Source organism: Nocardiopsis codii (assembly GCF_036327455.1).
In the GTDB taxonomy this organism is placed as follows: domain Bacteria; phylum Actinomycetota; class Actinomycetes; order Streptosporangiales; family Streptosporangiaceae; genus Nocardiopsis; species Nocardiopsis codii.
Genome location: NZ_JAUZMY010000025.1, coordinates 1 through 110,091, shown reverse-complemented (window position 1 = coordinate 110,091; position 110,091 = coordinate 1). Strand labels below are relative to the sequence as shown.

General features: G+C 74.0%; 91 protein-coding genes and 1 pseudogene. 41 read left to right on the top strand and 51 right to left on the bottom strand.

The genetic code is table 11. The features are described from left to right. Window positions 1–964, top strand: a 964-nt coding sequence (locus Q8791_RS22905) for a tyrosine-type recombinase/integrase (RefSeq protein WP_330093836.1), incomplete at its 5' end; no start/stop codon positions are given. A 351-nt stretch (window positions 965–1,315) separates the two neighbouring features. On the opposite strand, the gene Q8791_RS22900 is transcribed toward Q8791_RS22905, so the two are convergent. Next, window positions 1,316–1,858 carry an NUDIX domain-containing protein gene (locus Q8791_RS22900; RefSeq protein WP_330093835.1) on the bottom strand — a complete coding sequence of 181 codons (543 nt, stop codon included), beginning with the start codon at window positions 1,856–1,858 and terminating at the stop codon, window positions 1,316–1,318. A 65-nt stretch (window positions 1,859–1,923) separates the two neighbouring features. Continuing rightward, entirely contained in the window at window positions 1,924–2,208 is a 285-nt protein-coding gene (locus tag Q8791_RS22895) for a 4a-hydroxytetrahydrobiopterin dehydratase (RefSeq protein WP_330093834.1), read from the bottom strand. Window positions 2,209–2,719: 511 nt separating this feature from the next. Between Q8791_RS22895 and Q8791_RS22890 the strand changes: the two genes are divergently transcribed. The 5 genes from Q8791_RS22890 (at window position 2,720) to Q8791_RS22870 (ending at window position 7,466) form a co-directional block, all read left to right on the top strand. Next, complete coding sequence (locus Q8791_RS22890; RefSeq protein ID WP_330093833.1) at window positions 2,720–5,092, top strand: sensor histidine kinase; 2,373 nt, start codon at window positions 2,720–2,722, stop codon at window positions 5,090–5,092. Further along, the gene (locus tag Q8791_RS22885; RefSeq protein ID WP_330093832.1) at window positions 5,092–5,556 is read left to right on the top strand and encodes a roadblock/LC7 domain-containing protein; all 465 of its coding nucleotides are present in this window, start codon (window positions 5,092–5,094) and stop codon (window positions 5,554–5,556) included. Before Q8791_RS22890 ends, Q8791_RS22885 begins: the two co-directional genes overlap by 1 nt. A 58-nt stretch (window positions 5,557–5,614) precedes the next feature. Continuing rightward, the gene (locus Q8791_RS22880; RefSeq protein ID WP_330093831.1) at window positions 5,615–5,992 is read left to right on the top strand and encodes a DUF742 domain-containing protein; all 378 of its coding nucleotides are present in this window, start codon (window positions 5,615–5,617) and stop codon (window positions 5,990–5,992) included. A gap of 45 nt (window positions 5,993–6,037) precedes the next feature. After that, on the top strand, window positions 6,038–6,622 hold the full coding sequence (locus Q8791_RS22875) for a GTP-binding protein (RefSeq protein ID WP_330093830.1): 585 nt from the start codon (window positions 6,038–6,040) through the stop codon (window positions 6,620–6,622). A 121-nt stretch (window positions 6,623–6,743) separates the two neighbouring features. Beyond that, a complete protein-coding gene (locus Q8791_RS22870; RefSeq protein WP_330093829.1) occupies window positions 6,744–7,466 on the top strand; it encodes a GNAT family N-acetyltransferase in 723 nt (240 codons plus the stop codon). An 18-nt stretch (window positions 7,467–7,484) separates the two neighbouring features. Here the strand turns inward: Q8791_RS22870 and Q8791_RS22865 are convergent, their stop codons facing one another. From Q8791_RS22865 to Q8791_RS22855, 3 genes are read right to left on the bottom strand one after another with little or no spacing between them, the layout of a single operon-like run. Then, entirely contained in the window at window positions 7,485–8,300 is an 816-nt protein-coding gene (locus tag Q8791_RS22865; RefSeq protein WP_330093828.1) for an ABC transporter ATP-binding protein, read from the bottom strand. A 19-nt stretch (window positions 8,301–8,319) separates the two neighbouring features. Continuing rightward, a complete protein-coding gene (locus Q8791_RS22860) occupies window positions 8,320–9,411 on the bottom strand; it encodes a FecCD family ABC transporter permease (protein ID WP_330093827.1) in 1,092 nt (363 codons plus the stop codon). After that, window positions 9,408–10,442: a FecCD family ABC transporter permease gene (locus Q8791_RS22855; protein ID WP_330093826.1), complete on the bottom strand. Its 1,035-nt coding sequence runs from the start codon at window positions 10,440–10,442 to the stop codon at window positions 9,408–9,410. Before Q8791_RS22855 ends, Q8791_RS22860 begins: the two co-directional genes overlap by 4 nt. A gap of 264 nt (window positions 10,443–10,706) precedes the next feature. Between Q8791_RS22855 and Q8791_RS22850 the strand changes: the two genes are divergently transcribed. Then, the gene (locus Q8791_RS22850) at window positions 10,707–11,591 is read left to right on the top strand and encodes an ABC transporter substrate-binding protein (protein WP_330093825.1); all 885 of its coding nucleotides are present in this window, start codon (window positions 10,707–10,709) and stop codon (window positions 11,589–11,591) included. Window positions 11,592–11,745: 154 nt separating this feature from the next. Here the strand turns inward: Q8791_RS22850 and Q8791_RS22845 are convergent, their stop codons facing one another. Continuing rightward, window positions 11,746–13,146 carry an amidase gene (locus tag Q8791_RS22845; RefSeq protein WP_330093840.1) on the bottom strand — a complete coding sequence of 467 codons (1,401 nt, stop codon included), beginning with the start codon at window positions 13,144–13,146 and terminating at the stop codon, window positions 11,746–11,748. A gap of 229 nt (window positions 13,147–13,375) precedes the next feature. On the opposite strand from Q8791_RS22845, the gene ku reads away from it, so the two are divergent. Beyond that, entirely contained in the window at window positions 13,376–14,326 is a 951-nt protein-coding gene (gene ku, locus Q8791_RS22840) for a non-homologous end joining protein Ku (protein ID WP_330093824.1), read from the top strand. Window position 14,327: 1 nt separating this feature from the next. Here ku and Q8791_RS22835 read toward each other — a convergent pair whose 3' ends face one another. The 5 genes and pseudogenes from Q8791_RS22835 to Q8791_RS31865 form a co-directional block, all read right to left on the bottom strand. After that, window positions 14,328–15,278, bottom strand: a complete 951-nt coding sequence (locus Q8791_RS22835) for an ATP-dependent DNA ligase (protein ID WP_330093823.1) — start codon at window positions 15,276–15,278, stop codon at window positions 14,328–14,330. Window positions 15,279–15,469: 191 nt separating this feature from the next. Further along, entirely contained in the window at window positions 15,470–16,237 is a 768-nt protein-coding gene (locus Q8791_RS22830; protein WP_330093822.1) for a sulfite exporter TauE/SafE family protein, read from the bottom strand. Window positions 16,238–16,452: 215 nt separating this feature from the next. Next, a complete protein-coding gene (locus Q8791_RS22825) occupies window positions 16,453–17,085 on the bottom strand; it encodes an alpha/beta hydrolase (protein ID WP_330093821.1) in 633 nt (210 codons plus the stop codon). Further along, window positions 17,082–18,032, bottom strand: coding sequence for a ring-cleaving dioxygenase (locus tag Q8791_RS22820; protein WP_330093820.1), 951 nt, complete (start codon window positions 18,030–18,032; stop codon window positions 17,082–17,084). The genes Q8791_RS22825 and Q8791_RS22820 overlap by 4 nt, the downstream gene beginning before the upstream one ends. 234 nt (window positions 18,033–18,266) lie before the next feature. Continuing rightward, window positions 18,267–19,543, bottom strand: a pseudogene (locus Q8791_RS31865) (MFS transporter). Window positions 19,544–19,720: 177 nt separating this feature from the next. Here Q8791_RS31865 and Q8791_RS22805 point away from each other — a divergent pair. The 3 genes from Q8791_RS22805 (at window position 19,721) to Q8791_RS22795 (ending at window position 23,453) form a co-directional block, all read left to right on the top strand. Then, window positions 19,721–20,605, top strand: a complete 885-nt coding sequence (locus tag Q8791_RS22805) for a LysR family transcriptional regulator (RefSeq protein WP_330093839.1) — start codon at window positions 19,721–19,723, stop codon at window positions 20,603–20,605. A 132-nt stretch (window positions 20,606–20,737) separates the two neighbouring features. After that, window positions 20,738–21,517: an SDR family oxidoreductase gene (locus tag Q8791_RS22800; RefSeq protein ID WP_330093817.1), complete on the top strand. Its 780-nt coding sequence runs from the start codon at window positions 20,738–20,740 to the stop codon at window positions 21,515–21,517. Window positions 21,518–21,680: 163 nt separating this feature from the next. Beyond that, complete coding sequence (locus Q8791_RS22795) at window positions 21,681–23,453, top strand: sensor histidine kinase (protein WP_330093816.1); 1,773 nt, start codon at window positions 21,681–21,683, stop codon at window positions 23,451–23,453. Between the two features lie 25 nt (window positions 23,454–23,478). Here Q8791_RS22795 and Q8791_RS22790 read toward each other — a convergent pair whose 3' ends face one another. Beyond that, window positions 23,479–24,132 (bottom strand): response regulator transcription factor, encoded by a 654-nt coding sequence (locus Q8791_RS22790; RefSeq protein WP_330093815.1) that lies wholly within the window; start codon window positions 24,130–24,132, stop codon window positions 23,479–23,481. Window positions 24,133–24,483: 351 nt separating this feature from the next. Between Q8791_RS22790 and Q8791_RS22785 the strand changes: the two genes are divergently transcribed. The 4 genes from Q8791_RS22785 to Q8791_RS22770 all read left to right on the top strand — a co-directional run bounded on the left by Q8791_RS22785 (window position 24,484) and on the right by Q8791_RS22770 (window position 30,126). Next, window positions 24,484–25,053: a pyridoxamine 5'-phosphate oxidase family protein gene (locus Q8791_RS22785; protein WP_330093814.1), complete on the top strand. Its 570-nt coding sequence runs from the start codon at window positions 24,484–24,486 to the stop codon at window positions 25,051–25,053. Window positions 25,054–25,388: 335 nt separating this feature from the next. After that, window positions 25,389–27,653 (top strand): DUF6351 family protein, encoded by a 2,265-nt coding sequence (locus Q8791_RS22780; protein ID WP_330093813.1) that lies wholly within the window; start codon window positions 25,389–25,391, stop codon window positions 27,651–27,653. A 149-nt stretch (window positions 27,654–27,802) separates the two neighbouring features. Then, window positions 27,803–28,939: an SPFH domain-containing protein gene (locus Q8791_RS22775; protein WP_330093812.1), complete on the top strand. Its 1,137-nt coding sequence runs from the start codon at window positions 27,803–27,805 to the stop codon at window positions 28,937–28,939. Between the two features lie 86 nt (window positions 28,940–29,025). After that, complete coding sequence (locus Q8791_RS22770) at window positions 29,026–30,126, top strand: hypothetical protein (protein WP_330093811.1); 1,101 nt, start codon at window positions 29,026–29,028, stop codon at window positions 30,124–30,126. Between the two features lie 78 nt (window positions 30,127–30,204). Here Q8791_RS22770 and Q8791_RS22765 read toward each other — a convergent pair whose 3' ends face one another. Continuing rightward, on the bottom strand, window positions 30,205–30,780 hold the full coding sequence (locus Q8791_RS22765) for an ArsR/SmtB family transcription factor (RefSeq protein WP_330093810.1): 576 nt from the start codon (window positions 30,778–30,780) through the stop codon (window positions 30,205–30,207). Window positions 30,781–30,854: 74 nt separating this feature from the next. Here Q8791_RS22765 and Q8791_RS22760 point away from each other — a divergent pair, with 74 nt between their 5' ends. Both Q8791_RS22760 and Q8791_RS22755 read left to right on the top strand, forming a co-directional pair. After that, window positions 30,855–32,156, top strand: coding sequence for an MFS transporter (locus Q8791_RS22760; RefSeq protein WP_330093809.1), 1,302 nt, complete (start codon window positions 30,855–30,857; stop codon window positions 32,154–32,156). Between the two features lie 84 nt (window positions 32,157–32,240). Next, window positions 32,241–33,038: a phosphotransferase enzyme family protein gene (locus Q8791_RS22755; protein WP_330093808.1), complete on the top strand. Its 798-nt coding sequence runs from the start codon at window positions 32,241–32,243 to the stop codon at window positions 33,036–33,038. A gap of 36 nt (window positions 33,039–33,074) precedes the next feature. Here the strand turns inward: Q8791_RS22755 and Q8791_RS22750 are convergent, their stop codons facing one another. After that, window positions 33,075–33,776: a class I SAM-dependent DNA methyltransferase gene (locus Q8791_RS22750; protein WP_330093807.1), complete on the bottom strand. Its 702-nt coding sequence runs from the start codon at window positions 33,774–33,776 to the stop codon at window positions 33,075–33,077. A 757-nt stretch (window positions 33,777–34,533) separates the two neighbouring features. Here Q8791_RS22750 and erm point away from each other — a divergent pair. Beyond that, window positions 34,534–35,334, top strand: coding sequence for an ErmE/ErmH/ErmO/ErmR family 23S rRNA (adenine(2058)-N(6))-methyltransferase (gene erm / locus Q8791_RS22745; protein WP_330093806.1), 801 nt, complete (start codon window positions 34,534–34,536; stop codon window positions 35,332–35,334). A 78-nt stretch (window positions 35,335–35,412) separates the two neighbouring features. On the opposite strand, the gene Q8791_RS22740 is transcribed toward erm, so the two are convergent. From Q8791_RS22740 to treY, 4 genes are all read right to left on the bottom strand, one after another. Beyond that, window positions 35,413–36,237, bottom strand: a complete 825-nt coding sequence (locus Q8791_RS22740; protein ID WP_330093805.1) for an alpha/beta fold hydrolase — start codon at window positions 36,235–36,237, stop codon at window positions 35,413–35,415. A 151-nt stretch (window positions 36,238–36,388) separates the two neighbouring features. Then, the gene (gene treZ / locus Q8791_RS22735; protein WP_330093804.1) at window positions 36,389–38,233 is read right to left on the bottom strand and encodes a malto-oligosyltrehalose trehalohydrolase; all 1,845 of its coding nucleotides are present in this window, start codon (window positions 38,231–38,233) and stop codon (window positions 36,389–36,391) included. A gap of 236 nt (window positions 38,234–38,469) precedes the next feature. Beyond that, window positions 38,470–39,357 carry a putative RNA methyltransferase gene (locus tag Q8791_RS22730; RefSeq protein ID WP_330093803.1) on the bottom strand — a complete coding sequence of 296 codons (888 nt, stop codon included), beginning with the start codon at window positions 39,355–39,357 and terminating at the stop codon, window positions 38,470–38,472. A gap of 78 nt (window positions 39,358–39,435) precedes the next feature. Further along, on the bottom strand, window positions 39,436–41,826 hold the full coding sequence (gene treY / locus Q8791_RS22725) for a malto-oligosyltrehalose synthase (protein ID WP_330093802.1): 2,391 nt from the start codon (window positions 41,824–41,826) through the stop codon (window positions 39,436–39,438). 214 nt (window positions 41,827–42,040) lie between these two features. Here treY and pstS point away from each other — a divergent pair, with 214 nt between their 5' ends. After that, the gene (gene pstS / locus Q8791_RS22720) at window positions 42,041–43,195 is read left to right on the top strand and encodes a phosphate ABC transporter substrate-binding protein PstS (protein ID WP_330093801.1); all 1,155 of its coding nucleotides are present in this window, start codon (window positions 42,041–42,043) and stop codon (window positions 43,193–43,195) included. A 251-nt stretch (window positions 43,196–43,446) separates the two neighbouring features. On the opposite strand, the gene Q8791_RS22715 is transcribed toward pstS, so the two are convergent. From Q8791_RS22715 to Q8791_RS22680, 8 genes are all read right to left on the bottom strand, one after another. Beyond that, on the bottom strand, window positions 43,447–45,096 hold the full coding sequence (locus tag Q8791_RS22715) for a glycosyltransferase (protein ID WP_330093800.1): 1,650 nt from the start codon (window positions 45,094–45,096) through the stop codon (window positions 43,447–43,449). Between the two features lie 233 nt (window positions 45,097–45,329). Then, entirely contained in the window at window positions 45,330–45,506 is a 177-nt protein-coding gene (locus tag Q8791_RS22710) for a hypothetical protein (RefSeq protein ID WP_330093799.1), read from the bottom strand. Further along, window positions 45,461–46,525 (bottom strand): C40 family peptidase, encoded by a 1,065-nt coding sequence (locus Q8791_RS22705; protein ID WP_330093798.1) that lies wholly within the window; start codon window positions 46,523–46,525, stop codon window positions 45,461–45,463. Before Q8791_RS22705 ends, Q8791_RS22710 begins: the two co-directional genes overlap by 46 nt. A gap of 477 nt (window positions 46,526–47,002) precedes the next feature. Further along, window positions 47,003–48,901, bottom strand: coding sequence for a S9 family peptidase (locus tag Q8791_RS22700; protein WP_330093797.1), 1,899 nt, complete (start codon window positions 48,899–48,901; stop codon window positions 47,003–47,005). Window positions 48,902–49,135: 234 nt separating this feature from the next. Then, window positions 49,136–50,002: an alpha/beta fold hydrolase gene (locus tag Q8791_RS22695; RefSeq protein WP_330093796.1), complete on the bottom strand. Its 867-nt coding sequence runs from the start codon at window positions 50,000–50,002 to the stop codon at window positions 49,136–49,138. 5 nt (window positions 50,003–50,007) lie between these two features. Further along, on the bottom strand, window positions 50,008–50,478 hold the full coding sequence (locus Q8791_RS22690; RefSeq protein WP_330093795.1) for a Clp protease N-terminal domain-containing protein: 471 nt from the start codon (window positions 50,476–50,478) through the stop codon (window positions 50,008–50,010). Window positions 50,479–50,487: 9 nt separating this feature from the next. After that, window positions 50,488–50,691 carry a hypothetical protein gene (locus Q8791_RS22685; protein WP_330093794.1) on the bottom strand — a complete coding sequence of 68 codons (204 nt, stop codon included), beginning with the start codon at window positions 50,689–50,691 and terminating at the stop codon, window positions 50,488–50,490. A gap of 211 nt (window positions 50,692–50,902) precedes the next feature. After that, a complete protein-coding gene (locus Q8791_RS22680) occupies window positions 50,903–51,337 on the bottom strand; it encodes an Rv3235 family protein (protein ID WP_330093793.1) in 435 nt (144 codons plus the stop codon). A 506-nt stretch (window positions 51,338–51,843) separates the two neighbouring features. Here Q8791_RS22680 and Q8791_RS22675 point away from each other — a divergent pair. The 7 genes from Q8791_RS22675 (at window position 51,844) to Q8791_RS22645 (ending at window position 60,557) form a co-directional block, all read left to right on the top strand. Further along, complete coding sequence (locus Q8791_RS22675) at window positions 51,844–52,668, top strand: glycerophosphodiester phosphodiesterase (RefSeq protein ID WP_330093792.1); 825 nt, start codon at window positions 51,844–51,846, stop codon at window positions 52,666–52,668. Between the two features lie 5 nt (window positions 52,669–52,673). After that, window positions 52,674–54,080, top strand: coding sequence for an MFS transporter (locus Q8791_RS22670; RefSeq protein WP_330093791.1), 1,407 nt, complete (start codon window positions 52,674–52,676; stop codon window positions 54,078–54,080). A 222-nt stretch (window positions 54,081–54,302) separates the two neighbouring features. Beyond that, window positions 54,303–54,812 (top strand): flavoprotein, encoded by a 510-nt coding sequence (locus Q8791_RS22665; protein WP_330093790.1) that lies wholly within the window; start codon window positions 54,303–54,305, stop codon window positions 54,810–54,812. A gap of 53 nt (window positions 54,813–54,865) precedes the next feature. Then, a complete protein-coding gene (locus Q8791_RS22660; protein ID WP_330093789.1) occupies window positions 54,866–55,039 on the top strand; it encodes a DUF397 domain-containing protein in 174 nt (57 codons plus the stop codon). Window positions 55,040–55,340: 301 nt separating this feature from the next. Then, on the top strand, window positions 55,341–58,328 hold the full coding sequence (locus Q8791_RS22655) for a DEAD/DEAH box helicase (protein ID WP_330093788.1): 2,988 nt from the start codon (window positions 55,341–55,343) through the stop codon (window positions 58,326–58,328). Next, on the top strand, window positions 58,325–59,104 hold the full coding sequence (locus Q8791_RS22650) for an SWIM zinc finger family protein (RefSeq protein WP_330093787.1): 780 nt from the start codon (window positions 58,325–58,327) through the stop codon (window positions 59,102–59,104). Before Q8791_RS22655 ends, Q8791_RS22650 begins: the two co-directional genes overlap by 4 nt. 613 nt (window positions 59,105–59,717) lie before the next feature. Continuing rightward, on the top strand, window positions 59,718–60,557 hold the full coding sequence (locus Q8791_RS22645) for an SAM-dependent methyltransferase (RefSeq protein ID WP_330093786.1): 840 nt from the start codon (window positions 59,718–59,720) through the stop codon (window positions 60,555–60,557). A 164-nt stretch (window positions 60,558–60,721) separates the two neighbouring features. Here the strand turns inward: Q8791_RS22645 and pcaDC are convergent, their stop codons facing one another. The 7 genes from pcaDC to Q8791_RS22610 all read right to left on the bottom strand — a co-directional run bounded on the left by pcaDC (window position 60,722) and on the right by Q8791_RS22610 (window position 67,763). Then, window positions 60,722–61,855 carry a bifunctional 3-oxoadipate enol-lactonase/4-carboxymuconolactone decarboxylase PcaDC gene (pcaDC, locus tag Q8791_RS22640; protein WP_330093785.1) on the bottom strand — a complete coding sequence of 378 codons (1,134 nt, stop codon included), beginning with the start codon at window positions 61,853–61,855 and terminating at the stop codon, window positions 60,722–60,724. Continuing rightward, window positions 61,845–63,398 carry a 3-carboxy-cis,cis-muconate cycloisomerase gene (gene pcaB / locus Q8791_RS22635; protein ID WP_330093784.1) on the bottom strand — a complete coding sequence of 518 codons (1,554 nt, stop codon included), beginning with the start codon at window positions 63,396–63,398 and terminating at the stop codon, window positions 61,845–61,847. Before pcaB ends, pcaDC begins: the two co-directional genes overlap by 11 nt. A 12-nt stretch (window positions 63,399–63,410) precedes the next feature. After that, complete coding sequence (pcaG, locus tag Q8791_RS22630; RefSeq protein ID WP_330093783.1) at window positions 63,411–63,974, bottom strand: protocatechuate 3,4-dioxygenase subunit alpha; 564 nt, start codon at window positions 63,972–63,974, stop codon at window positions 63,411–63,413. After that, the gene (gene pcaH, locus Q8791_RS22625) at window positions 63,971–64,735 is read right to left on the bottom strand and encodes a protocatechuate 3,4-dioxygenase subunit beta (protein ID WP_330093782.1); all 765 of its coding nucleotides are present in this window, start codon (window positions 64,733–64,735) and stop codon (window positions 63,971–63,973) included. Before pcaH ends, pcaG begins: the two co-directional genes overlap by 4 nt. Window positions 64,736–64,876: 141 nt before the next feature. Then, window positions 64,877–66,055 (bottom strand): thiolase family protein, encoded by a 1,179-nt coding sequence (locus Q8791_RS22620; RefSeq protein WP_330093781.1) that lies wholly within the window; start codon window positions 66,053–66,055, stop codon window positions 64,877–64,879. Between the two features lie 101 nt (window positions 66,056–66,156). After that, the gene (locus Q8791_RS22615; RefSeq protein ID WP_330093780.1) at window positions 66,157–66,912 is read right to left on the bottom strand and encodes a CoA-transferase subunit beta; all 756 of its coding nucleotides are present in this window, start codon (window positions 66,910–66,912) and stop codon (window positions 66,157–66,159) included. After that, window positions 66,909–67,763 (bottom strand): CoA transferase subunit A, encoded by an 855-nt coding sequence (locus Q8791_RS22610; protein WP_330093779.1) that lies wholly within the window; start codon window positions 67,761–67,763, stop codon window positions 66,909–66,911. The genes Q8791_RS22615 and Q8791_RS22610 overlap by 4 nt, the downstream gene beginning before the upstream one ends. 176 nt (window positions 67,764–67,939) lie before the next feature. Here Q8791_RS22610 and Q8791_RS22605 point away from each other — a divergent pair, with 176 nt between their 5' ends. After that, the gene (locus tag Q8791_RS22605; protein ID WP_330093778.1) at window positions 67,940–68,743 is read left to right on the top strand and encodes an IclR family transcriptional regulator; all 804 of its coding nucleotides are present in this window, start codon (window positions 67,940–67,942) and stop codon (window positions 68,741–68,743) included. Between the two features lie 117 nt (window positions 68,744–68,860). Here Q8791_RS22605 and Q8791_RS22600 read toward each other — a convergent pair whose 3' ends face one another. Further along, complete coding sequence (locus tag Q8791_RS22600) at window positions 68,861–69,397, bottom strand: CGNR zinc finger domain-containing protein (protein WP_330093777.1); 537 nt, start codon at window positions 69,395–69,397, stop codon at window positions 68,861–68,863. Between the two features lie 25 nt (window positions 69,398–69,422). Here Q8791_RS22600 and Q8791_RS22595 point away from each other — a divergent pair, with 25 nt between their 5' ends. Continuing rightward, complete coding sequence (locus Q8791_RS22595) at window positions 69,423–69,593, top strand: hypothetical protein (RefSeq protein ID WP_330093776.1); 171 nt, start codon at window positions 69,423–69,425, stop codon at window positions 69,591–69,593. A gap of 223 nt (window positions 69,594–69,816) precedes the next feature. On the opposite strand, the gene Q8791_RS22590 is transcribed toward Q8791_RS22595, so the two are convergent. The 4 genes from Q8791_RS22590 to Q8791_RS22575 all read right to left on the bottom strand — a co-directional run bounded on the left by Q8791_RS22590 (window position 69,817) and on the right by Q8791_RS22575 (window position 75,131). After that, window positions 69,817–71,490, bottom strand: a complete 1,674-nt coding sequence (locus Q8791_RS22590; RefSeq protein WP_330093775.1) for an ABC transporter ATP-binding protein — start codon at window positions 71,488–71,490, stop codon at window positions 69,817–69,819. After that, window positions 71,487–72,365 carry an ABC transporter permease gene (locus tag Q8791_RS22585; RefSeq protein WP_330093774.1) on the bottom strand — a complete coding sequence of 293 codons (879 nt, stop codon included), beginning with the start codon at window positions 72,363–72,365 and terminating at the stop codon, window positions 71,487–71,489. Before Q8791_RS22585 ends, Q8791_RS22590 begins: the two co-directional genes overlap by 4 nt. Before the next feature lie 76 nt (window positions 72,366–72,441). Then, the gene (locus Q8791_RS22580; RefSeq protein WP_330093773.1) at window positions 72,442–73,404 is read right to left on the bottom strand and encodes an ABC transporter permease; all 963 of its coding nucleotides are present in this window, start codon (window positions 73,402–73,404) and stop codon (window positions 72,442–72,444) included. After that, window positions 73,404–75,131, bottom strand: coding sequence for an ABC transporter substrate-binding protein (locus tag Q8791_RS22575; RefSeq protein ID WP_330093772.1), 1,728 nt, complete (start codon window positions 75,129–75,131; stop codon window positions 73,404–73,406). The genes Q8791_RS22580 and Q8791_RS22575 overlap by 1 nt, the downstream gene beginning before the upstream one ends. A gap of 465 nt (window positions 75,132–75,596) precedes the next feature. Here Q8791_RS22575 and Q8791_RS22570 point away from each other — a divergent pair, with 465 nt between their 5' ends. Further along, window positions 75,597–76,478 carry an aldo/keto reductase gene (locus Q8791_RS22570; RefSeq protein ID WP_330093771.1) on the top strand — a complete coding sequence of 294 codons (882 nt, stop codon included), beginning with the start codon at window positions 75,597–75,599 and terminating at the stop codon, window positions 76,476–76,478. A 156-nt stretch (window positions 76,479–76,634) separates the two neighbouring features. Here the strand turns inward: Q8791_RS22570 and Q8791_RS22565 are convergent, their stop codons facing one another. Beyond that, complete coding sequence (locus tag Q8791_RS22565; protein WP_330093770.1) at window positions 76,635–77,156, bottom strand: GNAT family N-acetyltransferase; 522 nt, start codon at window positions 77,154–77,156, stop codon at window positions 76,635–76,637. Window positions 77,157–77,384: 228 nt separating this feature from the next. Between Q8791_RS22565 and Q8791_RS22560 the strand changes: the two genes are divergently transcribed. Next, window positions 77,385–78,389, top strand: coding sequence for a glycoside hydrolase family 6 protein (locus Q8791_RS22560; RefSeq protein ID WP_330093769.1), 1,005 nt, complete (start codon window positions 77,385–77,387; stop codon window positions 78,387–78,389). Window positions 78,390–78,561: 172 nt separating this feature from the next. Continuing rightward, window positions 78,562–80,400, top strand: coding sequence for a glycoside hydrolase family 13 protein (locus tag Q8791_RS22555; RefSeq protein WP_330093768.1), 1,839 nt, complete (start codon window positions 78,562–78,564; stop codon window positions 80,398–80,400). Between the two features lie 154 nt (window positions 80,401–80,554). Here Q8791_RS22555 and Q8791_RS22550 read toward each other — a convergent pair whose 3' ends face one another. Next, the gene (locus Q8791_RS22550; protein ID WP_330093767.1) at window positions 80,555–81,313 is read right to left on the bottom strand and encodes a thioesterase II family protein; all 759 of its coding nucleotides are present in this window, start codon (window positions 81,311–81,313) and stop codon (window positions 80,555–80,557) included. A 277-nt stretch (window positions 81,314–81,590) separates the two neighbouring features. Here Q8791_RS22550 and Q8791_RS22545 point away from each other — a divergent pair, with 277 nt between their 5' ends. Both Q8791_RS22545 and Q8791_RS22540 read left to right on the top strand, forming a co-directional pair. Then, window positions 81,591–82,064, top strand: a complete 474-nt coding sequence (locus Q8791_RS22545; RefSeq protein ID WP_330093766.1) for a carboxymuconolactone decarboxylase family protein — start codon at window positions 81,591–81,593, stop codon at window positions 82,062–82,064. Window positions 82,065–82,409: 345 nt separating this feature from the next. Continuing rightward, a complete protein-coding gene (locus Q8791_RS22540; RefSeq protein WP_330093838.1) occupies window positions 82,410–84,005 on the top strand; it encodes a glycoside hydrolase family 10 protein in 1,596 nt (531 codons plus the stop codon). Window position 84,006: 1 nt separating this feature from the next. Here Q8791_RS22540 and gndA read toward each other — a convergent pair whose 3' ends face one another. Both gndA and Q8791_RS22530 read right to left on the bottom strand, forming a co-directional pair. Beyond that, window positions 84,007–85,452 (bottom strand): NADP-dependent phosphogluconate dehydrogenase, encoded by a 1,446-nt coding sequence (gene gndA / locus Q8791_RS22535; protein ID WP_330093765.1) that lies wholly within the window; start codon window positions 85,450–85,452, stop codon window positions 84,007–84,009. Between the two features lie 311 nt (window positions 85,453–85,763). Then, window positions 85,764–86,330: a hypothetical protein gene (locus tag Q8791_RS22530; protein WP_330093764.1), complete on the bottom strand. Its 567-nt coding sequence runs from the start codon at window positions 86,328–86,330 to the stop codon at window positions 85,764–85,766. 443 nt (window positions 86,331–86,773) lie between these two features. Here Q8791_RS22530 and Q8791_RS22525 point away from each other — a divergent pair, with 443 nt between their 5' ends. Beyond that, window positions 86,774–87,559 carry a 2-keto-4-pentenoate hydratase gene (locus Q8791_RS22525; protein WP_330093763.1) on the top strand — a complete coding sequence of 262 codons (786 nt, stop codon included), beginning with the start codon at window positions 86,774–86,776 and terminating at the stop codon, window positions 87,557–87,559. Between the two features lie 445 nt (window positions 87,560–88,004). Here the strand turns inward: Q8791_RS22525 and Q8791_RS22520 are convergent, their stop codons facing one another. Further along, a complete protein-coding gene (locus tag Q8791_RS22520) occupies window positions 88,005–89,102 on the bottom strand; it encodes a pectate lyase family protein (protein WP_330093762.1) in 1,098 nt (365 codons plus the stop codon). Between the two features lie 269 nt (window positions 89,103–89,371). Between Q8791_RS22520 and Q8791_RS22515 the strand changes: the two genes are divergently transcribed. Then, the gene (locus tag Q8791_RS22515; protein ID WP_330093761.1) at window positions 89,372–90,169 is read left to right on the top strand and encodes a siderophore-interacting protein; all 798 of its coding nucleotides are present in this window, start codon (window positions 89,372–89,374) and stop codon (window positions 90,167–90,169) included. Between the two features lie 406 nt (window positions 90,170–90,575). Here the strand turns inward: Q8791_RS22515 and Q8791_RS22510 are convergent, their stop codons facing one another. Together Q8791_RS22510 and Q8791_RS22505 are read right to left on the bottom strand one after the other, a co-directional pair. Then, window positions 90,576–92,411 (bottom strand): ABC transporter ATP-binding protein, encoded by a 1,836-nt coding sequence (locus tag Q8791_RS22510; protein WP_330093760.1) that lies wholly within the window; start codon window positions 92,409–92,411, stop codon window positions 90,576–90,578. After that, window positions 92,408–94,093, bottom strand: coding sequence for an ABC transporter ATP-binding protein (locus Q8791_RS22505; RefSeq protein WP_330093837.1), 1,686 nt, complete (start codon window positions 94,091–94,093; stop codon window positions 92,408–92,410). The genes Q8791_RS22510 and Q8791_RS22505 overlap by 4 nt, the downstream gene beginning before the upstream one ends. A gap of 416 nt (window positions 94,094–94,509) precedes the next feature. Between Q8791_RS22505 and Q8791_RS22500 the strand changes: the two genes are divergently transcribed. The 3 genes from Q8791_RS22500 to Q8791_RS22490 all read left to right on the top strand — a co-directional run bounded on the left by Q8791_RS22500 (window position 94,510) and on the right by Q8791_RS22490 (window position 97,671). Further along, window positions 94,510–95,280 carry a siderophore-interacting protein gene (locus Q8791_RS22500; RefSeq protein ID WP_330093759.1) on the top strand — a complete coding sequence of 257 codons (771 nt, stop codon included), beginning with the start codon at window positions 94,510–94,512 and terminating at the stop codon, window positions 95,278–95,280. A gap of 212 nt (window positions 95,281–95,492) precedes the next feature. Continuing rightward, window positions 95,493–96,500 carry an ABC transporter substrate-binding protein gene (locus Q8791_RS22495; RefSeq protein WP_330093758.1) on the top strand — a complete coding sequence of 336 codons (1,008 nt, stop codon included), beginning with the start codon at window positions 95,493–95,495 and terminating at the stop codon, window positions 96,498–96,500. Window positions 96,501–96,807: 307 nt separating this feature from the next. Beyond that, window positions 96,808–97,671 carry a glycoside hydrolase family 16 protein gene (locus Q8791_RS22490; protein ID WP_330093757.1) on the top strand — a complete coding sequence of 288 codons (864 nt, stop codon included), beginning with the start codon at window positions 96,808–96,810 and terminating at the stop codon, window positions 97,669–97,671. Between the two features lie 117 nt (window positions 97,672–97,788). Here the strand turns inward: Q8791_RS22490 and Q8791_RS22485 are convergent, their stop codons facing one another. Continuing rightward, a complete protein-coding gene (locus tag Q8791_RS22485; protein ID WP_330093756.1) occupies window positions 97,789–98,973 on the bottom strand; it encodes an alcohol dehydrogenase catalytic domain-containing protein in 1,185 nt (394 codons plus the stop codon). Between the two features lie 292 nt (window positions 98,974–99,265). Between Q8791_RS22485 and Q8791_RS22480 the strand changes: the two genes are divergently transcribed. Continuing rightward, window positions 99,266–100,966 (top strand): DUF885 domain-containing protein, encoded by a 1,701-nt coding sequence (locus Q8791_RS22480; RefSeq protein WP_330093755.1) that lies wholly within the window; start codon window positions 99,266–99,268, stop codon window positions 100,964–100,966. A gap of 61 nt (window positions 100,967–101,027) precedes the next feature. Here the strand turns inward: Q8791_RS22480 and Q8791_RS22475 are convergent, their stop codons facing one another. The 5 genes from Q8791_RS22475 to Q8791_RS22455 all read right to left on the bottom strand — a co-directional run bounded on the left by Q8791_RS22475 (window position 101,028) and on the right by Q8791_RS22455 (window position 107,983). Next, the gene (locus tag Q8791_RS22475; protein ID WP_330093754.1) at window positions 101,028–102,512 is read right to left on the bottom strand and encodes a serine hydrolase domain-containing protein; all 1,485 of its coding nucleotides are present in this window, start codon (window positions 102,510–102,512) and stop codon (window positions 101,028–101,030) included. Window positions 102,513–102,624: 112 nt separating this feature from the next. Then, entirely contained in the window at window positions 102,625–104,997 is a 2,373-nt protein-coding gene (locus Q8791_RS22470) for a serine/threonine-protein kinase (RefSeq protein ID WP_330093753.1), read from the bottom strand. Between the two features lie 201 nt (window positions 104,998–105,198). Further along, complete coding sequence (locus Q8791_RS22465) at window positions 105,199–105,858, bottom strand: response regulator transcription factor (protein ID WP_330093752.1); 660 nt, start codon at window positions 105,856–105,858, stop codon at window positions 105,199–105,201. Next, window positions 105,855–107,009, bottom strand: coding sequence for a sensor histidine kinase (locus Q8791_RS22460; protein WP_330093751.1), 1,155 nt, complete (start codon window positions 107,007–107,009; stop codon window positions 105,855–105,857). Before Q8791_RS22460 ends, Q8791_RS22465 begins: the two co-directional genes overlap by 4 nt. Before the next feature lie 323 nt (window positions 107,010–107,332). Further along, complete coding sequence (locus Q8791_RS22455) at window positions 107,333–107,983, bottom strand: CatB-related O-acetyltransferase (RefSeq protein WP_330093750.1); 651 nt, start codon at window positions 107,981–107,983, stop codon at window positions 107,333–107,335. A 440-nt stretch (window positions 107,984–108,423) separates the two neighbouring features. Between Q8791_RS22455 and Q8791_RS22450 the strand changes: the two genes are divergently transcribed. Together Q8791_RS22450 and bla are read left to right on the top strand one after the other, a co-directional pair. Next, entirely contained in the window at window positions 108,424–108,939 is a 516-nt protein-coding gene (locus Q8791_RS22450) for a DUF2255 family protein (protein WP_330093749.1), read from the top strand. A 246-nt stretch (window positions 108,940–109,185) separates the two neighbouring features. Next, window positions 109,186–110,091, top strand: a 906-nt coding sequence (bla, locus tag Q8791_RS22445) for a class A beta-lactamase (protein ID WP_330093748.1), incomplete at its 3' end; no start/stop codon positions are given.

The following is a 110,091-nucleotide window of genomic DNA, read 5'->3' as shown; positions in this document are numbered from 1 at the left end:
CCCCGACACCCAACTCACCCCCTCAGCCGCCGCCCGCGTCGCAGACGGCTGGACCACCTCCACCCGCACCGGCTACACCCGCGACTGGACCACCTTCACCACCTGGTGCACACACGCAGGCCGCACCCCCCTCCCCGCCACCGCCGAAACCCTCGCCTCCTACGTCGACCACCTCGCCACCACCGCCCTCGCCCCCGCCACCATCGACCGCGCCCTCGGCGCCATCGCCTCCCGCCACGCCGCCGACGGACACGCCGTCTCCACCAAAGCCGCCCGCATGGCACTGCGCTCCTACAACCGCCAATGGGCACGCCAAGGAGGACGACGACGCCAAGCCCCCGCACTCACCGTCCACGACCTCCGCCGCATGCTCGAAACCACCGACGACACCCTCGTCGGCCTCCGCGACCGAACCCTCCTCCTCCTCGGCTACGCCATGATGGCCCGCCGCTCCGAACTCGCCGCCCTCGACATCACCGACCTACGCCACGTACCCGACGGCCTCGAAGTCTTCGTCGCCACCTCCAAAACCGACAAAGACGCAGCAGGCGCCACCGTCGCCGTCCCCTACGGCACACTCCTCCTCACCTGCCCCGTCCGCACCACAACCGCCTACCTCCAAGCCCTCACCGACACCGGAATCACCCAAGGACCACTCCTGCGCTCAGTTGACAGACACGGCCGCCCCGCCGGCACCACCGACGCCGCCGGACGAGGCACCGGACGCATGTCCGGAGCCGGAATCAACCTCGTGGTCAAACGCCTCGCATTCAACGCCGACCTCCAGAACATCACCGCCCACTCCCTCCGAGCCGGCCCCGCCACCGCCGCCGCAGCCGCCGGCGCCCCCCGCGCCTGGATCGCCCGCCAAGGCCGCTGGTCCGAAAAATCCACCGCCGTCGACACCTACATCCGCCCCGCCGACGCCTGGCGCGACAACCCCATCCGCAAAGTCGGCCTCTGACCCCCACGACCCACAGGAGAGAACAAGGACTCCGGGAGGACCACCACAGGACCCGCCACCGCGACAGCGCCACACGGGCGCGTTCGACGCGCGGTGCATGAAGCCGAGGCAGACACACTCGGCGAGAGGCGACAGCACACGCCGGGCCCGCCGACGAAGAACCGGCCACCGTCCCGGACATCGCCCGCGCCCCCGCAGCGGATCCACAGGTGGCGTGTCGCCACAAGGCGGTTCACCGCGGAGCGGGCCCATCGGAGCACATGGGCGGCGAGCGCGCACCGTCAGGCGCTACAGGCGCCCTTCTTCAGCGCACACGCCACCCGCGCCACCACTGCTCACGGCACAGCGGGATCACACCCACACGTAGTCCTCGTCCGTCACCGCACCCCACCCGGCGTCCGCCACCACCGCACGAGGAGAGGACAACGCGGCCAACGCCGCACCCACCGGAGGGAAGAGCGGCAGCCCCGCAGCCGCACGGAAGTCCACCCACTCGACGACACCGACCTCGAAACCGCCGTCACGCTGCTCGTCGTACTCCTCCACCGCCAGCACGTCCCGTACCGCCGGACTCACATGCAACCGGTACACCAGGTGCAGCTTGCGCGGCGACGGGGTGGGACCGGGCCGCGTCACCCGCTGGTCCACCACCCACAACAGCTCCGGCGCACCGGCCTGCGCCGCGCCCAGGTCCAACTCCTCACCGAGCTCGCGCCACAGCGCGACCAACAGGTCCTCACCCGGTTCGACGTTCCCGCCAGGAGGCGTGTAGTGAACCGAACCGGGCCGGTCCCTGCGTATCAGAGCAACCTCGTCACCGCAGAACACCAGGGCGCCGACACGGATCTTGACACGGGAGAACGGCACGGGCGCCGAGTGGTCGGAAGACTCCATGCGGACCAGTATCGCCCCGCACCGGGACGCCGGACCGCCCGCCCCCCGGGGATCCCCGGGGTTCTTCAGGGGACGAGCTCGTCGATGCGGGCGGCCAGGGCCATGTCCTGCTCGGTGACGGCGCCCTCGGAGTGGGTGCTCAGGGTCAGGTGGAGTGTGTTGTAGCGGATGTCGATGTCGGGGTGGTGGTCGACCTGTTCCGCCGCCTGGGCGATCTCGTTGACCAGGGAGACGGCCGCCAGGAAGTCGGCCAGGCGCACGGTGCGGCGGATGGCGGGGACGGCGGGATCCAGCTCCCAGTCGGTCAGCCGGGTCAGGCCGTCCTGGATCTGGTTCTCGGTGAGATTCATGTGGGTCCTCTCCCCCGTGTGCCCGGCTTCTGCGGGCGGGTCTGTTGCAACCGGTAACGGTGTGACAGGAGTGGTCGGTTGCGGCCGCCCCGGTTCCGTGCCGGTCATGGTGCCAATACGTGAGTGGACGGTCGCGGCCCGTGGGTTCGGACGCGTTCGCAGGAGGCTACGTACCCGCCATGAGGGACGAAATCACGCATGGTTTCCTGCATCCACGTCCGTTTCTGGTATTCGGTGCGACGAAGTCGCTCCTTTGTTCTTTTTGTCTTTTTTGTCAGTATTTTTTGAGAGACGCGCCCGCCTTTACTATGTAGATTTTTTAGAACCGCCCGCGTTACCAAGCTGAGGCCCAGACCCTGACCTGCGGCAATCACCCCAACCCCGCCCCCATCAGCCGTTTCAGGCTTGCGCAATCCCCCTCGGAGCGGTTCACTCAGGGCAACCCCGGTCCTCCCCCACCTCGGCGGACGCTTCCCCAGCCTCGCCCGCCTCTCCCCCCGGAAGCGAGCCCATGCCCCACGAGAAGCGCCGATCGCTTCGCGCCCGCATGATCACGCTGGTCCTGATCCCCAGTACCGCGCTCCTGGTCCTGTGGTCGGCGTTCACCGCCGTCCTGGTCACCGACATCCGCGAACTGCGCACCACGGCGGCCCTCACCGAGCAGGTCGCCACGCCCGTCATCACGGTCATCGGCGGGCTCCAGCGCGAACGGCGCGCCACCATGGACTCCGCCAACGGGACCGAGCGCACCGCCAACCGCCTGGAGTTCACCCGCCAGGAGACCTCCAGGGCCGTGGAAACCCTCCACCAGCGCCTCCACGCCTTCGACGAGGACGACCTGCCCGAGCAGGCCATGGACTTCCAGCGCTCCCTCAACCGGCTCGAGGCCCACCGCCAGAAGGTGGACGGCCTCTCCCCCGCCGAACGCACGCTGGAGGAGGCCTCCACCGCCTACACCGAGATCATCGAGAGCGGACTGCGCGTCTGGGACGCCCAGGTCGAGCGCGCCGACTCCGCACAGGTCCCCGCCCTGCGCTCGCTGACCACACTGGTCCGCACCCGCGAACTCCTCAACCAGCAGGACGCCGTCCTCGCCCACGCCGTGGCCGTCAACGCCTTCCCTGCCGAGGCCCACTCCCAGTTCGCCGCGGCCGCCGGAGCCCAGCACTACACCTGGGGCCGCGTCGGCGCCGAACTCAGCGACGAGGACAGCCAGGACTACGTCCTCCTGGAGTCCTACTCCGCCCTGCAGAGCGTGTACCAGCTCCAGGAGAGCATCATCAGCATGCCCATCCGGGGCGAGAACACCGTCCCGGTCAACGCCACCGCCTGGCGGGGCGCCGCCGAGGCCGTGGACCTGCGCATGCGCGGGGTGGAGGAGACCCAGGCCGAGCAGGTCACCGCCTTCAGCCACACCCAGTCCGCCGAACTGCGCAACAGCGTCCTGCTCATGAGCGTGCCCGCCCTCGTGGCGGCCCTGGCCTCCTCGGCCGTGGCCGTGGGCGGCACCCAGCGCCTGGGGCGGCGGCTGCAGCACCTGCGCATCCTCACCCTGGAACACGCGCGCGTGCGGCTGCCCGAGGTGACCGCCCGGCTCCGCGCGGGCGGAAGCGTCGACGTGGACACCGAGGTGCCCGAACTGCGGGTACAGGTGCGCGACGAGATCGGCCAGATGGCCGAGGCGTTCAACGACGCCCAACGGGCCGCGGTCGCCGCCGCGGTGGAGGAGGCCCAGGTCCGCGCGGGGGTGCGGGCCATGTTCCGCAACATCGCGCGCCGCACGCAGTCGCTCGTGCACCGGCAGCTGGGGCTGCTGGACACCCTGGAGCGGGGCGAGACCGACCCCGCGGTGCTGGAGGCGCTGTTCCGCATCGACCACTTCAGCACCCAGCTGCGGCGCAACGCCGAGAACCTGATGCTGCTGAGCGGCGACGATCCGGTGCGGCGCGGCCTGGGTCCGGTACGCCTGCACGAGGCGGTGCGGGCTGCCGCCAGCGAGATCGAGGACTACGCCCGCGTGCGGATCCTGGGGATGCCCCCCGTCGCGCTGCGCGGCGACGTGGGGACCGACACCGTCCGCCTGCTCGCCGAGCTGCTGGAGAACGCGACCTCGTTCTCCGCGCCGGGCACGGAGGTGACGGTGCGGGGCAGGGAGGCCGAACACGGCGGCCACGTCCTGGAGGTGGAGGACCACGGGCTGGGCATGACCGACGCCCAGCTGAGCTCGGCCAACGTCCTCCTGGCCGAACCGCCCCGGTTCGACCTGGCGCGCATGCGCGAGGACTCGAACCTGGGCCTGTTCGTGGTCGCCACGATCGCGGCACGGCACGGCTTCGAGGTGACGCTCCGGGCCGCGCCCCACCGGGGGACGCTCGCGGTGGTGGCCATCCCCCGCGAGGCGGTGGCCGCCCCCGAGGAGGTCCCCTCGCCGTGGGAGGCGACCGGGCCGCACCGGCGCCTGGACGTCGGCGCCCCCGGACCGGCGGTCCCGGCGGCAGAACCCGCAGGGGTGCGGGCGGCGTCCGCGGGGTCGCTCACGGAGGTGGCGGACGGCCCCGCGCCGGCCGCGACGCGGGCCCCGGGCGCCGCGGTCCTGGCGGTGGCGCGGCCCGACGGCGACCCCGCGGACGGTGACGCCCTCCCCGCCGGAGCGGAGGAGGACACCTACATGGGCCTGCCCCGACGGCGACGCAAGCACGTGGCCGCCCCCGAGGAGGCGCCGGTCGTGACGGCGCAGGCCACGGGCGGGCAGCGCTCGCTGTCGGACATCCGGTCCATGATGAGTGCCTTCCAGTCCGGGACACTGCGCGGGCGCGCGGAGTCCGAGGAACTGGATGAGGGTGGCGCGCGCGGTGCGCGCCCGGGTGAGAGGTCGGAAGGGTGATGTCGATGTCGGCGGGCACTACGGCGGGAGACCGGGTCACCGGTGGCGACGAGGCGGGCGGGGAAACCCCGGCCAGAACCTTGGACTGGCTGCTGGGGGACCTGGTGGACAGAGTTGCGGGCGCACGGGACGCACTGCTGCTGTCGGCGGACGGGCTCCTGCTGTCCTCCTCCCCCGGCCTGGGCCGGGAGGAGGGTGAACGCCTCGCCGCGATCGCGTCGGGGTTCGCCAGCCTGGCGCGCGGGGCGCGTTCGCAACTGGGCGCCTCGGAGGTGCGCCAGACCGTGGTGGAGATGGACAACGTGTTCTTCTTCGTGCTGGCAGCGGGCCGGGGCGCCTCGTTGGCCGTGGTCGCCGAGTCCACCTGCGACATGGGCCAGGCGGCGTTCGAGGTGAACCGCCTGGTGCGCCAGGTGGGGCCGCACCTGTCGGCGCTGCCCAGGCGCGGGCACGGGAGGTCGTGAGGCAGGGGCCGCGGCGTCCGTCGGACGCGCGGCCCGCGGGCCATGAGCGGGTGAGGGAGTGAGCGCGGTGCCGCCTGGCGAAGAGACCCCGCAGGGGTGGTCGTTCGAGTCGAGTCTGATCAGGCCCTACTCGTTGACGGGCGGGCGCACACGGCCCTCACGCTCGGACTTCTCGATCACGTCGCAGGTGGTGACGGTTCCGTCGGCGGCTCCGGAGGTGGACCCCGAACTGGAGCTGATCCTGGCGCTGTGCGCGCGTCCGCTGTCGGTGGCGGAGGTCGCCTCGCGGACGGGTTTCCCGCTGGGCGTGACGAGGATCCTGCTGGCCGACCTGTTGGACCAGGGGTACGTGACAGTGCATACCTCGAACTGGGAGCGGAACCGGCCCGACGCGGCGACGCTGCGCACGGTGCTGGACCGCATCCGCGAGTTGTGAGGTGGAACGAATGGGCCCGAGAGGCCGGATGGGGTGGATGGGGCGTTGGTCGTAATCGAGGCCGAGGGGGCAGGTCCTGTTCCCGACACCCTGAAGATCGTGGTGGCCGGGGGATTCGGAGCGGGCAAGACCACCCTGGTGTCGGCGCTGAGCGAGGTCGAGGCTCTCCACACGGAGGAGGTCATGACCTCCGAGAGTGTGGGCGTGGACGACCTGGAGGGCGTGGAGGGCAAGTCCACGACGACGGTGGCGCTGGACTTCGGCCGCATCACGTTGGACGCGTCGACGGTGGTGTACCTGTTCGGGACCCCCGGACAGCGCCGGTTCTCGTTCATGTGGGAGGAGTTGACCGAAGGGGCTCTGGGAGCGGTGGTGGTGGCCGACACGCGCCGCCTGGCGGACTCCTTCGACGCGATCGACTTCTTCGAGTCGCGCGGGGTGCCGTTCGTGGTGGCGGTGAACTGCTTCGACGGGCAGCGCACGCACCGGGCCGACGACGTGCGGGTCGCGTTGGACCTGGAGGAGCGGGTGCCGCTGCTGCTGTGCGACGCGCGGGACCGGGAATCGGTCAAGGAGGTGTTGCTGGAGTTGGTGTCGCTGGTGTTGCGGCTGGAGCTCTCGGGCGCCTGAGGCGCCGCGCTCCCGACGTGTGCGGGGCGGTACAGGAGTCGCGGCGGGTCCGGGTGTGCGCCGGGCCCGCCGCGAGGCGGTGCAACCCGCCGATGTCGGTGCCCCGTGATGGGGTGGTGGGATGAGCGATGTCCTGTCCCCTCCCCCGCACCCCCTCCTGTACGACCTCCTGCGCCGCTGGCAGCGCGGCTGGGTCCTGGCGCGGGACCTGGGGGTCCCCGAGGAGGTCGGGGGCGCGCTGCGCGTTCCCGTGCACGGCCACGGGCGGCGCTGGGAGTTCCTCGTCGCCGACCCCGACGGGACCTCCGCCGCGGTGCGCCGCCTGGCCGGGGAGGTCTCCGCGGCGCCGCGACGCGACTGGCTGACGGTGGTGACCGGCGCCCCGGACACGGTGGCGCTGACGATGCACCGTGCCGGCCTGCGCCTGAGCGACGGGGAGGAGTTCCTCATGGCCTGCCGCCTGGACGGGCAGCCGGTCGTGCCGGCGGCGGCGCCCTACCGTGTGCGCACGCGCGTGGAGGGCGCTGTGGTGCGGGTCCGGGTGCTGGCCCCCGACGGTGGGGAGGCCGCGAGCGGTGCGATGGCGGTCGCGGGCGCCGACGCCGTCGCGGACCGGATCACGACCGCTCCCGCGCACCGGCGCCGGGGGCTGGGCCGCACGGTGATGGGCGCGCTGGCGGAGCGGGCCCGGGACCTGGGCGCCCGCGAGGGGCTGCTGGTCGCCTCCGAGCAGGGCCGCCACCTCTACGGGTCCCTGGGGTGGCGCGAGCACGCGCACGTGGTCATCGGCGCGACCCCGCACGGCATGGCCGCGGGGGAGGCCGACGGCTCCCCTGCGGCCTGACCCCGGCGGGAGACGTCCCTACCTGGCCGCGGCCCGACGGTCCACGGGCACGATCATCGGCGTGTGGGTCTCGGGGTCGGGGATGATCCGCACCGGCAGCCCGAACACCTCCTCCACGAGTTCGGCGGTGACCACCGTCGCCGGGTCCCCCTCCGCGACGATGGCGCCCTCCTTCATCACGATGAGGTGGCTGGCGTAGCGGCACGCGTGGTTGAGGTCGTGCAGGACCGCCACCAGCGTGTAACCGCGCTCGGCGTGCAGGTCGGCGCACAGGTCGAGCATGTCCATCTGGTGGGCGATGTCCAGGTAGGTGGTGGGCTCGTCCAACAGCAGCAACGGGGTCTGCTGGGCCAGGACCATGGCGAGCCACACGCGCTGGCGCTGGCCCCCGGACAGCTCGTCCACCGACCGGTCGGCCAGGGCCGTGACCCCCGTGGCGTCCATGGCCTCGGCGACCACCGCCTCGTCCTGGGCCGACCACTGGCGCAGGAAGCCCTGGTGCGGGAACCGGCCCCGGGCCACCAGGTCGGCGACGCCGATGCCGTCGGGCGCGATGGAGGTCTGCGGGAGCAGACCCAGCCGGCGCGCGACCTCCTTGGCCGGGTAGGAGCCGATGACCTGCCCGTCCAGGTTGACGTGCCCGCCCGCCGGTTTGAGCGTGCGCGACAAAGCACGCAGCAGGGTGGACTTGCCGCACGCGTTGGGGCCCACGATCACCGTGAAGGAGTTGTCGGGGATCGTGACGGCCAGGTTCTCGGAGATGACACGCTGCTCGTAGGCAAGGGTGAGGTCCTGGCCGTTGAGGCGGGAACCGGCGTCGGCTGGAGTGGTCATCGTTCTCTCTCGGTCTCGCTCAGGCACGTCCGCCGCGCCATTCGGTGTACAGCAGCCAGATCAGGTAGCTCCCGCCGATGACGGCGGTGACCACGCCGACGGGAAGCTGGGTGGGGGCCAGGGCGCGCAGCGCCACCAGGTCCGCGACCACCAGCAGGGTCGCGCCCATGAGCGCGGACCCCACCAGTGTGGTGCCGCCGGTGCGGGTCAGGCGCCGCGCGATCTGGGGCGCGGCCAGGGCCACGAAGCCGACGGGGCCGGCCACCGCGATGGCGGCGCCGGTCAGTGCGCTGGCGGCGGCCAGGGCCAGGATCTGGGTGGACCGGGTGGAGACGCCGAGGCCCTGCGCCGTGTCGTCGCCCAGTTCCATGAAGCGCAGGCGCTGCCCCAGGGCGATGAGCACGGGCGCCAGGACGGCCAGGGAGATCCACACGGCGGCGACCTCGGCCCACCCGCGCGCGTTGAGGCTGCCGATCATCCAGATCTGGGCGCCCAGGGCGTCGGTGAGTTCGGCACGGGTCAGCAGGTAGTCGCGGACCGACCCGAGCATCGCGGACACGCCGATGCCCACCAGGACCAGCCGGTAGCCCTGCACGCCGTTCTTCATGGCCAGGAGGTAGACGATCGCCGCGGTGACCAGTCCGCCGGCGATGGCCCCCAGGGACACCGCCAGGCGGCCGGCGCCCAGGACGAGGATGACCAGGACGGCGCCGGTGGCGGCCCCGGACGTGAATCCGATGATGTCGGGGCTGCCCAGGGCGTTGCGGGACAGGCTCTGGAAGACCGCTCCCGCGATGCCCAGGGCCGCGCCCACGCCGATCGCGGTCAGCGCGCGGGGCAGGCGCACCCCCTGGACGAAGAAGACGTCGAGGCGTTCGCCGTAGCCGAGGATCGCCCCGGGCACGGCGGCCAGGGGGATCTCGTAGTCGCCCACCGCCACCGTCACGGCCAGGGTGAGGACGCTGACCACGGCCAGGACCAGGCACACCAACACGGTGCGGGGGCGGACCAGGAGGGAGAGCCGTTCACCGAACAGGCGGACGGCCAGGGCGCCGCGCGGGGTGGCGCGGCCGGTCGCGGGGCGGCGCGGGGGCGCCAGGGTCTCGCTCAAAGCTGGGCCATCCTTCTGCTGCGGACCAGGGCGATGAACAGGGGCGCCCCGACGAAAGCGGTGATGATGCCGACCTCCAGTTCGGAGTTGGGCAGGACGATCCGGCCGACGACATCCGCCGCGGTGAGCAGGATCGCGCCCAGGACGGCGGCGTAGGGCAGCAGCCAGCGCTGGTCGGGGCCGGTGATCACGCGGGCGGCGTGGGGGATGATCAGGCCCACGAACCAGATGGGCCCCGCCGAGGCGGTGGCCGCCCCGCACAGCAGGATGACGGCGAGGGCGGTGGCGGCGCGGATGAGGGGGATCCTGGCGCCGAGCGTGGCCGCCAGGTCGTCGCCCAGGGCTATCGCGTTGAGGGAGGGGCCCAGGCACAGGGTCAGGACGACTCCGGCGACGAGGAAGGGGGCGACCTGCCAGAAGACGTCGAGGTCGCGCCCGGAGAGGGAGCCCACCTGCCAGAAGCGGATGCGGTCGAAAACGAAGTCGTTGAGGACGATCACACCGTAGATGAGCCCCTGCAGGACGACGGCGACCGCGGTCCCGGCCAGTGCCAGTCGCACCGGGGTGGCGCTGGAGCGCCCGCGCGAGCCCAGGGCGTAGACGACCACGGCCGCGACGGCGGCGCCGGCGAACGCGGGCCACACGAACGCGGCCCCGCCCGCACCGAACGCGAACACGGCGATGACGACGGCCGCCGCCGCTCCGGAGTTGATGCCGAGGATGCCGGGTTCGGCCAGGGGGTTGCGGGTCAGGGCCTGCATGAGGGCCCCGGCCAGGCCCAGGGCGGCGCCGACGAAGATGCCGATGACGGTGCGGGGCACGCGCAGGCTGCGGATGACGTCGTGGTCGTAGGTGCCGTTGTAGGCGGTCAGCGCGGCCCAGACGTCGGCGACGGGGATGGGTTTGGCTCCGACGGTAACGCTGAGCAGGGCGCACACGGCGAGGACGCCGAGGGCGATGAGCAGGCCCGTGGGTCGTATGACGCGCCTGGTGAGAGTGGGGCGCGTGAGGGTGGGCGCGCGCAAGGCCACGGCTTCCCCGTTCGTTGTGGCGTGGGTGGTGGGGTGGGACCGCCCGGAAGGGGGTGCGGCCGCCCGGGGCGCGGTCGCGAAACCGAAAACCCCACGGGACAGGTTAGCCTTACCTTCATCCTGTTCGCACGGAAGGGCCCCCATGGTTTCGCTCCCGCGCAGCACACGCGCCCTGGTCACAGTAGCCGCCCTCGCGCGCTCCTCGCCTGCGGGTGCTCCCCGCAGCCCGCGGACCCGCGGGAGCCTGAGGGCGGGACCCGCACGGTGGAGGCGGCCAACGGGTCGGTGGAGATCCCCGCCACACCGCAGAGGATCGCGGTGCTGTGGCGCCCGACCCTGGCGGCGGTCACCCTCCTGGGCCACGACGTGGTCGCGACGATGGGCACGCCCGGCGGCGACGACCAGGGCCTGGCGCCGTTCCTGCCCGGGGACGCCGACGGCGGCGACCTGACGCTGGTCACCAACTCCCCCTCCGAGGAGGACGTCAACATCGAGGCGCTCGCCACCGCCGCGCCGGACCTGATCATCGGCGTCAGCACCCAGGTGGGGGCGCAGGCCGACATGCTCGGGAGCTTGGAGGCGATCGCGCCGACGGTGCTGCTGGAGTGGGAGGGCACCGGGTCCTGGCGCGGGCACCTGGACGAGGTGGCCGATGTCCTGGACGCCCGGGCCGAGGCCGGGGACGCCCTGGCCGGGTACGAGGAGGCGGTGGCCTCCGCCCGCGGGGAGATCGAGGCCGCAGGCGTGGACCCCGCCGCCACGGAGCTGTCGCTGGTGCGGTTGCAGAGCGAGAGCGAGATCCGTCTGGAGACTCCGGAGTCCTTCCCCGGCCAGGTGGTGGCCGACCTGGGCTTCGCCAGGCCCGACGGCCAACAGGAGGGGGACGGCTCGACGGACTTCATCGCCCAGAGCTACGAGAACCTGGACCGGGCGGACGGGGACGCCGTGTTCGTCATGGCCGGATCGGGCTACCCCGACGCGCCCCGGACGTTCTCCGAGGGCGTGTGGGCGAGTCTGGACGCCGTGCGCGGGGAGTCGGCGTACCGGGTGGACCACGACCACTGGGGTGCGGCCAACCACTATGCGGCGCTGCGCATCGTGGAGGACGTCAGGTCCGCGCTGACCGGGGGTTCCGAACCGGCGGTGTGAGACCGCGGGGGCACCGTTCCGCCCTTCGGCCACGGGTCCCGCACCGGTCCTGACGCGTGACGTGCTCCCAGGCGCCGCCTGCGGCTCCCCGGCGCACACCGGTGACGGGGAGGCGGGGACACGACCCGGTCGGGCCCCATCGGCGGGGCGCGGCTCACACGTGGAACGGGGGGCGCCGGTCCCCCCAGGGGACGGCCTGTTCGAGCTGGGCGGCCACCGCCAGCAGCAGGTCCTCGCGTCCGTGCGCCGCCACCAACTGCACCCCGATGGGCAGCCCCTCCGGGCTCTGGGCCAGGGGCAGGCTGATCGCGGGCTGGCCCGCGACGTTGAACGGCGCGGTGAAGGGCCCGTAGGCCAGCAGGGCGCGCAGCCAGGAGCGCACGCTGTGCCCGGGTGCGTCGTAGTCCAGGGCGCCGTGCGGTGCCGGCAGCCGCCCCAGGGTCGGGGTCACCAGCAGGTCGTACCGATCCAGGAAGGCGCCCAGGGGGTGGGTCACCCGGTGCTGTGCGTCCAGCATGGCCGCCACCTCCAGGGCCGTGCACCGCCGGGCCTCGGAGAGCACCGCCCGGGAGACGTCCTCCATCAGGGCGGGGCCGGGGCGGCGCGGAGCGCGCAGCAGGGCCGTCCCCGCGGCCAGGGCGGCCAGGGCGGTGCCCTCGACCACGTCCTCGGGGTCCAGGTGCGGGTGGTCCTCCTCCACGGTGTGGCCGATCCACTCCAGGACGCGGGCCGCGTCCAGGGCGGCCTCGGCGACGGTCGTGTCGACGCGGGTGTCGGCCCAGGGGGTCGTGGTCACCGCGATCCGCAGCCGCCCGGGGTCGGTGCGCGCCGCCTCGGCGTAGGGGCGATGGGGGGCGGGGACCACGAACTTCTCCCCCACCGGCGGTGCGCAGACCGCGTCCAGCAGCCGGGCGGTGTCGCGGACGGTGCGGGTGAGGCCGAACTCCGTGATCAGCCCGAACCCCGCCTCCCCCGCCAGGCGCCCGCAGGGGGTGCGCCCGCGGGTCGGTTTGAGTCCGATGACGCCGCAGGCGGAGGCGGGCACACGCAGCGATCCCGCGCCGTCGTTGCCGTGGGCCAGGGGCACCGCCCCGGCTGCCACCAGTGCGGCCGAACCTCCGCTGGAGCCGCCCGCGCCGCGGCCGAGGTTCCAGGGGTTGCGGGTGATCCCGTGGCGCGCGGACTCGGTGGCGAAGTGCAGCCCCAACTCGGGGGCGGTGCTCTGGCCCAGCGGGACCAGACCCGCCGCGCGGAACCGCGACATCAGGGTGTGGTCGGCAGTGGCGACGGCGTCGACGGCACGGCTGCCCAGGGTGAACCGTACGCCGCGTGCGAAGGGGCCGCTGTCCTTGACCACGAACGGGACCCCGCCCAGGGGTCCGGCGGCCGACGGGAGGGGGACGGACTCGAACAGGGGGCCGGTGAGCGCATTGAGGTCGTCGTGGGCGCGCTCCAGGGCGAGGCGGGCGACCCGTTCGACCTCGTCGGCGCGGACCTGGCCGGTACGGACGAGATCGGCGAGGGCGACGGCGTCCCTCTCGGCGTACTCGTGGATCTCCAGTGCTGCTCCTCGGGGCGTCGGGCCGCGGGGTGCGGGCCGACGGGTCAGGGTAGCGGCGGGGCGGGCCGAGCGCCGCCCGTTTTTCCGGCCCCGGCGGTAGGCGCCGGGGCGCGTCCGGCCTCCGCCCGGTCGCGGACACCGTCGCCGCCTGGGCTGCCTTTACCGGCGCACCGCTCGGCGTTTGCCGTGTCCGACGCACACTGGAAGCCGGGAGGTGGCAGTCGTGGCAAGCGCCGTATGGACGGGGACCCTGGCGTTCGGCCTGGTCAGCGTGGGGGTGAAGATGTTCGCCGCGCGGGAGAGGCACGGGCCCACCACGCACCAGTTCGTGCGCGGCACCAGCTCACGGGTGCGCTACCAGCGCGTGAACGAGGACACCGGCAAACCCGTCGACCTCGCCGACGTCGTCAAGGGTGTGCAGCACGGGCCCGACGAGGACGAGTACGTCTTCCTGGAACCGGAGGACCTGGAGCGCATCCAGCCGGGCCGGTCGAAGACCCTGGAGATCGAGGGGTTCATCCGCGCCGGCGACGTGGCCCCGCTCTGGTTCGCCAACACCTACTACCTGGGGCCCGACAAGAGCTCGGCCAAGCCGTACCGGCTTCTGCTCAGGGCCCTGGGCGAGTCGGGCCGGGCGGGGCTCGGCAGGATGATCATGCGGGACAGGGAGCACCTCGTGCTCGTCACCCCTCAGGAGGGGGTTCTCACCGCGAGCACCCTGTACTGGCACGACGAGGTCCGCGAACCCGAGGACGTGATGCGGCCCCCCGCCGTCGACGAGGTCGACGGCGGCGATCTGGAGCTCGCCTCGCAGCTGATCGACGCGATGGTCATCGACTGGGATCCCGTCTCGTACCACGACGAGTACGACCGGCGCCTGGAACAGCTGGTCGAGGCGCAGGCCACGGGGTCGACGGTCTCCTACAAGCAGAGGACGGCGGACGAGGCCGGGAACGTGGTCGCCCTGGACGACGCCCTGCGCCAGTCGATCAGGCGGCGCCGCGAGGACCGCCGCACGAAGGGCCGCGACCGGGCTCCCGCCCCCCGGCGCTCGCGGGAGTCCACCCGGCGGACCAAGGCGGAGCTGTTGGAGAGGGCGCGCGACCTGGGGGTGCAGGGGCGGTCGAAGATGTCCAGGGACCAGCTCGCCGAGGCCGTCGACCGCGCGGGGTGAGCTACTCCACGTCCAGTCCCGTGGGCACGTCCTCCGGGCGCAGGTCGGGGCGGGCCCGCACGTACCTGATCAGGTGCCTCCAGCGGCCCGAGACCACCGCGGTGTCCGGTGCCACCTCCACGACCACCTCGGGGGCCACCTGTGTGTAGGCCTGGCGGCCCGACTGCCCCCAGGACGCCGCGAGGGTGCGCGGCCACGGGTGGTCGGGGCCGGCCTTGACCAGCATCCGGCCCAGTTCCTCGGACTGCTCGTAGGACAGCTCGCCCGTCCGGCCGGCGACGCGGAGTTCCCCGGTCCCGGGGTCGGTGCGGCCGAGGACGAGGGCGCGGGGGGCGCTCGCGTGGCCGACGCATCCGCCCACGACGGCCTCGGTGGTCGTCGTGTGCTTGAGTTTGCGCCAGTCCCTGCGTCCGGGCCTGTAGGAGCGGCGCGCGTCCTTGACCATGATCCCCTCGACGCCCACCGTCGGCATCTCCTCCCACCACTGCATGGCCACCTGCGCGTTGTCGGTCTGCCACCCCAGTGTCAGCGGGCAGGGTTGGACGACCTGGGCCATCAGGTGTTCGAGCTCCTCGCGGCGGTGGGCCAGGGCCCGGTGCGCCAGATCCCGGCCGCCGAGGGCGAGCAGGTCGAAGACGATGAGGTGGCAGGGCTCGGTCCGGCTGAGCGAGCGCACGCGCCGGGCCGAGGCGGCGTTGCGGCGCAGGAGTGCTCCGAAGTCGAGCTGTCCGTCGTGGGACCAGCGGATGATCTCGCCGTCGACCGTGACCCCGGCGGGGAGTCGTTCGGTGAGCGCCTCGGCGATCTCGGGGAACCGGTGGAGGAGCGAGCGGCCGGACCTCGAGGTCATGCGTACCGGACCGGTGGATCCCACGCACCGGAAGCCGTCCCACTTCGGTTCGTAGAGCATGCCCGGACCGGTGGGCAGGCGGTCGATGGTTCTGGCCAGCATGGGATCCATGTCCAGTGCCAGTACCCGAGGCCGTCCCATGGGGAGCTCAACCGCGAGTCTTGTCTGCGGCTCCGGGCCGGGGGGCGGGGGTTCGCCGCCGCGGCTGGCCAGGAGGTGTTTCCAGGAGGCTCACAGAGGTGCAGCGAGGAAGCCCGGTGGACGCGAGCCCGGAAGGAGGCGGAGAACACGGCTCAGGCGAGCAGGTCCCAGGCCATGCGCAGGAGGAGGGCCAGGACGACGACGAGCAGGACCGCTCGGACGAATCCGGAACCGCGCCGCAGCGCCATGCGTGCTCCGATCTGGGCACCGGTGATGGTGCAGACGGCCAGGGTCAGTCCCAGGAGCCAGTCGACGTGGCCGCCGAAGGCGAACACGGTGAGCGCTCCGAGGTTGGTGCACACGTTGACGATCTTGGCCGAGGCGGAGGCGGCGACGAAGTCCATGCCGACGACGGCGGTGAAGGCGATGATGAGGAAGACGCCGGTGCCGGGGCCGATGAGGCCGTCGTAGAGGCTGACGCCGAGCCCGGCCAGGGCGGTGACGGCCAGCAGCCTGTTGCGGGTGCGCAGGCGCGGGTCGGGGACCGTCCCCATGGCGGGGCGGAAGTAGACGAGCAGCGCGACTCCGGCCAGGACGACCATGATGACGGGCTTGAGGACGTCGGCGGTGAGCGCGGCGGCCATGGCGGCGCCGATCCCGGACCCGATCAGGGCGAGCGCGGCGGTGGGCAGGACGACGCGGCGGTCGATGCGCACCCTGCGGCTGTAGGCGATGGCGGCGGAGACGGTGCCGAAGACGGCGCCGAGCTTGTTGGTGCCCAGCAGGGTGGCCAGGGGTGTGGTGGGGGCGGCGACGAGGAGGGCGGGCAGCAGGAGGAGCCCGCCTCCTCCGACGACGGCGTCCACCCAGCCCGCGGCGACGGCGACGGCCATGACCGCGGCGAGGATCTCGAGGTCCATCTACCGCACGCGTTCGAGGAGAGAGATGATCATGGGTTCATTTCGGTGGATCGGGTGGGAACGTGGTGAGTTTATCCAGCCCGTTTCGGTGCTTTTCAGGTGGTCAGCTACCGTGAACCCCTTACAGGAACTGCGCCTTTACTACGTAGATTCGTAGGAGGGAAAAGCGGCGGCGCCCGGGATCAGGGGGCGCCGCCGCAGTCTGTGGGGTCTGGTCAGAACAGGGAGCGGTCGAACCAGGCGCGGGCGTCCGCCAGTACGTCGGGGGCCAACCGGTGTCCCCCCGGGTGCTCGCGCGTCTCCACGTCCGCTCCCCTGGCGCCGAGCTGGTCGGCCAGCAGTCGCGCCTGGTCGATGGTGGTGATGGGATCGGCCACACCCGCACCCACGAACACCTTGACCCCCGACAGGTCCACCGGGTCGGGCTCGCGCCCCTGGAGCGGCGCCCCTGCCGCGAAGAGGGCCGCTCCGCTGAGCAGGCTCGGGTGGAGCAGCAGCAGGGCCGCGCCGGTGTTGGCCCCGTTGGAGAACCCGCTGACCACGATCCGGTCGGGGTCCAGGTCGTAGTCCCGGGCGGCGGCGGTGACGAACTCCGCGAGCTCGGCGCTGCGCCGGACCACGTCGTCGACGTCGAAGACGCCCTCGCGCAGGCGGCGGAACCAGCGGTTCATGCCGTTCTCGGTCACCCGGCCGCGCGGTGAGAGCAGGGCCGCGCCGGGCGCGAGGGCCCGACCCAGCGGCAGCAGGTCGTGCTCGTCGGCGCCGGTGCCGTGGAGCAGCAGGAGTGTGGGCGCTCCCGGCACGGTGGCGGGTTCGAAGACGTGGACGAAGTCCTGGGTGGCGGTCACCGGGGGACCTCCAGCGCGGGCAGGCCGCGGGTGATCTGCTCGCGGCTGGGCTCCAGCCACGGCGGGAGCCTGAGCGCCCGGCCCAGCTCCAGCAGCGGCTCGTCGTAGTCGAAGCCGGGGCCGTCGGTGGCGATCTCCAGCAGGACGCCGCCGGGCTCCCGGAAGTAGATGGACGTGAAGTAGCAGCGGTCGCGGATCTCGGTGACGCCCACGCCGTCGTTCTCCAGGGTCTGGCGCCAGGCCTCCTGGACGGGCCCGTCGGGGGCGCGGTAGGCGACGTGGTGGACGGTGCCCGCCGCGACCAGGCCGCGCGGGGCCCCGGGGTCGGCCAGGACGTCGACGATGGTGCCCACCCCGTCACCGGAGGCGCCGGTGCGGAACCGGAGCCGGTCCCCGTCCTCGCCCACCAGCTGGAAGCCGAGCTGTCCGCTCAGCATCTCCACGGTGCCCTCGACGTCCTGCTCGGTCAGGGTGACCGCGCGGATGCCCCGGATGGCGTGTTCGGCCGGCACCGCTCCCCCGTCCCAGGGGTCGGTGTCGTGGGCGTCGGCGCTGGCGGCGAGTTCGATGACCAGGCCGTCGGGGTCGCGCAGCGTGAGCACGTCCTCCTCGCCCCTCTCGGCCGGTCGGGTGGCGTGCACGTCCAGCGAGGCCAGGTGCTCCGCCCACCAGCCCAGGGACCCCTCGGGTACGGAGAAGGTCGTGGTGGTGGCCTGACCCGCGCCGATCGTCCCCCGGGGGGCGTCGGGCCAGGGGAAGAAGGTCATGATCGTGCCGGGGTTGCCGGCGCGGTCCCCGTAGTAGAGGTGGTAGGTCTCGGGCGAGTCGAAGTTGACCGTGCGCTTGACCAGGCGCATGCCCAGCGCGTTGAGGTAGAAGTCCGCGTTGGCCTGCGGATCGCTGGCGATCGCGGTCACGTGGTGGATTCCCGAAGGACGCACGTCCATGTCGTCACCTTCCGTCGAAGTCGCCGGTGTCCTCGGACCAAGGTAGTTGAATTTTAAACTAACCCGGCCGATGTGTCTCCCCCACACTCCCCCGGCACGGGGCGCGCGGCGCGCAGGGACACGTGCCGGGCGCGCTCGGAGCCGGTCAGAGGGGCGCACCGGTCCGGGCGGGACGCGGCGTCAGGCCCGTGGCACCGGAGAACGGGAGGCGGGAGGCCTCCGCCCGGACCGTCCTCAGCCGGAGGGGACGGGGGGAAGCCGGCGCAGCCGCAGCCCCACCAGGGCCGCCGCCGCGCACAGGCCCGCAGCGAACGCCACGGCGCCGCCCCAGCCCACCGCGTCGTAGACCAGGCCCCCGCACCACCCGAAGAGGCTGGAGCCGAGGTAGTAGGCGAGCGTGTACAGGGCCATCGCCTGGGCGCGGCCGGTCACCGCCCGTGCGCCGACCCAGGCCGAGGCGGTGGCGTGGGCGCAGAAGAAGGCGAAGGTCAGTACCAGGAGGGCGGCCATGAGCCCGACCAGGGCGGTGCTGAGCAGTCCGCCCAGACCGGCGGCCATCAGCACCGTGGAGACGATCAGCACGGGGTAGCCGCCCCAGCGCAGGGAGACGTTCCCCGAGACCGCCGAGCCGACCATCCCCGCGGTATAGGAGAGGAAGAGCAGGGACGCGGCGGACTGGGAGAGCCCGAAGGGCTCCCCCATGAGGCGGAAGCCGAGCAGGTTGTACACGGTCATGAACGCGCCCATGAGCAGGAGTGCCTGGGCGTAGAGGGCGGGCAGGCCGCGCGTGGTGAGCGCGGCGGCCAGGCGCCGGCCCATCCCCGGACCCGTGGCCGGGGCGGCGCCCGCGGGCCCCGGCGGCCCGGTGGGGGCCACCCGGCCCGTACCGTGCTCCCCCGCCCCCGCCGCGGGCGCGGCAGGACCAGGACGAAGACGAGCAGGCACACCAGCCCGAGGAGGGTGTTGGCGGCGATCCCCCACTGCCAGCCGCCCAGGTCGGCGGCGAACCCTGCGAGCAGGCGCCCGCCCATCCCTCCCAGGGGGTTGCCCGCGATGTACAGGCCGGTGGCGCGCGGGGCGTCGGCGGGGTGCACCTCCTCGGACAGGTAGGCGACGGCGGCGGCGGGCACCCCGCCCAGGGCCGCGCCCTGGAGGGCGCGCAGGGCGAGCAGGACCCAGAGTTCCCCCGCCAGTGGCGTCACACAGCCCACGAGGGTGGTGAGGGCCAGGGACACGGCGATGACGCGGGCGCGGCCGAACCGGTCGGCGGCACCGCTCCACACCAGGGTGAACCCGGCCAGGCCTCCGGTGGCCACGGAGACCGTGAGCGCGGCCTGGGACGCGGAGGAGCCGAATCCGGCGGCGATCGCCGGCAGGACCGGCTGGACCGACCACAGCTGGGCGAAGGTGGCCACGGCGACGGCGACCATGGCGACGACGGTCCGCCTGTAGGCGGTGGTGCCCGCGCGGGGGCGTGCGTCGTGGTCGGGCGGGGACGTGGTCACGGTCATGGGTCCACGCTAGGAACCCCGGTTTCATACGTCCAATGCATGGATTCGTTCTGTCCCATACTGGAACGCATGGAACACGTGGAGGGGTCGGAGCAGGCGGGACGCGACGCGGACGGCGGCCGCGCCCCCGGGCCGGACGCGGACGCGCTCGCCCGGGTGCTGGCGCCCCGGTTGCGGATGGTGGCGGCGGTCGCGGGGACCGAACACGTGACCCAGGCCGCCGAGTCGCTGGGAATCCCCCAGCCGACGCTGAGCCGGGCCCTGGCGCGGGCCCAGGAGGAGTTGGGGATCGCTCTGGTGGAGCGCACCGGGCGCGGGGTCCGGCTGACCCGCGCCGGCAGGCTCCTGCTCCCGCACGTGGAGCGGGCGCTGGACGACCTGCGCCGGGGGATGGCGGAGCTGACGGGCGCCGAGGAGGGGCGGGTGGCGCTGACGTTCCTGCCCACGCTCGGGGTGGAGGTGGTGCCGGTGCTGCTGCGCGGGTTCCGCGCCGAGCACCCGGGGGTGCGGTTCTCGCTGACCCAGGAGCCGTGGGCGGAGTCGCTGCGCCGCGTGTCCTCGGGCGGCGCGGACCTGGCCCTGACCTCGCCTCTGCCGTCGGGGCGCGGGTTGGCGGCCGCGGTGCTGCACACGCAGTCGTTGCGGCTGGTGGTGCCGGAGGGCCACCCCCTGGCCGGCTCCCCGGGCGGGGTCCCCGCCGTGGCGGCGGCCGAGGAGGAGTTCGTCCTGCTCAAGCCGGGCCGGGGGGTGCGCCATCTCACCGACCGGCTGAGCGAGCGGGCGGGCTTCACACCGCGGGTCGCGTTCGAGGCCGACGACATCTCGACCGCCCGCGGCCTGGTGGCGGCCGGGCTGGGGGTGTCGGTGCTTCCGGCGCGCCCGCGCGGTCCGCTGGCCGGGACTGTGGAGGTCGCGATCCGGGGGGAGGGTGTGGACCGCCCGATCGGCGTGGTCTGGCCGCGGGAGGGGTCGGGCGGCGGTTACGAGCCCCCGGCGGTGGCCCTGTTCCGCGACTACGTGCGGCGGGTGGGGCCGCGCATCATCCCCGACCTGACGGGGTGAGCGGTCTTCGCCGGCCGCGGGGCCGGGCAGGGCCCGCGGACACGGGCCGGCACGGGAGCGCGGGCGCGCCGGGGAGAGCGCGTAAACCGGTTGCCGCTCCGGGCGGGCCGGGCCACGATGGCCCCATGCCCCATGCCCCCTGCTCCGCGCGCTTCCTCCACCCGCCCGGTCGCCCTGGTCACCGGGGTGGGCCGTACCGTCGGCATCGGCTCGGCGATCGCCCGCCGACTGGCATCCTCCGGATGGGACGTGGCCTTCACCTACTGGACCCCCTACGACGCGCGGATGGACTGGGGCGTCGAATCCGGCGCGGCCGGGGCCACCCTGTCCGCGCTGGCCGGGAGCGGTGCGGCCGCCCACCCGGTGGAGGCCGACCTGGCCGACCCCGCCTCCCCCGCGCGGATCTTCGACGAGGTCGAGGAGCGGCTCGGGCCCGTCACCGCGCTGGTGATGTGCCACTGCGAGTCGGTGGACTCCGGCCTGCTGGACACCACCGTGGACGCCTTCGACCGGCACTTCGCGGTCAACGCCCGCGCGACCTGGCAGCTGGCCCGCGAGTTCGGCCTCCGGTTCTCCGGCGGGCACGGGAGCGGGCGCGTCGTCGCCCTGACCAGCGACCACACGGTCGGCAACCTCCCCTACGGGGCGAGCAAGGGTGCCCTGGACCGCATCGTCCTGGCCTGCGCCCGCGAACTCGCCCACCTGGGCGTGAGCGCGAACGTCGTCAACCCCGGCCCGGTGGACACCGGATGGATGTCGGAGGAGACGCGTCGGGAGTGCGCGGGCCACACCCCCCTGGGACGGGCGGGCACCCCCGAGGACACCGCCGACCTGGTGGACTTCCTGTGCTCTCCCCGGGGGGCGTGGGTCAACGGCCAGCTCCTCAACAGCGACGGCGGCATCTCCGCCTGACCGCGCCGGGCGGCCGGCGCACCGCCGGGGCCCGGAGCGGACATGCTGCTCCCGGGCGGCTCCGTCCGGCCCGATCGGCGAGGGGGAAGCCGACCGCGGCCGACCGGAACCTGCCTCTAGACTCGGTGTCGAGCCCTTCGACAGCTGCCGGGAAAGAGCCCCCATGAGCCAGACGGACGGCGGCCGCACCGCACCCCACGGTCACGACCGGTTGTCCCTCCCCCAGGTCCGGCTCGACGACCTGTTGGACGAGGTCCGATCGCGCTTGGGTGAGATCTCCGCGAGCCAGGAGCGCATCCACACCCTCCTCGAGGCGGTCGTGTCCATCGGGGAGGGGCTCGAACTCGACCCCCTGCTGGTGCGCATCACCGAGACGGCCGCCAGCCTGGTCGACGCCCGGTACGGAGCCCTGGGCGTGATCGGGCCCGACGGTGAGATGAGTCGCTTCATCCCCGTCGGCCTCGAACCCCACGAGATCGCGGCCATCGCGCACTGGCCCAAGGGCGAGGGCGTGCTGGGCCTGCTCATCAAGGAGCCGCGCCCCCTGCGCCTGCGCGACGTGCGCGAGCACCCCGAGTCGCGCGGCTTCCCGGCGGGGCACCCGCCCATGCAGACCTTCCTCGGCGTCCCCATCAGCATCCGCGACCAGGTGTTCGGCAACCTCTACATGACGGACAAGCGCGACGGCGCCGAGTTCACCGGGGACGACGAGCTCCTGCTGCGCGCCCTGGCCACCGCGGCGGGGACCGCGATCGAGAACGCCCAGCTCTTCGCCCAGACGCAGAGCCGGGAGACGTGGTTGGACGCCTCGGGCCAGATCACCACCCGGCTGTTGTCCGGCGCCCCTCCCGAGGAGGTGCTGCGGCTGGTCGCGCGCCGTGCCCGGGGGATGGCCCACGCCGACCTCGCGGTGATCGCCATGCCCGGCGAGGAGCACGACACCCTCACCGTGCGGGTGTGGGACGGCCCCGAGGAGCGCGGCGGGGCGGTGGCCGCCGGCGCCCGGGGCGCCACGCTCACGTGCGCGCCCGAGACCCTGCTGGGGCGTGTCTACCGCAGTGGCGAACCCGTCCAGACCGACGTCTCGGCCACCGGACACGGCGGGGTCGGTTTCCTGACACGGCAGGGTGTGGGGCCTGTGCTGGTGCTGCCGTTCGGTCCGCCCGACGGCGCGCGGGGCGTGCTCGTCCTCGCCCGGGACGAGGGGGGCGAACCGTTCCAGGACAGCTGGCTGAGCATGCTGTCCCCGTTCGCCGACCAGGCGGCGGTCGCCCTGGAGCTGGCCGAGACCAGGCTGGACTCCGAGCGCCTGAGCGTGCTGGAGGACCGCGACCGCATCGCGCGCGACCTGCACGACACGGTCATCCAGCGCCTGTACGCCACCGCCATCACGCTGATGGGCACGGTGCGCCGCATCGACGACACCGTCTCCTCGCAGCGGGTGCAGAACGCGGTCGACGATCTGGACGACACCATCCGCCAGATCCGCTCCACGATCTTCGCCCTCCAGAGTTCGGGCGAGGACGCCCCGTGGTTGCGCTCGAGGGTCCTGGACCTGGTCAACTCCGCGTCGGAGACGCTGGGGTTCGCGCCCCGCCTGCTCACGCAGGGGCCGATCGACAACGCGGTGGACGAGGCGGTCGGCGAGCACCTGGTCGCGGTGCTGCGCGAGCTCCTGTCCAACGCGGCCCGCCACGCGCGGGCCACGTCCGTGGACGTGGAGCTGTCCGTGGGCGAGGAGCTGCTGCTGCGGGTGAGCGACGACGGCCGGGGGATCGCGCAGGGCGTCTTCCGCAGTGGGCTGCGCAACGCGGCCTCGCGCGCGGAGGAGCTGGGAGGGCGCCTGTCGGTGTCCTCCGGTCCGGGCGGGGGCGCGTGCGTGGAGTGGGCGGTGCCGCTCCGGCGCGACTCGGGGTCCGGGGGCGCCGCCGGGTGAGCCCCGGGCGGGCCCCGCGGGTCGCCTACCCCTGGTCCATGGAGATCCGTACCGCGTAGGCGGCGGCCTGGGTGCGCCTGGCCATGCCGAGCTTGGCCAGGACCCTGGACACGTAGTTCTTGACGGTCTTCTCCGCCAGGTACATGCGCGCGCCGATCTCCCGGTTGGTGAGCCCCTCGCCGATGAGTTCCAGGACGCGGCGCTCCTGCTCGGTGAGTTCGCTGAGCGGGTCCTTGCGCACGGCGTCCTCGCGCAGGCGCTTGAGCATGCGGGAGGTGGACTCGGGGTCGAGCAGGGACCGCCCGTCGGCGACCGTGCGGACCGCGCCGACCAGGTCGGTGCCGTGGATCTGTTTGAGGATGTACCCGGACGCCCCGGCCATGACCGCGCCGTAGAGCGCCTCGTCGTCGGAGTAGGACGTCAGCATGAGCATGCGGGCGTCGGGGAGCAGGGAGCGGATCTCCCGGCAGACGGTGACGCCGTCCCCGTCGGGGAGGCGCACGTCGAGCACGACCACGTCGGGTGCGAGCGCGGGGACCCGCGCCAGGGCCTGTGCCGCGGTTCCGGCCTCGCCGACCACCTCGATGCCGTCCTCCTCGTCCAGGAGTGAACCGACACCTCGTCGGACGATCTCGTGGTCGTCCACCAGGAACACCCGGATCGTTCTGTCTCCGCCCATCAGGTGGGCACCTCCTCAGCGCTGGACGCGGGGACCCGGGACGGATCGTCCGCCCGGGGTCGGGGTCGCCCGCCGCCGCGTGCCCATTGTCGGGCACCCGTGGGCGGGAGTGTTCCGGCCTCGGGGAGGGCGGGGCCGGGGGCAGGCTCCCGTCCACCCAGCCTAGACAGGGACGATTCACGCCATATGAGTCGAACGTCCCTTTCTGTTTGAGCCCTGCGTCCCTCCGGGTAGTCGGGAAAGGGGGACCTCCGTCATCGGACAGGGGGCCGGCGGTCCACGCCTTCGGGGCCAGGACCGGCGAGGATGGCGTGGGAACGAAGCGAGGGCACCAACTTCGGGGAGCCTGTCATGGAGAGATCACACGGGGCCGGAGCGCCGGGCCGGGATCGGGAACCGGTCGCGGAGGCGGCGCCGCCGCCCGCGCAGCGGACGTCGGACGAGTACGCGGGGACCGACCGGCTCGCGGACGACCAGGAGCTGATGGAGGGCGCCGACGTCATCGAGGGGGACGACCGGGCGAGCTTCACGGTCCTGGAGCGGCAGACCTGCTTCAACCTGATGGGGACCCGCGACATCGGCCGGGTGGCGTTCACGATCGACGGCGACGCCGCCCCGACGGTCCTTCCGGTGAACTACGCGCTGCTCGACGACACCGTGGTCTTCCGGTCCACCCTGGCGGGCACCGTGATGCGCTACGCGCGCGGCCACGCCGCCTTCCAGGTCGACCTGTTCGACGAGGAGCGCCGCGAGGGCTGGAGCGTGCTGGCGAGCGGGCGGTGCAGGTGGGTCCGCGACACGGACGAGCTGGCGCGCATCCCCCAGGGCCGCCTGCCCCTGCCCTGGGCCGCGGGGGACCGCGACCAGGTGCTGAAGCTCATCCCCGGCCGGGTCACCGGGCGGCGGATCCACCGGACCTGAGCGGACGGGGGCGTCCGCGCCTCCGCGTGCCGGTGGCCGCACCACCCCTCGGCGGCGCGGCCACCGGCCTGTCACCGGGGCGTGGGCCAACGTCTCCCCAGCCTTGTCCGTACCGCGCGTTCGGCCTGTCCTGTTCGGGGTACCGAATCCGTCATGGGAGCACATCACCGGCTTCGGGTCCGGCACGTCCGGAGCGTCCGCCACCACCGTGCGGGCCCCGCCGCACCGTGCGGACGGCCCGGTGCCGGAGGCGCGGCGAACGGCGCACCGGACAGCGATGACCGGTTCGCCCCCCGACGCCGCCCGGCGAGGCGCCCCGCTCCGGCCCGTAGACGATGACGGCGAGACCCTGGGCCCGCGCGCTCCTGGGCGCCGGAGCCGCCGCCACCGCCGCCCTCCTCACCGTCTCCGGCACACCCCTGCTGTCCGGCCTGTGGGCGCTCCCCACCGGGGCGCTGCCCCCGCCCGCCGCTCCCGGGACACCCCGCGACGCCGACGCGCCCCTCTCCCTGGAGGTGCTCTCCTCCCGCCCCGACACCGTCATGGGCGACACCGTCCTGGTCAGGGTGGTGCCTCCGGCGGCCGTGCCCGCCGACCGCGTACGGCTGGAGGCGGGCGGCGCCGACGCCACCCCCGCACTGCGCACGGTCCGCCTGTCCGACGGAACCCCGGCCCTGGAGGGCCTGGTCTCCGGCCTTCCCGAGGGCGACACCGTCCTGTCCGCCTCCCACCCCGCCCCCGGCGGAGGCGCGGAAGGCGGGCATGCCGCCGGCACCGCCCGGGTCACCGTCACCGCCCACCCCCTGACCGGCCCGGTGTTCTCCGGCCCCCACCAGGAACCCTTCGTGTGCGACACCGAGCGGTTCGACCTCCACGGAGGCGGCACCCTCGGCCCGCCCCTGGACGCCGACTGCTCCGCCCCGACCGTGGTCCGCCACATGTACCGCACGGCCGACGGCTCCTGGGCTCCCATGGCGGACCCCGACCGGGTCCCCGGCGACGCCGCCGAGACCACAACCTCCACCGGCCGCCGGGTGCCCTACACCGTGCGGGTCGAGACCGGCACCGTGAACAGGTCGATCTACGAGACGGCCCTCCTGTACACCCCCGGCGCGCCCGGGCCCGACCCGTGGCGTCCCCCCGAGGGCTGGAACCGCCGCCTGGTGTACACGTTCGGCGGCGGGTGCGCGGGCGGCTGGTACGTCCAGGGGGCCAGGACCGCCGGGGTCCTGGACCACGGCATGCTCTCCCAGGGGTACGCGGTGGCCTCCGCCTCCCTCAACGTGTTCGGCCACAACTGCAACGACCTGCTGGCGGCCGAGACCGCGGCCGCCGTCGCACAGCGCTTCGCCCTCACCCACGGAGCCCCCGACCTCACCTTCGGCTGGGGTGCCTCCGGGGGCGCCTACCAGGCGCACCAGATCGCCGACAACCAGCCCGGTCTGCTCGACGGCGTCCTGGTCTCGCAGTCCTTCCCCGACGTCGGCTTCTCCGTCGTGCCCACCGCCGCCGACGCCCTGCTGTTGCGCGAGTACACCCGCGCGCACCCCGGCGCCCTGAGCCGGGAACAGCAGCGCGCGGTGTCCGGGTTCGCGCGCTGGGACGCCATCGGCGAGCTCGCCGAGGAGGCCGACCGCGTCGACCCCGGGGGCGTGTGCGCGGACCGGGTGCCCGAACACGTGCGCCACCACCCCGAGGACAACCCCGGCGGGGCCCGCTGCGAGCTGTACGCGCACACCGCCAACGTGTACGGGACCGACCCCGCCACCGGTCTGCCGCGCCGCCCCCTGGACAACGTCGGCGTCCAGTACGGGCTGGGAGCCCTCCTGGACGGCACGATCGACGCCGACCAGTTCCTGCACCTGAACGAGCACGTGGGCGGCCTGGACGCCGACGGGCAGGTGATGGGCGGGCGCACCGAGGCCGATCCGCGGGCCACCGTCGCCGCCTACCGCACCGGCCGGCTGCTCAACGGGGGCGGCGGCCTGGCCGACATCCCCGTCGTGGACCACCGCGCCTACGAGGACGACGTCCCGGGCGGGACCATCCACATGCGCTTCCACTCGTTCTCCCTGCGCGAACGCCTGCTGGCCGCCAACGGGACCGCCGACAACCACGTCATGCTCGTGGAGGAGCGCGGCAGGGGCGGGTTCTCCTCCTCCGCCCCGGTGGCCGGGCGTGCCCTGGCCGAACTGGACGCCTGGGCGAGCGGGATCCGGGACCTGCGCGGCGCCGACCCCGGACGCCCCGCCATCGACCACGTGCGCGCCGCGCGCCCTCCGTGGCTCGCGGACTCGTGCTGGGTGGGCGAGCCCGTCCGACGGGTGGTCGCCGAGCAGCGCCCGCTCCTGGCCGGCCAGGGGGACGTGTGCGCCGACGCCTTCCCCGTGTACACCTCGCCCCGGGTGGTCGCGGGCGCGCCCCTGGCCCTGGACGTGGTCGCGTGCCGGCGGGTCCCCTTCGACGCCGGGGCCCATCCCGCCGAGCTGACACCCGGGCAGGCCGAACGCGCCGGGGCGGTGTTCGCCGACGGGGTGTGCGACTGGTCGGTGCCGGGTCTGGGACAGCAGGGGCTCGCGGGAACCTGGCTGCGCTTCTGAACCGGGCGGCGCCGCGCCGCACCGCGAACGTCCCCCCGCCGGGCACGGCGCCCGCGCCCGCGTCGACGGCGAAAACCGCGAACACCCTGGAACTACGCGGACGGGGCATGCGTCGAACCTGGTGACAACCAGGGACTCAGGAGGGGCACGTGGGACTGTTCGACGCCATCCGTGGCGAGCTCGTCGACATCATCGAGTGGACCGACGACACACGCGACACCATCGTGTGGCGGTTTCCCCGACACGACAACGAGATCAAGATGGGCGCCCAGCTGGTGGTGCGCGAGTCGCAGATCGCGGTGTTCGTCAACGAGGGCAGGATCGCCGACGTGTTCGCGCCGGGGACCTACACCCTGGAGACGCGCAACATCCCGATCCTGACCACTCTCAAGGGCTGGAAGTACGGGTTCGACTCGCCGTTCAAGGCGGAGGTGTACTTCGTCAACGTCCGGCAGTTCACTGATTTCAAGTGGGGGACCCAGAACCCCGTGATGGTGCGCGACCCGGAGTTCGGCCCGGTGCGGCTGCGCGCCTTCGGCGGGTACTCGGTGCGGGTGGTCGACCCGCCCCGCTTCGTCTCCGAGCTGGTCGGCACCGATCCGCAGTTCCGCACCGAGGAGGTGCAGGGGTACCTGCGGCAGATGGTCACCAGCCGTCTGGGGAGCGCCCTGGCCACGGCCGCGCGGGACGTGCCGGTGCTGGAGCTGGCGATCCACCAGCACGACCTGGGCCGGCGCATGGCGACGGCGCTGACCGGGGACATGGCGTCGGTGGGCCTGGAGATCCCCCACTTCAACGTCGAGAGCATCACCCTGCCGCCCGAGGTGGAGAAGGCCCTGGACAAGCGCACCCAGATGGGTGTGCTCGGCGACATGGACCAGTACTCCCGGTTCCAGACCGCGACCGCGGTCGGCGACGCCGCCACGACCCCCGGCAGCGGAATGGGCGAGGCCATGGGTATGGGGATGGGGCTGGCCGCCGCCCAGCAGATGGCGCAGAGCATGAACCCCCAGCAGCACCAGCAGCCCCCGGCGCAGCAGGCCCCCCAGCAGGCTCCGGCGGGTCCCCCGCCCCTGCCCGCCCAACCCGAGTGGTTCGTCGGGTTCGACGGCCGGCAGCAGGGCCCCTTCGACCGTGCCGGGCTCGCCCAGCAGGCCGGCGGCGGCCGGCTCACCCCGGACACACTGGTCTGGAAGGCGGGCATGGCGCAGTGGGCCCAGGCCCGGCAGGTCCCGGAACTGGCCGGGCTGTTCCCCGCGACGCCCCCGCCCATGCCCCCCGCCTGAGCCGTCCCCGCCCCCGGGCGGCGGGCGCCCTCCCGAGCGGCCCCCGCCGCCCCGCCTCCCTCCTCCCCCGCGCACACAAGGCCGCCATGACCGACCCCACCCTCCCCCCGCCCTCGGCGGCCCCCCGCGAGTTCCCCTGCGGGGCGTGCGGGGCCCGCCTGGAGTTCGCCGCGGGAGCCGACCGCATGCGCTGCCCCTACTGCGGCAGCGAGGAGGGCGTTCCGACGGCCACCCGCCGGATCCGCGAGCACGACATCAGATCCCTGTTCACGCGCCGACCGGCCGCGCAGGTGGCCGAGTACCGGTTCGTGTGCCGGGGCTGCGGTGCGCACGTGCAGGGCGACCACCTGGCGCGGTCCTGCCAGTTCTGCACGGCGCCCCTGGTCGCCGACGACTCCGCGGACACCCAGGTCGTCCCCGAGGCGGTGCTGCCGTTCGCGGTGGACCGCCCGGCCGCCCGCGAGGCGCTGGGCACGTGGGCGCGCAGCCGCTGGTTCGCGCCCAACAGCCTCAAGGAGGTCGACGAGGCCGAGCGGTTCAAGAGCACCTACCTGCCGCACTGGACGTTCGACGCGCAGACGGTCTCGGACTACCGGGGGCAGCGGGGCGAGCACTACTGGGTGACCGAGACGTACACGACCCAGCAGAACGGCAAGACCGTCACGCAGACCCGGCAGGTGCGCAAGACGCGCTGGTACCCGGCGAGCGGCCGGGTGTCGAGGTTCTTCGACGACGTGCTGGTCAACGGCACCACCCAGCTGGCCCCGGAGAGGGTGGAGAGGCTCCAGCCCTGGCCGCTGCAGGCGGCCCGCCCCTACGCGCACGAGTACCTGGCCGGGCACGAGGCGCTGCGCTACGACGTGGAGCCGGAGCAGGGCCTGGAGAACGCCAAGCAGATCATGGCGGGCACCATCGAGGGCGACTGCCGCCGCGACATCGGCGGTGACGAGCAGCGGGTGGCGTCGGTGTCGACGGCGTACTCGCGGGTCACGGGCAAGCTGGTGCTGCTGCCGGTGTGGGCGGGCGCCTACCTGCACGGCGGCCGGAGCTGGCAGATCGTGGTGAACGGCTGCACGGGGGAGGTGCAGGGCGAGCGCCCCTACTCCGCGGTCAAGATCACCGCGGCGGTACTGGTGGCGATCGCGCTGATCGCCCTGACGGTGTTCCTCTTCTACCAGTACGGGTGACGCGGCGCCGGGATCCCGGCGCCCACCGGTCCCGCCCGGGGCGGCGGAGCCGGATCCCCGGCACGCGCCGCGGGCGGCTCACCCGTCCGCGGCGGGGTCCCCGTCGGTGATGCTGTGCAGCAGGAACGCGCCACCGTAGGCGGGCCTGTCCCGGCGCTCGTGGTCGGTGGCCACGTACTCGTCCAGGACGGCGAGGATACGGCGGTCGAGCTCGGCGATCTCCTCGTCGGACAGGTGCAGCACGAACCGCGAGTAGGAGCGGAGCGACGCCGGCCCGGCCTCGTCCAGTTCCTGCTGGAGGGCCCGCACCGGCGCGGCTGCCGCCCCCTCCCCGACCTCGCGCAGCGGCCCGTCCAGCCACCAGGACTCCCCCGTGGCGCGGTAGGGCTTCTCCAGTGCTCCACTGGCGCCGGTGCGCACGGGCGCGGGAAGGAGCAGGCCGGCGTCCACGAGCAGGCGGACGTGGTAGAGCACCGTGCCGGGGGTGGTGTCGAGCCGGTCGGCGAGCTCCTTGTTGGTGAACTCCCGTACCACGCACAGCCGCAGGATGCGGATCCGCAGCGGGTGGGAGAGGGCCTTGACCTCCTGGGCCGTGGCCGCCCGCCGCCTGCGCGCGGGGGGTCGTGCGCCCGCTCCGTCCGCGTGTTCACCCATGGCGGCCAGCCTAGCAATGATCGACAACCGACAGATCGATTGAGTTCTCTCAATCGATCTGCCAGTCTCGCTCCATGACGGAAACGACCCCCCGCCCCGAAGGCCCTCCCGACCCCGGTCCGGACACCGGGGACACGCGCCTCGGCACCCGGTTCTGGACCCTGTGGACCTCCTCCGGTCTCTCCAACCTCGCCGACGGGGTCCTGAAGGTCGCGCTGCCCCTGGTCGCGCTGCGCTTCACCGACTCCCCCACCCTGATCGCGGGCGTGGTGTTCGCGCTGACCGTGCCGTGGCTGCTGTTCTCGCTCCCGGCCGGAGCCGTCGCCGACCGGTTCGACCGCCGCCGGCTCATGCTCGGCGCCAACACGGCGCGGGGCCTGCTGCTCGGCGCGCTCGCCCTGGCCCTGGCCCTCGACCTGGGGTCGATCTGGCTCCTCTACGCGGTGGCCCTGGGCATCGGGACCACCGAGACCGTGTACGACACCTCGGCCCAGTCGATCCTGCCGCAGGTGGTCGGCCGCCATCAGCTCTCCCGCGCCAACGGGCGCCTGTACGCCGCCGAACTGAGCGCGAACCAGTTCGTCGGCCCGCCCCTGGGAGGCCTGCTGGTGACCCTCGGCGCGGCGGCGTCGTTCGTGGCGCCGGCCGCGCTGTGGCTGGTCGCGGCGGGGGCGCTGCTGCTGGTGCGCGGGCCCTTCCGGATCGAGCGGGACGCGCCCACCCGGATGCGCGAGGACATCGCCGAGGGGCTCCGGTTCCTGTGGGGCCACCGGATCCTGAGGAGGTTCGCGGCGATGGTGGGCCTGAGCAACTTCGCCGGCAACGCGACGTTCACCGTCCTGGTGCTGTTCGCCGTCGGCCCCGCCTCGCCCATGGGCCTGTCCGAGCCCGCCTACGGTCTGCTGCTGACCGCCACCGCGGCGGGCAGCGTGGTGGGCGCCCTGGCCGCGGAGCGGATCGAGCGGCTGCTGGGCCGGGTGCGGGCGCTGAGGTGGAGCACGCTCACGTTCACCGGCATCGTGGCCGTTCCGGCGCTGACCGCCGACCCGTTCCTGGTCGGCGCGGGCTTCTTCGTCGGCGGGCTGGGCATGTCGGTGTGGAACGTGATCACCGTGTCGCTGCGCCAGCGGATCACCCCCGACCACCTGCTCGGGCGGCTCAACAGCGCCTACCGGCTGCTGGCCTGGGGCACCATGCCGCTGGGCGCCGTCACCGGCGGACTGATCGCGCAGTTCTTCGGCCTGACCGCCGTGTTCGCGGGTATGGGGGCGCTGATCCTGGTCCTGTACCTGTGGCAGTTCACCCTGAGCGACGCGGCCCTGGCCTCCGTCGAGCACGGGCCCGCCGAGGACCGGCCCGGGCCGGGCGGGCGGTGACCGCCGTGCCGACCGCCCGGGCCCTGCCCACGGGACCGGGGGAAACCACCTGCGTCCCGGAGCGATTCCGGTGATACTGCTGCGATGACGGACCCAGCTCGCCGTGAACCGTACGAGGAGCCCCTGGAGGGCGGCAACGTCGCCGACGTGGTCGTGCGCGTGGGACGGACCGTGCGCAAACCGTGGACGCGGTCGTCCCGCTCGGTGATGTTCCTGCTCGACCACCTGCGCCGGTGCTCCTTCGAGGCCTCCGTGGCCTCCTTCGGCGCGGACTCGCAGGGACGGCAGGTGCTCCGCTACCATCCCGGCCGGATGTCCGACACGCTGCCGCCCCTGACCGGGGCCGAACTCCGCCGGCTGGGCGGCATCATCCGGCGGCTCCACGACCTCACCGCCGACTTCCGTCCCCCGGAGGAGCCGCAGTGGGACATCGCGACCCCCGACCCACGCGAGGAGGTCGTCTGCCACTACGACCTGGCGCCGTGGAACCTGGTGCGCGACGGCGAAGCCTGGACGTTCATCGACTGGGACGGGGCGGGGCCGGGCACCCGGATGGGCGACCTGGGGTACGCGGCGCACGGGTTCGTCCCGCTGCACGCGGGAGGGGCCCCGGAGGCGGACGCGCGCCGGCTCCGCGCACTGGCCGACGGCTACGGCTGTGACGACGCCCAGCGCCGGGAGCTGCCCGACGCGATCCTGCACCGGGTGCGCGGCATGTACGCACTGCTGGTGGAGGGCTCCCGGACGGGCGCGCAGCCGTGGGCGCGGCTGCACGCCGAGGGGCACGCGGACCACTGGGGCCCGGCCGCCGACTACGTGGAGCGCCACCGCGCGGTGTGGCTGGCGGCGCTGACCGGTCCCGGGGAGCCCGCCGGGCCCTGACCGCGCGGCGCCGGCCCCGCGCGGGCGGCCCGGGGGTCAGGCGGGCCTGGTCCAGACGAAGGCGGCCGAGACCGGGTGCCCCCGGAACCTCTCCCACGTGGGCTTGGCCGCCACCCACCCGTCGTCCACGGTGGCCTCGGACAGCTCGGCCAGGGTCCACCCCGCGGCCGTCGCGGCGCGCACGTGGTCGCTGATGAGGTGGACGTGGGTCGCGATGGCGATGTCCTCGCCGGAGGTGTCGGTGTAGTGGGTCGGCATCCCGGAGACCATCAGGAACTGCGGGTGGAAGGCGACCAGGACGCAGGAACCGCCCGGACGTGTCAGCCGCCGGGCCTCGGTGTAGAAGGGCGTGAGGTCGGGCAGGTGCTCGTCGATGAGCGAGGCGATGGCCAGGTCGTAGGAGTTCCCCGGCAGACCGGTGTCGCGCACGTCGCCCCGCGTCAGGGTGTCGTGGGCGCCGCGCTCTTCCGCCAGCTCCAGCATCCCCGCGCTGAGGTCGACGCCGTCGATGTGCGCGACCCCGCGCCCCCGCAGCCATGAGCCGGTGCGTCCGGTTCCGCAGCCCAGGTCGGCGGCGCGTCCCAGGGCGGGCCAGTCCGGGGTGGTGAGACCGTCGAGCAGGGCGAGGTCCATGGCGTCCAGGACCGTGTCCTCGTAGGTGGCCGACCAGCCGTCGTAGCCGGTGGCCGTGTCCACCGTGCGGTAGTGGCGGGTGTCGAAGTGAGCGAAATCAGGCATGGCCGTGAGTATGGCGCGACCGGATCCCCGGCCGCGAACCTTTTTCCCGCACCCGGTGCGGGAACCGGGTGCGTCCCGCCGGACCGTGTCCGAGGCGGGGCGGGGGCGTCACCTGTGCCCGGGGGCGCCGGGCGGGGCGGGGGCGGCAGACCCGGAAGGGGCGCTGGTCCACGCGGGGACACCGCTCGGCGCCACGACGCCCGGGGCCGCACGGGCGCCGGAGGGCGGGACCGCGGCGCGCACCGGGGGCAGCCCCTCCGGTCGTACCCGCGGTGCCGTGCACCGGGCCGCACGCACGGGGCCGTCCGGTGACGGCGCCCGGCGCCCCGGCGGAAAACCCCTTGCGCCTCCCTGACCGGACTCCTACGGTGCATGCCATGTGCTGCTTCCACGCGATCTTCGGCCGGGCCCTCGCCCGGACGGTGAACGCCCACCCGTACGCCGAACGCCTCCGGTCCGCACGCCTGCACCGGTAGGCCGGACTCCGGCCGCCACGGTCCCCGCGAGGGACCGGCGTCGGCGGCCGCGTTTCCCGTACGTGTCACCCCGCCCAGCGGGCCCCGCCGTGCCGCCCAGCGGCGACGGCTGTGCCCGAGCACGGGCGGCTGTCCCCGTGTGGCCCACCGGTCCAGGCCCAGTCGCGTCCCCTTTCCCACGGACGGGCTGCCCGGACCCCTTCTTCCGCATGCCGCCAGGTGTGCCCGTTCGTGCTGCCCGTCCTCGTCCGCCACCACGCGTGGCCGGAACGGACCTTCCTGTGGCACGTACCGAACGACCCTCGCGCACGAACGCCGCCGACAACCGGCGCCGCCTGTCCCAGAACTTCCTCGCCGACCCCGGGGCGGCCCGCCACGTGGTGCGGGTGGCCGGGGTGGGACCCCGGGACCTGGTGGTGGAGGTGGGCCCCGGCGAGGGCGCCATCACCCGGTTCCTGGCCCCGGCGGCGCGCCGGGTCCTGGCCTACGAGATCGACCCCCGCCTGGCCGAGCGCCTGGCGGACCGCTACCGCGACCCCGAACGGGGTGTCCGCGTCACGCGGGCCGACTTCACGCGCGTGCGGCCCCCGCGCGAGGACTTCGCCGTCGTCGGCAACATCCCCTACGCGCGCACCGCCGACATCGTGCGCTGGTGCCTGGCGGCGCCGCGCCTGACCTCCGCCACGCTCGTCACCCAGCTGGAGTACGCGCGCAAGCGCACCGGCGGGTTCGGGCGGTGGAGCCTGCTGACCGTCAGCACGTGGCCGGAGTGGTCGTGGTCCCTGGCCGGGCGGATCGAACGCCACCGGTTCCGCCCGGTGCCCCGGGTCGACGCCGGTCTTCTGGTCCTGCGCCGCCGCCGGACGCCCCTGGTCGACCCGGGGCGGATGGGCGGCTACCGGCGCATGGTGGAGCTCGGGTTCGGCGGGGCGGGCGGCTCACTGGGCGCGTCGCTGCGCCGGACCTACCCGGCCCGCCGCGTGGACCGCGCCCTGGAGAGGGCCGGGATCACCCGGAGCGCCCCCGTCGGCTTCGTCACCCCGGGCCAGTGGCTGGAGGTGTTCGACGTGCTGGACGGCTAGCACCGTCCCGGGGCCTGCGCCGTGCCGCTCCCGTCCGGGCCGCAGGGGAGCGGGCGCGGCGCAGTGTCCGTCCGGGGCTCAGTGCAGGAAGGACAGGAGGGCCGCGACGAGTTCGGCAGGCGCGTCCTCCTGGACCAGGTGCCCGGCGCCGTCGACGGGGTGGAGCCCCGCCCCGGGGATCGCCGCGGCCAGCCGCTCCCCCCGCTCCAGGGGCAGCCAGGTGTCCTCGCGGCCCCACACCACCAGGGTGGGCTGGTCGAGACGGGCGTACCCGTCCTCGACCTCGGCGGTGTAGCGCTCGTCCGCCTGCGCGATCTGCCGGTAGAAGGCGGGCCGGCCGTCCTCCCCCAGCCAGGGGCGCACGAGCGCGTCCAGGGTCTCCGTGCGCAGTTCGCGGTGGGCGGCCGAGGCGATGTAGGTGCGCACCAGCGCCTCGTGCAGGTACGGGGGCAGCGCCGCGAACACGTCGGCGTTGGCGTTGACCAGGCGGAAGAAGTCACTGCCCCAGGGGCGCACGCTGACGGCGTCCACCAGGGCTAGCCGTTCGTAGGCGACCCCGTCGAGCACGGCCGCGCGCAGGGCGACCGCGCCGCCGAAGTCGTGGGCCACCACGGCGGGCCGCTCCAGCCCCCAGTGTGCGAGGAGGGCGGTGAAGGCGGCCTGCTGGGCGGGCAGGGACACGTCCTGTCCCTCGTACTTGGCGGAGGCGCCGTAGCCGGGCATGTCCCACACGTGGACGGTGTACCTGCCGCTGAGGGCGCGGGCGACGTGGCGCCAGACATAGGACGAGAACGGGGTGCCGTGCATGAGCACGACGGGGTCCCCCTCTCCGAACCTGTCCCAGTGGACCGTCCCGTTGTGCGCCTCGAACCTGCGGCCGAGCCTCCAGTCGGCTTCGCCCATGGTGGTCCCCTCTGTCTCGTGTGCCGGACCCCGGCCGTCGGAAAGGTCAGGTTAGAGGGCTGTGGTGACAGAACGCATCGGGCACCGGCCGTCCGCGGGAAGGCGCCTCCGGGACGGCGGTGACCGCCCGGGGCCACGGGCGGTGCGCGCGTCACACCCTCAGGACCGCGAAGCACTCCCCCGGCACCGCGACGGTGGTCCCGGACACCTTGGGGTAGCCGTTGGCGAGCAGGAGTTCGCGGGGGGCCGCGTCCAGTTCCACGTCGGCGTCGCCCGGGTCCAGGTTGACCACCACCCGCAGGTCGCCCCGGACCAGGACCATCCGGCGGCCGTCCGCGTCGGCGACCACCGCGAAGCGGTCCAGCCGGGAGTCGGACAGCTCCGGTTCGGAGCGGCGCAGCGCGATGAGGGCCCGGTAGGTCTCCAGGACCAGCTGGTGCGGTTCGGCGTCGGCCTGGGACCAGTCCAGGACGGCGCCGTCGCGGGTGGCCGGGTCCATGGGGTCGGGGATGTCCTCCTCCGACCACCCCAGTGCGGCGAACTCGCGGCGGCGGCCGTTGCGCACGCCCTCGACCAGTGCGGGGTCGGTGAAGGAGGCGAAGAACGGCCACGGCGTGGTGGCGGCCCACTCCTCGCCCATGAAGATCATGGGCGTGAACGGCGAGCACAGCACGAGGGCGGCGCCGCACACGAGCAGACCGGGCGGGAGGTGTTCGCCCATGCGGTCGCCGCGCGCCCGGTTGCCGATCTGGTCGTGGGTGCTGAGGTAGCCGAGGAAGCGGTGCCCGGGCACCCGGGTGGTGTCCACGGGAGCGCCGTGGGTGCGCCGGCGGAAGGAGGAGTAGGTGCCCGCGTGCCAGAACACGCCGCTGAGCGTGGCGGGCAGCGACTCGGGGTCGGCGAAGTCGGCGTAGTAGCCGTGGGTCTCTCCCGTCATGGCGACGTGCAGGGCGTGGTGCAGGTCGTCGGACCACTGCGCGGCCATCCCCAGCCCGCCCGCCTCGCGGGGCAGGACGGTGCGCGGGTCGTTGCGGTCGGACTCGGCGATCAGCGGCAGCGGACGCCCCAGGGCCGCGGACAGGGAGTCGACCTCGGCGGCGAGTTCGGCCAGCAGGGGGACGGCCCGGTCGTCGCGCAGGGCGTGGACGGCGTCCAGGCGCAGGCCGTCCAGGTGGTAGTGGTGCAGCCAGCCCAGGGCGTTGTCGAGGACGTGGCGGCGGACCGGGTCGGAGTCGGGCCCGTCCAGGTTGAGGGAGGGACCCCAGGCGTTCTCGCCGGAGAAGTAGGGGCCGAACCTGGGCATGTAGGCCCCCGAGGGGCCCAGGTGGTTGTAGACGACGTCGAGGAGGACGGCCAGGCCCCGGGCGTGGCAGGCGTCCACCAGGGACTTGAGCGCGTCGGGGCCTCCGTAGGGGGCGTGGACCGCCCCCCACAGGACACCGTCGTACCCCCACCCGTGGGTGCCGTCGAAGGCGTTGACCGGCATCAGTTCGACGTGAGTGACGCCCAGGTCGACCAGGTGGTCCAGTCGGCCGATGGCCGCGGTGAGGGTGCCCTCGGGGGTGAAGGTGCCCACGTGGAGCTCGTAGACGACCGCCCCGGGCAGCGCCCGGCCGGTCCAGGCGGTGTCGGTCCAGGCGAAGGCGGCGTGGTCGAGGACGCGGCTGGGACCGTGCACGCCGAACGGCTGTTCGAGGGAGCGCGGGTCGGGCAGTGGCGCGGGGTCGTCGCCCAGGAGGTAGGCGTAGTCGGTGCCCGGACCGGTGCCGCCGACCTGGGCCCGCCACCAGCCGTCCCCGTCCCGTTCCATCGGGACGACGCGCACGCCGGCGCCGGGGGGAGCGGAACCGCCCGGTTCCCGGGCGCCTCTCCCGGGGGCCACGCTCAGGCGGACGCGTTCGAGGTGGGGCGCCCACACGGCGAAGTCCCCGTCGACACCGAGGCCGGGGGTGACAGGGGTGACGGGCGTGGTCGGGATGATGTCCGGTTCGCTCACGCAGGGTGTCTACCCCTCACCCGGGGGCGCCACCCGTGGGAGGCGCGGCGCCCCGGTACGGACCCGGCCGCGGGGGCGGGTGCGCCGTGCGGGAGGCCGCCAGGCTGCGCTCGCACGACGCGGCGCAGGCCCCCAGCAGGGGCCGGCCCGCCGCGGGCACCGCACGGTCCACCGGATCGGAGGGGCGGCCTCCCGGGACGTTGTCCGGTGTCCGTCCCGGGGTGGGCACCGGGCGCTCACACCCGCGGGCGGTAGGTGTGCAGGCGCACCGACGCGGTGACGGTGAACGGCTCGGGCAGGGCCGCGACCCGGGCGCGCAGGTCGTCGGCGCCGATGTGGCGGGCGCTGGGGCCCATGCCGACGACGGTTTCCACGTCCTCGTGCGCCAACTCCATGGCGACGCGCAGGTCCTGGGCGCCGACCGGCGCGAAGTGCCCGTGCAGGGAGTCGGCCAGGCGCTCGTCCTTGCGCGGGTCCACCTCCAGCAGCCCCAGCGGGGAGCGCAGTTCGGCCAGGTGGTCCGCGGCCGGGACGACCACCAGAAGGACGCCGTCGGCGCGCAGCACCCGGTGGAACTCGGCGGCGTTGCGCGGCGCGAACACGTTGAGCACGGCGTCCGCGGAACCCGCGCGCAGGGGCAGGCCCCGCCAGGCGTCCGCGGTGACGGCGCCGCCGCGCTCGTGCGCCCTCGCGGCCCGGCGGGCGGCCCACTTGGACACGTCCGCGGTCAACCCCGTGGCGCCCGGCAGGGCGTCCAGGACCCGGGTCAGGTAGTGGCCGGTTCCGCCGCCGACGTCGACCAGGACCGGGGCGGGGGCGCCGAGCTCGCGGTGCAGGGCGGTGGCGAGCGCGTCCCCCACGAAGTCGTAGTGCCCTGCCTCCTGGAACCGCAGGCGGTCGGCGACCATCTCCTTGCTGTCGCCCGTTCCGGGCGGCGTGGCGCCGGTGAGCAGGCTCGCGTAGCCCTCCCGGGCGACGTTGAAGCTGTGTCCGCCCTCGCAGGCCAGGCCCCGATCGTCGCTTTCGAGGTGGTTTCCGCAGGCGGGGCAGGCCAGGGCCGCCGCGACGGTGTCGGGCATCCGCAGCCTGGGGCCGGTGTGGGGTGTGGTGTTCGCGTGCGCCATGATCACCGTTCAGCCTATCCCGTCACGCCGGCCGGGCCCGGAGCCCCTCGTGCCGCCCCGGGGCCCGCACGGGGGACGTCACCGGCGGACCAGCACGGCCACCGGGTAGCGGTCGAGCAGGCCGGCGAGGGGCGCGCACGTGTAGCCGTCGGTGCGCACGGGCGCGACGACGCGGCCGGTGAGCCGGTCGGTCCACTCCCCCGGGCCGGACGGCAGCGCGAGGACGGTGTCCCGCCACCCCCCGGCTCCGGCCAGGCCCAGCGGCAGCCGGGTGGCGACGGCGACGACGTCGGGGTGGTCCGCGCCCTGCGAGACGCGGGCGAAGGCCACCGCGTGGGACGCGGCCGGGCCGGACGCGGTGAGCGGGACGTACCCGGTGGGGCGCAGCTCCCGGCGCAGGCGCAGGCAGGTGCGGACCAGGTGGAGTTTGGCCGCGCCGGTGGTGTCCACCGGAGGCAGCCACCCGCCCTCCACACGGGCGAGCAGGTCGGCGCGGGCCCCGTGGTCCACGGGCCTGCGGTTGTCGGGGTCGACCAGGGACAGGTCCCACAGCTCGGTGCCCTGGTAGACGTCGGGGACCCCCGGTCCCATCAGCTGCACGGCCTTCTGCCCCAGGGAGTTGCTCCACCCGGCGTCGCGCACCGAGTCCACCGCCGAGGCGACCTCCTCACCCAGTGCGGGGTCGCCCAGGACACGGCCGGGCCATGAGCGCACCTCCTCCTCGAAGTCGGGGTCCCGGTGAGTCCAGGAGGTGCCCAGGCGGGCTTCACGGGCGGCCTTGAGCAGGTACGCGGCCAGGCGCTCCTCCCCGATGGGCCAGGCGCCGACCAGGGTCTGCCAGCCCAGCAGGTTGAGCGCGGGCTCGGGCAGCGGGCACCGCTCGGTCCAGCGGCGCACCGCGCCGGTGAAGGCCTGCGGCGTCTCGGACAGGGCGGCCAGGCGGGCCCTCACGTCCTCGGAGCGCTTGGTGTCGTGCGTGGACAGGGCCGTCATGGTGTGGGGGGTGGCCGCCTCCCGCAGGGCCGCCCGGGCGTGGAACTCCCGCGGGCCGACGGCGAAGCGCGAGAGGTCCCCTCCCACCTCGTTCAGGGCCGCGAACCTGGTGCCCCGGTAGAACGCGGTGTTCTCGGTCCCCATGGCCACGACCATGCCGCTGGTCTGCTGGATGCGCCGGGCCGCCTCGCCGGTGGGGTCCTCGCGGACCAGCCGGTCGAGGGCCTCCAGGTCCGGGGCCAGGTCGGGGCGCCGCCGGGCGGCGGTGTCCATCGCACGCGCCCAGTCGGCCTCCCCCTCGGGGAGGTAGGAGCGGTAGACGTCGAAGGAGCACAGGAGTGCGGCGACGGACTGCTCCCGCCGTCGCACCGCCCCGCCGGGGTCGGTGTCCCCTCCCTCCCCGTTCCGGGTCGGCAGCAGGGCGGCGATGCGACGCACCTCCGCGCGCAGCAGGTCGGTGGCCGCGTGGTGGCGCGCCCGCTCGTCGAGCGCCTCGACGTCCACCTCCACGCCCTGCTCCCGCGCCAGGTCGGTGAAGGCGGGCTCCCCCGACGGGTCGACGAACAGTCCGCACACCTCCCGCAGGGCGTCGTAGCCGGTGGTTCCCGCGACCGGCCAGGAGCGGGGCAGGTCCTCCCCGGGGGCGAGGATCTTCTCCACCACCACCCACCCGCCGAAGCGCTCGGCGAGCCTGCGCAGGTACCCGCCGGGGTCGGAGAGCCCGTCGACGTGGTCCACCCGCAGCCCGTCGAGCTGGCCCAGCTCCGCCCACCGCAGGATCTCGGCGTGGGTGGCGTCGAACACGCCGGGCTCCTCCACCCGGACGGCGGCCAGCTCGTCGACGTCGAAGAACCTGCGGTAGGTGAGTTCTGCGTCGCCGCGGCGCCAGGACACGAGCCGGTAGTGCTGGCGTTCGTGGACCTGCGCGACCGGGTCGCCGGAGGAGTGCGTGCCCGCGGCCAGGGGGTAGCGCTTGTCGTGGTAGGCCAGGCACCCGTCGACGACGGTGAGGTCGCCCAGGGCCGACGCCCCGCCGTCCCCGTCGTCGGCCAGCACCGGGACCAGGACGGGCCCGGCGTCGAAGTCGACGTCGAAGCAGCGCGCGTACGCCGAATCCCTGCCGTGTTCGAGCAGGTCCCACCACCAGGCGTTGGCGTCGGGCCGGGCGACGGACATGTGGTTGGGGACGATGTCCACGACCACGCCCAGGCCGGACTCGTGCGCCTTGGCGGCCAGGGCGGCGCGGGCGGCGTCGCCGCCCAGCACGGGCGCGACCCCGGTGGGGTCGACGACGTCGTAGCCGTGCTGGGATCCGGGGGCTGCGGTCAGGATCGGTGAGAGGTAGACCGCGCCGACCCCGAGCCGGTCCAGGTGGTCCAGCAGGCCCGCGGCGTCCTCCAGGGTGAACCCGGGGCTCAGTTGCAGGCGGTAGGTTGACGTCGGAGCGGCGGCCGTGGGCGTGCTGTGCGTGCTCATCACGCACGTACCCGTGCCCGCGCCGCCCGCGTGTCATGCACGCCCGTCACCGCAGGCGGTGAGCCCGATCCCACACGGGGGCGCTTTGGGGGTGTCGGTCCACCGGTGGTTAAATTCTTCCGCGGTGGACCATCACCAGCGACGACGCGCCGGGACCCGGCCGCGGCGGTGAACACCAGGACCACCGACACCGACGAAGGGGATAGAAGCAGTCGTGCTCCCGTCCAACAAGCACACCAAGACCGGCGCCCCGCGCCACCGCGGCGCCTACCGGGGAGCGGCCTCGGCCGCGCTGGCCGGTCTGCTGCTGGCGACCACCGCATGCGGAAGCGACGACGCGGTCCAGGGAACCGCCCCTCCGGAGGTCCCCGACGACCTGGAGTGCTTCTCCGGGAGTCTGTCGGGCGCCGGTTCCAGCGCCCAGGAGAACGCGATGACGACCTGGATCGCCGGGTACCAGTCGGCGTGCGACGACGCCCGCGTGTACTACGACTCGATCGGGTCGGGCGGTGGCCGCAACCAGTTCATCGACGGGGCGGTGGCCTTCGCCGGGACCGACGCCGCGATGGACGCCGACGAGAACGGCGACGCCATGGAGCGCTGCGGGGGCTCGAACACCATCAGCCTGCCCGCGTACGTGGTGGCCATCGCCGTGGTGTTCAACCTCGAGGGGGTGGACTCGCTGAACCTGCGCCCGGACACGATCGCGAAGATCTTCAACCAGGACATCACCCGCTGGGACGACCCGGAGATCGCCGAGGACAACCCCGACGCGGACCTCCCCGACCTGGCGATCACCCAGGTCAACCGGGCCGACGACTCGGGCACCACGGAGAACTTCACCAACTACCTCCGGAGCGCGGCCCCCGACTCCTGGCCGCACGAGGCGGGCGGCCAGTGGCCGATCACCCCGCGCGAGTCGGCGCAGGGCAACAGCGGTATCGCCGACACGGTCCAGCGGGCCGAGGGGTCGATCGGGTACGTGGAGATGTCGCACGTGCACGGGATGTCCTCGGCGAAGATCGGGGTCGGGGACGAGTTCGTGGAGATCTCCCCCGAGGCCGCCGCGCAGGTGGTCGCCGACTCCCCGCGCCGCGAGGACAACGCCAGCGAGCACGACCTGGCCCTGGACCTGGACTACGGCACGACCGAGTCGGGCAGCTACCCGCTGGTCCTGGTGAGCTACGAGGCCGTGTGCGAGGAGTACCCGGACGCGGCCGAGGCGGAGAACGTCAAGGCGTTCCTGCGGTACGTGGTGAGCCCCGAGGGCCAGGAGGCGGCGTCCGCCGAGACCGGGTCGACCCCGGTCAACGACAGCCTGCGCGAGCAGCTCCTGGAGTCGATCGACGCGGTCGGCGTGCGGGACTGACGCCCGCCCCCGGCCCGGGGCGGACGGAGCGGGCGTGCCGCCTCGGCGGCACGCCCGTTCTGCGTCGCACATCGGGTACCTTACGTACGAAGACGGTCGCACTCGGTCACCCGGGACATCGGGGACCGCCGTGAGCGAGAGGGCCCGCCCGTCTCCGCGTCGGTGTCTTCCCCCATCTGCACGGACACGGCCGGCCCCCGGGCACCCTGCCCCGCAGCCCCTCCCCGGGCCGCGCGGCGGGTGCCGCCGTCTCAGAGGTCCGGCCCCCGGCCGGCGCCCCGCACCCCGCCGCGCCGGAGCCGTCGCAGGGCCCGCCGCGAGACGGAGCGCAGCAGTGCGCCGACGGCCCACCGGCTCCGACCGCCCCTTCCGCCCCCCTCGCCGGCCCGCTTCCACGGTTCGGCGGCCAGGCGCGAGCGGGTGCGGGGCGCGGTGAGCGGATCGGGTTCGGTGCGCGGCGGTGGCGGCACCGCGCGGTACAGGGACAGGTCGGTGAGCGTCTCCTCGCCGGCGTGGATGCGGTAGCGCCCGTGCAGCTCGGCCACCACGTCGCCCAGGTCCTCGCCGTCGGCGCGCACCCGCAGGGCCCGGGCCAGGGCCCGGGTGCGCCACAGGCGCACCCCGGCGTTGCGCGCGGGCGAGGTGGCGGAGAACAGCTCCGTGAGACCGGCGCGGGAGCGTTCCGCGCTGGCCAGGAGCCGGGACAGGGCGACCTGGCCGAGCCCCCACGCCACCGGCACCTGGAGCAGGTAGGGGGAGGGGAACCCGGTGCGGGGCGCGGAGGCCGCGAAGGAGATCCTGGGTTCGCGCAGGTAGTTGGCCTGCACCAGGCGCAGGTCCAGGTGGGGGTCTCCGGCGTCGCCGTTCTCGTCCCCGGCGCCCTCCCAGTCGGCGACCAGGGTGATGGCCAGGTCGGTCTCGGCGCTGTCCAGGAGCCGGTCGACGCAGCCGCGGACCAGGTCGTAGGGGGCGCCGGACACGTCGACGACGGCGTGGACGAGGGGGATGCGGCGCCGGTGGGCGGGGACGCGTTCGCGGTAGAGGTGGGGGTGGGGCATGAGTTCGGCGAGCACCTCGGTGCGGAAGCGCTCGGAGGGCAGCCGGGTGCGGGCGGTACCCGCGCGTCCCACGTGCCAGGCGGTGGCGGCGTGCTCGGGCACCAGGACGGCGCCCGCCTGCCAGAGCCGGTAGCCGAACTCGGTGTCCTGGCCGAGGTCGAGTTCGGGGTCCACTCCCCCGGCGGCCTCGTACAGGTTGCGGCGTACGCCCGCCGCCGCGCCGACGTAGGCGTGGAAGCCCAGGTGGTCGGCGTCGCGCAGGTGGTCGCTCCGGGCGAGGAGGTGTTCGACCCACTCGTGCCGGCGTCCGGTCTCCAGGGTCTGGTGGAGGGTTCCGGCGCGGACGCGGGCCAGGACCTCCCGCGGGCTCTCAGGGCCGGTGTCGGCGAAGCGGACGCGGCCCAGGGTGACGGCCTCGGCGTGCACGTGGTGCCAGCGGGCCTGGGCCTCGACGAACTGGGGGCCGGCGACCATGTCGGCGTCCATCCACAGCAGGATGTCGCCGGTGCTGGCGTGGGCGCCGTAGGCGCGGGAGTACCCCGCTCCCCATCCGCCGTCGGGGGCGTTCAGGACCCGGCAGTGCGCGGGGCGCAGCGGGGGCAGGCGCAGGCGGGGGGAGGAGTGGTCGTCGACGACCACGACCTCCATCAGGTCCTCGGGGTAGGTCTGGGCCGCCAGGGACGCCAGGGCGAGGTCGAGGCGGCGCTGGCCGCCGCGGGCCGGGATGACGACGCTGACGCTCAGGTCGGGGGCCCAGCGGCCGATCTCGGGGGGTGTCAGCGCACTCCAGTCGTTGCGGAAGACGCGGGTGAGGACCCGTTCGACCCGGCCGCGGTGGGACACCCCGTCAACATGAGACCCTACGTGCTTATTCAGTGACACAGAGTCACTATAACCCTGTTTCCCTGAACCACTGCGGCCTTCCCCGATGTGTCACCAGATCACCCGGAGGATGCCCTCCCGGACGCGGGGGCAGCGCGACACACGGCGCACGGCGCACGGCGCACGGCGCACGGCGCACGGCGCACGGCGCACGGCGCGCGGCGCACCCGCCGGCCCCAGCTCCGGAGAGCGGGCTACCGGCCCGCCCCGCCGGACTCGGCCCTGAGCATCCGCACCCCGAGGACGACCACACCGACGACCAGGGCGATCGCCACGCCCCAGATCAGCAGGCCGACCACCACGGAGAGCAGCCAGAAGAAGGCGATCACCACCGCGAGACCGGCGGCGACCCTGAACAGAAGTCGTCCCATGGGCCGAAGAATACGCCGACCGCGCCGGTGAAGACGCCGTCCCAGTACGCGGCCAGGGCGACCTCCTCCAGCGGCTTGGAGGGGTTGGAGCCGTGGATCATCATGCCGTTGCCGGAGTAGATCCCGACGTGGCTGGGCGCCGACTCGCTGTAGAAGAACAGCAGGTCGCCCGGCTGGACCTCGTCGCGCGAGATGCGCGTGCCCGCGTTGACCTGGTCGTAGGTGGTGCGGGGCAGGCTCACGCCCGCCTGGGCCCACGCCGCCTGGGTCAGACCGGAGCAGTCGTAGCCGTCGGGTCCGGTGCCGCCCCACACGTAGGGCTTGCCGATCTGCGCACGGGCGAAGTCCAGGACGGCCTGGACGTCCCCGGACACCGCGCCCGCGTCCCCGCCGGTGGCGGCGCCGCCACCGGCGGCCGCGCCCGCGGTCGGGTCGACTCCGCCCAGGCTCTCCAGCACGGCGGCCTGCTCCTCCAGCGCGGCCTCGCCCTCCTCCTGGGCCGACTCGGCCCCGGCCAGGGACTCGGCGGCGCTCTCCTCGGCTGCGGCGGCCTGGTCGCGCAGCTCCTCCGCGCGCTCCACCTCCACCACGTAGTCCGACAGGACCACCTCCTGGCCCTCCGAGAGGAAGTTCAGGTCGGCGACGTTCTGGAGCGCCGCGTCGGGGGAGCTGTCGAACAGCACCGTGAAGAGGCTGTGCGTGGACTCGGTGTAGGCGACCCGGGCGATCCCGGCGACCTGGCCGGACATGGCGTCCAGGTCCTCCTGCGCCTCCGCCAGGCGCTCCTCGATGTCCTCCAGCTCGGTCTGGGCGGTGGAGTGGTCCTCCTCGGCCTGGTTGAAGGCCTCGTTCAGCGCCGAGAGCTCCTCCTGGAGCTCCTCGTAGCGCTGCCGCGCCTCCTCCTCGGTGGGTTCGGCCAGGGCCACGCCCGAGGACAGGGCGATCGCGCCGAGGGCGACGAATCCGACCGTCGCGACACGACGCCTTCCACGCGAACCGGGTTCGGGGTTGCGAGTCAAGGGATCGACTGCCTTTCTCCCACACCCGTCTACCAGCGCAGGGCATCCCGAAGACACACCTGTGGCAGGTGTGCGGGGATGTGCGGTAGGGGGTCCCGGTACGCGGTGAGACAACCGCGGGAGGTGTGCCGGGCGTTCTGCGGTGGCCCCCGCTCCTGGGAAGAGGACTGCTGACGAGCGGGGTGCGACGGAAACCGGACGCCGTCACCCTGATGGTGACCAAGTGGTGCGTTCCGACCTGAGGGAACACTAATCCACGGCCGGACCGGGACGCGACCCTTTCGTTACCTCGCCTTGGGCAACCCCCTGACCTGCACGGCCATAACACCGGAGCGGAAAACCCGGCGGTTCCCACGAAGCGGGCACACATCATCCCCGTTCAGGACACACCAAAAACAGGTCAAGAACGACAGGAAATGAGAGGTGTATCACGAGAACCAGGGGAAGGGGCGGGGTACTCCCCCGCCCCGACGAACATCACAGGTGGCGCTGCCACCAGTCCAGGACCGCCTCGAAACGCGCGACCCGGTGGCTGGGCAGACCCGACCTCGACAGCTCGTGGCCCTCACCGGGGAACAGCAGCATCTCCGTCTCGTGCCCGCGCAGCTTGAGCGCCACGAACAGGCGCTGGGCCTGCTCCACCGGACACCGCCAGTCCTCCTCGGAGTGGATGATGAGGAACGGCACGTCGATCCGGTCCGCGTAGGTGAGCGGGCTCGCCTTCGCCCACGCCTCCGGGGGACCGTAGAGGGGGCCGGGGAAGAGGGAACCGATGTCGGAGGAGCCGTGGAAGCTGTCGATCGCGTTCACCGCCCGCTCGCTGATCGCCGCCCGGAAGCGCCCGCCGTGGTGCGCCGCGATCCAGGTCGTCATGAACCCGCCGTGCGAGCCGCCCATGACGCCGACCCGCGAGGAGTCGAGCCGCTCGTCCTCCAGGGCAGCGTCCAGGAAGGCGAGCACGTCGGCCGCGCTCACCTCGCCCACCGCCCCGATGATCGCCCGCCCGTGCTCGTGCCCGTAGCCCGAGGACCCGCGCGGGTTGCACATCACCACCGCGTACCCCGCGGCCGCGTACACCTGGGTCTCGTCGAACAGCTGGTGCCCGTACGGCGCGAACGGGCCGCCGTGGATCATCAGCACCACCGGGTGCGGGCCCTCGCCCTCCGGGACGGTCACCCACCCGTGCACCGGATACCCGTCGGGCGCGTGCGCCGTCAGCTCCGCCATCGGCAGCGGGTCCAGGCCCCGGGCGAACCCGGTGAGCCGCGTGACACCGTCACCGGACACCAGCACCAGCTCACCGCCGCTCCGCCCGTCGGCGACCACCGCGACCGTCACACCGGCCGCCCTGTCGAACGACTGGACCTGCACCTTGTCGCCCAGCACGACCCCCGGCTCACCGCCCCCGAAGGGCACCAGCACCAGGTCCACCGCGCCGCGGTTCTCGGCCAGGCCCAACAGCCCGTCCGCCGCCACCAGCAGGGAGCCCGACATGCGCGGGTCCTGCCCCGGCGTCAGCCGCGTCGGCTCCGCCGAGCCGTCGGACGGAACCGACCACACCCCGGTGGTGCGGCCCACGAAGTCGTCCAGGCCCGGACCGATCTCGTCACCGGTGAAGAACACCGTCGCGCCGTCCTCGGAGAACCGGCCGCCCAGGGCGTCCAGGTTGCCCGCGGTCACCCGGCGCACCTGCGCGCCCTCCTCAGGCGCACACGCCCACAGGTCCTGGACCAGGTCGGTGTCCCGCGTCTCGTGCCGCGAGGCGGCGAACAGCAGCTCGGACCCGTCCGGCCGCCAGACCACGTCGGCGTGCTCGAAGTCGCCCGCGGTCACCCGGACCGGCTCGCCCGCCTCACCCGAGGCGTCGATCGGCGCGGACACGAACACGTGCGAGCGCCGGTCGTTGGTGAACCCCAGGCCGTCCAGGCGGTACTTGACCTGGGTGATGCGCCGGGGCGGCTCCTTGCCCGGTTCGACGTCCACGTACCGGTTCGGCTCGGGGACCCGGGCGGTGTAGGCCACGCGGGTCGAGTCGGGGCTCCAGCGCGGGGCCCCGGCGCCCAGCGGGTGCGACGTGATCTTCCAGGGCTCGCCGCCGTCGGCGGGCAGCACGTGGATCTGGGCGCGTTTGTCCTCGTCCGGGCGGAGGAAGGCGATCCAGCGCCCGTCCGGGGAGAACACCGGGCCGCTGTCCCTGGCGCCCCGGGTGAGCAGGGCCGGCGGCGCCGACCCGTCGGTGGGGACCGACCACAGGGAACCGAGGTAGGCATCCTCCTCCAGGTCCGGTCGGGTCACGGCGAAGACCGCCCGCCGACCGTCCGGCGAGAGGGTCGGAGCGCTGAGGCTGTGCAGATGGACGATGTCAGCAGGTTTCATACACGGATGGCCGTCCCGGCGCGGGGGCGCCGCGACCGCCCCCTCCTTATCCCTTTGCGGGACCGCCGTCGTCCGGGGCCACCGCGAGCCAGGTACGGCGCCGCCCCATCGGGCTCCGCCGTTCGAACACGGGATCCGCTCCGATCCGGAGACGACCCCAGGGGGACCCTATCCACGCCCATAGCCGGAAATCCAGGCACTTTCCTTGTGCTTGCCGCAGAGCCGGTGGCACGGTCAGTCCCCGCCCCGGAAGAACGTCGCCAGGGCACGGGCCACCAGCTCCGGGCGACCCCCGTTGTCCGCCGCCAGGTGCCCCACCCCGCGCAGCTCCACCCGGCGGACCCTCGGCAGGACCCCCTCCAGCGCGTCCAAGGCGTCCCCGAGGTACCGCGCGCTCCGGCTCCCCCCGAGGAGGAGCACCTCGGACCGCACCGCCCCGCACTCCCCCACCAGCCCGGCCGCGTCGCGCACGAGGCGGGCGTCGTCGACCATCGTCGGCAACAGGTCGAGCAGCGGCACCTCACCCTCGGCCGTCCCCCGCGCCTGCGCCCGCAGCGCGAGGCCCATGAGCGGCACCAGCAGTGCACGGGGCACCGCGCTCACGAGCCGCGAGTCCTCGGTGCCCCTGGCCACGGTCACCATCGCCGCGGCCCGGCTCCCCCGGGCCATCTCGCGCTCGAAGCGGGGAAGCCAGGCCACGGGTGCGGGCCCGCCCGCCGCGAGCGGCGGCTCGTACAGAGCCACCCGGTACCCCGTCGCACCGCCCGCAGCCCACTGGAGGACCGGAACGGCACCCGCGCTGAGCCCGAAGACGTTGCGCGCCCCGGTGCTCTCCATCAGGGCCCCCACGTCCTCTGCGGCGCGGCGGGGGGTGAATCCCGGCCCGTACGGGCCGCTCGACCCCCGCCCCCGGCGGTCGGGGAGGTGGACGGTGAACTCGCGACCGAGCACCGTCCCCAGCCGCATGAGGTTGTGGGCGCTCATCATCGACCCGTGCACGAGAACGACCCCGGGCCCCCGCCCCCACCGCCGGTAGCCGATCACGGTGCCGTCGCCGGAGGTCACCGCACCGGTCTCGTAGGCCGTGCCCGCGACGGCCACGGCCCTCACCCCCTCCCGAGGCGGGACCGGACGGCGGCGCGGTCCACACCGAGTGCGTCGAGGAGCACGGCCGCCGGATCGGGGCGTGTCCGGGAGAGCAGGGAGCGCAGCAGGTGCCCGGCCCCGATCCGCTCCCGCCCCGCCTCCTTGCCCAGCCCCGTGAAGACCGCCTTGGCCGCGGGTGTCAGCGGAAGGCGGTCACGCTCCCGGCCGGGGAGGACGGGCCCGGCGGGCACCGCGTGCACGCCGATGGCGGCCAGGGCGTCCCGGTCGAGTCCCTCCAGTGCCTCGCGGGCGTCCCCCAGCCGCACTCCCAGCGCCTCGGCGGTCGCCGAGCGGGAGTCGAGCAGCAGGGCCAGGACCACGTGCTCGGTTCCCACCTTGCGGTCGCCCCGGCGCAGCGCCTCGGTGTTGGCGTCCAGGTAGACCCGGCCCATCCCGGCCCGCCGTCCCGGTGGTCGCGGTGTCGTACTCATCGGCGGTTCTCACTTCCCGTACTTGGCGTGGACGGACTGGCGGGTGATGCCCAGGGCGTCCCCGATCTGCTGCCAGGACCAGCCCGCCCGCCGGGCGACGGCCACCTGGTCGGCCTCCGCCCGTTCCGCGAGGCGGCGCAGCGCGAGCACGGCGCGCAGTCCGGCCTCCGGGTCGTCCGGGGTCGGCGCGGGGGCCGTACGGTTGTTCTCCATAACGTCAGTTTGAACTGACACCCTCCACTGTGTCAACTCAAACTGACAAACCGGCGGTGACGCTTCCAGCGGGAGCGTCCGGCAACCGCACCCGGGGCCCGGCCTCCGCTCACGGGGATTCCGGACCCCGGCGGGCGCAGTCGGCCATCGACGGCCGCGCCCCCGGAGAAGCGCCGCCCGACGGCCTCCGCGCCCGGAACGCGGACACCGCTCACGGGGACCGCACCACCGGCACCCCGCTCCGGCTCCGGACGGCACCGTCGGTCTCCAACCGGGTGCACACCCACCGCCCCTCCTCCCTCCGCGCCCGGAACGCGAACACCCGGGACCGCCGGTCACAACCGATCACCGCACTGGCCTCCACCTCGACCGCGCCCGTCCCGTCGTCCACCGCCTGGTGGAACACCCTCGACAGGCGTGGCGTCAGCCCGCAGGGGATCGCCCCCCGCAGACGGCGCAGCTCCTCACGGACCGGCACGGCCAACTGGTCCCGCAGCACCTCCGGCGCACGGCGGCCCACCAGGACCTCCGCCAGGCGCTGCGCCAACAGGTGAACGCCGCCGGGCGTGCGGTGGCCGGCGAGCAGCGGCGCACCGCACCGCCCCACCGGACCGCCGTGGAGCGGGTCACGGGCCGGAGTCCGCACCGGACGCCCTCCCCCGGTCAGGGGTTGGCGCCCGGCCGGAGCCTGGCGGGAACCCGCGTGCCGACGTGCGCCGCCGGCCCGGTGGGCCGCCGACAGGGCACGGACGGCCCCGTTCCGCACCACGGGATCACCCCCCTGACCTGCGGTCGAGCGCGCCGCGGACACGGCATGGGGGGCGGGGCCGGAGCGGCTCGCCGCCGGACGGCCGGCCCCCGCGAGCCCCGGAACGGGGCCCGGGGCCTCGCAACCGGAGGCGGGCGCCGACCTCCGACGCGGTGCCCCCGGGAGACCCGACAGGTCCCGGTGGCACCCGGAGAGCGGACAGCGGTGACGGGGAGGGGTGTGCGACATGAACGGGTCCCTTCGGCGAGGATGACGTCCGGCTTCACCCCTCCACAGAGCACTCCGCACACCGCCCGACCCACCGGGCATTCCAGGTTTCGCGACGTCTCCGCGACGGCACCGCGGCGGGCGCGCCGCACACCGGAGCAGGCATACTGCAAGGCGTGACTCACGCGTACCTTTCCTCCCCCGTGCCCGTGGCGCTCGCCCACCGAGGCGGATGGCTCACCGACGACCAGGGCGTGCGCAGCACCGAACTGGAGAACACGGCGGTGGCCTTCCAGCACGCCGTCGACCTCGGCTACACCTACCTGGAGACGGACGTCCACGCCACCAGCGACGGCGTCCTCATGGCCTTCCACGACCGGACGCTGGACCGCACCACCGACCGCGGGGGCGCCATCGGCGACCTGCCCTTCAGCGAGGTCTCACGCGCCCGCGTGGGCGGACGCGAACCGGTACCGCTCCTGGAGGACCTGCTCGGCTCCTGGCCCTCAGCCCGGTTCAACATCGACCTGAAGGCCGACGCCGCCGTCCTCCCCCTCATCAGGGTCCTGCGCCGCACCGGCGCCTGGGACCGCGTGTGCGTGGGCTCCTTCGACCAGCAGCGCCTGGACCTGGCACGGCGGCTCTTCGACCGCCCCGTCGCCACCTCCTGCGGCCCCGCGGACGTGGTCCGACTGCGCGTCGCCTCCCTGTCGCCGCTGCTGCGCCCCCTGGCGAGCCGCGCCCCCGTGTGCGCCCAGATCCCCCTGTGGCAGGGCTCCTTCCCCGTGCTGAGCAGGGACCTGATCCGCACCGCCCACCGTCTGGGCATCCAGGTCCACGTGTGGACCGTCAACGACCCCCAGGTGATGGAGCGCCTGCTCAACGCGGGCGTCGACGGCATCGTCACCGACAACACCACCGCGCTCAAGCGACTCCTCGCCGACCGCGGCCAGTGGGCGGACCGCGCCACAGCCGCCGGCAGAACCCTCCAGAACGGATAACCCCCATGGGCGACCCCACGGTGGCGGCGGCCGACAACGCCCCCTCCAGCGACCCGGCGCAGCGCCGACGCGAGCAGCGCGGCTGGTACCTGTACGACTGGGCCAACTCGGTGTTCATCACCTCGGTGGTGACGGTCCTGATCGGCCCCTACCTGAGCAACCTGGCCTGCGTGTCGGCCGGGGCGCCCGACGCCGCGTCCTGTCTGGACCCGTCGCTGACCGTCGCGCCGCTCGGGCTGGACTTCCTCACCCTCCATCCGAACGCGCTCTACCCCGCGCTGACCACGGTCGCGATCCTTCTCCAGATCATCTGCCTGCCGGTCGTCGGCGCGATGGTCGACGAGTCCCGCCACAAGAAGCGGTGGCTGTTCTGGCTGGCCCTCACCGGGTCGCTGTGCACGGTCGGGCTGTACTTCGCCACCGACGGGTACCTGCTCGCATCGCTGCTGTTCATCCTGGCGAACCTGCTGTACGGCCTCTCGATCGTGGTGTACAACGCGTTCCTGCCGGAGATCTCCACCCCCGACGAGCGCGACCGCGTGTCGGTGGCGGGGTGGGGCATCGGCTACCTGGGCGGCGCGATCCTGCTGGCCGTGCACCTGGGCCTGGTGGTCAGCGCCGACTCGCTGGGGATCGGGGCGGACGACGCGGCGCGGATCGCGTTCGCGTCCTGCGGCATCTGGTGGGCGGGCTTCACCGTCCTGGCGATCAGGCCGCTGCGCAACAGGTTCGGGGCGCTGGCCGCGCGCGGACGGGGGCGGCCCAGGGTCGGGCGGTCGATCCGCGAGTTCGGGCACACGCTCAAGGACATGCGCAAGTATCCGAACACGGTCCTGTTCCTGCTGGCCTTTATCTTCTTCAACGACGGCGTGCAGGCGGCGATCCGCTACGCGGCGCCGTTCGCGACCCAGGACCTCGGGTTGCAGCAGGACATCCTCATCGTGACGATCCTCGTGATCCAGTTCGTGGCCTTCGGGGGCGCGTTCCTGACGGGGTGGGTCGCCCGCTTCCTCGGGACGAAGAACACGGTCCTGGCGTCCCTCGTCGTGTGGGGCGCGCTGGTGGCGACGGCGTACTTCCTGCCGGCGGGGAACGTGCCTCTGTTCATCGCCATGGGGGTGGGCATCGGCCTCGTGCTGGGCGGGACGCAGTCGCTGGCGAGGTCGATGTACTCCCAGCTCATCCCGAAGGGCAAGGAGGCGGAGTACTTCAGCCTCTTCCAGATCTCGGACCGGGGGTCCACGTTCCTGGGATCGCTGACGGTGACGATCGCGGTGTCCCTGACCGGCGGGTACCGGGTGGCGATCCTGTCCCTCATCGCGTTCTTCGTCCTCGGCGGAGTCCTGCTGTGGCGGACGCGCATGCGCGAGGGGATCATCGCGGTCGGCAACGAGGTGCCGAAGAACCTGTGACCGCCTCGTCGTGGACGGGTCCTGGTCGTGTGCCGGGGCCCGTCGGTGTTTGACGAAACACCACCTTTACGACGTAGATTCATACGACCGCCGAGTCCCGACCGCGACGACCGCCCTCCCCCTGGCCGCCCCGCCCCCGCCGCTGCTCCGGGCGGGGCGCGCGAGCGAGAGCCCCGGGGACGTCGGCCCCCCGCCACGCGGCCTCCCCCCTACACTGCCGCCATGGCGAAAACCCTCTACCTCGTCGTCTCCGGCGCGGCCGCACCCGAGGGTGCGCCGGACCTCGTCCGACGCCTCCAGTCGGACGGCTGGTCCGTCGTCTGCCTCTCCACTCCCCTGGGCCGGAGGTTCCACGACCCGGACGAACTGGAGCGGCTGACCGGGGAGCCGGTCCGGGTCGAGTACCGGATGCCCGGAACCGGAAGATCCCTGCCGCCGCCCGACCTGGTGCTCGCCTGCCCGCTCACCTTCAACAGCACCAACAAGTTCGCGAACGGCCACGCCGACAACTTCGCGATCGGGCTCCTGTGCGAGATGGTCGGCTACGAGGTGCCCACCGTCGTGGTCCCGAGCTGCAAACCACAGCTCGCGTCGCACCCGGCGTTCCGGCGCAGCCTCCGGACCCTCGCGTCGATCCCCTCCGTCACCGTCGTGCACGGCCGCGTCGCACCCGGCGGCGCCGGGCTCCCCAGCTGGGACGAGCTCGTGCGCACGGTGGACGAGCAGGGGTGACCCTGGCCGGAATCGGACACCGCACCCCCGGCGGGAACGGGTACACCACGGGGATGAGCGAACTCGCATTCTTCAAGTCCAGCCACAGCTCCCGCTCGGAGAACTGTGTGGAGGTGGCGGACCTTCCCACCGGCGCCGTCATCCGCGACTCCCGGAACCCCGACGAAGGCCACCTCGACGTCTCCCACCGGGAGTGGACGGCGTTCCTCGACACGACGCGGCGCTGACCTCCGCGGACGGGGCCTCCCCACCCGGGCGGCTTCACCCCCGTCGTGATCGTCGGCGCCGCCGCGAAGGGCGCTTCGGGCCCGCGCAGGGCACGACGCAGGCTCCACGTCCCGACTCCGCGCAGCCCCGTTCTCAGGGCCCGCAGGAGGTGACCTGCGCAGACGCGGGACGCCGCCCGAGCCGAGGCCGGAGACACCACCGGGACGCGGCCCGGGGCCACCGCCGTACACCGCGGTCACGGGCTGTCGGTGGGCACCGCGATACTGGGGCCGACAGGCAACGGGGAACGCGGGAGGTGCTGTGCGGGTCGTGCACGGCGTGTGGATCGGGGACGCTCTGGCGGTCTGGGGGGAATCCGACGCACCGGCCCGCGAGGACGGCGGCGACGGGCCGCCTCCCCCGCGACCGCACCCGTTCGCCGCGTCACCCGCCGAACTGCGCACCCTTCCCGGTACCGGGGACGCCCGCACCCTGGACCTCGAACTCACCCTCCCCGGCGACACCGGCGCTCCCTTCCCCTCCACGGCGTCCGACGAGGAACCGGCCGCCTTCCACCCCTGGCGCGTCCCCGCGCTGCGCCTGTCCCCGGCAGGGGCCGACGCCTTCCTCGCAGCCGTCCCCACAGCGCTGACCGGCCCGTCCCTCGTCCACCTGGCAGCCGTCCGGGACTTCGCCGAGCAGCTCGTCACCTCCGGGTGCGTCCTCCCCGACCTGGTCGGGAGCCCGCCCCGCGCGCGCTGGCGCCCAGCCCCGACGGACTGGGCCGAGGAGCACCTGTCCGCGCTCACCGCCGCCCTCCCCGCCTCCTCCAGGGCCCACATGCCCGGCGAGTCCGCCGACCGCGCCGCACGCTCCTGCGTACTCGCCCCCCTCGAACTCCTCACCGACGCGGTCGCCCGCCGCCTGGCCGTCCGGCCCCGCCGCCGTGCACCCGAGCACGACGAGGACCGGGCCACACCGGGGCGGCGCCTCGCGGCCGCCCTCACCGGCGACCACCCCGGCGTGGACGCCGACACCGCCGACCGCCTGCGCGGCCCCCTACGGGACTGGCGCTCCCGGCTGCGCGGCGCGGGACGCGCCACCCTCCTCCTCGTCCTGCGCGAACCCGAGCGCGGCGGCCCCTGGACGGTCGAGTTCTGGGTCCGCTCGGTCTCCGACCCCGGGCTGCGCCTCCCCCTCGAACAGGTCTGGCTGGGCGAGGGCGCCGCCTGGCTCCCCGCCGACGTGGGCGCCACCGCCCTCTCCGACCTCGCCCGCGCCGCCCGCCACTACCCCCGCCTGCGGCGCGCGCTGCGCGACCTCGCCCCCGCCCGGCTGATGCTCACCACCGAGGACGCCCAGGAGTTCGTCTCCGGCGCCGCGCCCCGCCTGACGGCGGCCGGGTTCGCGGTGGTCCTCCCCGAGTGGAGCGGCCGGCGCGAACTCGGCCTGCGTGTGACCGTGGAGGAGGCCAAGCCCCAGCGGCGCCGGGGCAAGGGCGGTGTGAGCCCCTCCGACCTGGTCAACGTGTCCTTCGAGGCGCTCCTGCGCGGGACGGGGGCCGACGCGGGGGCGGAGGCCGCCGACCCCCTGTCCGACGACGAGCTGGCCGAACTCGCCGAGCTGGCCCGTCTCAAGCGCTCCCTGGTGCGCGTGCGGGGCCGGTGGTTGGAGATGGACCCCGACCGCGTCACCGCGGCCCTGGACCTGGTCACCCGGCGCGGCGGCCACCGCATGCGCACCGACGAGGCGCTGCGCACCGCCATCGGCGTGGCGGGTACCGCCCCCCTCCCGGTGGGCGACGTGGTCGCCGACGGCCCGTTGGGCGCGCTGCTGGACGGCGGTGCCAAGGCGCAGCCCCGGCCGATGGGCACCCCGACGGGCTTCGAGGGGACGCTGCGCCCCTACCAGGACCGGGGTTCGGCCTGGCTGCGCTTCCTCGGCGAACTCGGACTGGGCGCCGTCCTCGCCGACGACATGGGCCTGGGCAAGACCGTGCAGCTGCTCGCCCTGCTCACCGACGAACGCCTCCGCGACCCGGCGCCCGGCCCCACCCTCCTGGTGTGCCCGGTGTCGCTGGTGGGCAACTGGCGGCGGGAGGCGGAGAGGTTCGCGCCCGCCCTGCGGGTGCACGTCCACCACGGCCCGGACCGGCCGACCGGCAACGCGCTGGCCCGCCTGGTGGGCGGCTGCGACCTGGTGGTGACCACCTACGGCGTGGTCACCCGGGACTCCGACGAGCTCGCGGGCATGCCCTGGCACCGGATCGTGTGCGACGAGGCCCAGGCCCTCAAGAACCACGGGACCCGCCAGGCTGTGGCGGTGCGCTCCCTGCCCTCGGCCACGCGTATCGCGCTGACCGGCACACCGGTGGAGAACAACCTGGGCGAGCTGTGGTCGATCATGGACTTCGCCAACCCCGGCCTCCTGGGGACGGCGGCCGCGTTCGAGCAGGCGGTCACCGGTGAGGACGGCCCCGACACCGGCCTGGTGCGCCGGATGACGGGTCCGTTCGTGCTGCGCCGCCTCAAGACCGACCGGTCGATCATCGCCGACCTGCCCGAGAAGATGGAGATGCGCACCTGGTGCACCCTCACCCCGGAGCAGGCCTCGCTGTACAAGGCCGTGGTCGACGAGATGGCGGAGCGGATGGCGGAGGCCACCGAGAAGGAGCGCAAGGGCCTGGTCCTGGCGACCATGTCGCGGCTCAAGCAGATCTGCAACCACCCGGCCCAGTTCCTCGGGGACGGTTCGGCCCTGGCGGGCCGCTCGGGCAAGCTCGACCGGTTGGAGGCGATCCTGGGCGAGGCCGTGGCCGAGGGGGACAAGGCGCTGTGCTTTACCCAGTACGCGCGGTTCGGTGACCGGCTGGAGCCCTACCTGCGCTCCCGTCTGGGGGTCCCGGTGCTGTGGCTGCACGGTGGTACTCCGCGTGCCGCGCGGGAGGAGATGACCCGGCGCTTCCAGAGCATGGAGGGGCCCGCGGTGTTCCTGCTCTCGCTCAAGGCGGCCGGGACGGGGCTGAACCTGACGGCGGCCAACCACGTGGTGCACGTGGACCGGTGGTGGAACCCCGCGGTCGAGAACCAGGCCACCGACCGCGCGTTCCGGATCGGTCAGCGGCGGGACGTGCAGGTGCGCAAGATGGTGTGCGTGGGCACGGTCGAGGAGCGGGTGGACGAGATGATCGAACGCAAGAGCGCGCTCGCGGACAGCGCGGTCGCCACCGGTGAGCAGTGGCTGGCGTCGCTGTCGGTGGAGGACCTGCGGGAGGTCGTGCGGCTGGGTCCGGAGGCGGTGGCCGGATGAGCACGTGGTCGGAGCTTCTCGCCGAGTCCCTGGGGGTGCCCGCCGGGGCGCCCGGCTCCGGACCGGGCGCCGCGGTGGAGCGGCTGGCGGTGCGTCCCGGTGAGGTGGCGGCGCGGGTGCGGGACGCGGGTGGCCGCGGGGGCGCGCACGAGGTGAGTCTGATCCGTCCGGTGCCGCCCGAGGCCGAGTGGGAGCGCGTGTGCGCCGCGCTGGCCTCCCAGCCGGTGTTCCGGGCCCGGATCCTGGCGGAGGATCTGCCCGTGGCGGTCGACCGCGTGTTCGCCCTGCTGGGGTGGGACCTGGTGCCCCGGGGCTGGGACCCGCTGGTGGCCACGTGCTCGTGTGAGCGGTGGGAGTCCAGGTGCGCCCACCTGGACGCTGTCGTGGCGGCCCTGGGCGCGGAGGCCGACCGGGACCCGTTCGCGCTGACCCGGTGGCTCGGCTGTGACCGCCGTGCTCTGGTGGCCCGGGTGAGAACGCTTTCCCCCACCGCCGCGAATGGACTCCCGGCGACGGGGGAGACATTTCTCGGGAACGGCGCGGAGGCGTCGGTCGGAGTTCGGGGCCGGGACGGCTCCCCTGCCGCGGGCACGTACCGGCGCCCGTTCCCCCTGCCGTCGCCGGACGCCGCCGACTCCTCGGCCGCCGTGTTCTGGTCCGCGCCCGCGGTCCCGTCCCCGCCGGTCCCGCCGAGCGGTGCGGGTGAGCGCGTCAGGGCCTCCGCTCCCGGGCTCGTGGCCGACGAGGTGCCCGGGTTCGACCGCCCCGGAACATGAGGCTTCGGCGGCGAATACACACTTTCCGCTTTCCTTCGGAAAACGCCGGTAAGCGCGGCGAATCGCGGTTACGATTCGCCTGAAGATCGCTGCACGGATTTCCCGCCGAAAGGCGGTCCCCCGCGCCGGGGGACGGGAATCCGCGCACAGACCAGCGATCGGCGCGCTCGCGCGGGCAGAACGAGGGAGGTGACCGATGGCGGCCCTGATCCACGCCGGGCCGGCGGCCCGTCCCGGACCGCTTTCCGGACTCCGCTCCCTGCTCGCCTCCGCATCCCGGGACTCCCGCGTGTTCTCCGCGCTGCGGGGCCGGGCCACCGCCTCCACACCCCGAAGCGGCCCCGACCCGTACGACGGCCGGTGCGGCGACGCCCCGGAAGCCACCCGGCGGCACCGCGCCGCGGCTGCCGCGACCGGCCCGTCACACCCCTCTCGGAGTTCCGGCGGCTCCGCACCCGGAGCCCCGCGCTCCACGACGGCGCCCCCATCGCGGGGACCCGCCACCGCTGTGTCGGCCCGCACGGGCGGGCCGACGGGTACGCGTACACGACGAAGAAGGAGGCAGGGGCCCCCTCTACCCGGCCCGCAGGCCGGGTACCGCCCCAGACATCTGATGGAAGAGCGCTTCCCCCCGGACATCGACATGGAAACCCCCAGCATCGCGCGCATGTACGACTACCTGCTGGGTGGCAAGGACAACTTCGAGGCGGATCGGAAGGCCTGCGAAGTGCTCGCGTCGGGCATTCCCGAACTCGTCTCCTTCGCGAACGACAACCGCGCCTACCTCTCCCGGGCCGTCGAGTACGTGGCGTCCCAGGGCGTGGAGCAGTTCCTGGACCTGGGAGCGGGGCTTCCCACCGCCAACAACACCCACCACGTGGCGCAGCGCGCCAACCCGCACGCCCGGGTGGTCTACGTCGACCACGACCCCATCGTGCTCGCGCACGGTCGGGCGCTGATCAACGACAGCGCGGAGACGGCGTTCCTGCTGTCGGACATCCGGGACACGGACCGGATCCTCGGTGCGCCCGAGACGCAGCGGCTGATCGACACCGACCTGCCCGTGTGCGTGATGCTGGTGTCCCTGCTGCACTGCCTGCCGGACCATGACGACCCGTTCGGCATGGTGCGCAGGCTGCTGGACCGGCTCGCGCCGGGGTCCTGCGTCATCTTCTCCCACATCGTCTCCGACGACCCGGCCTCGGGCGTGTGGCTGACCGACCAGATCCTCTCCTTCGGTACGCCGTGGGGCCGGGTGCGCAGCCCGGAGGAGGCCTCCGTGGTCTTCGAGGGGCTCGAACTGGCCAGCCCGTGGGGCGACGGGCGCGACGAGGACGGGCCCCGCGCCGTGGACTGCGCTTCCTGGCGCCACCCCGACGTCGACCCCCGGTTCCGGCCGGACGACCCCGGGGTGAAGCTGTGGGAGCTGGCGGGGGTCGCGTTCAAGCGCTGACCCGGGCCGTGCCGCCGGGCGGCTCGCGCCCCCGGCGGCGGTAGGCGGCGCCCGTGTCGGCGGCGCGGTCACCGACGGACCGCGCCGCCGGGCGGTGCACGGGCCCCGGCGGGCTCGCGGCGGGCTCGCGGCGGGCTCGCGGCGGGCTCGCGGCGGGCTCGCGGTCAGGCGTCCTCGGCGAAGACCTTCTGGGCGATGGCGAACGCCTTGTTCGCGGCGGGGACGCCGCAGTAGATCGCCGACTGGAGGAAGACCTCGCCGATCTCGTCGGGGGTCAGTCCGTTGCGCAGCGCGGCGCGTACGTGCATGGCCACCTCGTCCCAGTGGCCGTGGGCGACCAGTGCTGTGAGCACCATGCAGCTGCGGGTGCGCCGGTCCAGGCCCGGACGGGTCCAGACCTCCCCCCACGCGTAGCGGGTGATCAGGTCCTGGAACGGCTCGGTGAACCCGGTCGTGCGGGCCTGGGCCCTGTCCACGTGCGCGTCGCCCAGGACGCTCCGGCGTACCCGCATCCCCGACGCGTGGCGGTCGGCGGACGCGAAGTGCTGGGTGAGGAGCGTGTTCACCTTGGCGGCCTGTTGCCAGGACAGCAGGTGCGCGGCGTCGTCCAGCACCACCAGGCGGGAGTGCGGGATGCGCCCGGTGATGAGTTCGGCGTGGTCCGCGGGCGGGGTGGAGGGGTCGTCGGCGCCCGCGACGACCAGGGTCGGGGCGGTGACGCGGTGCAGGTCCTCGCGCAGGTCGTAGGTCTCGATGGCGCCGCAGCAGCCCGCGTACCCCTCCGGGTCGGTGGCGGCGATCTGGTCGCGCAACCGGGCGACGTCGTGGGGGTTGTCCTCGGTGAAGCCGGGGGTGAACCAGCGTTCCATGACGGAGTCGGCCACCGCGGCGGTGCCCTGTGCGCGCACCAGGGCGGCCCTGTCCCGCCAGTTGCCGGCCGGGCCCATGTAGGGGGAGGTGGCCAGCAGCGCGAGGTGGGCGATGCGCTCGGGATGGTGGACGGCCAGCCACTGGCCGACCATGCCGCCGATGGACAGGCCCGCGTAGTGGGCGCGGTGGATGCCCAGCCGGTCCATCAGGGCGACGACGTCGCCCCCGAGGTCGGCCATCGAGTAGGGGCCTTCGGGGACGGGTGAGAGCCCGTGGCCGCGGTGGTCGAAGCGGATCACCCTGAAGACGGTGGACAGCGCCTCGACCTGTGGTTCCCACATGTCCGCCGTGGTGCCGAGGGACCCTCCGAGGAGCAGCGGCGGCGCGTCGGCGGGGCCGCTCTCGACGTGGTGCAGGTCAACGCTCATGGGTTCGCTCTCCGTTGTCGGTGTGGTCTGTGTCCGTCCCGGTCGTGGCCCCGGGGGCGCCGGGTGCCGGCGCCTTGGACGCCGTGCCGGTCGCGGGCGTCCCGGCCGCAGGGTGTGCTCCCGTCCCCTCGGACGCGCCGGGCTCCGTACCCGTCGCCCGGGCCCGGGGTGCCGGGGAGGCCTCCGGGGTGGTGGCCGCCCCGGCTTCCCCGCCCGTTCGGGGTCCGGCGACCCGGTCGGCGAACTCCGTCGCCGCGCCCAGGTAGCCGGTGGGGTCCAGCAGCGCGTGGATCCTCTCCCTGGTGCGGACTCCCCCGAGGCGCTCGGTGAGGACGTCGGCCAGGTCGCGGTCGCGGGAGACAGCTTCCCGGCACGCGTCGGCGACCAGGCGGTGGGCGTCCATGCGGCCGAGTTCGGGGGCGAGGTCGGTGGTGACGCGCTCGGACAGGGCCAGTCCCCGGGTGGCGTCGAGGTTGGCCCGCATCCGCTCGGGGACGACCCTGAGCCGGGAGGCGCTGGTACGCAGCCAGGAGACGGCGCCGCCGGTGCGGCGGAGCAGGTCGGTGAGGGGCAGCCACTCGGCGTGCCAGCTGCCCGCGGCCCGCTGGTGTTCCTGGATCTGGGCGGCGAACAGGTTCGCGACGAGCCCCGGCGCCTGGCGGGCGCAGGCCAGCGCGCTGACGGCCGCGACGGGGTTGCGCTTGTGCGGCAGGGTGGAGGATCCGCCGACGCCGGGGCCGCCGTCCTCGACCAGCTCGCCGACCTCGGTCTGGGCGAGCAGGACGACGTCCTGGGCCGCGGTGCCCGCCGCGCCGCAGATCCGGCCCAGGGCCGCGGCGAGTTCGGCGATCCGGCCGCGCTCGGTGTGCCAGGGCAGGACGGGCTCGGCCAGGTCCAGGCGTGCGGCCAGGGCCGCGGTGACGGCGGGGCCGTCCCGGCCCAGGGAGGCGAGGGTGCCGACGGCGCCGCCGAGCTGTACGGCCAGGCGGCGGGTGAGCACGTGGTCGAGCTGGTCGGCGGCCTCGGACAGCCCGTTGGCCCATCCGGCGGCGACGGCCCCGAAGGTCGTGGGCAGGGCCTGCTGGAGCAGGGTGCGGCCCGGCATGGGCGTGGCGCGGTGGGTCCCGGCGAGGTGGCGCAGCTCGTCGGCGAGCTCCCGCAGGTCGGCCAGGAGGACGCCGCCCGCGCGCCGGGCGACCAGCATGGCCGCGGTGTCCAGGACGTCCTGGCTGGTGGCTCCCCGGTGCACGTGGCGGGCGGCGTCGGGGTCGACGGCGCGGACGTGTCCTGTGAGCTCCTTGACCAGGGGGATCACGGGGTTTCCGCCACCCGCGGCGGCCCGCCCGAGCCCGGCCGGGTCGTAGCGGTCCGCGGTGCAGGCGGCGGCGATGCTCTCCGCCCGGTCCCGTGCGAGCCCCCCGGTGTCGGCGAGGGCGTGCGCGAGGGCCGCCTCCACGTCGAGGAGTGCCTGGAGCCAGGCGATGTCGTCGGTGGCCCCGGCCACGGGGCCGTGGTCGAGGACACCGTCGAACAGGCCGGTCATGGAGGTTCCTTGCTAGATGTCGAAGAAGACGGTCTCCCCGTCGCCCTGGATGCGGATGTCGAAACGGTATCCGTCCGACGCCGCCTCCGCGACGAGGGTGGCGCGGGCGCCGGGGTCGTCGATGCTGTTCAGCACCGGGTCGGCGGCGTTGGCGGCCTCCTCCTCCGGAAAGTACAGGCGGGTGACGACCCGGTGCAGCATGCCGCGCGCGAACAGGGAGACGTCGATGTGGGGCGCCTGGTCGCCGTGGGGGCCGGGGACGGTGCCGGGTTTGAGGGTGTGGATGCCGTAGCCGCCGTCGGCTCCGGTGGGGCAGCGGCCGAAGGCGCGGAATCCGGGGTAGGCGCGTGCCCCGCGCGGGTCGTCGGGGTGGTCGAAGCGGCCGTCGGGGTCGGCCTGCCAGGTCTCCACGAGGGCGTCTGTGACGGGCTGTCCGGCCCCGTCGTAGACGGTGCCGCGGATCCAGACCGCGCCCGGGGCGCCCTCGGCGGCGGCGAGGGGGCCGTCGGGCCAGGGCAGGCCGATGTGGAGGTAGGGGCCGACCGTCTGCGCCGGGGTGGTGGGGTGGGTGCTCACTCGTCGTCCTCCAGGATCTCCTCGTCGGACTCGAACGGGGTCTGTTCGCGTCCGCGCAGCACGATGTCCCAGCGGTAGGCCAGGGCCCACTCGGGTTCGGTGGCGTCGTAGTCGAACCTGGCGAGCATGCGCTCGCGGGCCCGGGGGTCGGGTACCGAGTTCCACATGGGGTCCTGGAAGAACAGCGGGTCGTCGGGGAAGTACATCTGGGTGACGAGGCGCTGGGTGAAGGCCCTGCCGAAGAGGGAGAAGTGGATGTGGGCGGGCCGCCAGGCGTTCCGGTGGTTCTTCCAGGGGTAGGCGCCGGGCCGGACGGTGACGAACCGGTAGCGGCCCTCGGCGTCGGTCATGGCGCGGCCGACCCCGGTGAAGTGGGGGTCGAGGGGGGCGGGCCAGTTGTCGGCGGTGTGGCGGTAGCGGCCCCCGGCGTTGGCCTGCCAGATCTCCACGAGGGTGTGGGGCACGGCCGCGCCGTCGCTGTCGCGCACCTGCCCGTGCACGATGATGCGCTGGCCCTGGGGCTCCTCGTCGTGCTGGCGGGTGAGGTCGTGGTCGAGCGCGCCGACGCGGTCCTCGCCCAGGACGGGCGCGGTGACCTCGGTGAGCGTGTGCGGGAGCAGGGTGAGCGGGCGCCGGGGGTGGCGCAGCTCAGTGCTCAAGTAGCCCGGGTGGTCCAGCGGGGGGTGGGTGTCGTGGTCCCGGACGTAGCCGGGGACGTACAGCCCGGACGGCGTGCGGGCCGCGTCGGGGGTGGTGGACATGGCGGTCGTTCCTTCGTTCGTGCGGCACCGGCTCCCTGCGGTCCGCGGTGTGCGGGCGGTGGTCCCGGTGGTCGGCGTCCGGTGTCCGCGCCGCCCTCGCGGGGTGTGGGCCCCGCACCGGGGCGGCGGTGCGGTGGGGTCCTATGCGGCGTGCAGGACGACGGCGAGGCCCTGGCCGACGCCGATGCACAGTGCGGCCAGGCCCCATCCCCCTCCGCGGCGGTGCAGGTCGTGGGCGAGTGAGCCGAGGATACGCGCGCCGGAGGCGCCCAGGGGGTGACCGATGGCGATGGCCCCGCCGTGGCGGTTGACGATGTCGGGGTCCAGGCCCTTCCAGCTGCGGACGCACGCCAGGGACTGGGCGGCGAAGGCCTCGTTGAGTTCGACGGCGGTCAGGTCGCCCCAGCCGATCCCCGCGCGTTCGAGGGCGATCTCGGCGGCGCGGACGGGGCCGATGCCGAACACGTCGGGGTCGACCCCGGCGGCGCCGCGTCCGGCGATGCGGGCGAGGGGTTCCAGGCCGGCCGCGTCGGCGGCGGCGCGGTCGCCGAGGAGCAGGGCGGCGGCCCCGTCGTTGAGGGGGGAGGCGTTTCCGGCGGTGATGGTGCCCTCGGGGCGGAAGGCGGGCTTGAGTCCGGCGAGCTTGTCGGGGGAGCTCTCGCGGATGCTCTCGTCCCGGTCCAGGTGCGCGCCCTCGACCTGGACGATCTCGTCGTCGAAGACTCCGTCGGCCCAGGCCCTGGCGGCCCTGGCGTGGCTGTCGAGGGCGAAGGCGTCCTGGTCGGCCCGTGTGACGCCGTGCTGGGCGGCCAGTCCCTCGGTGGCCTCGCCGAGGGAGACGGTCCACCGTCCGGGCATGCGGGGGTTGACCATGCGCCAGCCCAGGGTGGTGGAGTGCAGGGTGGCGTCGGTGGCGGGGTGGCCCTTGGCGGGTTTGGGGAGCACCCAGGGGGCGCGGCTCATGGACTCCGCTCCCCCGGCCACGACCAGGGAGGCGTCTCCGGTCTGGATGGCGCGGGAGGCCTGGACGGCGGCCTCCATGCCGGAGCCGCAGAGGCGGTTGACGGTGACGCCGGGGACGGAGGTGGGCAGCCCGGCCAGGAGGGTGGCCATGCGGGCGACGTTGCGGTTCTCCTCTCCGGCGCCGTTGGCGTTGCCGAGGACGACCTCGTCGACGGCGGCGGGGTCGAGGCCGGGTGCGCGTCGCAGGAGTGAGCCGACGACGTGGGCCGCGAGGTCGTCGGGGCGGACGCCGGAGAGCGCGCCGCCGTACTTTCCGAAGGGTGTGCGGACGGCGTCGAGGACGTGGACGTCGGTCACCGTGGGCCTCCTGGTGGTGGTGCGGCCGGGGTGGGCCCGGCTGCGGGCGAACTGGAACCTAACACTGTTAGGTAACTGTAGGGCGGCACGTCCTCCGCCCCTCAGGCGGCCCCGGTCAGGGAACGCACCACGGACAGCTCGGCGTCGGTGGGCCGGGGGGTCACCACGAGGTCTTCGCTCACCCTCAGGTCCCACCCGGTCGCCTCCCGCACCGCGTCCACCCCGACCCCGGGGTGCACCCCGGTCAGGACGAGCTCCCGCGTGAGGGGGTCGGGCTCCAGGACGCCGAGGTCGGTGATCACCCGCACCGGCCCCGAGCCGCGCAGGCCCAGCCGTTCGCGGTCGCCCGGCCCGGAGCCGTGGCCGACCGAGGTGACGAAGTCGACCTTCTCCACGAAGGCCCGCCGGCTGTGCCGCATGATCACGACCACCTCCCGGCAGGAGGCGGCGATCTCGGGCGCGCCCCCCGCCCCGGGAAGGCGGACCTTCGGGGCGGCGTAGTCGCCGATCACGGTGGTGTTGATGTTGGCGTACCGGTCGAGCTGGGCGGCGCCGAGGAACCCGACGTCGATCCGCCCGGCCTGGAGCCAGTAGTTGAAGACCTCCGGGACCGAGACCACCGTGTCGGCGGTGTCGGCGAGGATGCCGTCGCCGATGGACAGCGGCAGGTGGTCGGGGACCGTGCCCAGGGTCCCGGACTCGTAGATCATCCACAGGCCGGGGGCGTGGGTGCGGCGGGCCACGTTGGCTGCGGTGCTGGGCAGCCCGATCCCGACGAAGCAGGACATGCCGTCGCGCAGGGAACGGGACGCGGTGACGGTCATGATCTCGTCGGACGTCCAGGTCACGGTGGTCACAGGCCCCTCCCGGCGGGCTCGGGGGTGGTCGGGTCGGCCTGGACGGAGGGTGCCGGGGCCGCGGTGAGGTCCGCCAGCCAGGCGGTGAAGGCCTCCCGGTCGCGGCCGACGGCGTCCCAGGCGCGGTAGGCCTCGTTGTCGCGCTCGTAGTAGCCGTGGGCGTAGGACGGCGCGGCGCCGCCGGGGGCGACGGCCACCCGGTCGACGACCCGCGCGGGGAGGATGACCTGGCCCGGGACGGGGTCGAGGGCGTCGACGACCTCCTCCACGGTGGCCAGGACCCGCTCGGCGGCGAGCGCGGCCTCCTTCTGGATGCCGGTGATGCCCCACAGCTGCACGTTGCCGTCGCGGTCGGCGCGCTGGGCGTGCACGACCGTCACGTCGGGGTTGATCGCGGGAACGGCGGCGAGCTCCTGCCCGCTGAAGGGGCAGGTGACGGTCTTGATGTTGGGGTTGTTCTCGACCAGATCGGTGCCGGTGTAGCCGCGCAGGATGGCGAAGGGCAGGCCGGAGGCTCCCGCCACGTAGCGGTTGGCCATGCCGGCGTGGCTGTGCTCCTCGATCTCCAGGGGGACGGGCCAGCCGTGGGTGACGGCGTCGCGGAAGCGGTGCAGCGAGCCCACCCCGGGGTTGCCGCCCCAGGAGAAGACGAGCCTGCTCGCGCACCCGGCGCCGATGAGCTGGTCGTAGACGATGTCGGGGGTCATGCGGACGAGGGTCAGGTCGCGCAGGCCCTGGCGGATGATCTCGTGCCCCGCCGCCACGGGGATGAGATGGGTGAACCCTTCCAGGGCGACGGTGTCGCCGTCGTGGACGAGTTCGCGTACCGCCTCGTCCAGGGGCACGATCATGGAGAGCTCCCGTTCGTATAGCGAATGCGTGTTCTCACAGCGAACATCTTGGGTAAGACGTTAGCGCTGATCCCAGACAGGGTCAAGACATCCGCGCGGGCTGCCACGCCTGTTCGGTATGAGAACATCACCGGGGGCTCAGATCCCGAGGTCCACAACCGAACCAGGAAGACCACATGCCCAACGAAGAAGAATCGGCCCGCGGCGCCCACTTCGTGCAGTCCCTGGAACGCGGCCTGACGGTCATCCGCGCCTTCTCCGCCGAGCGGCCGTCGATGACCCTGAGCGAGGTCGCGCGTGAGACGGACCTGACCCGTGCCGCCGCCCGCCGCTTCCTGCTGACCCTGGTCGACCTGGGGTACGTGCGCACCGACGGACGACTGTTCTCCCTCACGCCCCGCGTCCTCGAACTCGGCTACGCCTACGTCGCCTCGGCCGGACTCCCGGACGTGGCCCAGCCGCACCTGGAGGACCTCTCCTCCCGGGTGCACGAGTCCGCCTCGGTGTCGGTGCTGGAGGGCGACGACGTGCTGTACGTGGCACGCGTGGCGACCTCGCGGATCATGGCGGTCGCCATCACCGTGGGCACGCGGTTCCCCGCCTCGGCCACCTCGATGGGCCGGGTGCTCCTGGCCGGGCGCGACGACCGCGAACTGGACGCCTACCTGGGCCGGGTGGAGCTCGAACCCCTGACCCGGTTCACCGTCACCGACCCGGACGAGCTGCGCGCCGAACTGCGGCGGGTACGCGAGCAGGGGTACTCGATCGTGGACCAGGAGCTGGAGGAGGGGCTGCGCTCGCTGGCCGCCCCCGTCCGCGACGCCGAGGGGCGGGTGATCGCGGCCGCGAACGTGTCCGCGCACGCCAACCGCTCCTCGATCGACGACGTGCGCCGCGACCTGCTTCCCGCCCTGCTGGAGACGACCTCGCGCATCGAGTCGGACCTGGCCGCGGTGTCGCGGCGCGACACCAGCCGCTGAGGGCCCTCCGCACCGGGCGCTCGCCTCCGGTGCGGGGCCGCGCGGGACGGTACCGGCGACCGGGGACGGCGTGCCCGTGGTGCCCGGTCGCCGGTGGCCGTACCGGACCCAGGACCCCTACAACACCCCTCCGCGCCCGCCGGCACGGGCGCGGTGGCGGCGGACGGCGTCCCGGTTGCCGCAGGACGGTGAGCAGTACCGCTGCCGTCCGTTGCGGGAGAAGTCGGCGTAGACGCGGGCGCAGCCCCGGGCCGCGCACCGCCCGAGCCGGTCCATGCCCCGCCCGGTCAGGTGCAGGGCGGTGCCGACCGAGATCAGCGCGGCCACCTGGCGGTGCGCGGGCAGCGCGTCGGGGCGGTAGTGCAGGTGCCATCCGCTGCCCGCGTGGTCGGTCAGGCGCGGGGCGGCGGAGAACTCGATGAGCAGCGTGTTCAGCCGAGCGGCGCGGGTCGGCCGATCGGGGCTGTCGACCACCGGCACCCACAGGTCCAGGAACTGCCGGACGGCCTCGACGTCGTCCTCGCCGACCGCCCGCTCCAGGAGGAAGCCCGCCTCCGCGCAGCGCCGCTCCAGATCCTCCACGCCGGCGATCGGGCGGTTGACCAGGTCCACCGCGAGCGTCAGCGGATCCTGGCCGTAAGGGTTGAGATGCATAATGCCATTACATCAGACTGGGGCCATGGTTACACGGCACGAACACCTCTGGTCCACGGACTCCGACCACCCCACCAGCGAGGGCGTCGTCAGCTACCAGCGCTGCGGGTGCGGCGAACGCCGGGTGACGCTGACCCCGTCCGTCCGCCTCGTCCAGGCGCGCCCGGCACCCTCCGGCGGGCGCTCCGCCGGCTGAGGCGGCGCCCGCCGAGTGCGGCCCCGAGCGGCCGTCCGGGGCGGTGTGACCGCCGGCGGTCACACCGCCCCTCCGTTCGTCCGCGCCCCTCTGGTGTCCCATCAGCGCACGGGCGAGAGCACCCCCCGTCGGCTCGCACCCCGCGGCCGGGGGCGGAGGCGGTCGCGGACCGCTCCGGTGAGCCCCTGACCGGGGGCGACGGGACGGCGCCCGCCGCCCCGGCTCAGGGGGCGACGCGGTCGCGTGCGGGGCGCAGTGCCGCCCCGCTGCCCGGGACCGCGGCCAGGAGTTCGCGCGTGTACTCGTCGGCGGGGGCCTCGAAGAGGGCGCCGGTGTCCCCCTCCTCCACCAGGACGCCGCCGCGCATCACACCCACCCGGTGGGCGATCTGGCGGACCACCGCCAGGTCGTGCGAGATGAACAGGTAGCTCACCGACAGTTCGCGCTGGAGTTCGGCGAGCAGCCGCAGGATCTGCGCCTGGACCCGCACGTCCAGGGCCGAGACGGGTTCGTCGCACACCACGAGGTCGGGGTTGAGGGCCAGGGCGCGGGCGATGGCGACCCTCTGGCGCTGGCCCCCGGACAGTTCCCCGGGCCTGCGGTCGGCGGTGTCGGCGGGGAGGGCGACACGGTCCAGGAGCGCGGCGGCACGGGCCCGGCGCTGACGGCGGTCGCCCTCACCGAAGGCCCGCAACGGTTCCGCGACCGTCTCGGCCACGCTCATCCTCGGGTCCAGTGAGGAGTAGGGGTCCTGGTAGACGATCTGCATCCGGCGGCGCAGGCGGCGCAGCGCCGCCCCTCGGAGGCCGGTGACGTCGGTGCCGTCGAACTCCACCGTCCCCCCGGTCGGGCGGGTCAGGCGCAGCAGCATGCGGGCCGTGGTGGTCTTCCCCGAGCCGGACTCCCCCACCAGCGCGTAGGTCTCGCCCCGTCCGATGTGGAAGTCCACCCCGTCCACCGCCCTCCGGCCCCCGGGGAAGGTCTTGGCCAGCCCCTTCACCCGGACCAGGGGTGTGGCGGGGACGGCAGGCTCCCGCGGTGCCCGGCCCCGGACCTCCGCCGGGCTCCGTGACGGCCGCGCGAGGACGGGGTGTGCGGGCCCCAGGCCGGGGGCGGCGTCGATGAGTGCGCGCGTGTAGGGGTGCTCGGGCGAGGTGAGCACCTTCTCCGCGGGTCCCTCCTCGACCACGCGCCCCTCCGACATGACGGCGACCCGGTGGGCGCGGTCGGCGGCCACGCCCAGGTCGTGGGTGATGAGGAGCATGGCGAGCCCCTGTTCGGCGCGCAGACGTTCGAGGTGGTCGAGCAGGCGCCGCTGGACGGTGACGTCCAGGGCGCTGGTGGGTTCGTCGGCGATGAGCAGGCGGGGCCGCCCCGCCAGCGCCATCGCCACCAGGGCGCGTTGGCGCATGCCGCCGGAGAGCTCGTGCGGGTGGGCGCGGGCGGCGCCGCCCGGATCCGGCAGCCCCGCGTCGGCGAGCAGGGCGACGGCGGCGGCCGGGGCCGTGCGACGGTCGGCGTGGCCGTGGATGCGCAGCGCCTCGGCGACCTGCGCACCGACCCGCTGGACGGGGTTGAGGGAGGCCATCGGGTCCTGGGGTATGAGCCCGACCTCGCCGCCGCGCAGGGCGCGCAGGTCCGCCTCGCTCGCGGTGACGGTGTCCACCGGGGCGCCGTCGCGGCGGAACAGGGTGATGGAGCCCGACACCTCGGCCGGCGGCAGGAGGCCGACGACGGTGTGGGCGGTGGTGGACTTGCCCGAACCAGACTCCCCGACCAGGGCCAGGACCTCGCCGGGCCGCAGGTCCAGGCTGATGCCCCGTACCGCGGGGCGCGTTCCGGTGCGCGTGCGGTACGCGACGCGCAGTCCGCGCACGCTCAGCAGTGGTGTGGTCATGTCCGTCGCCTCGCTTCGGGGTCCAGTGCCTGGGAGATGCGGTGGGTGGCGAGCACGGTGGCGACGACGACCAGCCCCGGCAGGGTGGTCAGCCACCAGGCGGTGACGAGGTAGTCGCGTCCCTCCGCGACGAGGGAGCCCCATTCGGGCGCGGGCGGTGCGGCGCCGAAACCCAGGAAGCTCAGGGCGGAGACGGCCAGGACGGCCTGGCCGAACTGGACGGCGGCCAGCGCGAGCACGGGCGCGGCGGAGTTGGGCAGCACGTGGCGGACCAGGACGGAGGGCCGGCGCACGCCTCCCGCGTGGGCGGCCTCGACGTAGGTGGACGTGCTGACGCGCAGGACCTCGGCCCGCGTGACGCGGGCGAACACGGCGACGAAGCCGAGTCCGACCGCGAGGGCGACGTTGACGGTACCGAAGCCCAGGACGGCGATCAGGGCCATGGACAGCAGGAGTCCGGGGATGGCCTGGACGACGTCCACGCAGCGCATGACGACGCCGTCGAGGCGTCCGCCGACGAACCCGGAGACCAGGCCGAGGAGTCCGCCGCCGGCGAGCCCGACACCGACGGCCAGGAAGGTGGCCCGCAGGGTGAGGGAGGAGCCGTGCACGACGCGGGCGTACAGGTCGCGGCCCAGCTGGTCGGTACCGAACCAGCTCTGGGTCCCAGGCGGGTGGAGGGCGCGGGAGGTGTCCCCGAGGAGGGGGTCGTGTCCGGTGAACAGGGCGGGCAGCACGGCCCAGCCGAGCAGCAGGGCCACGGTCGCCACGGCGGGGACGAGGCTTGCGAGCCCGCCGTGGCGCGGGGGGCGGGGAGCGTCGGGGACCGGCCCGGGGCCGGGCGTGGCCGGGGGTGCGCCTGTCAGGGCGGTCACGGCGCAGCCACCTCCGGGAGGGCGTGCCCCGGGGCGGCGGTGGCGTCGGGGACAGCGGGGACGGGGGCCGTGGGGCTCACGGGGCGGCTCCGGAGGGTGTGCGCGGACCCAGGTCCACCCGCGGGTCCACGAGCGGGTAGAGCAGGTCCACGACGAGGTTGGCCAGGACGAACACGGCGGCGGCGAGCAGGACGATGCCCTGGACGAGCGGCAGGTCCTGGGCGCCGACGGCGGTGGAGGTGAGGCGGCCGATCCCGGGGCGGGAGAAGACCGTCTCCACGACGATCGCCCCGGCCAGGAGTTCTCCGGCGAGGACCCCCGCCAGGGTGAGGGAGGGGATCGCGGCGTTGCGCAGGGCGTGCCCCAGGTGGACGCGCGGGCGGGACGCCCCCTTGGCGCGGGCGGTGGCGACGTAGGGCAGCCCGAGCTGGGTGGTCAGGCCCGTCCCGAGGACCTGGGCGATCAGCGCCGCACCTGGCAGGGAGAGGGTGACCGCCGGCAGGACGAGCCCTGCCGCGGTCGTGTCGCCGAGGGCGGGGAGCAGCCCCCACTGGAAGGAGACGACCTGGATGAGGATGAGCCCGACCCAGAAGGTGGGCATGGCCACGCCCAGCGGGGGCAGTGCCCGCAGCACGCGGGCGAGACGGGGCGACCGGGTGTAGGAGGCGGCGACGGCGAACCCGCCGCCGAGGAGGATCGACAGGACCAGGGCCGTCCCGGCCAGTTGGGCGGTGGCGGGCAGCGCCTCGGCGATGGCTGCGGTCACGGGCTGCCCCGTGGTGAGGGAGGCGCCCAGGTCGCCGGTGAGGGCGCGGCCGAGCAGGCTCGCGTACTGGACGGCGGGGGGCTGGTCGAACCCCCAGCGGGCGCGGAGCTCGGCCTCCTGTTCGGGGCTGGCGAACACCTCGTCGGCGCCGCCGCTCAGCATCAGTGTGACGGCGTCGGCGGGCAGCAGGAACAGCAGCGCGAAGGACAGGGTGTAGGCGGCCCAGAGCACGACCGCGGACTGGAGGAGGCGGCGGGCCGCGTAGCGGAGCATCAGTCCGCCTCCACCCACGCCTCGTAGAGGCTCAGCCGCGAGGAGGCTTCGAAGGCGATGCCGTGCACGTGGGGCGCGACGCCGTGGACCTGCGCGAACTCGAAGACGGGGATGATGTAGCCGTTCTCGATGATGTGGGCCTGGGCGTCGTGGACGAGTGCGGCCCGCGCCTCTGGGTCGGAGGCGGCGGCCTGGTCGTCCAGCAGGGCGTCGAGGGTGTCGTCCTCGGCGAGGTTGGTGCGGTTGGTGTACCTGGTGGAGAAGAGGGTGCGCAGGATGTCGGGGTCGGTGCGGGTGGTGTTGTACCAGTCGAAGTCGTAGGCGCCTGCGTCCACGACGGCGGTCTGCTCGGCCGGGGTGAGCAGGCGCAGTTCCAGGTCGATCCCGATGGCCCGCAGCTGCTGCTGGATGAGTTCGAGGGCGTTCTCGTTGCCGTTGAAGAGGGCGGCGAAGACCACGTCCACCTCCAGCCGCTCCCCGTCGCGCTCGCGGATGCCGTCCCCTCCCTCGACCCAGCCGGCGTCCTCCAGGATCGCGGCGGCGGCCGCGGGGTCGTGGGCGAGCCGGTCCCCCAGGTCGGAGGCGTGGTCGGTGACGGCGGCGAGCGGGCCGGTGGCGACCGGGTAGCGGTCGCTGAGGACGGTGTCCACGACCTCCTGGCGGTCGATGCCGATCTGGACGGCCTCGATGACCTCGGGGGCGTCCGCGAGTGCGGGCGAGGCCAGGTTGGGGTGGAGGTTGAAGGGCACCCCGGGGTTGGGCCTGGTCAGGATGGTGAAGTCGGTGTCGGCGAAGCGTGCCTCGTCCTGGGGCGGGATGTCCGCGATGGCGTCGACCTGGCCGGAGAGGAGCGCGCCGGTGCGCACCCCGGCCTCGGGCATGATGCGGAACTCGACGCCGTCCAGGCGGGTCGGGCCCGTGTGGGAGGAGCGGCTGGAGGCCTGGTCGTAGTCGTCGCGCCCGGTGAGGATGACGTGCTGGTCGGGGGTGTAGTCCTCCACGGTGAAGGGGCCCGACCCGGCGAACTCGCCCTGGCAGCGCTCTTCCGGGGTGGTGGACGCCAGGCTCGCCGGGGAGACCAGTCCGAGGGACATGGTCGAGGTGGCCTGGAGGAACTGGGTGTTGGGCGCGGAGAAGTGGACGGTGGCCGTGTACTCGTCCACGATCTCGGTCTCCTCGTACTCGCCGAGGTAGCTGCTGCCGAGGCCGGAGAGGGCGCCGAGTTCGACGACCGCTTCGAAGTTGGCGCGCACGGCCTCGGCGTCCAGGGGGACGCCGTCGGAGAAGGAAGCCCCCTCGCGCAGGCGGAACGTGTAGGAGGAGGCGTCCTCGTCGGTCTCCCAGCTCTCGGCCAGCCAGGGGACGATCTCGCCGGTCTCGGGGTCCTGGTCGGTGAGGGAGTCCACGACCTGGCGGCCGACGTTGAGTCCCTGGTTGTTGCCGACCTGGTGGGGGTCGACGCAGGCGGGGTCGGCTGCCAGCGCGAAGGTCAGGGTGCCGCCGTCCAGGGGCTCCGACGGCGCGGCCCGGGACTGCGCCCCGCAGGCCGTGGCCGCGAGCAGGGGCACGAGGGCGAGCGCGGTGTACCGGCGGAGTGCGCGCGCGGACGCGTGCGCGGTGTGCGTGGCCGGGGCGCGGCCGGGCGATGCGGCCCGGGGCGCGCCGCGTGTCGCGGTGACGAACGCGCGGGCGAGGGCGCGGAGGGGAGCTCGGAGTGGCGGAAGCACGACGGGGGTCTCCTCGGACGGGGGCGGGCGCGTGGTCGCGTCGGGACGGTGCGGACAGGGGTGCGAAGGGGCTCGGGGAGGGGCGGAGCGCGGGGCCGGGGGCGGGCGGGAGCGGTGCGGCCGGCCCGGCGGGGAGCCGGGCGGGGGTGGACCCGGCACCTATTTTACAGATTCCCGATAGGATTAGTAGGTATTTGTAGCACCGGGCTCCGAGGGCTGACAAGCGCGGGCCCGGGCGCCACGCCGTGCCCGCGTCCGTCCCGGCGCCCCGGCGACCCGGCGACCCGGCGCCGGGGCGACGGGGCGCGCGGACGCCCTCCCCCGTGGCACCTTGCGGCGCTCTCCGCCTCCTGAGATCCTGCCCGCAACACCGCCGGAGCGCGCATACGCGCATGTCGCGTCGGCCCCGGCCGGCGTTCGACGCCAGTACGCAATCGCGGCCCAGCGCCGCCCGAAAGGGACACCGTGACCGACGTACACGCCACACCAGACATCGCCGAGCGGTCGGGGACCTTCGCCCTCGGGGGCGATCTCCCGGTCCACCGACTGGGGTTCGGGGCGATGCGGATCGTCGGCGAAGGGGTGTGGGGACCGCCCCGCGACCGCGACGAGGCGCTGGCGGTCCTGCGGCGCGCGATCGAACTCGGCATCACGTTCATCGACACGGCCGACTCCTACGGCCCGCAGATCAGCGAGCAGCTGATCAGGGACGCCCTGCGCCCCTACCCCGACGACCTGGTCATCGGCACCAAGGCGGGGTTCGCGCGCACCGGCCCCGGCCAGTGGCACAAGCTCGGTCGGCCCGAGTACCTCAAGCAGCAGGTGGAGCTGAGCCTGCGCAACCTCGGCCTGGAGCGGATCGACCTGCTCCAGCTCCACCGGATCGACCCCGAGGTACCGCTCGCCGACCAGCTCGGGGCGCTGGTCGAGCTGCGCGAGGAGGGCAAGATCCGGCACATCGGACTGAGCGAGGTGACGGTCGACGAGTTGTCGGCGGCCCGCGCGATCACCCCGGTGGCGTCGGTGCAGAACCAGTACGCGCCGTCCTTCCGCCAGTCCGAGGACGTCCTGGAGCAGTGCGAGAGGGACGGGATCGCGTTCCTGCCGTGGGCACCGGTGGCGCGCGGGGAGATGGCGGGCGCGGACTCGCCGCTGGCGGCGGCCGCCGCCGAGCACGGGGTCACCCCGGCCCAGCTGTCGCTGGCCTGGCTGCTGCACCGGTCACCGGTGATGCTGCCCATTCCGGGCACCTCGCGGGTGGCGCACCTGGAGGAGAACACGGCCGCCGCGGCGGTGCGGCTGTCGGAGGAGGAGACCGAGCGGATCAGTCAGTTCCTGGGCGTCTGAGCCCGGTCCCGTGCCCTGGGCCGGACCGCGCGCCGACCCGGGGCCGACACGGCACGGCGCCTGCGACCTTCCCCCGCGGGACGGTCCGCCGCGAGCGGGGCCGCCCGCACGGGGACGGCCCACCGGGAACCCGGTGGGCCGCTGTGGTCCTCCCGGTCAGGTGGGGCGCAACCGGAAGACCTGAAGGCGCATGTCGTAGTACTTCTCGGTCTCGCCGACCCATTCCATGCCCAGTCGGCGGGCCACGGCGATGGCTCGTTCGTTCTGGGGGCGCGCGACCGCGAACACCTCCTCGATCCCCTGTTTGAACGCCCAGGCGATGATGGCCCGGCTCGCCTCGGTGGCGTAGCCCTGGCCCCACACGTCGGGGCGCAGCGCCCAGCTCAGCTCGAAGTCCTCCTCGAAGGGCGGGAGGAGCTTCAGCGACAACCCTCCCACCAGCTGCTCGTCCTGCTGACGGACGATCGCCCAGCGACCCGCGGGCGGAATCAGGTTGGGTCCCGCCTCGATCCAGGCGTGCAGCACTGAGCGCATGGCGTTGGTCTCGGTCACCGGATGCCACTCCGGCGTCAGCCAGTGCGCGACCTCGTCGGCCCCGTAGATCTTCAGGGCGTCCTCGGCGTCGCCCAGCTCCCACTCCCGGATGAGGAGTCGGTCGGTTGGCAACTCAAGGCTCATATCACAACCGTAACCCGGGACAAACCACCACGACAGGGGGGCGGGGAAAGAGTCTGCATCCGCCCGGCCGGCGCGGCTCCGCGCGGACGCGCCGAAGGGCGCATCCGGCGCCCGGACCCAATCGTCACGACCCCTTTACACAGAGTTCACAGTTGCCTATCGTGGAGCACCCCGACTGGGAGCGCTCCCAACTACCCCCTGCCCCCGCTCGCACAAGGAGTAGTCCCGATGATTCGCAGATCAGCGACCCTGGGCGCCGTCAGCGCGCTGGCGCTCGGCACCCTGCTGACCGGCTGTGGCCCCACACCGGTCCAGACCGTGGGCGACACGGCGTCCGGCACGGAGACGGCCCGGACCGCCGCCCAGGACGCGCCCTTCTACGTCAACCCCGACACCGGAGCGGCCAACTGGGTCGCCGACAACCCGGGCGACCCGCGCGCCTCCCTCATCGGTGAGCGCATCGCCGGGGTCGCCCAGGCGACCTGGTTCACCCGGTACAACCCGGAGACCATCGAGTCCGAGGTGGACGCCCTGACCGGGGCCGCCCAGGCCGCGGGCGGCGTGCCGATCATCGTGGTCTACAACGTCCCCGGACGGGACTGCGGCAACCACAGCGGCGGCGGCGCGCCCGACCACGCCTCGTACCGGGCCTGGATCGACGCGTTCGCCGCCGGACTCGACGACCGCCCCGCGACGATCGTCGTCGAGCCCGACGCCCTCTCCCTCATGGGCTCCTGCGCGGGCCAGCCCCCGGCCGAGGTCATGGACTCGCTGGCCTACGCCGGACGGACGCTCAAGGAGGGCTCCTCCGAGGCCCGCGTGTACATCGACTCCGGGAACTCCGCGTGGCACCCCGCCGAGGAGGTGGCCGAACTGCTGCACGGCGTGGACGTCGCCGACAGCGCGGACGGCATCGCCGTCAACACCTCCAACTACCGCACCACCGCGGACGAGGTCGCCTACGCCGAGGCGATCATCGGCGCCACCGGCCTGGACGGGCTGAGTGCGGTCGTCGACACCAGCCGCAACGGCAACGGCCCCGCGGCCGACGACGAGTGGTGCGACCCCACCGGACGCGCCCTGGGCACGCCCAGTACGACCGACACGGGCAACCCTCTGATCGACGCCTTCGTCTGGGTGAAGCTGCCCGGCGAGGCCGACGGCTGCGCCGGTCCCGCCGGTTCCTTCGTGCCCGACCTCGCCTACGAGATGGCCGTGAACGCGGGCGGCTGACCGTCCGGACACCCGACACCGGTGACGCCGGGGACGAAACCGGTCGCACCGGCGGGCCTCCCTTGCGATACTGGCCGCTCCCGTACCGGACCCCGCCCGCGTGGCGGGGTCCGGTCGCGTGCGCCCGCCGGCCGGCGGGCGCCCCAGGACACGAGCGCACCGGAGCCGCCGCATGAAGTTCGCCGGAGACCCCCACCACGACGGGTCACCCGACCACGTCGGCGTCGAGGACGGGAACGCGGTTCTGCGCGTGCGCGTCCCCGGAGGCGCGGACGCGGTGTACGCCCGCGTCGTGGAGGACGGCGAGGGCGTCCTCGTGCGGGCGCGGGAGGCCGGGACGGTCGGCGGCTCCGCCTGGTTCGAGGTGTCGGTCGCACTGCGCCCGGTGGTGACCGGGTACCGGTTCGCCGTGGTCCGGGGCACCCGGTTCACGTGGCTCAACCAGGAGGGCGCCCACGGGCACGAGGTCACCGACGCGGGCGACTTCCGGTTGATCGCCGGACCACCGCCCCCCGCGTGGGTCACCGGCACGAGCGTCTACCAGATCTTCCCCGACCGGTTCGCCCGGGACGACGACTCCCTCGACCCCCTGGCCGAGCACCCCGGCTGGGCGGTGCCGAGGGCCTGGGACGACGAGCCCGAGGGGTCCGGCCCGGCAGCGTCCCGGGAGTACTTCGGAGGGACGCTCGACGGGGTCCGCCGCCGGCTGGACCACCTGGCGGAGCTGGGCGTGGAGGTCGTCTACCTCACCCCCGTCTTCCCGGCGCGGTCCACCCACCGCTACGACGCGTCCACGTTCTCCGAGGTGGACCCGCTGCTGGGCGGAGACCGTGCTCTGCGCGAGCTGACGCGCGCCGCGCACGAGCGCGGGATGCGGGTGATGAGCGACCTGACCACGAACCACACCGGGAGCGCGCACGAGTGGTTCCGGACGGCACAGGCCGACCCGGACTCGGACGAGGCCGGGTTCTACTACTTCACGGACCACCCGGACGGCTACGTGGGCTGGCTGGGGGTGCCCAGCCTGCCGAAGCTGGACTACGCCTCGGCGGAGCTGCGGCGCAGGTTCTACGGCTCCGACGACTCGGTCCTGACCGCTTGGCTGACCGGAGAGGACGCGGTGGACGGCTGGCGGATCGACGTGGCCAACATGACCGGCCGCCACGGGGCCCAGGACCTGAACCGGGAGGTGTCCGGGGAGATCGCGGCGCGCATGCGCGAGGTGGACGCCGCACGCGGGGGCGACGGGTCGTGGCTGCTGGCGGAGCACTTCCACGACGCCGGACCCGACACCCACCACGACGGGTGGCACGGCGTCATGAACTACGCGGGGTTCACCCGGCCGGTGTGGAGCTGGCTGAACACCTCCCCGGAAGAGGTGAGGTACCTGTTCACGGAGGCCCCGCTGCCCCGGAACGGCGCCGACGACGCGGTGCGGGCGATGCGGGCGGCGAACGCGGGGCTGCCGTGGCGGGTGCTGACACACAGCGTGAACGCGTTGAGCACGCACGACTCCGCGCGGTTCCGGACGGTGGTGGGCGGCGACCGGGAGCGTCACGCGGTGGGGGTGGCGGCGCAGGTGACCCTGCCGGGGGCCCCGTTCGTCTTCGCCGGTGACGAGATCGGCCTGGAGGGCCGCGACGGGGAGAACGGCCGCAGGCCGATGCCCTGGCACCGGTCCGACGGGTGGGACCGGGACACCCTGGAGGCGTACACGCGGCTGCTGGCCCTGCGGGGGGAGCTGCCCGCGCTCCGGACCGGCGGACTGCGCTGGCTGGACGCGGGTCCGCACCACATGACGTTCGTGCGGGCCCTGGCCGGGCAGGTGGTGCTGGTGCACCTGGCCGACGGCGCGCACGCGCCGGTGACGGCGGGGCTCGCCGACCTGGACGCGGCCCGCGTGGAGGTGGCAGCCCGGGGAGGAGCCGTCCGTCTGGAGGCGGCGGGCGCGGACGGGGCTGTGGGGCTCACCGCGGAGGGTCCCGGCTACGTCATCGCCGTAGGGGCCTGACCCCCGGCCCGTGCGGGGCGCCGACCGTCCGGCCGCACCGCGCGGGCCGCCGCGGACACGTGGTGGCGGCTCCGGTCTCCGAGGCCCACCGGGCCCCGGGGGGGGGCGACCCCGCGTACACCGGGCACGGTCGGCGCGGACCCCGGTCGGGTGCCTACACGCCCGCGGCCAGGGCGCTGCGGACGTCCCTGGTGATGCGGCCGGCCACGTCGTCGATGCGCCCGACGAAGTAGAAGTGCCCACCGGGCAGGGTGTGCCGTCGGACCGGGCCGTGGACGTGGTCGTGCCAGGCGTCCATGCGCCGCGGCGGCATGCCGGGATCGTCCTCTCCTCCGAAGGCCGACAGCGGCAGGCGCAGCCTCTCGGCCCCGGGGGACGGCCGCCAGGTGTCGACCAGTTCGAGGTCGGCGCGGACGAGGGGCTCCACGAGGCGCCACTGGGCGGGGTCGGCCAGGGCCGCGGCCGGGGTTCCGCCCATGCGGGCGATGCCGTCGCGCAGACGGTCGGAGGCCAGGCGGTGCCGGGGCTCCTCCCACTCGGGGCCCGGCTCGGGGCTCCACGCCGACACCCCCAGCCAGGAGGGCTCGCGGGCGGCGCCCGCGGCCATCCGCGCGGCCATCTCGTAGGCGACGAGCGCACCCATGCTGTGCCCGAAGAGGCCGAAGGGGCGGTCCAGCGCGTGGCCGAGGCGCTCGCTGAGGTATCCGGCCAGGTCGGCGGCGTCCCGGTAGGGCTCCGCGTTCGCGCTGCGACCGCGTCCGGGCGCCTCCACGAGGCACACGTCCCAGTCGGCGGGGAAGTGGCGCACCCAGGGGCGGTAGCCCAGCGGCGATCCGCCCGCGTGGTGGAGGAGGAAGAGCCGGAACCGGCTGTCGGGAACCGGCCTGAGCCTGGTCAGGACGCCCTCGTGCACTGCTCTCCCTCTGCTTCCTCTCACGGCTCGGCTCGGCGGCCATCGCGACAGGGAGAACTTACCAGCCGGTAACACCGATCGGTAACAAAGGCGGAGGACACACCCCGGAGGGCTGCGGTGCGGTCCCGGGCAGCGGCGCCCCCGGGCGGCACCGCAGGCCCCGCCCTCCGCCCCCCGGTGGGACACGTGTCACAGCCCCGCACCCCCGGGTGGTGTCACGCCCAGCCCGCCTGCTCCGTCATTGCTGTGCCATCGCCAACACGGCTGGGAGTTCAGCATGGAAGCCCGCATCAACCTCTTCGGCAGCACCGTCGCGACCAAGGTCATGAAGCACGTCGCCGCGGTGGACAAGGTCCTCCGGGGCACGACGGTGTCGACCACCACGCAGGAGCTGGTGAAGATCCGCGTCAGCCAGATCAACGGCTGCGGTTTCTGCACCGACATGCACACCAAGGAGGCGACTCTCGCCGGGGAGACCCCCGTCCGCCTCCACCTGATCGCGGTCTGGCGGGAGGCCACGGTCTTCACCGAGGCCGAGCGGGCCGCCCTGGAGCTGGCGGAGCAGGGAACCCGCGTCGCCGACGCCGCGGGCGGGGTCCCGGACGAGGTCTGGGAGACCGCCGCGAAGCACTACGACGAGGACGAGCTGGCGGCGCTGGTGTGCCTCATCTCCTTCATGAACAGCGTCAACCGGATGAACCTCATCGCCCAGAACCCCGCGGGCGACTACCAGCCCGGCCAGTTCGGCTGACCCGCCCGACCACGGAGGCGCCCCGCTCCGCCCACCGGCGGCGCAGGCCCTCCGTGGACCGCGGTGAGCGGGGCCCGTCCACGGAGGCGGGCCCCGCGTCCAAACCCCCGGGGGACCGCGCCGGGCCGGGAGGGGACGCGAGTCGGGGAGGCCGGGGGCGCCCCTCCCCCGGTCGACCGAGCCCCGAAGCACGCCCGGTTTCCGACCCCATGAGATTCAAACCACCCATAGGGCCATCTTTGTCCAAAAAGTTATCCGGTGACCTACCCTGGTTCCCGGCGTGGCGTCGCCCCGACGCCACCACGGTTCGGGGGAGGACCCGTGGCTCCAGGCAGACGGGCGGGGATGGCCCCGCGCTGGCGCAACCGCTGGCTGGCCGCGGGCGCAGCCTCGGCGCTCATCCTGTCCGCGTACGCGATCGTCGGCGCCACCGACCCCGGACCGGGCCCCGGGGCGGCCCGATGCCAGGCCGCGCAGGACAAACGGGAGATGCGCGGCGCCTGGCTCACCACCGTCGGCAACATCGACTGGCCCTCCGAACCGGGCCTGAGCGCCGACGAGCAGCGGGCGGAGATGGACGAGCGCCTCGACGAGGCTACGGAACTCGGCCTGAACACCGTCTTCCTGCACGTGCGCCCCACCGCCGATGCCGTCTACGAGTCCGAGCTGGAGCCGTGGTCCCGCTACCTCACCGGCGAGCAGGGCGGCGACCCCGGCTACGACCCCCTGGAGTACGCCGTCGAGCAGGCCCACCTGCGCGGCCTGGAGATGCACGCCTGGTTCAACCCCTACCGCGTCGGCCTGAACTCCGACATCGAGGAGATGGCCGACGACCACCCGGTCAGGGAGAACCCGGACTGGCTGGTCGACTACGGCGGCGAGGGCTTCCTCGACCCGGGCGAACCGGACGTGCGGGAGTGGGTCACCGGCGTCATCATGGACGTGGTCGAGCGCTACGACATCGACGGCGTCCACTTCGACGACTTCTTCTACCCCTACCCCGAGGACGGCGAGGAGTTCGACGACGACGCCACCTGGGAGGAGCACGGCGGTGGCTTCGAGGACCGCGAGGACTGGCGGCGCGACAACGTCAACCGCCTCGTGGAGGGCGTGCACGAACGGATCCAGGACACGAAGCCGTGGGTCCGGTTCGGGATCTCCCCGTTCGGCATCTGGCGCAACGACGGCAGCGACCCCACCGGGTCGGCGACCTCCGGGCTGGAGTCCTACGCCGCCCAGCACGCCGACACCCGCACCTGGATCCGGGACGGCACCGTCGACTACGTCGTCCCCCAGCTGTACTGGGAGCGCGGATTCGGCGCCGCCGACTACGAGGAGCTCGTCCCGTGGTGGGCCGCGGAGGTCGAGGGCACCGGAGTGGACCTCTACATCGGCCAGGCCGCCTACCGGGTCGGTGAGAGCGGCTGGCGCGAGGACGACGCGCTCAGCACCCAGCTCGACTACGCCGACGACTTCCCCGAGGTCGGGGGCGACGTCTACTTCTCCTTCACGTCCCTCACCGGCCCGGCGGCGGAGGCCTTCGACCACCTGGCCGAGGAGCACTACGCGGACCCCGCGCTCCCGCCCGTGGCCGACCCCTCCCGGGAGGGCGAGCCGCTCACCGGGACCGTGACCGGGCTGACGGCCACGGCCGCCGGCGACGACCGCACACGGGTGGAGTGGGACGAGGCCGACGGCGCGCGCTCCTACGCCGTCTACCGGCTCGACCCCGACGAGGCGGAGCGGGTCGCGTCGGGAGACGGCGAGGACCACTGCGCGGTCCTGTCCTCCGACAACCTCGTGGGGGTGACCGGCCGGACCGCGCTGGAGGACGCCGCCTCCGGGGAGGACCCCCCGGAGGGCTCCGCCTACGCGGTCACCGCCCTCGACGACTACCGGATCGAGGGGCCGCCCGGGACCGTCGCCGACCCGCGCGGCTGACTCAGCCGTCCGCGCGCTCCTCGGAGCGGTCACCCGCCCAGAGGGTGTGGAACACCCCGTCGCGGTCCGCCCGGCGGTAGGTGTGCGCCCCGAAGAAGTCGCGCTGGCCCTGGACCAGTGCCGCGGGCAGCCGCTCCGCGCGCAGCGCGTCGTAGTAGGCGAGCGCCGCAGAGAACCCCGGGGTCGGCACCCCCTGCACGGCGGCCGTCGCCACGACGCTCCGCCAATCGCCCTGGGCACGGCCGATCTCGGCGGCGAAGGTGTCGTCGGACAGCAGGCTGGGCAGGTCGGGCCGGGCGGCGTAGGCGTCGCGCACCCGGTCCAGGAACGCGGCGCGGATGATGCAGCCCGCACGCCACAGCGCGGCCACCGCCCCCGGGTCCACACCCCAGTCGTACTCGGTGCTCCCGGCCGCGATCTGCAGGAAGCCCTGCGTGTAGGACACCAGCTTGGACGCGTACAGCGCCTGCTCGACCCGGTCCGCGAACCGGTCCGCCTCCTCCCCCGACAGCGGTTCGGGCTGCGGCCCCGGCAGCGCCCGCGAGGCCTCGCGCAGCTCCGGATCGCCCGACAGCGAGCGCGCGAAAACCGCCTCGGCGATCCCCGGCACCGGGACACCGAGGTCGAGGGCGGTCTGCACGGTCCAGCGACCCGTGCCCTTCTGCTCCGCCCTGTCCTGGACCACGTCCACGAACGGCTTCCCCGTCGCGGCGTCGCGGTGGGCGAGCACCTCGGCGGTGATCTCGATCAGGTAGGAGTCCAGGCGCCCGGTGTTCCAGGAGCGGAAGGTCTGCGCGATCCGCTCGGGCTCGAACCCGGCGACGGAGCGCAGCAGCTGGTAGGCCTCCGCGATGAGCTGCATGTCCGCGTACTCGATGCCGTTGTGCACCATCTTCACGAAGTGCCCGGCGCCGTCCGGCCCCACGTGGGACACGCAGGCGGTGCCGTCGGGGGCCCTGGCCGCGATCCGCTCCAGGAGGGGCGCGAGGGACCGGTAGGACTCCGCCGATCCGCCCGGCATGATGCTCGGCCCGTGGAGGGCGCCCTCCTCTCCCCCGGAGACACCCGCGCCCACGAAGTGGATACCGCGCCCGCGCAGGTCCGCCTCGCGGCGCCGGGTGTCCAGGAAGTGGGCGTTGCCGCCGTCGACGATGATGTCGCCCTCCTCCAGCAGGGGCGCGAACTCCTCGATGACGGCGTCGGTCGGCCCGCCCGCCTTGACCATGACCACCAGGCGGCGCGGCCGTTCGAGGGAGGCGACGAACTCCTCCGCCGAGAAGGCGGGGACGAAGGCACCCTCGTCCCCGAACCCGTCCACCAGGTCCCGCGTCCTGGCCTGTGACCGGTTGTGCACGGCGACGGTGAACCCGTGGCGTGCGAGGTTGCGGGCGAGATTGCGTCCCATGACCGCGAGGCCCGTGACCCCGATCTGCGCGGTGGCGTCCATCGTGCGTCCCCCTGTTGTCCGACGGCGACTGTGGTCCCCCGTTGCAAAGTACAGCGGCCCGCCCCCGAGGCGGGGTTCCGGGAGCGCCCGGCGTGTGGCCCCGTCCGGTGGCGGTTCGGCGGTCCCGCGGGACTGGGGGGCGGGGGGCGGGAGGCGGAACGCGCGCCGCCCCCGGCAGGCCGATGCCGAGGGCGGTGCCAGGGGCGGTGCGTGTGCGGCGTCGGTGCACGGCGCCCTGCCCGCGCCCCGCCCGACCGCCGCGTCGACCCGGGGTGTGCCGCCCGCGCGGGAGCAGCGGCACACCCCCGTGCTCAGGCCCGCGACGCCTTCCAGTAGGCGACGTCCGCCGCGCGGTTGAAGTAGGCGTTGGTGCACACGTCGAGCTTGTCGCCTTCGGTGGAGTGCTGGTTGGTCTCCAGGAAGCCGCCGTTGCCGCCGTAGAGGTTCCACAGCAGGAGCACGTCGCCGGTGCGCACGTACTGGTCGGCGGGGGCGGACGTCTGGGCGAAGATCCGCCACCGCCCGGTGCCCTCGGCGCGGTCCCTGCCCTGGGAGGTCGACACATCGTACTTTCCGCCGGCGGACTTCTGGGGGCCGGTGGCGTGGCCGTTGGTGTCGAGGTAACCGCCGTCGCCGCCGAAGAGGTTGCGCAGGTAGACGACGTCACCGCTGAGGACGTTGGCCCCGGAGGCCTTGCCCTCGGCCGAGAGGATCTCCCAGGTGCCGGTGCCCGTGGCGCGGGCGGGGGTCTCCGCGGTCTGCACCCCGTACTTGGCGGGGGCCGGGCGGTGGTTGATGGTGTCGAGGTAGCCGCCCTGCCAGGCGTTGTATCCGTTCAGCAGGTGGATCCGGTCACCGAACCTGATCTCGTTGGCCATGGGGTCCTTTCCCGTGAGAGGTGTACTGCCGGTGGCGGTGTCCGGCCGGGACGAAGGCATCGCGCCGTCGGACGGCCACCGCCGGGATGAACGTAGCCCCATATGCACTCTCGGTAACCAGACCGTCCCGACCCGGCCAATCGAAGCAAACCCCCTCCCAGGGACGACCGGTGTGCTACGCCCCGTCCCTGAACCGGGGCCCGGTCCCGCCGTCGCCGGTTCGGCCGCGAGGGCGTGACGACCGGCCCTGTGGTCACGGACAGGTCCTCCCCCCGCCCGGCCGCTCCCCGGGGACACGGTTCGGGGGCGCCCGGTCGCACGCGGTGGCCGCCGTTCCGGGACGCGCCGGATGGCGCTACGGTGTCGGCGCAGACGAGAACCCGCACGGGCGGGAACGGCCCTCAGAGCCCGCGCCCGCCGCCCCCGAGAGTCCGAGGTCAGCCATGTCCCAGGCACACGAACGCGCCCGCGCCCTCTACGAGGCCCGCCGGACGCGCAAGCCCGTCCCCCCGTTCACCGACGCCGATCCCTCGCTCGGAGCGGCGGACGGGTACGCGACGCAGAAGGAGCTGCTGGAACTGCTGCTGGCCGACGGCGACGAGGTCATCGGCCACAAGGTCGGCCTGACCTCCGCCCCGGCCCGTGCGCTGCTGGGCATCGACTCCCCCGACCACGGCCCCCTCCTGGCCTCGGCCGTCTACCGGGACGGCGACACCCTGCCGCTGGACCGGTTCATCCAGCCGAAGATCGAGGCGGAGATCGTCCTGCGGATCGGCTCCCCCCTGAGAGGGCCCGGCGTGACCGTCGAGCAGGCCCGGGAGGCGGTGTCGGAGGTCAGGGCGGGGGTGGAGATCGTGGACTCCCGCATCGAGGACTGGCGGATCCGGATCGCCGACACCGTCTCCGACCTGGCGTCCACGGGGGCCATCGCCGTCTCGGAGACGGCGCTGCCCCTGGAGGGGTTCGACCCCCGCCTGCTCGGCATGGTCCTGAGCCGCAACGGCGAGGTCGTCGACACCGGGGTCGGCGCGGCGGCGCTCGGCGACCCGCTGGCCGTCCTCGCCTGGCTGGCCAATGCCCTGGGTGAGTCCGGGAGGGGCCTCGAGCCGGGCCAGCTGGTCCTCACCGGCGCCCTGCACACGCCGATCGCGCTGGCGGCCGGGGACGAGTTCACCGCCGAGTTCGACCGTCTCGGGTCCCTGACCCTGCGGGTGGCCGAGACGGGGTGACCCGTGGGCGGGTCCCGGCTCCGGCGTATCCCCGGTGTGAGTTCGCCGAACCTGCACCTTTACGACGTAGATCATACGGGTGTGACGAGGGGTCCGCCCGGGGACAGCGCCGACGCCCTCCCGCGGGCGGCGCGGCTCCCCCACGACAGGAGCGTCCCTCTCCGACGGGGGCGGTGGCGGAGGTGCGGGCCCCCCGGGCCCGGACGGCCGCCGTGCCACCGGCGCACCCAGCCCCGCCGACCCGGCACCTTGCTGGGAGCACTTCCTACAACCGATTGCACAAGCCCCCGCCGCACCGTGGAGGTGCGGCGGGGGCAGCGGAGCCCATCGCGGCGGCGCCGCGGACGGGGTCGGGCCGCACGGTCCCTGCGAGATCCTGTCGAGTGGCCCGTCCCCGGGCGCCCGGGGACCGACGCGCCCCTCGGCTCACGGGCGGTGCGACCGCCTACGGGGTGACGTCGACGACGCCCGTGCCGGCGTGGGCCGCGACGGACTCCCTCGCCTGGGCGGGGGTCTCGGCGTCGTAGGGGTAGGGGACGGTGAAGTCGGTGGTCGACTCCAGGTGGTCGCTGGGCGAGTCCGTGAACGCGTTGTCCACGAGGTTCCAGTAGCCGGTCTCGCTGCTGCCGTACCACCAGCCCACGGGGCCCTCGACCTGTCCCGTGGTCCCGTCCTCCTCACCGGAGCCGACGTTGTCGAAGGAGTTGCCCTCGACCAGGATCCGGGCGCCCATGCGGGCGTTGACCGCCGAGCCGCCGATGTCCTCGAACACGTTGTTGAGCATGTGCACGTCGGCGTGGCGGACCAGCGGCACGCGGGTGTTGAGGTTGCTGAAGAGGTTGTGGTGGTAGGTGATGAAGTCGGGCGCGCTGCTTGCCGAGTCGTTGTGCCCGACCAGCGACGTCTTCCAGTGGTCCGTGAACGTGTTCCAGGAGACGGTCACGTACTCCGAGCCGTGCTTGATGTCGACGAGGCCGTCGTAGTGGTCCTTGTCGACACCGTCCAGCTCGCTGTAGAACTCGTTGTGGTCGATCCAGACGTTGGAGCTCTCCGAGGCGACCTCCAGGGCGTCGCCCTCACCCTGGGAGACGTGGTGGATCGCCAGGTTGCGGAAGACGACGTTGTGCGAGCGGCTGAGCTTGAAGCCGATGCCGTCGAACTCGCCGGAGTCCCCGACGCCGAGGATGGAGACGTTGGAGACGTCCTTGACGTCGATCTTGCTCTCGTCGACCTGGTCGGGGGTGACGGTGACGTCGACGTGGACGACCAGGCCGTCCCCCTCGTTGTCCTGGTGGTCGTTGAGGAGCTCGTACAGCGCCTGCCCGGGGGTGCTCTCGGTGCTCCAGCTCGCGTACTCGCTCAGCACGTACTCGTGGACGGTGCTGCCGCCGTACCCGCCGTCGGTGCCTCCGTTCATCGAGGCGTAGCCGACGGGGGCGTCGGCGAACGGGTCCGCGGCTGCCGCGGGGGACGGGGCGACGAGCACGGACGCGGCGAGGGCGAGGCCTCCGGCCGCCGCCAGGGTTCTCTTCGGGGTTGACATGGGGGTTCCTCTCAGCCGGCGGAGCGTCGGGAATTGAGCGGGGGCCGTACTCCACCGGGCGACACGTGGCCCAGATACTGCAAACGTTTGCAGTTACACGCTGGCAACAATGGTGACTTGCGACACTCTTCGCGTCAACAGGTGCAGACGAAGGAATCCGCGATCCGAAGGATCCGGCCGGACACCGCTTCGACGCCGGGCAGTTGGTGAGGCTAACCTAACGCCGAGGGTTTTTCGCCCGTATGTACCACTGAGGAGGAAGAGGCACCGTGCGCATCGAACACCCGCGCCACCGCGCGATGATCCGCACCCGCGTGGTGCGCACCACCCGCGTCAGCAAGCACTTCGTCACGGTGACCCTCGGCGGCGGTGAGCTGGAGGGATTCGACTTCCTCGGACGCGACCAGTTCGTGCGCCTCTTCCTCCCCCGGGAGGGACAGGAACGGCTGCACATGCCCGCCGACGCGGACAAGCGCTGGGTGGAGCAGCTGTACGCCATGCCGGACGACCGCAAACCGCACGTGCGCAGCTACTCCGTCCGCCGCTTCGCCCCGGAGGCGCTCGAACTCGACCTGGAGTTCGTGGACCACGGCGACGCCGGACCGGCCTCCGCCTGGGCCGCCACCGCGGCGCCCGGCGACGAGGCGGGACTACTCGCCGACGGCGTGTACTACGTACCCTCCGAGGGGACCGACTGGCAGCTCCTGGTGGGCGACGAGAGCGCCGTGCCCGCCCTGGTCTCGATCCTGGAGCAGGCCCCCGACGACCTGAGGGCCCAGGTCTACCTGGAGGTGCCCTCGCCCGACGACGTCCGGCCGCTGCCCGACCTGCCCGGCGTGGACGTGCACTGGCTGCCCCGTACCGACCCGCACGCCCTCCCCGGCAAGCTCGCCCTGGACACCGTGCGCGCCGCCGCGTTCCCGGAGGGCCGCCCCTTCTGCTTCGTCGCCGGTGAGAACGCCCTGCCCACCGGCCTGCGGCGGGTGCTGGTCCGCGAGCGCGGCGTCCCCAAGTCCGACATCGCGTTCGTCGGCTACTGGCGCCACGGCACGTCGGCCATGGACTGACCGGTCGTCCCCTCCCCCGCGACCCCGGCCCGCACGAGGGGAAGCTTAGACACGGGGAAGGCCCTCACGTGAGGAGACCGCTCGGCCTTGCCGTGGCCGGTCCCGGCCAGGAGCACGTCCACGCGGGACAGGACGGCGAAGCGCGAGTGCGAGGCAGGACAGCCGGAGGAACAGGTGTCAGCGGCAGGTACGGCCGGTGGGCGGCCCTCTGCCGGCTCGCGGCTCCGGGCGTGGAAGCCTGGCGGCATGGACACGTTCGCGGGCCGGCTCGACGGCGCATGGGAGTGGTGTGACGCTGCCGTCTCGGCGGCGCAGGAGGGGCGCCGGGCCCCGGGGAACCGTGTGGGCCCCGACGCCGGACGGGCCGGACACCGCGGCTGCGGTGTCCGGCCCGTCCTCGTCCGCGCTACGGCGCGGGCACCCCACCGTCCGGGACCGGCGTGCCCTGCCAACTGCTCCAGAGCGCGGCGTAGCGGCCTCCGGCGGCGACCAGTTCCGCGTGCGGCCCCTGTTCGACGATCCGGCCCTGGTCCATCACCACCACCCGGTCCGCGGTCTCGGCCTGGGTGAGCCTGTGCGCCACGACGAGGGTGGTGCGCCCTGCGGTGGCAGCGGCGGCGGCCCGCTCCAGGCGGCGGGCGCCGGAGCTGCCCGCCTCGGCCGTGGCCTCGTCCAGGACGGCGACGTCCGGGTCCGCCAGGACCAGGCGGGCCAGCGCCAGGTGCTGGGCCTGTTCGGCGGTCAGCGCGTGGCCGCCCTCGCCGACGACCGTGTCCAGCCCCTGGGGCAGGGCCCGCACCCACTCCAGGGCGCCGACGGCCGCCAGGGACTCCTCGGCGTCGGCCGCGGTGGCCTCGGCGCGGGCCAGCCGCAGGTCCTCCATGAGCGTCCCGGCGAACACGTGGCTCTCCTGGCTGACCAGGTACACGTGCTCGCGCACCCGGCGCTCCCCGAGCTCGTCGAGGGGGACGCCACCCAGGTAGACGGTCCCCCGGCTGGGTGTGCGGAGCCCGCTCACCAGGGCGGCCAGCGTAGTCTTGCCCGCACCGCTGGCCCCGACCAGGGCGACCCGCTCCCCGGCAGCGACGTCCAGGGTCACGTCCTCCAGGGCGGGCGGCGCCCCGGTCCCGTAGGAGTGGGTGACGTCCTCGATCCGCAGGGTGGATCCCGCGGGCCCCTCCTCGGCACCCGGGTCGCGGTCCTGCGGGAGGTCGACGACACCTGCCAGCCTGGCCAGGCTGGCCCCGGCCGACTGGACCTCGTTGAAGTTCATCACCAGGAGCATCATCGGTCCGAACAGGCGGTGGAAGTACAGGGCGGCGGCGGTGACCATGCCGACCGTGGCCAGGTCGCCGCGCACCAGCCAGAACCCGGTGATCAGGACGGCGGTCAGGCCCACGCACTCGGCTGCGTTGAGGCGCGACCCGAACCTGGTGAACAGCCGGAACACCTCGACGGTGATGTCCCTGGCCGCGCGGGAGCGGTCGGCGACGCGGCTCTCGTGTTCCTTCTCCAGGCGGTAGGCGCGCACGGCGCCGCGCCCGCGCAGAGCCCCCATCATCGCGTGCGAGCGCTCGCCCATGGCAACGCGTTCGCGTGCGTAGTAGGGGCCGGAGCGGGGCAGGTACCAGCGCACGGCCGTCACGTACACGGGCAGGGCGCAGAGCCCGGCCAGGCCCAGGCGCCAGTCCAGGGCGGTCATGCCCGCCGTGGTGAGCAGCACCGTGGCCAGGGCGACCACCACGTCGGGCCCGTTGCGGGCGATGCTGGCGGTGACCACGGCGACGTCGTCGCCGACCCTGGACAGCAGGTCGCCGATACGGACCCGTTCGAGCCTGGTGGCGGGCATGTGCAGGACCCGGTCCATCACGCGCTCGCGCAGCCGGGCCAGGATCATCTCGCCGACCCGGGTGACCAGCCACGAGCCCAGTCCCACGAGGAGTCCGCCGACCACCGCGGCGGCGGCGATCAGCCCGGCCGAGCGCAGGACGGAGTCCAGGCCGGCTCCGGCGGAGATGTCGTCGACCATCCGGCCCAGCACCCAGGGGGCGACCAGTCCGGCGGCGCTGCCCGCGAGGACCGTGAGCAGGGCCAGGGGCGTGGCCCACCCGGTGCGGCGCACGCCCTCGCCGAGGACGGCCCAGGTCCTGCGGGCGGTGGCGGTGGGGAGCAGGTCGGCGTCCCTGGGGGCCGCGACGGCCCGGGACGTGTCCGCGGTGTCCGCGGATGTGGTCGCGCTCATCGGAGCACCGCCTCGCCGTAGTGCCGGTCTTCCTCGACCAGTCGTGCGTGTGTTCCGGTGCGGTGGACGCGGCCCCCGACGAGGACCACGACCCGGTCGGCGCGGGACAGCAGGGCCGGGCTGGCCGCCACGACCAGGGTCGCCCCAGCCGTGGAGCGCCCGGTCCTCGCCGCGGCGACGCCCCGCGCGATGGCCTCCTCGGTGACCGCGTCCACGGCCGTGGTGGGGTCGTGCAGGACGAGCACGGGCGGGTCGGAGGCCAGGGCGCGGGCCAGGGCCACGCGCTGGCGCTGTCCGCCGGACAGGTTGGTCGCCTGGTCGGAGACGGGCCGGTCCAGGCCGTCGGGGTGGCCGACGACCAGGTCCTCGGCGGAGGCCGCCCGCAGGGCGTCCAGCAGCCGCTCGTCGTCGGGGTCGGCGCCGGTGACCAGGTTGGAGCGCAGGGTGCCCTCGAACAGGGCGGACCCGTGCTCCTCGACCAGGACCGTGGCGCGCAGGGCGGCCAGGTCAAGGTCGTGGACGGGGACTCCGCCGACGGTGACGGAGCCGTCGGTGCCCTCGGGGTCGCCGCGGCCAGAGAGGAGTTCCAGCAGCGCCTCGGCGTCGCGGGGATCCGTGGCGAGCACGCCGACGAACTCGCCGGGGACGAGGCGCAGGTCCACGTCGCTCAGGGTGCGGTAGGAGACGCCGGACAGTTCCACGAGCGCTGCCTCACCGGCGCCCCCCGGGGACCTGTCCCCGGGGGTGACGGCGTCGGGCGCGTTGAGCAGTCGGACCAGCCGCTCGGCGGAGGCGCGGGCGGTGGCGAAGATCTGGCCGACCATGCCCAGGCCCTGGACGGGCTCGGCCAGGAACTGGGCGAGGCCGATCACGATGACGAGTTCGCCGATGGTGAGGCGTCCCTCCAGTGCCATCCACCCGGCCACGCCGGCGACGCAGGCGAGGAACACGGCGCTGGCGGCGGTGACCAGTCCCCGGTAGACGCCGTTGCTGGCGGCGGCGCCGACCGACGCCTCCAGCGCGCGCACGCTCGCGGAGCGGTAGCGGAGGGCGGCGTTGTGGCGGGCGCCGATCCCCATGAGGACGCGCAGACCGGTGACCAGGTCGGTGGCCAGGGCGGTCGCCCCGGCGGCGGTGGCCTGTTTGGCCTCGCTGCGCCGGGTGATGTGGGCCGCGGGGATGCGCAGGAGCAGCATGAGGAGGGGGACGCCGACGAGGACGCCGAGGCCGAGCGGGACGTCGACCATCAGCAGGGCGACGGTGGTGACGACGATCGCGACCGTGACGGCGATCCCCGCCGCCCAGGCGCGCACGTAGAGGGCGGCCTGTTCGGCGTCGGAGGTGGCCACGGACAGGACCTCGCCCACGCGCAGCCCGCTGCGCTCGCCGCGCGGGTCGAGGGCGCGGCGCGCGGCCTCGACCCTGAGCAGGTGCGCCTCGTTCTCGGTGGCCCGCAGGGAGTAGCGGGCCCCTGTGCGGTAGGCGAGGGCGAGGACGGTGAAGAGCAGCGCGGTGCCCGCGACGCAGTAGGCCAGGGCGGTGATGTTCCCGGGGACCACGGCCAGGTCGATGGTCAGGCCGATGGCGACGGGGACGAGGGCCTCGGCGACCTGGTGCAGGGAGAGCAGGACGACGCCGAGGGAGACGTGGCGGCGGTTGCGGCGGAGGGTGCGGCGGCGCAGGGCCCGCGCGCTGTCGGGGGCGCCCTGGGGGCGCGTCCGCGGCGCCGGGGTGGCCGGATCTGCGTCGGGGGGCGCGGTGTCAGGGGGCCCGACCGTGCCGGTGGAGGCGCTCACCTGGTGCGTCCTCTCTCTTCGGGGTGCGCGACCCCGTACAGTCGTGTACTCATCCGATGTTCTGTTCCCCCTGCCGTGTTGTGCCCTGGCCAGGCTAGTCAGGCCGCCCGGCCGCGCCGAACACGACCCCGGCCGCCTGACCACGATGGACCTTGGTTAGGCTAACCTTTGCCCGCCGTGACGGCGAACCCGTCCGCACGCCGGGGCCCCGTCGCGGCCCCGGACCAGGACGCGCCCCGGCGAACCCCGCACCCCGAACGAGAGGCCTTCCGTTGCGCATCAGGTATCCGACTCGACGGAGCATGGTCCGGGCCAGGGTGGTGCGCACCGAGCAGACCACCGACAACTTCGTCACGGTGACGGTCGGCGGCGAGGAACTGGCCGGATTCGAGTTCATGGGTCTGGACCAGTGCACGAGGATCCTCTTCGCACGGCCGGGCCAGGACCGGCTGCACCTCCCCCAGGCCTCCGCCGACGACGGCTGGGTGGCCGAGTTCCGCGCGATGCCCGAGGACCGCCGCCCCCACGTCCGCAACTACACCGCCCGCCGGTTCGACGCCGAGGCCCTGGAGATGGACATCGAGTTCGTCGCCCACGGGGACGAGGGGCCCGCGTCGGCGTGGGCCCTGGGTGCGCGCCCGGGTGACGAGCTGGGGCTGCTGGCGGAGGGCATCTACTACCTTCCGCCGGAGGACGCCGACTGGCACCTGCTGGTGGGTGACGAGAGCGCGCTTCCGGCGCTGCTGTCGATCCTCGAACAGGCTCCGGCCGACCTTCGCGGGCTGGCGTTCCTGGAGGTCCCCTCCTCGGCCGACATCCGCGAGGTCTCCGCCCCCGCCGGGGTGGAGGTGCGCTGGCTGGCGCGCGACGGCGCGCGCACCACCCCCGGCAAGCTGGCGCTGGAGACGGTGAGCGGGGCCGAGCTGCCCGGGGGCCGCCCCTACTGCTTCGTGGCCGGCGAGAACGGGCTGCCCACCGGCCTGCGCCGGGTACTGGTGCGCGACCGCGGCGTGGCCAAGGAGGACGTCACGTTCATCGGGTACTGGCGCGCGGGCGCGGAGGCCTACGCCTGACCCCGGGCCCGCGGCCCCGGCCGTGAGGCTCGTCCCACGCAGCGCGGGTCGGGGGCGGACGACGGTGTCGTCCGCCCCTGACCTTTCGGCCGCTTCCGCGCCCGCCAACCCTTCCACCCCCCGATGTCCGGTTTGCGCAACGGCCCCGCCTGATCCACTATGAGTCTGACTTAGGTGAGCCTAAGCTCATCTCCTTGACTGAATGAGGCCCCATGAACCGCGGTCCGCTGACCCGCGGCGGCGCGATCGCCGCCGGCGCTCTGTCCATCCTGATGCTCGCCGCCTGCGGTGGTTCCGCGTCCGACGCCGAGGAGGGCGGGTCGGGCGAGGCCGCCGAGGGCTTCCCCGTCACCGTCGAGACCCTGTTCGGCGACGTGGAGATCGAGGACCGGCCGACCGACGTCGCCGCCCTCGGCTGGTCCGACGCCGAGACGGCGCTCGCCCTGGGCGTGCAGCCCGTCGGCGTGGCCGACTGGCAGGGCTACGGCGGTGCGGGGGTGGGCCCCTGGGCCGCCGACCTGCTCGACGAGGAGCCGGTCCAGCTCGGCACCATGGAGCCCAACCTGGAGGCGATCGCCTCCCTGGAGCCCGACGTCATCCTCGACACCCGCTCCGACCACACGCAGGAGCGCAACGAACTGCTCTCGCCGGTCGCCCCCGTGGTCGGCCCGCCCCCCGGCGTCGAGGTGACCTACGGCACCACCTGGCAGGAGCAGACCCGCCAGGTGGCCCGGGTGCTCGGCGAGGACGCGCGGGGCGAGGAGCTCGTCGAGGAGCTGGAGGGCCGCTTCGCGCAGGCCCGTGAGGACAACCCCGACTTCGAGGGCATGACCATCGCGGTCGGCGCCTACTTCGACGGCCAGTACGGCGCCTACGTCCCCGGGGACGCTCGGGTCGACCTGCTGGAGGAGCTGGGCTTCGAGAACAAGCCCGAGATCACCGAGATGGCCGAGGACGCCTTCTACGTGGACCTGAGCCCGGAGCTGCTGGAGGTCCTGGACGCGGATCTGACCGTGGTCTTCCCCATCGGCGACGAGGAGACCACGCGCTTCCTGCACGAGGACCCGGTCCTCCAGGGCATCCCGTCCGCCGAGGACGGCCGCCTGCTCATCATGGACGACCCGGACCTGGCCAACGCCTTCTCCAGCGGCTCGACCCTGGGCGTCACCCACGCCCTGGAAGGGGTCGTCCCGCTGCTCCAGGAGTCCCTCGGGAGCTGACCCCCGCCCCCTGCGCGACGGGCACTCCCCGCCCGCCCTCCGCCCTCCGGCCCCGTGGAGCATCCGCCCCGCGGGGCCTTCGGCGTCCGCGGACCCCGCGGCCCGCAGGGCGCCGCCGAGGTGGGAGCGTTCCCCATTTTTCCCGAACCCCCCTTGCCCGCAGCCGCTCGGGTACGTACAGTCACTGAACACTTGTTCAGTGGGCACCCGCCCACTCGGGGCGACCGCCCCACGACCCGTGCGGAACCCGCTACTCCCCGCGTGTCACGGCGGCGGCCCCGGCACCGACGACTCCCACGGAGCCCGTATGACCAGGACGAAGAACCCCCGCCGCACCGCCACCGCCGCCACCGCGGTCGCGGCCTCCGCCGCACTCGCCGCGGCGGTGCTCACCGCCCCCCACTGGAACGCGGCGAGCGCGGGGCAGACCGACGCCGACCTGAGCTCGGCCCCCGGCGACCTCGTCTGGTCCGACGAGTTCGACGGCGCGGCGGGCAGCGCACCCGACGCCGCCAACTGGAACCACGAGACCGGTGACCACGGCTGGGGCAACAACGAGCTGCAGAACTACACCGAGAGCCGCGACAACTCCGCCCTCGACGGCAACGGCAACCTCGTGATCACCGCACGCCAGGAGGCGGACGGCTCCTACACCTCCGCACGCATGACCACCCAGGGCAAGGTCGAGCACGCCTACGGGCGGATCGAGGCGCGCATCCAGATCCCCACCGGCCAGGGGGTGTGGCCCGCCTTCTGGATGCTCGGCTCGGACTTCCCCGAGACCGAGTGGCCCGACTCGGGCGAGATCGACATCATGGAGAACGTCGGGCACATCCCGGGCACCGTGCACGGCACCGTCCACGGCCCCGGGTACTCGGGCGGCGGCGGGATCGGCGCCTCCTACGACCACCCGGACGGCGGGGCCTTCACCGACGACTTCCACGTCTTCGCGGTCGACTGGACTCCCGGCTCGATCACCTGGTCCGTGGACGACGTCCCGTTCAACACCATCACCACGGCCGACGTGGGCGGGAACCCCTGGGTGTACGACCAGGAGTTCTTCATGATCCTCAACGTCGCGGTCGGGGGCGAGTGGCCGGGCTACCCGGACGAGACCACCCAGCTGCCGCAGGAGCTGGTGGTCGACTACGTGCGGATCTACGAGCAGTGATCCCGACCCGGCGCTGAGGCACGGCCCGGGGCCGCGCGCCCCGGGCCGTGGCCGCTCCGCCGGTCGGGTGCGCCCGACCGGCGGAGCCGTCGGGGCGGAGCCGTCAGGGCGGAGCCGTCAGGGCCGGAAGACGGTCTTGACCATGCCGCCCGCCTTCTTCTGGAACGCCTCGTAGGCGCGCGGGGCGTCCTCCAGGGACAGGTGGTGGGTGGCGAAGTCCTCCACCCCCAGCACGTCCTCGTCGTCCAGGAGCGGCAGGATCTCGGGCGCCCAGTGGCGCACGTTGGCCTGGCCCATCCTGAGCTGGATCTGCTTGTCGAAGAGCGTCAGCATGGGCATCGGGTCGGTCATGCCCCCGTAGACACCGATCAGGGACACGGTCCCTCCGCGCCTGACCAGGTCGATCGCGGTGTGCAGTGCCGAGAGCCGGTCCACGCCCGCCGTCTCCATCAGCTTCGCGGCGGCGCTCCGGGGCAGGAGCGAGACCATCTTCTGGGCGATCCTCGCCGGGCCGTGCCCGGACGCCTCCATGCCGACGGCGTCGATGACCGCGTCCGGCCCCTGGCCGCGGGTGCGCTCGCGGATCTTTCCGACCAGGTCCTCGGTACCGCCGGAGGAGTCGAAGACCTCCACCCCCCGGGCGGCGGCGCGTGCGCGGCGCTCGGGCACCGGGTCCGCGCCGAACACGTCTCCCGCCCCCAGGTGGCGGGCGACCCGGCAGCACATGTCGCCGATCGGCCCCAGCCCCAGGACCGCCACCGAACCCCCCGCGGGCACGTCCGCGTAGCGGACCGCCTGCCAGGCTGTCGGCAGGACGTCGGAGAGGAACACGTACCGGTCGTCGTCCCCCTGGGCCGGCACCTGGATGGCGTTGGCCTCCGCCCGTGGCACCCGCAGGTACTCGGCCTGCGCACCGGGCACGGAGCCGTACAGCGAGCTGTAGCCGTAGATCCGCGCGCCCATGCCCTGGTCGTCGTCCCTGGTGTTCTCACACTGGGTCTGGAGTCCGCTGCCGCACATGGCGCAGTGCCCGCAGGAGATCTGGAAGGGGATGACGACCCGGTCGCCCGGGGCCAGGGCCGTCACACCGGCGCCGACCTCCTCGACGACTCCCAGGGGTTCGTGTCCGAGCACGTCTCCCGGGGTCATGAAGGGACCGAGCACCTCGTACAGGTGCAGGTCGGAGCCGCACAGGCCCGAACTGGTGACCCGGATGACCGCGTCACCGGGGTCCTCGATACGCGGATCGGGGACGTTGACGGTGTCGACGTCCCTCGTACCGTTCCACACGACTGCCCTCATGGCTCCCCCTGGTGTCGCCTCCTGCGGTCGGCGCCCGGGGCCCGTGCTGCCCGTGGGCGGCCGTGCCCGCCCACTACCCCCGCGCCCGCGACGGAAAACGGGCGCCCGGGTCGGCCGACGGAAAAATTCGGTACCGAAAGCATGGGATACCCGCGGGCACGCCCATCCGGCCTCCATGGACGACGCCCCGGGGCCCCGTCCCCGCACCCCCGGGACGAGGCCCGCCGCCGCTGTCCCTGCGCCACCGCGCCGGGGTACCCTCCCCCCACGCGCCACCCCCGGGGAGATCCGCATGACCATCGCCCAGCTCGCCGACGAGCTCGTGGACGCCCTGTTCGACGCCGACCCCGTCAGGGCCTCGCTCCTGGGAGTGCGCGACCGCGAGGACCGGCTGGCCGACCACACCGAGGCCGGTGAACACGCCCTGAGGGCGAGGATCGCGGCCGTCGCAGCGCGGGCCGGGGCCGTCGATCCGGGCGGCCTCGACGAGGGTGACCGCACCACACGGGCGGTCCTCCTCCAGCAGGCCGGGGCCGAGCTGGACCGCATCGCCGCCCGCGGTGTCGAGTACACCGTCACCGACTCCTTCTTCGACCCGGTCGTGGGCACGCTGTCCCGGCTGTCGATGACCGGCATCACCGAGGCGGAGCACGCCGACGGCTACCTGGCCCGCCTCTCCGGGCTTCCGGGCCTGTTCGACGCGATCGCCGGGAGGCGGCGTGCGGGTGTCGCCGCGGGCCGCTTCCCCGTGCGGCGGTCGGCGGAGGCCGCGGTCGCCCACCTCACCCGCTACCTCGCCGCTCCGGAGGACGACCCGCTGCGCCGCCCCGGACCGGCCGCCGGCTCCGGGTCCGCGGCCTTTCGAGCCGCGCGCGACCGGTTGCTCACCGACGTCGTCCATCCGGCCGTGGCGCGCCACCGCGACGCCGTCGCCGCCGACGTGGTCCCGCACGGCCGCTCCGACGACAGGGCCGGGCTGTGCTGGCTGCCCGGTGGCGCCGACCACTACGCCCGCCTGGTCCGGGGCCACACCACCACGGAACGGACCCCGGACGACCTGCACCGGGCCGGGCTGGACGCGCTGGCGGGGCTCTCCGAGGAGTACGCGCGGATCGGCGGCCGGGTGTTCGGCACCGGCGACCGGGCCGAGATCCTCGCCAGACTGCGCACCGACCCGGCGATGCGCTGGCGCGACGCCGACGAGCTGCTCGGGGCCGCGAGGGCGGCCGTCCGACGCGCAGAGCGTGCCGCGCCCCGGTGGTTCGGCCGACTGCCGTCACGGGGATGCGCGGTGGAGGCGGTGCCGGAGGCCGAGGCGCCGGGCGCCCCGGTGGCCTACTACATGCCGCCGGCCGCGGACGGCAGCCGACCGGGCACCTACTACGCCAACACCTATCGGGCGGACCTGCGCGACCGGTACAGCGCCGAGGCGATCGCGTTCCACGAGGCCGTCCCCGGCCACCACCTCCAGCTCTCCCTCGCCCAGGAGCTGTCCGGCCTGCCGCTGCTGCGCAGGCTGGCCTCGGTCACCGCGTTCGACGAGGGCTGGGGCCTCTACGCCGAGCGCCTCGCGGACGAGATGGGCCTGTACGGCGACGGCGTCTCCAGACTCGGCATGCTCAGCGAGGACTCGTTGCGGGCCTGCCGCCTGGTCGTCGACACCGGACTGCACTCCAAGGGGTGGTCCCGTCGGCAGGCCGTCGACTTCATGGTCGCGCACACCGCCACTCCCCGGATGGAGATCGAGACGGAGGTCGACGGGTACCTCGCCGCGCCGGGGCGGGCACTGGCCTACATGGTCGGCCGGTGGGAGATCCAGCGCATCCGGGCGGAGGCGGAGGCCGCCCTCGGCGACCGGTTCGACGTCAGGGCCTTCCACGACGTGGTCCTGGGCAGCGGGCCGCTGCCCCTGGGCGTGCTCGACGAGGTGGTGCGGGCCCGGACCCGGGTCCCGGGCCGACCCACGGACGGCTCCGGTCCCCGCTCACGGTGAGTCCGCGCCCACGCGGCCGCGGCCCGGGGCGCCGCCACCGGCGCCCCGGCGGTCCGGGTGGTCAGGCCCCGTGCGCGCTCCGGGTGTCGGCGCCGCGCAGTCGCGGGATCGCGCGGACGCCGTGGTGGGCGTAGCGCTCCCCCGTGGGCAGGTCGTAGAAGGTGACCGGGATCCACGAGCGGGTTCCTCGGGGGCGCACCACGTAGAGGCCCTGCTCCACCGGGACCATGACGTGCTCCTGGACCGGCTCGGGGTCCACCTCGGCCAGGGGTCCCAGGGCGGTGGTCCGCAGCACGGTGTCCCCGTCCCTCTCGAACACCTCCAGGCGCAGCGAGGAGTGCTCGTAGGTGCCCAGGTCGCGTGCGGAGTCGACGTCGGCGGGTACCCGGGGCGCCTCCAGCCTGTCCCTGGTCCTCACCCCGGCGAGTTCGCGGAAGATCTCGCGGTAGAGCTCCTCGGACAGGTCGAGCGCGTGGCCGCCGTTGGTGAGCAGGACCACCGCCAGTCCGGTCTCCGGCGAGACCCGCAGGAACGCGGACTGTCCGATGGTGTTGCCGTCGTGGCCGACGAGCCGGTGACCGTTCCAGTCGTAGCGGATCCAGCCCAACCCCCAGGAGTCGCCCTGGCTGTGCACGTCGGGTACGGCGACCTGGAACTCGGTCATGGCGCGTACGCCCTCCTCGCTCAGGACGCGCGTACCGTCCTCCGCGAGGCCGCCGTTCAGGTGCATGCGGGCGAAGCGCAGGACGTCCTTCGCGGTCGAGTTGATGAGCCCGGCCGGTCCCATCGACCGGGGCAGCCCCCACACCGGGGCGCGTACCGGGTCGGGTAGTCCCCGCACGTGTCCGACGGCGGCGCCGTGCAGCACCGCCTCCTCCGGAAGCGTGCCGGTGTGCGACAGGCCGAGGGGGGCGAACAGCGACTCCCGCATGGCCGCGTCCCACGAGCCGCCGGTGAGCTTCTCGATGATGCGGCCCAGGAGCGGGAACCCGGAGTTGCAGTAGGAGAAGGTCGCCCCGAGGGGGTGGTTCTGCGCCGCGTCGGCGAGGAGGGCGACGTACCTCTCCAGGGTGTCGTCCCCCCGGCCGGTGTCGGTGAACAGGTCGCCGTCGATTCCGCTGGTGTGGGTGAGGAGGTGGCGCACCCGCAGCCGCTCGGTCGTCCCGGGGTCGGACAGCCGCAGTTCGGGCAGGACGTCGACCACCGGGGTGTCGAGGGTGAGGCGCCCCTGGTCGACCAGCTGCATGACGGCGGTGGCGACCCACACCTTGGTGATGGACCCGATCTGGAAGACCGACTCCGCGCCCACGGGGTGGCCGGTCTCCGTGTTGAGCACGCCGCAGGCGGCGTAGGCGTCCTGGTCGGGCTCCTGCGGCGCCCCCTCGGCGGCGGGGCGGCCCATCGCCAGGATGCCGAGTTGGGCGCCGGGCACCCCGTGCTCGTCGGCGAGTGCGCGGAGCCGCTCGCTCCAGTACGCCTCGTCGACCACGGCGGGGCGGGGGCCGGGGGTGGTCGTGTCCTCTGAGCGGGGTGCCGTGGTGGTCACGGGGGTTCCTCCTGGGTTCGGGCCGGGCACGCCCGTCCCGTCGCCGGTGCGGTGGGGCAGGCGCCTGGAAAGGTCCTATCACCGGACCGAGTGCGTACTGGGCGCGGGGTCCTCACCCGGGCAGGTCGGCGTCGGCCAGGATCTCCGCCAGCCCGCCGGTGCGGAAGTTGTCGACGACGATGATCTCCGACTCCGGCAGCAGCCAGTAGCGCTGTTCGTAGTAGGCGGACTGTTCGTCGGGGGCGATGCTGGTGAGGCAGGGGATGCTCCAGACCCGGTAGTAGGCCATCCGCTCGCCGACCGGGGCGAGGGACTGCACCTCCTGCGGCGGGCTCCCGCTGGCTCCGAGGGCGTCCTCGCACATCTCCATTCCCCCGCCGGGGTAGTACCGGTCGTCCTCGGTGAGGGGTTGCTGCCCCCGTCCGGTGGCGATGCGGCCGGGACCGCCGATCTCCACGTGCGGGCAGTCCAGCCGGTCCTCCAGAGTGCAGGGGTTGTCCGGGTCGGTGTTGACCAGGACCCACTCGTCGAAGATCTGTTCTCCGTCGGCGTTGGTGAAGGTGTTCTCGTCGGGGAGGGCCTGCCACTCCGCGGGCACCTCCAGGGTCATGCCGCGGAACTCCAGCGTCTGCGTCCGCGCCTCGTCGGGCCGGCCCCACGCGGCGTCGGCCAGGACGGCGTCGAACGCGCCGATCCCGTAGTTGTCGACGACGAGGATCCCCTGCTCCTCCATCAGCCAGAGCCGCTGGCCGAACTGCAGCACCGGTGACGCGTCTCCGTCGACGGGGTTGACGCAGAACGAGGCGCCCTCCGCGTAGGCCGCCTCCACCCCGCCCGCGTCGCGGGTGCCCCGGTCCCACTCCCGGTCAACAGCCTGGTCCACGGTGGAGGTGGGCACCCCTTCGGGGCAGGCGGTCGGATTGCTGCCCGGGTTGAACCCGTACGAGCCGTCGGCGGCCGCGCTCTCCGTCATGGGGCTGTAGCCCTCGCCGCCGTACTCGATCCCCGCGGGACCGAACACCTTGATGTGCCGGCAGCCCGTGTGGAGCCAGTCGGTCGAAGCGGTCGCGTCGCACGCCTCCTGGCCGCCCGGCCGGAGGACCAGCCACTCCTCCGTCGTGTACGGGCCGGGCTCGGAGAAGATCCCGAACTCGTCCTCGACGAGCTCCGACGTCCAGCCTTCGGGCAGGGTGAGGGACATGCCGCGGAACTCGACGCGGTCCCCCTCCGGCTCTGTCTCCTCCACGGTGGCGGTCTCCTCCCCGCCGAACGGCCAGACCGGCTCCCCGTCGTACAGCCGGCCGCCGACCCAGCCGCCCGTGGCCACGGCGGCGGTGGTGGCGACCGCGACCAGGGCCGCGGTGGCCTTGCCCATGCCCGCGACGGTGCCCGCGGTCACCGTGGCCGACGCCGTGAAGGCCGCCGACGAACCGGCCGTTCCCGCCGTCGCGGCGGCGGCACCGCCCGCGGCACCGCCTCCGGCGACGGCGGCCGAGGAGCCGGAGAGCAGCGCCACCGATCCGGCGACCGCCACCCAGGGGCCCGCGCCGCGCACGGCCTCGAAGCCCGTCCAGGTGGCGGCGAGCAGCGCGCCCAGCCGTTCGCGGGCGGCCTCGCGGGTCGGAACCGCCGTACCGGTGAGGGCGAGCGTCTCGGCGAGGGCCTCGGCGGCGCCGGGACGTGCGCCCGGGTCGCGGTCCAGGGCGCGGGCCACCAGCGGGCGCAGCTCGTCGGGCACCCCCTCCAGGTCGGGTTCGGCCCCGCGGGTGCGCGCGAGCAGGGTGGCGGTGTCGCCCGTGCCGAACGGGCCGTGCCCGGTGGCCGCGTACACGACGAGGCCTCCCCAGGCGAACATGTCGGAGCGCGGGTCGGAGGAGACGCCCCGCAACCGTTCGGGCGCGATCCATCCGGGGGTGCCGAACACGCCCGCCTCGGCGGTCGTGTCCTGTGTGTCGCGGGCGATCCCGAAGTCCAGGAGGGTGGGTCCGGTCGGGGCGAGGATGACGTTGGCGGGCTTGACGTCGCGGTGGACGATCCCGGCGCCGTGGACGGCGGCCAGGGCCTCGGCGGTACCGGCGGCGAACGACAGCAGCTGGTCGCCGGTGAGGACCCCGCGCTCGCGCACGTGCCCGCTCAGGGTGCGGCCGGGCACGAACTCGGTGGCCATCCACGGCTGTTCGGCGTGGGGCTCGGCGCCGAGGAACGCGGGGGCGCACAGGGCGTCGACCCGGGCCAGCAGTGCGGCCTCCCGGACGAACTGCTCCCGGAAGACGGGGTCGGCTGCGTGGCGGGGGTGGACCACCTTGAGGGCGACGTGGCGGCCGGCGGCGTCCAGGGCGCCGTAGACGGCCCCCATTCCGCCCGCACCGACCCTGCCGACGAGGCGGAACGGTCCGATGGCCGCCGGGTCCCCGGGGGCGAGGGGGGCGAACCCGGTGGGGACCGCCGGTGGCTGCGGGGCGGGGGTGTCCGCGCTGGGGGGCATGTGCTGCGCTCCGTCCGGTCCGGGCTCCGGATCGTCACGGCGACGGTGCGGAGCGTGTGTCGGCACCGGTGAGAGTCCTGGTGGCGGCGTCCGGTTCCGGCGTGCGCGAAGGTTTCGGCGGGCGGGCGGCTCCGGTGTCGGGGCGCCCGCCCGCGCGGCCCTGCCGGGTGGCCTTGCCGGGTGGCGCGGCCGGGTGGCGTGTCAGGTCACCAGACCCTGGCGGTAGGCGTAGACGACCGCCTGGACGCGGTCCCGGAGCGAGAGCTTCGTGAGGATGCGCGACACGAAGGTCTTGACGGTCTCCTGGCTCAGTACGAGCGCTCCGGCGATCTCCTTGTTGGAGAGGCCGTCCGCGATGAGGCGCAGGACCTGCAGTTCGCGGGGGGTCAGCGGGATGTCCTTCGGGGTGGCGTCGGCGGGCCTGACCCGGGAGGCGTACCTGCCCACGAGCTGGCGGGTCACCTCGGGGTCCAGCAGTGCGGCGCCGGCGGACACCGTCCGGATCCCGTGCAGCAGCTGGGCCGGGGGCGCGTCCTTGAGCAGGAATCCGCTCGCGCCCGCGCGCAGCGCCTCGTAGACGTACTCGTCCAGGTTGAAGGTCGTCACGACGAGCACCTTGACCGGCTGTGCCACCCCGGCGCCGGCCAGGCGGCGGGTGGCCTCGATGCCGTCGAGCACCGGCATGCGCACGTCCATCACGACGACGTCCGGGCGCAGCCGGTCGCTGAGGTCGATCGCGGCCTGCCCGTCCCCGCACTCCCCCACCACCTCAAGGTCGGGCTGGGCGTCGATGATCGTCACCAGTCCGGTGCGGATCAGCACCTGGTCGTCGCAGACCAGGACCCGGGTCGGAGCGGTCACGACCGGCTCCCTGCGGGGATGCGCGCCCGTACGACGAAGCCGCCGTGCGGTCCCGGGCCCGCGCTGAAGTCGCCGCCCAGGACGTCGACCCGTTCGCGGAGGCCGGCGAGGCCCCGCCCGCTCCCCCCGGGGGATCCGGCCGCTGAGCCGGAACCGTCCGTGCTGACCTCCACCTCGATCTCCTTCCGGCTGTGGTGCACCTGGACCGCGGTCCGGCTGCCGTGGGCGTACTTGAGCGCGTTGGTGAGGGCTTCCTGCACGACCCGGAAGGCCACGAGGTCGGCGCTGCCCCTGGTCTCCGCCGGGGTGCCCTCCTCGGTGAACTCCACCGGCTGCCCGGCCCGGCGCGTCTGCTCCACGAGCGGGAGGAGTCTGACGGCGGGCGGGGGCGTGTCCTGGGTGCCGTGGTCGGGGTTGAGCAGGTCGAGCAGGTGCCGCAGGTCGGTGATGGCGCGTCGACCGGTGTCGGTGACCGAGGTCAGGGACTGGTCGAGGCGGTCGGGCACGGCGGTCAGATAGCGGGCCGCCTCGGCCTGCACCACCATCGCGGTGACGTGGTGGGTCACGACGTCGTGGAGTTCGCGCGCGATGCGGGTGCGTTCGGCCGTGCGGGTGTCCTCGGCGACGCGGCGCCGGCGTTCGGCCTCCATGGCCCGGGTGGAGCGCAGCCACGCCCCGATCCCCCACATGAAGGCCAGCGCCAGGTAGAACGTCACGAACTCGAGCAGCGTCTCGCCCGCACCGAGCAGCGGGAAGAGGGCCGAGAGGACGACGTACGCGGCGGAGAAGGCGAGGACGGCGGCGCGCCGGCGCCCTTCCAGGTGGGCCGCCGTGCTCAGCACCGCGATGGCCAGGGCCGTGCCCGCCAGTGAGTGGTAGCCGCGGAGCTGGTCGAGGGCGAAACCGAGGGACACGAAGGTGAGGCAGACGACCGGCAGCCGTCTGCGCAGGGCGAGGGGGAGGCTCTGGAGGGCGACCGCGACGACGGCCAACAGGTCGAAGGGACGGTCCGGCATACCGCCGAACTGGGTTCCGAAGTTGTGGAACGCCGGGACGAACGACGTGAGGAGGATGAGCAGTCCCAGCGGGAGGTCCCGGGCCGTGACGTCGAGACCCCGCCACAGGTCCTGGACCCGGCGTGAATCGATCATCCGGGAAGTGTAGTGGTGGCGCGAACACGGTCGAAACGCCGGTCTCGGGGCCCGGTGCGGCCGCACCGGTGGGCGATCCGCGGGGAGGCCGTCGTCGCCAGGAGGCGGCGCGGAACCGGGTACGGGCCTGCCGCGCGCCGGCTCCGGTGGCCGTTCGTCGGACCCCGCGGCGCCTGCGGATCGATCTCGCGTGGAGGCCGCGCGGGCACGCCCCGGCGGGAGCCGCGACCGGACCGCCTCGCGGCGTCGGCCGCGACCGACCGGCCCTGCGCAGCGGCGCGTCGGGCCCAGCGGCCTTCACGCCGACGGGACCCGGCGGGCCGTCACCCCCGACCGCCGGCCGGGGCGGCGGCTTCGAGTTCGTCGACGCTGCCCGCCATGATCGTCCGCACGTGCTCGGTGATGTGTTCGGCGGGCCAGTCCCACCAGGCCACCGCGAGCATCCGGGCGACGTCCTCCTCGCCGAAGCGGGTGCGGATGAGGCGGGCGGGGTTGCCGCCGACGATGCCGTAGTCGGGCACGTCCGCGGTGACGACGGCCCCGGCGGCGATGATCGCGCCGTGTCCGATCCGTACGCCGGGCATGACCGTGGAGCCGTGGCCGAACCACACGTCGTTGCCGACGACCGTGTCCCCCCGGCCCGGCAGCCCGGAGATGAGGTCGAAGTGATCCGCCCACGAACCGCCCATCGTGGGGAAGGGGAAGGTCGAGGGGCCGTCCATGCGGTGGTTGGCGCCGTTCATGATGAACCGGGTTCCGGTGCCCAGCGCGCAGAACCTGCCGATGACCAGCTTCTCCGGCCCGTAGTGGTAGAGCACGTTGCGCGTCTCGAACGCGGTCGGGTCGTCGGGGTCGTCGTAGTAGGAGTACTCCCCGACCTCGATGAGCGGGGACGTGACCAGGGGCTTGAGCAGCACCACCCGCGGCTGGCCGGGCATCGGGTGGAGCTGCGTCGGGTCGGCGGGTACCGGCATGTCGGGGTGTTCCTCGGATCGGGGTCGTCTGACGTCGTCAGGTCCGATGATCCCAGCACCCGACTCACCAGCACACGCATTTTCGACCTGCGACAACACGCGTCCGCCGCCCGGCGCCGTCCCCCCGAGGATCCAGAACCTCGTCGGGCCGGCCCGACGGTGGGTGCGACAGGGCCTCCCTCGGAAAGCCCCCGGACCCTAGTCTGAACGGGTGGGGGCGGCTGACGGTCGCACGGCCCCGCACCCCCGGTCACCCGCCGGGGTTGCTCCGTGGTCGGGCTCCGCCCGGTGCGGCGGCCGGCCCGCGGGCGACCGGACGCCGCCTCCCGAGGCCCGCTCCCGGGATCGGGGACCGTGCGCGGATCATCGCGCCGGCTCCCGCCCCCGGCCGGTGCCCCCTGTCCGATGCCGCGAACGGAAAGCGAGATGACAGAACGCCGATGACGTGGACTCCCGAAGAGTTGACGCTGATCTCCTCCAGCGAGGAGATCGTCCTGACGGTCGCGCAAGGAAGGCGCGTGCTGAGGCGCGGGCAGAAGGTCTGGGTGGTGCGCGAGGGGGACGACCTCTACGTGCGCGCGCTGGGCGGCCCCGCCTCCGGTTGGTACCAGAACGCGCGCACCCGCCGCAAGGGCAGTATCCGGGCGGGGGGCCTGCGCAGGAACGTCGCGTTCGCGGCCGCCGACCCCGGGGCCCGCGCACGGATCGACGCCGCGTACCGGAGCAAGTACGGCCACTACGCCGCCGCCATCATCGAGACGGTGACCGGCCGTCAGGCGGCCTCCACCACGCTCCGGCTCGTGCCGTGCTCCCCGCAGTCGCCCACGTGCTCGGCGACCACGGCCCGGGACGCCTCCGGCCGCGGCTCCCGTGCAGGCGCCCTGACGGGACAGATCCCGTCCGGGCGGTGGCAGGCCCTGTTCGACCGTCCCCGCCGTCAGGGCGAGAACGCCTGAGCCCGTCGGGGCGACCGGTCACGGCCGCGTTCAGCAGCCACGAGCTGGACGTATGCCGTTCTCGCATGGGATTGGTCGTTTCCGTCTTGGACGGTATCGGCCGGGCGGCCCAGACTACGGGCAGGGCCGCGGACGGAGGCGGTGCTCCGGGGGGACCTCCCCTGCGGTGCACCGCCTCCGGCGGCCCGGCCGAACCGCGCCGCCCTGTCCGCAGGGCAGCGCGCACCAGACCAGGAGGAGACGTACATGTTGTTCCCCACGGCCCGGAGCACCGGGTTCGCGGCCCTGACCGCGCTCGTGCTCGTACCGGCCACCGCATGCTCGGGTTCGGCGACGGCGCCCGCCGCGGAGGCGGAGGTGTCGGGGGCCCAGACCGTGGCCGACGACCTCTCCGGCGAGTTCGAGCGGTTGGAGTCGGAGTTCGACGCCCGCCTGGGTGTCTACGCGGTGGACACCGGGACCGGTGAGGAGGTCGTCCACCGCGACGACGAGCGGTTCGGCTACGCCTCCACCCACAAGGCGTTCACGGCCGCCCTGGCCCTGGGGCAGAACACCCCCGAGGAGTGGGAGGAGGTCATCACCTACACCGCCGACGACCTGGTCGACCACTCCCCCGTCACCGAGGAGCACGTCGACACCGGGATGACGCTGCTGGAGGTGGCCGACGCCGCCGTGCGCTACAGCGACAACACCGCCGCCAACCTGCTGTTCGAGGAGCTGGGCGGGCCCGACGGGTTCGAGGAGGACATGAGGGCGATCGGCGACGACGTGATCTCGGCGGACCGCATCGAGACCGAGCTCAACCTCGTCCCCCCGGGGGAGACCCGGGACACGAGCACACCGCGCGCGATGGCCGAGAGCCTGGACAGGTTCGTGCTCGGGGACGTCCTGGAGGAGGAGCCGCGCACCGTGCTCACCGACATGCTCGTCAACAACACGACCGGCGACGAACTGATCCGCGCCGGGGTCCCCGAGGACTGGCGGGTCGGCGACAAGACCGGGGGCGGCAGCCACGGTTCGCGCAACGACATCGCCGTCGTCTGGCCCCCGGAGGGAGACCCCATCGTGATCGCGGTCATGTCCACCCGCGAGCAGGAGGGCGCCGAGTTCGACAACGCGCTGGTCTCCGGGGCGACGGAGATCGTCGTGGAG

Bases quoted from the DNA above. Each gene is read 5' to 3' on its own strand.
- Q8791_RS22490 (WP_330093757.1), top strand. From the start codon at position 96,808: ATGACCAGGACGAAGAACCCCCGCCGCACCGCCACCGCCGCCACCGCG.
- Q8791_RS22525 (WP_330093763.1), top strand. From the start codon at position 86,774: ATGTCCCAGGCACACGAACGCGCCCGCGCCCTCTACGAGGCCCGCCGG.
- Q8791_RS22450 (WP_330093749.1), top strand. From the start codon at position 108,424: ATGACGTGGACTCCCGAAGAGTTGACGCTGATCTCCTCCAGCGAGGAG.
- Q8791_RS22755 (WP_330093808.1), top strand. From the start codon at position 32,241: ATGACGGACCCAGCTCGCCGTGAACCGTACGAGGAGCCCCTGGAGGGC.
- Q8791_RS22700 (WP_330093797.1), bottom strand. From the start codon at position 48,901: ATGAAACCTGCTGACATCGTCCATCTGCACAGCCTCAGCGCTCCGACC.
- Q8791_RS22590 (WP_330093775.1), bottom strand. From the start codon at position 71,490: ATGACCACACCACTGCTGAGCGTGCGCGGACTGCGCGTCGCGTACCGC.
- Q8791_RS22560 (WP_330093769.1), top strand. From the start codon at position 77,385: ATGATTCGCAGATCAGCGACCCTGGGCGCCGTCAGCGCGCTGGCGCTC.
- pcaB (WP_330093784.1), bottom strand. From the start codon at position 63,398: ATGACCGGCCTGTTCGACGGTGTCCTCGACCACGGCCCCGTGGCCGGG.
- Q8791_RS22895 (WP_330093834.1), bottom strand. From the start codon at position 2,208: ATGAATCTCACCGAGAACCAGATCCAGGACGGCCTGACCCGGCTGACC.
- Q8791_RS22665 (WP_330093790.1), top strand. From the start codon at position 54,303: ATGGCGAAAACCCTCTACCTCGTCGTCTCCGGCGCGGCCGCACCCGAG.
- Q8791_RS22820 (WP_330093820.1), bottom strand. From the start codon at position 18,032: ATGGACGTGCGTCCTTCGGGAATCCACCACGTGACCGCGATCGCCAGC.
- Q8791_RS22765 (WP_330093810.1), bottom strand. From the start codon at position 30,780: ATGGGTGAACACGCGGACGGAGCGGGCGCACGACCCCCCGCGCGCAGG.
- Q8791_RS22580 (WP_330093773.1), bottom strand. From the start codon at position 73,404: ATGCTCCGCTACGCGGCCCGCCGCCTCCTCCAGTCCGCGGTCGTGCTC.
- Q8791_RS22760 (WP_330093809.1), top strand. From the start codon at position 30,855: ATGACGGAAACGACCCCCCGCCCCGAAGGCCCTCCCGACCCCGGTCCG.
- Q8791_RS22565 (WP_330093770.1), bottom strand. From the start codon at position 77,156: ATGAGCCTTGAGTTGCCAACCGACCGACTCCTCATCCGGGAGTGGGAG.
- Q8791_RS22750 (WP_330093807.1), bottom strand. From the start codon at position 33,776: ATGCCTGATTTCGCTCACTTCGACACCCGCCACTACCGCACGGTGGAC.
- Q8791_RS22600 (WP_330093777.1), bottom strand. From the start codon at position 69,397: ATGCATCTCAACCCTTACGGCCAGGATCCGCTGACGCTCGCGGTGGAC.
- Q8791_RS22510 (WP_330093760.1), bottom strand. From the start codon at position 92,411: ATGAGCGCGACCACATCCGCGGACACCGCGGACACGTCCCGGGCCGTC.
- pcaH (WP_330093782.1), bottom strand. From the start codon at position 64,735: ATGTCCACCACCCCCGACGCGGCCCGCACGCCGTCCGGGCTGTACGTC.
- Q8791_RS22690 (WP_330093795.1), bottom strand. From the start codon at position 50,478: ATGAGTACGACACCGCGACCACCGGGACGGCGGGCCGGGATGGGCCGG.
- Q8791_RS22865 (WP_330093828.1), bottom strand. From the start codon at position 8,300: ATGACCACTCCAGCCGACGCCGGTTCCCGCCTCAACGGCCAGGACCTC.
- Q8791_RS22485 (WP_330093756.1), bottom strand. From the start codon at position 98,973: ATGAGGGCAGTCGTGTGGAACGGTACGAGGGACGTCGACACCGTCAAC.
- Q8791_RS22540 (WP_330093838.1), top strand. From the start codon at position 82,410: ATGGCCCCGCGCTGGCGCAACCGCTGGCTGGCCGCGGGCGCAGCCTCG.
- Q8791_RS22835 (WP_330093823.1), bottom strand. From the start codon at position 15,278: ATGCTGGCCAGAACCATCGACCGCCTGCCCACCGGTCCGGGCATGCTC.
- Q8791_RS22650 (WP_330093787.1), top strand. From the start codon at position 58,325: ATGAGCACGTGGTCGGAGCTTCTCGCCGAGTCCCTGGGGGTGCCCGCC.
- Q8791_RS22670 (WP_330093791.1), top strand. From the start codon at position 52,674: ATGGGCGACCCCACGGTGGCGGCGGCCGACAACGCCCCCTCCAGCGAC.
- Q8791_RS22795 (WP_330093816.1), top strand. From the start codon at position 21,681: ATGAGCCAGACGGACGGCGGCCGCACCGCACCCCACGGTCACGACCGG.
- Q8791_RS22785 (WP_330093814.1), top strand. From the start codon at position 24,484: ATGGAGAGATCACACGGGGCCGGAGCGCCGGGCCGGGATCGGGAACCG.
- Q8791_RS22555 (WP_330093768.1), top strand. From the start codon at position 78,562: ATGAAGTTCGCCGGAGACCCCCACCACGACGGGTCACCCGACCACGTC.
- Q8791_RS22460 (WP_330093751.1), bottom strand. From the start codon at position 107,009: ATGATCGATTCACGCCGGGTCCAGGACCTGTGGCGGGGTCTCGACGTC.
- Q8791_RS22500 (WP_330093759.1), top strand. From the start codon at position 94,510: ATGGTCCGGGCCAGGGTGGTGCGCACCGAGCAGACCACCGACAACTTC.
- gndA (WP_330093765.1), bottom strand. From the start codon at position 85,452: ATGGACGCCACCGCGCAGATCGGGGTCACGGGCCTCGCGGTCATGGGA.
- Q8791_RS22730 (WP_330093803.1), bottom strand. From the start codon at position 39,357: ATGGCGCACGCGAACACCACACCCCACACCGGCCCCAGGCTGCGGATG.
- Q8791_RS22530 (WP_330093764.1), bottom strand. From the start codon at position 86,330: ATGGCCAACGAGATCAGGTTCGGTGACCGGATCCACCTGCTGAACGGA.
- Q8791_RS22790 (WP_330093815.1), bottom strand. From the start codon at position 24,132: ATGGGCGGAGACAGAACGATCCGGGTGTTCCTGGTGGACGACCACGAG.
- Q8791_RS22800 (WP_330093817.1), top strand. From the start codon at position 20,738: ATGCCCCCTGCTCCGCGCGCTTCCTCCACCCGCCCGGTCGCCCTGGTC.
- Q8791_RS22470 (WP_330093753.1), bottom strand. From the start codon at position 104,997: ATGCCCCCCAGCGCGGACACCCCCGCCCCGCAGCCACCGGCGGTCCCC.
- Q8791_RS22830 (WP_330093822.1), bottom strand. From the start codon at position 16,237: ATGGACCTCGAGATCCTCGCCGCGGTCATGGCCGTCGCCGTCGCCGCG.
- Q8791_RS22805 (WP_330093839.1), top strand. From the start codon at position 19,721: ATGGTGGCGGCGGTCGCGGGGACCGAACACGTGACCCAGGCCGCCGAG.
- Q8791_RS22890 (WP_330093833.1), top strand. From the start codon at position 2,720: ATGCCCCACGAGAAGCGCCGATCGCTTCGCGCCCGCATGATCACGCTG.
- pcaDC (WP_330093785.1), bottom strand. From the start codon at position 61,855: ATGAGCGTTGACCTGCACCACGTCGAGAGCGGCCCCGCCGACGCGCCG.
- Q8791_RS22770 (WP_330093811.1), top strand. From the start codon at position 29,026: ATGACCGACCCCACCCTCCCCCCGCCCTCGGCGGCCCCCCGCGAGTTC.
- Q8791_RS22610 (WP_330093779.1), bottom strand. From the start codon at position 67,763: ATGATCGTGCCCCTGGACGAGGCGGTACGCGAACTCGTCCACGACGGC.
- Q8791_RS22885 (WP_330093832.1), top strand. From the start codon at position 5,092: ATGTCGATGTCGGCGGGCACTACGGCGGGAGACCGGGTCACCGGTGGC.
- Q8791_RS22495 (WP_330093758.1), top strand. From the start codon at position 95,493: ATGAACCGCGGTCCGCTGACCCGCGGCGGCGCGATCGCCGCCGGCGCT.
- Q8791_RS22520 (WP_330093762.1), bottom strand. From the start codon at position 89,102: ATGTCAACCCCGAAGAGAACCCTGGCGGCGGCCGGAGGCCTCGCCCTC.
- Q8791_RS22605 (WP_330093778.1), top strand. From the start codon at position 67,940: ATGCCCAACGAAGAAGAATCGGCCCGCGGCGCCCACTTCGTGCAGTCC.
- Q8791_RS22740 (WP_330093805.1), bottom strand. From the start codon at position 36,237: ATGGGCGAAGCCGACTGGAGGCTCGGCCGCAGGTTCGAGGCGCACAAC.
- Q8791_RS22480 (WP_330093755.1), top strand. From the start codon at position 99,266: ATGACCATCGCCCAGCTCGCCGACGAGCTCGTGGACGCCCTGTTCGAC.
- Q8791_RS22780 (WP_330093813.1), top strand. From the start codon at position 25,389: ATGACGGCGAGACCCTGGGCCCGCGCGCTCCTGGGCGCCGGAGCCGCC.
- Q8791_RS22645 (WP_330093786.1), top strand. From the start codon at position 59,718: ATGGAAGAGCGCTTCCCCCCGGACATCGACATGGAAACCCCCAGCATC.
- treY (WP_330093802.1), bottom strand. From the start codon at position 41,826: ATGAGCACGCACAGCACGCCCACGGCCGCCGCTCCGACGTCAACCTAC.
- Q8791_RS22660 (WP_330093789.1), top strand. From the start codon at position 54,866: ATGAGCGAACTCGCATTCTTCAAGTCCAGCCACAGCTCCCGCTCGGAG.
- Q8791_RS22710 (WP_330093799.1), bottom strand. From the start codon at position 45,506: ATGGGACGACTTCTGTTCAGGGTCGCCGCCGGTCTCGCGGTGGTGATC.
- Q8791_RS22870 (WP_330093829.1), top strand. From the start codon at position 6,744: ATGAGCGATGTCCTGTCCCCTCCCCCGCACCCCCTCCTGTACGACCTC.
- Q8791_RS22900 (WP_330093835.1), bottom strand. From the start codon at position 1,858: ATGGAGTCTTCCGACCACTCGGCGCCCGTGCCGTTCTCCCGTGTCAAG.
- Q8791_RS22595 (WP_330093776.1), top strand. From the start codon at position 69,423: ATGGTTACACGGCACGAACACCTCTGGTCCACGGACTCCGACCACCCC.
- Q8791_RS22455 (WP_330093750.1), bottom strand. From the start codon at position 107,983: ATGCCGGTACCCGCCGACCCGACGCAGCTCCACCCGATGCCCGGCCAG.
- Q8791_RS22685 (WP_330093794.1), bottom strand. From the start codon at position 50,691: ATGGAGAACAACCGTACGGCCCCCGCGCCGACCCCGGACGACCCGGAG.
- Q8791_RS22545 (WP_330093766.1), top strand. From the start codon at position 81,591: ATGGAAGCCCGCATCAACCTCTTCGGCAGCACCGTCGCGACCAAGGTC.